99 protein-coding genes and 8 tRNA genes (1 of these 107 running past the window's edge) are annotated in these 115,343 nt (G+C 43.0%); 38 read left to right on the top strand and 69 right to left on the bottom strand.

Translation table 11 applies throughout. The features are described from left to right. The 8 genes from K1X66_03000 to K1X66_02965 form a co-directional block, all read right to left on the bottom strand. Positions 1 to 1,312: the 5' portion of a hypothetical protein gene (locus K1X66_03000; GenBank protein ID MBX7157338.1), read on the bottom strand. The gene continues 881 nt to the left of window position 1, outside the view; the window shows 1,312 of its 2,193 coding nt (coding positions 1-1,312); its start codon is at positions 1,310 to 1,312; the stop codon falls past the left edge of the window. 5 nt (positions 1,313 to 1,317) lie between these two features. Beyond that, positions 1,318 to 1,647: a hypothetical protein gene (locus K1X66_02995; GenBank protein ID MBX7157337.1), complete on the bottom strand. Its 330-nt coding sequence runs from the start codon at positions 1,645 to 1,647 to the stop codon at positions 1,318 to 1,320. Between the two features lie 4 nt (positions 1,648 to 1,651). Further along, positions 1,652 to 3,034, bottom strand: coding sequence for a dihydropyrimidinase (gene hydA / locus K1X66_02990; GenBank protein ID MBX7157336.1), 1,383 nt, complete (start codon positions 3,032 to 3,034; stop codon positions 1,652 to 1,654). A 69-nt stretch (positions 3,035 to 3,103) separates the two neighbouring features. Further along, the gene (locus K1X66_02985) at positions 3,104 to 3,382 is read right to left on the bottom strand and encodes a hypothetical protein (GenBank protein MBX7157335.1); all 279 of its coding nucleotides are present in this window, start codon (positions 3,380 to 3,382) and stop codon (positions 3,104 to 3,106) included. Positions 3,383 to 4,004: 622 nt separating this feature from the next. After that, complete coding sequence (locus K1X66_02980) at positions 4,005 to 4,364, bottom strand: hypothetical protein (protein ID MBX7157334.1); 360 nt, start codon at positions 4,362 to 4,364, stop codon at positions 4,005 to 4,007. Positions 4,365 to 4,373: 9 nt separating this feature from the next. Next, positions 4,374 to 5,897: a CoA-acylating methylmalonate-semialdehyde dehydrogenase gene (locus K1X66_02975; protein MBX7157333.1), complete on the bottom strand. Its 1,524-nt coding sequence runs from the start codon at positions 5,895 to 5,897 to the stop codon at positions 4,374 to 4,376. A 28-nt stretch (positions 5,898 to 5,925) separates the two neighbouring features. Further along, positions 5,926 to 7,242, bottom strand: a complete 1,317-nt coding sequence (gene preA / locus K1X66_02970; protein MBX7157332.1) for an NAD-dependent dihydropyrimidine dehydrogenase subunit PreA — start codon at positions 7,240 to 7,242, stop codon at positions 5,926 to 5,928. A gap of 35 nt (positions 7,243 to 7,277) precedes the next feature. Beyond that, positions 7,278 to 8,762, bottom strand: a complete 1,485-nt coding sequence (locus tag K1X66_02965; protein MBX7157331.1) for an NAD(P)-dependent oxidoreductase — start codon at positions 8,760 to 8,762, stop codon at positions 7,278 to 7,280. A gap of 213 nt (positions 8,763 to 8,975) precedes the next feature. Between K1X66_02965 and K1X66_02960 the strand changes: the two genes are divergently transcribed. Next, positions 8,976 to 9,845, top strand: a complete 870-nt coding sequence (locus tag K1X66_02960) for an acyltransferase (protein MBX7157330.1) — start codon at positions 8,976 to 8,978, stop codon at positions 9,843 to 9,845. A gap of 58 nt (positions 9,846 to 9,903) precedes the next feature. Here K1X66_02960 and K1X66_02955 read toward each other — a convergent pair whose 3' ends face one another. Next, positions 9,904 to 11,916: a hypothetical protein gene (locus K1X66_02955; protein MBX7157329.1), complete on the bottom strand. Its 2,013-nt coding sequence runs from the start codon at positions 11,914 to 11,916 to the stop codon at positions 9,904 to 9,906. 52 nt (positions 11,917 to 11,968) lie between these two features. Between K1X66_02955 and K1X66_02950 the strand changes: the two genes are divergently transcribed. After that, entirely contained in the window at positions 11,969 to 13,495 is a 1,527-nt protein-coding gene (locus K1X66_02950) for a hypothetical protein (protein MBX7157328.1), read from the top strand. On the opposite strand, the gene K1X66_02945 is transcribed toward K1X66_02950, so the two are convergent. The 21 genes from K1X66_02945 to K1X66_02845 all read right to left on the bottom strand — a co-directional run bounded on the left by K1X66_02945 (position 13,430) and on the right by K1X66_02845 (position 35,453). Beyond that, a complete protein-coding gene (locus tag K1X66_02945) occupies positions 13,430 to 13,912 on the bottom strand; it encodes a hypothetical protein (protein ID MBX7157327.1) in 483 nt (160 codons plus the stop codon). The genes K1X66_02950 and K1X66_02945 overlap by 66 nt on opposite strands. Further along, complete coding sequence (locus K1X66_02940; protein MBX7157326.1) at positions 13,909 to 15,438, bottom strand: hypothetical protein; 1,530 nt, start codon at positions 15,436 to 15,438, stop codon at positions 13,909 to 13,911. The genes K1X66_02945 and K1X66_02940 overlap by 4 nt, the downstream gene beginning before the upstream one ends. Beyond that, a complete protein-coding gene (locus tag K1X66_02935; protein ID MBX7157325.1) occupies positions 15,435 to 16,904 on the bottom strand; it encodes a hypothetical protein in 1,470 nt (489 codons plus the stop codon). Before K1X66_02935 ends, K1X66_02940 begins: the two co-directional genes overlap by 4 nt. After that, positions 16,901 to 17,818, bottom strand: coding sequence for a hypothetical protein (locus K1X66_02930; GenBank protein MBX7157324.1), 918 nt, complete (start codon positions 17,816 to 17,818; stop codon positions 16,901 to 16,903). The genes K1X66_02935 and K1X66_02930 overlap by 4 nt, the downstream gene beginning before the upstream one ends. A 42-nt stretch (positions 17,819 to 17,860) precedes the next feature. After that, a tRNA-Arg gene (locus K1X66_02925) sits at positions 17,861 to 17,934 on the bottom strand. A gap of 76 nt (positions 17,935 to 18,010) precedes the next feature. Beyond that, the gene (locus tag K1X66_02920) at positions 18,011 to 19,120 is read right to left on the bottom strand and encodes a hypothetical protein (protein MBX7157323.1); all 1,110 of its coding nucleotides are present in this window, start codon (positions 19,118 to 19,120) and stop codon (positions 18,011 to 18,013) included. A 98-nt stretch (positions 19,121 to 19,218) separates the two neighbouring features. Beyond that, positions 19,219 to 19,300: transfer RNA gene (locus K1X66_02915), tRNA-Leu, on the bottom strand. 127 nt (positions 19,301 to 19,427) lie between these two features. Further along, positions 19,428 to 20,747: an FG-GAP repeat protein gene (locus K1X66_02910; protein ID MBX7157322.1), complete on the bottom strand. Its 1,320-nt coding sequence runs from the start codon at positions 20,745 to 20,747 to the stop codon at positions 19,428 to 19,430. A 43-nt stretch (positions 20,748 to 20,790) separates the two neighbouring features. After that, positions 20,791 to 22,365 (bottom strand): hypothetical protein, encoded by a 1,575-nt coding sequence (locus K1X66_02905; protein ID MBX7157321.1) that lies wholly within the window; start codon positions 22,363 to 22,365, stop codon positions 20,791 to 20,793. A 161-nt stretch (positions 22,366 to 22,526) separates the two neighbouring features. Further along, positions 22,527 to 24,299 carry an aspartate--tRNA ligase gene (gene aspS, locus K1X66_02900; GenBank protein MBX7157320.1) on the bottom strand — a complete coding sequence of 591 codons (1,773 nt, stop codon included), beginning with the start codon at positions 24,297 to 24,299 and terminating at the stop codon, positions 22,527 to 22,529. Between the two features lie 4 nt (positions 24,300 to 24,303). Next, complete coding sequence (hisS, locus tag K1X66_02895) at positions 24,304 to 25,575, bottom strand: histidine--tRNA ligase (GenBank protein MBX7157319.1); 1,272 nt, start codon at positions 25,573 to 25,575, stop codon at positions 24,304 to 24,306. A gap of 12 nt (positions 25,576 to 25,587) precedes the next feature. Further along, a complete protein-coding gene (locus K1X66_02890) occupies positions 25,588 to 25,932 on the bottom strand; it encodes an integration host factor subunit beta (protein MBX7157318.1) in 345 nt (114 codons plus the stop codon). Between the two features lie 136 nt (positions 25,933 to 26,068). Next, positions 26,069 to 26,141, bottom strand: a tRNA-Ala gene (locus K1X66_02885). A gap of 6 nt (positions 26,142 to 26,147) precedes the next feature. Then, positions 26,148 to 26,513, bottom strand: coding sequence for an outer membrane protein assembly factor BamE (locus K1X66_02880; protein MBX7157317.1), 366 nt, complete (start codon positions 26,511 to 26,513; stop codon positions 26,148 to 26,150). Between the two features lie 27 nt (positions 26,514 to 26,540). After that, a complete protein-coding gene (locus K1X66_02875) occupies positions 26,541 to 28,004 on the bottom strand; it encodes a phytoene desaturase (GenBank protein ID MBX7157316.1) in 1,464 nt (487 codons plus the stop codon). Further along, entirely contained in the window at positions 28,001 to 29,305 is a 1,305-nt protein-coding gene (gabT, locus tag K1X66_02870; protein MBX7157315.1) for a 4-aminobutyrate--2-oxoglutarate transaminase, read from the bottom strand. Before gabT ends, K1X66_02875 begins: the two co-directional genes overlap by 4 nt. Before the next feature lie 44 nt (positions 29,306 to 29,349). Next, positions 29,350 to 30,432, bottom strand: a complete 1,083-nt coding sequence (locus K1X66_02865) for an ABC transporter ATP-binding protein (protein MBX7157314.1) — start codon at positions 30,430 to 30,432, stop codon at positions 29,350 to 29,352. Between the two features lie 78 nt (positions 30,433 to 30,510). Beyond that, entirely contained in the window at positions 30,511 to 31,989 is a 1,479-nt protein-coding gene (locus K1X66_02860) for an aldehyde dehydrogenase family protein (protein ID MBX7157313.1), read from the bottom strand. A gap of 20 nt (positions 31,990 to 32,009) precedes the next feature. After that, a complete protein-coding gene (locus tag K1X66_02855; GenBank protein ID MBX7157312.1) occupies positions 32,010 to 33,440 on the bottom strand; it encodes an aldehyde dehydrogenase family protein in 1,431 nt (476 codons plus the stop codon). A 19-nt stretch (positions 33,441 to 33,459) separates the two neighbouring features. Further along, entirely contained in the window at positions 33,460 to 34,686 is a 1,227-nt protein-coding gene (locus tag K1X66_02850) for a saccharopine dehydrogenase NADP-binding domain-containing protein (protein MBX7157311.1), read from the bottom strand. A 215-nt stretch (positions 34,687 to 34,901) separates the two neighbouring features. Continuing rightward, positions 34,902 to 35,453 carry a hypothetical protein gene (locus tag K1X66_02845; protein ID MBX7157310.1) on the bottom strand — a complete coding sequence of 184 codons (552 nt, stop codon included), beginning with the start codon at positions 35,451 to 35,453 and terminating at the stop codon, positions 34,902 to 34,904. A 127-nt stretch (positions 35,454 to 35,580) separates the two neighbouring features. On the opposite strand from K1X66_02845, the gene K1X66_02840 reads away from it, so the two are divergent. Both K1X66_02840 and K1X66_02835 read left to right on the top strand, forming a co-directional pair. After that, positions 35,581 to 37,416, top strand: coding sequence for a phosphoenolpyruvate carboxykinase (GTP) (locus K1X66_02840; GenBank protein MBX7157309.1), 1,836 nt, complete (start codon positions 35,581 to 35,583; stop codon positions 37,414 to 37,416). 141 nt (positions 37,417 to 37,557) lie between these two features. Next, positions 37,558 to 37,836, top strand: a complete 279-nt coding sequence (locus K1X66_02835; protein MBX7157308.1) for an SWIB/MDM2 domain-containing protein — start codon at positions 37,558 to 37,560, stop codon at positions 37,834 to 37,836. A 217-nt stretch (positions 37,837 to 38,053) separates the two neighbouring features. On the opposite strand, the gene rpsI is transcribed toward K1X66_02835, so the two are convergent. Together rpsI and rplM are read right to left on the bottom strand one after the other, a co-directional pair. Continuing rightward, positions 38,054 to 38,443 (bottom strand): 30S ribosomal protein S9, encoded by a 390-nt coding sequence (gene rpsI, locus K1X66_02830; GenBank protein ID MBX7157307.1) that lies wholly within the window; start codon positions 38,441 to 38,443, stop codon positions 38,054 to 38,056. A gap of 21 nt (positions 38,444 to 38,464) precedes the next feature. Beyond that, a complete protein-coding gene (gene rplM / locus K1X66_02825) occupies positions 38,465 to 38,896 on the bottom strand; it encodes a 50S ribosomal protein L13 (GenBank protein ID MBX7157306.1) in 432 nt (143 codons plus the stop codon). A gap of 100 nt (positions 38,897 to 38,996) precedes the next feature. On the opposite strand from rplM, the gene ilvB reads away from it, so the two are divergent. The 3 genes from ilvB to K1X66_02810 all read left to right on the top strand — a co-directional run bounded on the left by ilvB (position 38,997) and on the right by K1X66_02810 (position 41,483). Beyond that, complete coding sequence (gene ilvB, locus K1X66_02820; GenBank protein ID MBX7157305.1) at positions 38,997 to 40,805, top strand: biosynthetic-type acetolactate synthase large subunit; 1,809 nt, start codon at positions 38,997 to 38,999, stop codon at positions 40,803 to 40,805. A gap of 85 nt (positions 40,806 to 40,890) precedes the next feature. Then, positions 40,891 to 40,962 (top strand) — tRNA-Cys (locus K1X66_02815). Between the two features lie 290 nt (positions 40,963 to 41,252). Next, positions 41,253 to 41,483 carry a hypothetical protein gene (locus K1X66_02810; GenBank protein ID MBX7157304.1) on the top strand — a complete coding sequence of 77 codons (231 nt, stop codon included), beginning with the start codon at positions 41,253 to 41,255 and terminating at the stop codon, positions 41,481 to 41,483. Positions 41,484 to 41,513: 30 nt separating this feature from the next. Here K1X66_02810 and K1X66_02805 read toward each other — a convergent pair whose 3' ends face one another. The 9 genes from K1X66_02805 to K1X66_02765 all read right to left on the bottom strand — a co-directional run bounded on the left by K1X66_02805 (position 41,514) and on the right by K1X66_02765 (position 50,718). Next, positions 41,514 to 42,197 carry a septal ring lytic transglycosylase RlpA family protein gene (locus tag K1X66_02805; GenBank protein ID MBX7157303.1) on the bottom strand — a complete coding sequence of 228 codons (684 nt, stop codon included), beginning with the start codon at positions 42,195 to 42,197 and terminating at the stop codon, positions 41,514 to 41,516. Further along, on the bottom strand, positions 42,194 to 43,315 hold the full coding sequence (locus tag K1X66_02800; protein MBX7157302.1) for an AI-2E family transporter: 1,122 nt from the start codon (positions 43,313 to 43,315) through the stop codon (positions 42,194 to 42,196). The genes K1X66_02805 and K1X66_02800 overlap by 4 nt, the downstream gene beginning before the upstream one ends. A 79-nt stretch (positions 43,316 to 43,394) precedes the next feature. Further along, positions 43,395 to 43,468: transfer RNA gene (locus K1X66_02795), tRNA-Pro, on the bottom strand. Positions 43,469 to 43,542: 74 nt separating this feature from the next. Continuing rightward, positions 43,543 to 45,111 carry an Rne/Rng family ribonuclease gene (locus K1X66_02790; GenBank protein MBX7157301.1) on the bottom strand — a complete coding sequence of 523 codons (1,569 nt, stop codon included), beginning with the start codon at positions 45,109 to 45,111 and terminating at the stop codon, positions 43,543 to 43,545. Between the two features lie 12 nt (positions 45,112 to 45,123). Beyond that, positions 45,124 to 46,239: a rod shape-determining protein RodA gene (rodA, locus tag K1X66_02785; protein MBX7157300.1), complete on the bottom strand. Its 1,116-nt coding sequence runs from the start codon at positions 46,237 to 46,239 to the stop codon at positions 45,124 to 45,126. Positions 46,240 to 46,243: 4 nt separating this feature from the next. Continuing rightward, complete coding sequence (gene mrdA / locus K1X66_02780) at positions 46,244 to 48,235, bottom strand: penicillin-binding protein 2 (GenBank protein MBX7157299.1); 1,992 nt, start codon at positions 48,233 to 48,235, stop codon at positions 46,244 to 46,246. Beyond that, entirely contained in the window at positions 48,232 to 48,756 is a 525-nt protein-coding gene (locus K1X66_02775; GenBank protein ID MBX7157298.1) for a hypothetical protein, read from the bottom strand. Before K1X66_02775 ends, mrdA begins: the two co-directional genes overlap by 4 nt. Before the next feature lie 3 nt (positions 48,757 to 48,759). Continuing rightward, on the bottom strand, positions 48,760 to 49,626 hold the full coding sequence (gene mreC, locus K1X66_02770) for a rod shape-determining protein MreC (protein MBX7157297.1): 867 nt from the start codon (positions 49,624 to 49,626) through the stop codon (positions 48,760 to 48,762). Positions 49,627 to 49,680: 54 nt separating this feature from the next. Beyond that, positions 49,681 to 50,718, bottom strand: a complete 1,038-nt coding sequence (locus K1X66_02765) for a rod shape-determining protein (protein MBX7157296.1) — start codon at positions 50,716 to 50,718, stop codon at positions 49,681 to 49,683. A gap of 524 nt (positions 50,719 to 51,242) precedes the next feature. Between K1X66_02765 and K1X66_02760 the strand changes: the two genes are divergently transcribed. Continuing rightward, a complete protein-coding gene (locus tag K1X66_02760; GenBank protein ID MBX7157295.1) occupies positions 51,243 to 51,938 on the top strand; it encodes an Ig domain-containing protein in 696 nt (231 codons plus the stop codon). Between the two features lie 100 nt (positions 51,939 to 52,038). Here K1X66_02760 and K1X66_02755 read toward each other — a convergent pair whose 3' ends face one another. Together K1X66_02755 and K1X66_02750 are read right to left on the bottom strand one after the other, a co-directional pair. Then, complete coding sequence (locus K1X66_02755) at positions 52,039 to 52,539, bottom strand: EF-hand domain-containing protein (GenBank protein MBX7157294.1); 501 nt, start codon at positions 52,537 to 52,539, stop codon at positions 52,039 to 52,041. A 24-nt stretch (positions 52,540 to 52,563) separates the two neighbouring features. Continuing rightward, a complete protein-coding gene (locus tag K1X66_02750; protein MBX7157293.1) occupies positions 52,564 to 53,643 on the bottom strand; it encodes an agmatine deiminase family protein in 1,080 nt (359 codons plus the stop codon). A 76-nt stretch (positions 53,644 to 53,719) separates the two neighbouring features. Between K1X66_02750 and K1X66_02745 the strand changes: the two genes are divergently transcribed. From K1X66_02745 to hpnE, 3 genes are read left to right on the top strand one after another with little or no spacing between them, the layout of a single operon-like run. After that, a complete protein-coding gene (locus K1X66_02745; protein ID MBX7157292.1) occupies positions 53,720 to 54,073 on the top strand; it encodes a hypothetical protein in 354 nt (117 codons plus the stop codon). Between the two features lie 4 nt (positions 54,074 to 54,077). Further along, positions 54,078 to 54,929, top strand: a complete 852-nt coding sequence (gene hpnC, locus K1X66_02740) for a squalene synthase HpnC (GenBank protein ID MBX7157291.1) — start codon at positions 54,078 to 54,080, stop codon at positions 54,927 to 54,929. Positions 54,930 to 54,943: 14 nt separating this feature from the next. Beyond that, positions 54,944 to 57,142 carry a hydroxysqualene dehydroxylase HpnE gene (gene hpnE, locus K1X66_02735; GenBank protein MBX7157290.1) on the top strand — a complete coding sequence of 733 codons (2,199 nt, stop codon included), beginning with the start codon at positions 54,944 to 54,946 and terminating at the stop codon, positions 57,140 to 57,142. Here the strand turns inward: hpnE and K1X66_02730 are convergent. From K1X66_02730 to infA, 5 genes are all read right to left on the bottom strand, one after another. After that, positions 57,139 to 57,831 carry a hypothetical protein gene (locus K1X66_02730; GenBank protein ID MBX7157289.1) on the bottom strand — a complete coding sequence of 231 codons (693 nt, stop codon included), beginning with the start codon at positions 57,829 to 57,831 and terminating at the stop codon, positions 57,139 to 57,141. The genes hpnE and K1X66_02730 overlap by 4 nt on opposite strands. Then, a complete protein-coding gene (gene shc, locus K1X66_02725) occupies positions 57,832 to 59,805 on the bottom strand; it encodes a squalene--hopene cyclase (protein ID MBX7157288.1) in 1,974 nt (657 codons plus the stop codon). A 17-nt stretch (positions 59,806 to 59,822) separates the two neighbouring features. After that, complete coding sequence (acs, locus tag K1X66_02720; GenBank protein ID MBX7157287.1) at positions 59,823 to 61,775, bottom strand: acetate--CoA ligase; 1,953 nt, start codon at positions 61,773 to 61,775, stop codon at positions 59,823 to 59,825. Positions 61,776 to 61,848: 73 nt separating this feature from the next. Then, positions 61,849 to 62,865, bottom strand: coding sequence for a hypothetical protein (locus tag K1X66_02715; protein MBX7157286.1), 1,017 nt, complete (start codon positions 62,863 to 62,865; stop codon positions 61,849 to 61,851). Between the two features lie 7 nt (positions 62,866 to 62,872). Further along, positions 62,873 to 63,163 (bottom strand): translation initiation factor IF-1, encoded by a 291-nt coding sequence (infA, locus tag K1X66_02710; protein ID MBX7157285.1) that lies wholly within the window; start codon positions 63,161 to 63,163, stop codon positions 62,873 to 62,875. Positions 63,164 to 63,282: 119 nt separating this feature from the next. Here infA and K1X66_02705 point away from each other — a divergent pair. Then, positions 63,283 to 63,354, top strand: a tRNA-Thr gene (locus K1X66_02705). 84 nt (positions 63,355 to 63,438) lie between these two features. Here the strand turns inward: K1X66_02705 and K1X66_02700 are convergent. After that, the gene (locus tag K1X66_02700) at positions 63,439 to 64,857 is read right to left on the bottom strand and encodes a sigma-54 dependent transcriptional regulator (GenBank protein MBX7157284.1); all 1,419 of its coding nucleotides are present in this window, start codon (positions 64,855 to 64,857) and stop codon (positions 63,439 to 63,441) included. A 27-nt stretch (positions 64,858 to 64,884) separates the two neighbouring features. Then, positions 64,885 to 65,904, bottom strand: a complete 1,020-nt coding sequence (gene aroF / locus K1X66_02695) for a 3-deoxy-7-phosphoheptulonate synthase (GenBank protein MBX7157283.1) — start codon at positions 65,902 to 65,904, stop codon at positions 64,885 to 64,887. A gap of 138 nt (positions 65,905 to 66,042) precedes the next feature. Between aroF and K1X66_02690 the strand changes: the two genes are divergently transcribed. The 7 genes from K1X66_02690 to K1X66_02660 all read left to right on the top strand — a co-directional run bounded on the left by K1X66_02690 (position 66,043) and on the right by K1X66_02660 (position 72,086). Beyond that, positions 66,043 to 67,170 carry a hypothetical protein gene (locus K1X66_02690; GenBank protein MBX7157282.1) on the top strand — a complete coding sequence of 376 codons (1,128 nt, stop codon included), beginning with the start codon at positions 66,043 to 66,045 and terminating at the stop codon, positions 67,168 to 67,170. A gap of 92 nt (positions 67,171 to 67,262) precedes the next feature. Then, on the top strand, positions 67,263 to 68,105 hold the full coding sequence (ispE, locus tag K1X66_02685; GenBank protein MBX7157281.1) for a 4-(cytidine 5'-diphospho)-2-C-methyl-D-erythritol kinase: 843 nt from the start codon (positions 67,263 to 67,265) through the stop codon (positions 68,103 to 68,105). A 5-nt stretch (positions 68,106 to 68,110) separates the two neighbouring features. Continuing rightward, a tRNA-Gln gene (locus K1X66_02680) sits at positions 68,111 to 68,181 on the top strand. A gap of 78 nt (positions 68,182 to 68,259) precedes the next feature. Then, a complete protein-coding gene (gene ccsA / locus K1X66_02675; protein ID MBX7157280.1) occupies positions 68,260 to 69,042 on the top strand; it encodes a cytochrome c biogenesis protein CcsA in 783 nt (260 codons plus the stop codon). A 15-nt stretch (positions 69,043 to 69,057) separates the two neighbouring features. After that, a complete protein-coding gene (gene hemA / locus K1X66_02670; GenBank protein MBX7157279.1) occupies positions 69,058 to 70,122 on the top strand; it encodes a glutamyl-tRNA reductase in 1,065 nt (354 codons plus the stop codon). Positions 70,123 to 70,130: 8 nt separating this feature from the next. After that, positions 70,131 to 71,066 (top strand): hydroxymethylbilane synthase, encoded by a 936-nt coding sequence (gene hemC / locus K1X66_02665; protein ID MBX7157278.1) that lies wholly within the window; start codon positions 70,131 to 70,133, stop codon positions 71,064 to 71,066. Between the two features lie 75 nt (positions 71,067 to 71,141). Beyond that, positions 71,142 to 72,086, top strand: a complete 945-nt coding sequence (locus K1X66_02660) for a sigma-70 family RNA polymerase sigma factor (GenBank protein MBX7157277.1) — start codon at positions 71,142 to 71,144, stop codon at positions 72,084 to 72,086. Here the strand turns inward: K1X66_02660 and K1X66_02655 are convergent. Further along, positions 72,073 to 72,402, bottom strand: a complete 330-nt coding sequence (locus tag K1X66_02655; GenBank protein ID MBX7157276.1) for a divalent-cation tolerance protein CutA — start codon at positions 72,400 to 72,402, stop codon at positions 72,073 to 72,075. The genes K1X66_02660 and K1X66_02655 overlap by 14 nt on opposite strands. After that, positions 72,399 to 73,523 carry a tRNA 2-thiouridine(34) synthase MnmA gene (mnmA, locus tag K1X66_02650; GenBank protein ID MBX7157275.1) on the bottom strand — a complete coding sequence of 375 codons (1,125 nt, stop codon included), beginning with the start codon at positions 73,521 to 73,523 and terminating at the stop codon, positions 72,399 to 72,401. Before mnmA ends, K1X66_02655 begins: the two co-directional genes overlap by 4 nt. Before the next feature lie 119 nt (positions 73,524 to 73,642). Here mnmA and K1X66_02645 point away from each other — a divergent pair, with 119 nt between their 5' ends. Further along, entirely contained in the window at positions 73,643 to 77,245 is a 3,603-nt protein-coding gene (locus K1X66_02645) for a 2-oxoacid:acceptor oxidoreductase family protein (protein ID MBX7157274.1), read from the top strand. 17 nt (positions 77,246 to 77,262) lie between these two features. Then, entirely contained in the window at positions 77,263 to 77,796 is a 534-nt protein-coding gene (locus tag K1X66_02640; GenBank protein MBX7157273.1) for an adenine phosphoribosyltransferase, read from the top strand. 31 nt (positions 77,797 to 77,827) lie between these two features. Here K1X66_02640 and K1X66_02635 read toward each other — a convergent pair whose 3' ends face one another. Further along, positions 77,828 to 78,952, bottom strand: a complete 1,125-nt coding sequence (locus K1X66_02635; GenBank protein MBX7157272.1) for an NADH-quinone oxidoreductase subunit H — start codon at positions 78,950 to 78,952, stop codon at positions 77,828 to 77,830. A gap of 47 nt (positions 78,953 to 78,999) precedes the next feature. Further along, positions 79,000 to 79,866 (bottom strand): hypothetical protein, encoded by an 867-nt coding sequence (locus K1X66_02630; protein MBX7157271.1) that lies wholly within the window; start codon positions 79,864 to 79,866, stop codon positions 79,000 to 79,002. A 93-nt stretch (positions 79,867 to 79,959) separates the two neighbouring features. On the opposite strand from K1X66_02630, the gene K1X66_02625 reads away from it, so the two are divergent. The 8 genes from K1X66_02625 to K1X66_02590 are packed head-to-tail and all read left to right on the top strand — an operon-like array spanning position 79,960 to position 92,406. Beyond that, positions 79,960 to 82,758 (top strand): tetratricopeptide repeat protein, encoded by a 2,799-nt coding sequence (locus tag K1X66_02625; protein MBX7157270.1) that lies wholly within the window; start codon positions 79,960 to 79,962, stop codon positions 82,756 to 82,758. Further along, a complete protein-coding gene (locus K1X66_02620) occupies positions 82,755 to 83,639 on the top strand; it encodes a hypothetical protein (protein MBX7157269.1) in 885 nt (294 codons plus the stop codon). Before K1X66_02625 ends, K1X66_02620 begins: the two co-directional genes overlap by 4 nt. Before the next feature lie 47 nt (positions 83,640 to 83,686). After that, complete coding sequence (locus K1X66_02615) at positions 83,687 to 84,454, top strand: MotA/TolQ/ExbB proton channel family protein (GenBank protein ID MBX7157268.1); 768 nt, start codon at positions 83,687 to 83,689, stop codon at positions 84,452 to 84,454. 54 nt (positions 84,455 to 84,508) lie between these two features. Beyond that, the gene (locus K1X66_02610; GenBank protein ID MBX7157267.1) at positions 84,509 to 84,937 is read left to right on the top strand and encodes a biopolymer transporter ExbD; all 429 of its coding nucleotides are present in this window, start codon (positions 84,509 to 84,511) and stop codon (positions 84,935 to 84,937) included. Positions 84,938 to 84,943: 6 nt separating this feature from the next. Beyond that, a complete protein-coding gene (locus K1X66_02605) occupies positions 84,944 to 85,399 on the top strand; it encodes a biopolymer transporter ExbD (protein ID MBX7157266.1) in 456 nt (151 codons plus the stop codon). 13 nt (positions 85,400 to 85,412) lie between these two features. Beyond that, positions 85,413 to 86,510: a VWA domain-containing protein gene (locus tag K1X66_02600; GenBank protein MBX7157265.1), complete on the top strand. Its 1,098-nt coding sequence runs from the start codon at positions 85,413 to 85,415 to the stop codon at positions 86,508 to 86,510. Between the two features lie 56 nt (positions 86,511 to 86,566). Next, complete coding sequence (locus K1X66_02595) at positions 86,567 to 88,648, top strand: hypothetical protein (GenBank protein MBX7157264.1); 2,082 nt, start codon at positions 86,567 to 86,569, stop codon at positions 88,646 to 88,648. Continuing rightward, positions 88,645 to 92,406 (top strand): transglycosylase domain-containing protein, encoded by a 3,762-nt coding sequence (locus K1X66_02590; protein MBX7157263.1) that lies wholly within the window; start codon positions 88,645 to 88,647, stop codon positions 92,404 to 92,406. Before K1X66_02595 ends, K1X66_02590 begins: the two co-directional genes overlap by 4 nt. A gap of 92 nt (positions 92,407 to 92,498) precedes the next feature. On the opposite strand, the gene K1X66_02585 is transcribed toward K1X66_02590, so the two are convergent. Next, positions 92,499 to 93,194, bottom strand: a complete 696-nt coding sequence (locus K1X66_02585) for a YggS family pyridoxal phosphate-dependent enzyme (GenBank protein MBX7157262.1) — start codon at positions 93,192 to 93,194, stop codon at positions 92,499 to 92,501. Positions 93,195 to 93,250: 56 nt separating this feature from the next. Between K1X66_02585 and K1X66_02580 the strand changes: the two genes are divergently transcribed. Further along, on the top strand, positions 93,251 to 94,150 hold the full coding sequence (locus K1X66_02580; GenBank protein MBX7157261.1) for a LysR family transcriptional regulator: 900 nt from the start codon (positions 93,251 to 93,253) through the stop codon (positions 94,148 to 94,150). 38 nt (positions 94,151 to 94,188) lie between these two features. Here the strand turns inward: K1X66_02580 and K1X66_02575 are convergent, their stop codons facing one another. The 7 genes from K1X66_02575 to K1X66_02545 all read right to left on the bottom strand — a co-directional run bounded on the left by K1X66_02575 (position 94,189) and on the right by K1X66_02545 (position 102,317). Continuing rightward, complete coding sequence (locus K1X66_02575; protein ID MBX7157260.1) at positions 94,189 to 94,902, bottom strand: hypothetical protein; 714 nt, start codon at positions 94,900 to 94,902, stop codon at positions 94,189 to 94,191. 7 nt (positions 94,903 to 94,909) lie between these two features. After that, positions 94,910 to 95,542: an endonuclease III gene (nth, locus tag K1X66_02570; GenBank protein ID MBX7157259.1), complete on the bottom strand. Its 633-nt coding sequence runs from the start codon at positions 95,540 to 95,542 to the stop codon at positions 94,910 to 94,912. Further along, complete coding sequence (locus K1X66_02565; protein ID MBX7157258.1) at positions 95,539 to 96,837, bottom strand: tetratricopeptide repeat protein; 1,299 nt, start codon at positions 96,835 to 96,837, stop codon at positions 95,539 to 95,541. The genes nth and K1X66_02565 overlap by 4 nt, the downstream gene beginning before the upstream one ends. Before the next feature lie 5 nt (positions 96,838 to 96,842). Beyond that, positions 96,843 to 98,126 (bottom strand): phosphopyruvate hydratase, encoded by a 1,284-nt coding sequence (gene eno / locus K1X66_02560; GenBank protein ID MBX7157257.1) that lies wholly within the window; start codon positions 98,124 to 98,126, stop codon positions 96,843 to 96,845. Positions 98,127 to 98,130: 4 nt separating this feature from the next. Next, complete coding sequence (locus tag K1X66_02555) at positions 98,131 to 99,993, bottom strand: GreA/GreB family elongation factor (protein ID MBX7157256.1); 1,863 nt, start codon at positions 99,991 to 99,993, stop codon at positions 98,131 to 98,133. Between the two features lie 82 nt (positions 99,994 to 100,075). Then, positions 100,076 to 101,299 (bottom strand): aspartate kinase, encoded by a 1,224-nt coding sequence (locus K1X66_02550; GenBank protein ID MBX7157255.1) that lies wholly within the window; start codon positions 101,297 to 101,299, stop codon positions 100,076 to 100,078. 7 nt (positions 101,300 to 101,306) lie between these two features. After that, positions 101,307 to 102,317 carry an aspartate-semialdehyde dehydrogenase gene (locus tag K1X66_02545; protein ID MBX7157254.1) on the bottom strand — a complete coding sequence of 337 codons (1,011 nt, stop codon included), beginning with the start codon at positions 102,315 to 102,317 and terminating at the stop codon, positions 101,307 to 101,309. A gap of 173 nt (positions 102,318 to 102,490) precedes the next feature. Here K1X66_02545 and K1X66_02540 point away from each other — a divergent pair, with 173 nt between their 5' ends. After that, positions 102,491 to 103,225: a L,D-transpeptidase family protein gene (locus K1X66_02540; protein ID MBX7157253.1), complete on the top strand. Its 735-nt coding sequence runs from the start codon at positions 102,491 to 102,493 to the stop codon at positions 103,223 to 103,225. A 74-nt stretch (positions 103,226 to 103,299) separates the two neighbouring features. Here K1X66_02540 and K1X66_02535 read toward each other — a convergent pair. Beyond that, positions 103,300 to 103,372: transfer RNA gene (locus K1X66_02535), tRNA-Arg, on the bottom strand. Positions 103,373 to 103,555: 183 nt separating this feature from the next. Here K1X66_02535 and K1X66_02530 point away from each other — a divergent pair. Further along, positions 103,556 to 104,599, top strand: coding sequence for a hypothetical protein (locus K1X66_02530; GenBank protein ID MBX7157252.1), 1,044 nt, complete (start codon positions 103,556 to 103,558; stop codon positions 104,597 to 104,599). Positions 104,600 to 104,638: 39 nt separating this feature from the next. Here the strand turns inward: K1X66_02530 and K1X66_02525 are convergent, their stop codons facing one another. From K1X66_02525 to K1X66_02505, 5 genes are all read right to left on the bottom strand, one after another. Further along, a complete protein-coding gene (locus K1X66_02525) occupies positions 104,639 to 105,493 on the bottom strand; it encodes a hypothetical protein (protein ID MBX7157251.1) in 855 nt (284 codons plus the stop codon). Continuing rightward, positions 105,490 to 105,750 carry a glutaredoxin family protein gene (locus tag K1X66_02520; protein MBX7157250.1) on the bottom strand — a complete coding sequence of 87 codons (261 nt, stop codon included), beginning with the start codon at positions 105,748 to 105,750 and terminating at the stop codon, positions 105,490 to 105,492. The genes K1X66_02525 and K1X66_02520 overlap by 4 nt, the downstream gene beginning before the upstream one ends. A gap of 45 nt (positions 105,751 to 105,795) precedes the next feature. Next, positions 105,796 to 106,548 (bottom strand): ribonuclease PH, encoded by a 753-nt coding sequence (rph, locus tag K1X66_02515; protein ID MBX7157249.1) that lies wholly within the window; start codon positions 106,546 to 106,548, stop codon positions 105,796 to 105,798. An 81-nt stretch (positions 106,549 to 106,629) separates the two neighbouring features. Further along, the gene (locus K1X66_02510; protein MBX7157248.1) at positions 106,630 to 107,319 is read right to left on the bottom strand and encodes a PH domain-containing protein; all 690 of its coding nucleotides are present in this window, start codon (positions 107,317 to 107,319) and stop codon (positions 106,630 to 106,632) included. 16 nt (positions 107,320 to 107,335) lie between these two features. Further along, the gene (locus tag K1X66_02505) at positions 107,336 to 107,872 is read right to left on the bottom strand and encodes a PH domain-containing protein (protein ID MBX7157247.1); all 537 of its coding nucleotides are present in this window, start codon (positions 107,870 to 107,872) and stop codon (positions 107,336 to 107,338) included. Between the two features lie 141 nt (positions 107,873 to 108,013). Here K1X66_02505 and K1X66_02500 point away from each other — a divergent pair, with 141 nt between their 5' ends. The 4 genes from K1X66_02500 to K1X66_02485 all read left to right on the top strand — a co-directional run bounded on the left by K1X66_02500 (position 108,014) and on the right by K1X66_02485 (position 112,372). Next, entirely contained in the window at positions 108,014 to 109,225 is a 1,212-nt protein-coding gene (locus tag K1X66_02500) for a KamA family radical SAM protein (protein MBX7157246.1), read from the top strand. A gap of 54 nt (positions 109,226 to 109,279) precedes the next feature. Next, a complete protein-coding gene (locus tag K1X66_02495; GenBank protein ID MBX7157245.1) occupies positions 109,280 to 110,200 on the top strand; it encodes a serine O-acetyltransferase in 921 nt (306 codons plus the stop codon). A 31-nt stretch (positions 110,201 to 110,231) separates the two neighbouring features. Next, positions 110,232 to 111,386 carry a cysteine desulfurase gene (locus tag K1X66_02490; protein ID MBX7157244.1) on the top strand — a complete coding sequence of 385 codons (1,155 nt, stop codon included), beginning with the start codon at positions 110,232 to 110,234 and terminating at the stop codon, positions 111,384 to 111,386. A 404-nt stretch (positions 111,387 to 111,790) separates the two neighbouring features. Continuing rightward, positions 111,791 to 112,372 (top strand): RNA-binding protein, encoded by a 582-nt coding sequence (locus tag K1X66_02485; protein ID MBX7157243.1) that lies wholly within the window; start codon positions 111,791 to 111,793, stop codon positions 112,370 to 112,372. An 86-nt stretch (positions 112,373 to 112,458) separates the two neighbouring features. Here K1X66_02485 and K1X66_02480 read toward each other — a convergent pair whose 3' ends face one another. Beyond that, positions 112,459 to 113,058, bottom strand: coding sequence for a hypothetical protein (locus K1X66_02480; GenBank protein ID MBX7157242.1), 600 nt, complete (start codon positions 113,056 to 113,058; stop codon positions 112,459 to 112,461). A 94-nt stretch (positions 113,059 to 113,152) separates the two neighbouring features. On the opposite strand from K1X66_02480, the gene K1X66_02475 reads away from it, so the two are divergent. Further along, complete coding sequence (locus K1X66_02475) at positions 113,153 to 114,223, top strand: NTP transferase domain-containing protein (GenBank protein MBX7157241.1); 1,071 nt, start codon at positions 113,153 to 113,155, stop codon at positions 114,221 to 114,223. A 69-nt stretch (positions 114,224 to 114,292) separates the two neighbouring features. Further along, the coding region (locus K1X66_02470; GenBank protein MBX7157240.1) for a proprotein convertase P-domain-containing protein at positions 114,293 to 115,343 on the top strand (1,051 nt) is incomplete at its 3' end.

The following is a 115,343-nucleotide window of genomic DNA, read 5'->3' as shown; positions in this document are numbered from 1 at the left end:
CGACATCTCCCGCAGCAACCTGAGCGGCCATTACCGCGCCCTGTGAAAATTGGTTGGTTCGACTTACAACGGTATGAGTCTTATCAATAGTATGAGATGTTGGCTCTGTTGCATTTGACGAATGTTGTTGCTGCGGTTGAGTTTTATTGTTTGCTGCTTCTGCATCAACCGGACTACTAATGGACGAATCAGAAGAGTGTACGGGAGTTTGAGAAACATGATCAAAAGTGGTCTGATCCACAGAATTGGGCATACTATTACTGTGACCGGCCGAAGCTATAGCAGCTTCTACATCAACTGAGTTTTGAGATGGAGTCTTATCTACAGGTAATGTTCCTACTTTCGTCTTTCCCAATATTTCAGATGGTTGATTTGTTGTTTCTACCTCAATCGAATTATTGATAGACGAATCAGAAGAGTGTACGGGAGTTTGAGGAACATGATCAAAGGTGGCCTGATCCACAGAATTTGGCATGCTCCTACTGTGACTGGCCAAAGCAGCTTCTACATCAATTGATCTTTGAGATCGAATCTTATCTATAGGCAACGTTCCTAATTTTATCTTTTCCAATATTTCAGATGGTTGATTTGCTAAAATTTCAGGAAAATGTTTTATTGGACCATATTCTACAATGCCAGGGTCGCCAGGCTTTAAGTGAGTCCCCTCTTTTACATGAAGATGGTTAGGAGTTAATTTAATATCAGCTACTTCTTCTGCTGATAAAGTTGAATGTTCGTTAAGCAATAAACGACCTTCTGGAGGTTTTGGCTCAATTTTTTGCGCATTTTTATCAAATTTTTTAAGATTTGAAGTATTAAGAGCAACCACTTCATTAGGATTAGGAGTAATCACCCGTCCTGTTTTTTCAAAAGTCCCATACCCCTCTAATTTTCTCGCCTTATGAATAAAAAGCTGTTCTCCACCTCCAGATCCAAATTGTTTATTTTCAGTGCTTACTCCTTGAGAAGCGCGAAAAGGATATTTGACTTCGTATTCTATAAGATGCGGTTTATATTGATAAAGATTATTGTCGTAATCGAGTTTGGGACCAATTTGCAAACGCTCATTCAATCTTCGATAAGCATCTGGACGCCCCTCTTTTACATCCGCCAAATAAAGTTTAAATTCATCCTCCGTAAAAAAATAGTCCCCACCCACTAAGTGCCCATGATTATCAACATACTGCAGGGAATAAATTTTTGTCCCCTGCGGCACCACGGTATTCGCCATGAGATCTTGCTTGGGATAGCGAGGTTGATTAGGACCTTGCCATCCACGCGCAATTTCATCTGGAGTAGGTTCTGGTGGCATAATCTTTATCCTTTATCATTTTGTTCTCGATTGGGAATACCGCCAAAAATTTCAGTTCCTGAAGCCTTACAAAAAATTCTTCGCCCAGGATTAAAATATTTATCATCCAATACTATAGTATCAGGCAGCTCAAATTTTTCTCGTATTAAATCAAAATTAAGAGGTTTTTTGAAATAACCAATCCATCCATCTGGACCATTAAAAAAATAGCCCTCTTGAGAAAGGTAAGGCTCATTACCATCGGCTATTAAAGCTTCTACAACAGGCAATAAGTGACAATAAGCATCCTCTCCCACGGGTGGTGTGCTTGCAATTTTTTGTTTCACTTGCAGCATAAGATTAAAAATGATTCGGCTCGCGTTTCAAGAATTTTCCATGACCAATTTTGCCGACAAATTTACCATCGCGCACCGCGACTTGACCACGAACCGTCACGACAGATGGTTTTCCAGTCAATTCCCAACCTTCAAAGGCGCTGTAATCCACATTCATGAGTTGCGTTTTTGTTGAAATTTTTCCGCGATAATTGGGATCGTAAATGACCAAATCCGCGTCGCTTCCAATTTGAATCGTTCCTTTTCTCGGATAGAGTCCGAAAATTTTCGCTGCTTGCGTGCTCGCACAATCCACAAAACGATTCAAATCCAATTTACCCTGTTTAACACCGTAAGAATAAAGCAAATTCACGCGATCTTCCAACGCAGGAATGCCATTGGGAATTTTAGTGAAATCATTTTTACCCATCGGTTTTTGATCCTTAAAATCAAATGGCGCATGATCCGTCGCCACCGTATTCACAAAACCGCTTCGTAGCGCTTGCCACAAAATCGATTGATTCCGCTTATCGCGCAATGGCGGTGACATCACATATTTCGAGCCTTCAAAATTTGGTTTTTCTGCATCGGTTTTGTCCAACACCAAATATTGAATAAGCGTTTCAATCCAAACATTCACGCCACGATATCTTGCCCATAGCGCCTCGCGTAATGCCTCATCACAACTCAAATGAACAATATAAATATGCGCGTCATGCATTTCGGCAAAAGTCATGAGATGATGCACTCCTTCCGCTTCAACAAGCGGTGGACGACTCTCGTGATGATAACCCGACTCCGTTTTTCCTGCTGCAATGAGCTCTTTCTGACGTTCCGCCACTAACGTTTCATTTTCACAATGTGCCGTGGTAACAACACCCAATTTCTTGGCCAACTTCAAAGTTTGATAAAGTTCCGCATCATCAATTCCAAACGCGCCTTTGTAAGCGAGAAAAATTTTAAATGAACTTATCCCACGCGAAACAATTTCTTTCAACTGCGATTCCGTTTTATCATCGAACTTCGTCACCCCCATGTGATAGGTGTAATCGCAAGCCGATTTACCTTCACTTTTCGAATTCCACGTTTCAAACCCCTCAATCGCTTCCATCTGACGCGAAGGGCAACACATATCGAAAATGGTTGTGGTTCCACCAACGAGCGCTGCTTTACTTGCAGTTTCGTAAGTATCCTTGGCATAAGTGCCCATGAAAGGCAGATAAATATGCGTGTGCGGATCAATAAAACCCGGAAACACATATTTACCTTTAGCATCGATGACTTCTGCACCTGGTGACACTTCTAAATTTTTTTCTATTTTAGTAATCTGCTCATTCTCACAATAAATATCAGCGATGTAATTATCGGAAGCAGTAATAATTTGACCATTTTTAATAAGAAGCGACATAGAATATTTCCTTTGCATCAAACTCTATTTTGTTTGAGCAAAAGGAAAAGCGTAAAAATGATTAAATATTTATCGTTTTTGCCTTTGCCAGGGTGAATTTGAAGTTTTTCGCCAAGCCACCCATCCTAAAGGTAAGTCATGCAATTCTGCCAAAGTTTCGTCTCGCTTTAAAATTTCCTCTAATGAAATGACTCGAGCATCATCCGTTTCGTTGGAGGTTCCACACAGAAATTGCCATCCTCCATCATCACTATCATGTGTCACTCGCAAAATCGGATAACCAAGATCTATCACTTGTCGCGTAGTGATAATGGCTAAATCCGGAGAATCTTTAAAAAGCCATGTCATATTTTTATCAGATTTTATTCGATAATTATCTCTAATTTTTAAAGTTTCACGAGCAATTTTTTCATAAGACTGTTGATCAATTTCTTTAAAATTTAAAGTTTTCAACTCCGCTTGAACTTTCTGAACCGCCTCTTGAAATTTTTCTTTTTGACGTGACGTCGGAATCGTTTTGGATTGCATATGAATACAGCCACTTGGCGCTTGATTCATCCATTGCCATTGATCTGAAAAAACACCTAAACTCGTGTCCAACTCATAAATATCCTCTCCACCCACAGGATTTTCCAAGGGCAAATTTTTTACCCCATCCAATTTCGACAATAACTGCTCAAACTGAGATAAGGAATAATCCGAAACATAATAACTATATTGAAAAGGAGCCTCTTTTAATTTTCTCGTCCAAACTTCACACTTTCCCAAAGCATCTTGATAAAAAATCATTTCCTGTAGAACAATCGGTGAACTAATCCCGCCCACAATACCCTCAGTCAAAATAACTAACCTCGGCTCCTCTATTTTTTTCACTTTCTCGGCAACTCCAGAACATCCGGAAATAAAAATCGCCAAAATGAAACAAAAAAATCGCATAGTTTTACATTAGATGCCTAAACTACTTAACTATTCATTTTCCCAAGACCCCAAAATGACAAAGCGTAATAACTAAAAAAATAAGAAGTAATGCTAGGCTATGCACCATTCCAAATCGTTCCAAATTATGGCCAAGACCTCCGAAAATCTTGCGTGCAATGAATAGACAAATGATAGTAAACAACCAAACACATACAAGATAAAGCAGCGGAACTTGTCCTAGAAAACCGATGCCAAAAACAGTCATCGCCAAGCCAAAGCTTAGCAAAAGACTAAACCACGGCTCTTTTTCTTTAGTAAGATAAATTGCGGGCAAAGAATAAATACCACCAAACAACAGACCAATTATCGGAATACCGAAAAAGGCAAGCAGAAGCGTCTCGAGTATTTTCAAAAACTAAGCTTATTTCGCCCAAATATCGCCTTCGCCAAAGTTAAACCAGCGTGAAGTGATAACTTTTTGTTTCGTATAAAAAGCCACGCCTTCTTTGCCTTGGATATGCAAATCACCGAAGAACGAATCACCCCAACCGCTGAATGGGAAATAAGCTAACGTGGCGGGAACACCGACGTTGATGCCGACCATGCCGGCTTGCACACGATGACGAAATTCTCTTGCAGCCTTACCGGATGAAGTGAAGATCGCAGCTCCGTTTCCATAGGAAGAACGATTCGCAATTTGAATCGCACTTTCGAGATCGTTGCTATGGAGCACATTCAAAACCGGACCGAAAACTTCTTCTTTGGTTAAAATATTTCCATCTTGCAAGTTATCAACGATGGTGGGTCCAATATAAAATCCTTCGGGTGCATCATCAACTTTGACGTTGCGCCCATCCACCAGCAATTTCGCGCCTTGCTTCTCGCCTTGGGTCACCAAATCCACCACGCGCGCTTTGTGTTGACTGCTAATCACAGCACCCATATGTGGCTGCTGCTGTGGCGGGCGATCCGTGCGACCGACTTTCATGCTTTTCACTACATCCACTAATGCAGGCAATACCGTTTTACCAGCATTTCCAATCGCAATCGCTGTCGAACCGGCCATACAACGTTCACCCGCGCAACCAAATGCCGCATCTTTAATTCCTTGCGCAGAATGTTCTACTTCCGCATCGGGCATAATTAAAACGAAATTTTTCGCGCCGCCAGCCGACTGAACTCGCTTGCCATATTTGGCGCCGGTCTCATAAATATAACGCGCTACGGGTGTTGATCCCACAAAAGAGATCGCTTTAATTTTAGGATGTTTCAATAACGCATCCACACAATCGCGACCGCCATGCACAATATTCAAAACGCCCTTGGGCAATCCCGCTTTTTCTAATAATTTAATCAGGCGATTTGTCGTAAGCGGAACTTTTTCGCTCGGCTTCATAATGAACGTGTTGCCACACGCAATCGCCAAAGGCCACATCCACATCGGAACCATCGCTGGGAAATTAAATGGCGCAATCCCCGCGCAAACTCCGAGAGGCTGACGAATCGAATCGCAATCAATCCCGCGAGCCACATTTTCCAAACTGTCAGTCATCAATAAATTCGGAATGCCACACGCATATTCGGTTTGTTCAAGACCCCGTTGCAAATCGCCTTTCGCTTCCGCATAAGTTTTCCCATGCTCGCGACTGATGCCTAAACAAATGTCATCAAATTCCGCTTCTACCAAGTGACGAAAGCGAAACAAAACACGCGCACGTTCAGCGGGTGGAGTTTCCGACCAGGCAGGGAAAGCGGCTTCCGCGGCGGCCACAGCTTGATCTATCACATCATTACCGCATAAAGGCACTTGTGCAATCACTTCGCCAGTCGATGGGTTATGCACAGGCGTTGTTTGATCCGAAGCGATATGTTTCCACTCGCCATTAATATAAAGTGGGCAAGGTTCAGTTTTGGCAGTTTGTGTAGGAATAGTTGCAGTGCTCATTTATTTCTTTTCTAAGTTAATTTAAAAATTAAGGATGTGGCGGAATAGGCTGCATTTCGCCTTTAGCCAATTTAGTTTGATACTCTTTCCAACTAAAGAAAGGTCGTCCGGTTTCGATGGTGACCATTTCAATACAATCGTCCACAGGACAAACTAAGGAACACAAATTACAACCCACACAGTCTTCTTGACGAATTTGAGGAATGGGTTTACCGGGCAAGCGTCCCGGGCCTAAACCTTGACCATTTGGCGAAACTAGATCAATGCACTGATGCGCGCCATCTTCACAAGCAATAAAGCAAAGATTGCAACCGATACATTTATCATAATCAATTTGCGCAACGCGTTTGAAATTTAAGTTTAAATTCTCCCAACGATTGAGCGAGTGAATCGCTTTACCGCGCAACTCGTTCACAGATTTAAAACCTTTGCTATCGAGATAATTGCTCAACCCCTCAGCCATGTCTTCCACAATACGAAAACCGTAATGCATCACAGCCGTGCAGACTTGCACACTGGTCGAACCAAGCGCAATAAACTCCGCAGCATCGCGCCAATTCGAAATGCCACCAATACCGGAAATGGGCAACTGAACTTCAGGATCTTCCGCGCAACTTTGCACCATATTCAAAGCAATCGGTTTTACCGCAGGCCCACAATAACCACCATGCGAACTTTGACCATTCACATAAGGCTCTGGCACAAACGTGTCGAGATTCACCTGTGTGATACTGTTGATCGTGTTGATCAATGAAATCGCATTACCACCCGCACGTTTTGCCGCGCGCGCAGCTTGAGTCACATCGGTAATGTTAGGCGTCAACTTCACAATCACAGGAATTTTTCCTGAGGCGGCTTCCATCACCCAACCGACAATCGTTTCAGCCACTTTGGGTTGTTGACCAACCGCCGAGCCCATGCCACGTTCGCACATACCGTGCGGACAACCAAAATTAAGCTCAATCCCATCTGCGCCAGAATCAATAGAGCGTTGTACAAACTCATGCCAACGCTCACGCGTGTCAACCATGAGCGAAGCAATCACAGCATGATTCGGCCATTTCTTTTTAACATTATAGATCTCTTTAAAATTAGTTTCGGGCGAGCGATCGCTAATCAACTCAATGTTATTCAAACCAATCATGCGGGTTTGACCATAATTCAAAGCCGAATAGCGCGAACTCACGTTCACAATCGGTTCGCCAATCGTTTTCCAAACCACGCCGCCCCAACCGGAGTCGAACGCGCGTTCGCATTGATAACCCGTGTTGCCTGGAGGTCCCGAAGCAATCCAAAAAGGATTCGGCGATTTGATCCCAGCTAAATTAATACTTAAATCTGCCATAATTTTCTCCGTTTACTTTCGTTTCTCCATTTTTCTTAAGCTTTTTTGTGACCGTTACCATTGCCATTGGTTGAAAAATAAGCCTCTTCCAACTCTGGGGCGCGAACCGGATTACGAAGACCTGAACCTGTAGGACGCCCTTCCTTTAAGCCATGACGTGAAGGTTGCACTTCGCTATCGACTTTTTCGCCCATTAAAAAATTATGGATGCCTAACGCAGCTTTTTTACCCTCACCCACGGCATTCACCACTTCACGACCACCATTCGCGCAATCGCCACCACAGAAAATTTTCTTTTCCGAAGTTTGCTTGGTTTGCGGATCATTAATAATCACGCCTTTCTTATCAATTTCGAGCTTAGGAAAAACCTTTTGAATCCAACTCTTCTGCTTTTCTTGACCCACCGCAGGAATAATCATGTCGAATACTTCTTCATATTCACTGCCTGGAATCACTTCAACTTTACCCGCAGCCACACGAGTTTTTGCGAGTTTCATACCTCGCACATTACCCGCGTTATCTTTGAGAACTTCCAAAGGCAAAGTGTTAAAGAGAAACTCCACACCATCGCTCTTAGCCAACTCATATTCAAAATCGTAAGCCGGCATTTCCTTTTCACCACGACGATAAATCACATGCACATGCGATGCGCCCAATCGCTTGGATTGCGTGCTGGCATCAATCGCCGTGTTACCACAACCCACCACAGCCACACGATCGCCCACCGGCACTTTATGTAAGGGTTGAGTATGAATTTGCTCAATAAACTCCAACGCATCCACCACACCTTTGGCGTCTTCACCGGGAATACCTAGCTTTTGTGTGTCACCTAAACCTACGCCCAAGAAAATCGCATCAAATTTTTTATCCAATTCTTCAACAGAAATATCCTTACCAACTTCGACGCTATAGCGAATTTCCACGCCTAAACTTTCCACCAGCGCAACTTCTTCCAAGCTCACTTCGGGCTTCATCTTATAATAAGCAATCCCAAACGTGTTCAGCCCACCACCTTTTTCCCGTTTTTCAAAAATGGTCACATCATAACCCATCTGCGCTAACTCCGCCGCGCACCCCAAACCGGCAGGACCCGCACCAATCACAGCCACTTTTTTGCCAACCTTCTTTTTGGTCGGTTGAAACAATTTAATATTGTTATTAAAAACATGATCGGTGGCGTAACGTTGTAAGCGCCCAATTTTAATCGGCTCTTTTTCTTTATCTAACATTACACAAGCTCCTTCGCACAAAACCTCTGTCGGACATACCCGCGCACAACTGGCCCCCAAAATATTAGCACTTAAAATAACACGAGCCGAACCCACCACATTATCCGTAGCAATTTTCTTAATAAAAGAAGGAATATCAATCCCCGTCGGACATGCCATGATGCAAGGCGCATCAAAACAAAACAAACAACGATTCGCTTCTACTAACGCTTCTTGCGGTGCGTAAGGCGGTTTAACTTCATCTAGATTCTTCGCCGCAGACGCAGCATCAAGTTTGGGAGCAAGTGGCATAACAGTTAATTCTCCTAAATAATTTAATCCAATTTAATTTTCCAACAAGACGGCGATTATAGAATCGTAAACTTCATCATGGCAAGCGCTAATCTTTCATTTCAACAAAAATGACACCTCAAATTACTAAATCGAAGTTTTCATGATTTACCCATTGACCCCTCTTTCATTTTTTTGTAAGCAAACAGTAACAATTTTCAAAAGGAGTTAATAATGGCTAGAATGGTTAGAGGCGGTTTGATTCAAACAAAAACGACCCACGAAGGCACCGCGCCGGTGGAAACGATTAAACATGCAATGATCGAGAAACATATGGGATTTCTCGAAGAAGCAGCGAAAAAGGGTTGCAACGTCGTTTGTATGCAGGAACTTTTTTACGGTCCTTACTTTTGTGCTGAACAAAAAACGCATTGGTATGATCTAACCGAGCAAATTCCCGATGGCCCAACTACTCAACTTATGTGCGAAACCGCGAAACGTCTTAACATGGTCATAGTTGTTCCTATTTACGAAGTCGATATGACCGGCGTTTATTATAACACCGCTGCCGTGATCGATTCTGATGGTAAATATCTCGGCAAATATCGCAAAAATCATATCCCACATTGCTTACCGGGTTTTTGGGAAAAATTCTATTTCCGTCCTGGTAACATGGGTTATCCCGTTTTTGAAACCGCAGTAGGTAAAGTAGGTGTTTATATTTGTTACGATCGCCACTTCCCAGATGGCGCACGTTGCCTTGGATTAAACGGTGCAGAAATTGTTTTCAATCCCTCTGCCACAGTCGCTGGATTAAGCGAATATCTCTGGAGCATCGAACAACCCGCTCACGCCGTGGCCAATCAATACTTCTTGGGCGCTATCAATCGCGTCGGCGTCGAAAAGCCTTGGAATATTGGCGAGTTCTATGGTCAGTCCTACTTCGTCAATCCACGCGGTCAATATTTAGCCAAAGCAAGCCGCGATAAAGAAGAATTAGTTATTGCGGATATGGATCTCGATCAAATTCAAGAAGTGCGCAACACCTGGCAATTCTATCGCGATCGTCGCCCCGACAGCTACAAAGAAATCGTGGCACCCTAACTACCACCGATTAGTAATAGACTAAAATCACAAAATAATTCAGAGTAAAATAAATAGTTTACTCCGAAAGTAATTTTATTTCTTTCAAAACAAAACCCTGACACGAATTGGACACAGCAATTTTCCATTGCACAAATACCGCCTCAGAAGGAATTTTGACCGCACTAAAATCCCAAAAACCATCGGGCGCCGCAAAAAATTCGATTTCTTGTGTCTCAATTTCTTGACCCTTGGCATCCAAAAATCTCACATAATGAACTAAAGCCTCAACTTTTTGTGAAACAGTGTTAGCCCGCAAATCCAACATGCGTCCTTTCCACTCCTCAGGCAAACGAATCGCTCGGGTTAAAAGATAAATCACTTTACCTGGTGAACCCCTTTCAAAAACGAGTCCCTTGCCCTCTTCAAAAAAAAGTTTTCCTGAACCCTTTTTTTCAAAGAAATTTTTTTCGTATTCACTCTCAGGATTTTCTGTCCAATTCAACTCACTCGTATAAGCTGTCACATCCATCGAAAAATAAGAAGTCTGCGCAGGACGAAACCAAAAAAATTCCGGCCACCCGCCTAAAATCGTTTCCGAAGAACGAAACAACACATCTTGAAGTTGCCAGCGAGAATCGGCGCTTAACAAATCTCGCGCCAACTGCCCCTCAGAAAAAACTTTTCCTTTTTCCAGCGATTTTCGCACCGTCACCATCACACGCGGCCGATGCAACAAAAGATGATCCAAACCACCTTCCTGATTGGGATTCAATAAATCCGGCTCTTTTGCCAACTGCCCTCTATCAAAAATAAACCACGTGAGTTGCCTTGCTTTCTTTGCATCCGCGATAAATGCAACTTCATAAAAATTGCCATGAGTCTTGATTTTTTCTCCTGGTTGAATCTGTTTAAACCAAGCGCGCAGTTCGGGCAAATAATCGGGATTCCAACGATTGCGAGAGCTCGCTAAAAATAAAAGCAAAACCAAGCCAATCACTGCCCCATTTTTCATGCCGCGACGCAAAAATAAATTCCCTCGTTTAAGCGCAAAATTCCATATCCCTCGCAAACCAAAGGCCGCTAAAATGCCTGCGGGCAAAGCAACAGCGCCTAAAAATCGGGCTCCATCCCTCACCAGAGGGCGCAACGGAAAAATCGATTGCACCGCACACGAAACCCCTAAATAAATTAAAATAAACCAACCTACCACCCATTTCCCTTTCTTCCCCTGCAACCAAACCATCCAACATCCGAAAAGCGTAAGCAAAAAATAAGGCAACTTTAACGCGCCTCCGGCTGCAAACGTGTCAAAAAATCGAAAAGGCAATTTCCAAAAAGCTATTGCCTCCGTTCCTTTGCGACCTGTGGCTTTTAAATTCGCATGCCAACTATGCCAAAAATCGCCAAAAAGATTTTGATAAATCCAAGCCTCCACAAAAAAACAAAGTGTAAAAGTTGCTAAAGCAAAAAACCAAAACCAACCCACCTCACGCCAACGCAAAAGCGACAACAAACCCACTGCAATGACCCAAATCAATCCCGTGGGACGATTTGCCCAAGTCACAAAAATTAAAATGCCTAGCCCCATGCCATAACCCATACCCGCCAACCAGGAACGCTTTTCTGTATCAAACAAAAATCGCCATACCATTAAAAACCCTAGACCACCCAACGCGCATTCCATCACATCCGGCATCGGTCGAGTAATAAGTGGATCCATCAAAGGATGAAAAAAAACCAATAGCGCCGCCAACGCTCCTACCCCGGGTCCTTCTAATTCCTTTCCCACGAAAAATGCAATCGCACAAGCCACCGCCAAACAAAAAAAAGGCACAAACAAAAACGATGCCCATCCATAGCCACCAAAAAATTGGTAAAACCAGATCAAACCCCATACCGGCCATCGCAAAAAATGAAACCCATCATCCGGCGGAAACTCGGATCGAGGAAAATGACGATGCAACGCAAAGCCGTAATAATCAATATCATCTCCCATCGAAGGCGCTTGCGCATAAAAAAAAGAGGCAACAAAAGCGATCAAAAAAACGATGATAACCGAAACCCAGCCTCGTTTAAAAATTGAAGTCACCTCACACTATTAATATTGCATCTCGCAACAGTCAACGTTAGATCAATAATTCATGATGTTTAGTATAAAAAAAGAAGAAATTTGCCCCGATTGGAAACGTATTCTTTGGCTCTGTTTACCAGCCATTCTTGTAGGCCTACTACTGCGAGCATGGTTAATGGTTAAAATGCCCTATTGCTTTATCCAGCCTGATTCGATTGATCTCCTGGCCACACCCGATCACCTTCTAAGAAAAACCGTCTGGTATATTGCTCCCAAAAAAACTTTTTTAACACCGATTCTCTACACCCTGACTTTCTTTCTTCCTTTTCCTGCTTTGACTACCATTGCCATCGGTCAGCACACCTTGGGATTACTCCTAATTCTTATGATTGGACTTTTAAGTCGACTTTGGTTCAAACAATGGCCCTTTTTAATTCCTATCACTACTTTACTCACTGCATTAAATCCCACCTTACTTTGGTATGAACACACTCTCATGGCAGAAAGTCATTATGTTTTCTGCGTCGTTTTAACAGCTTTGGCCGGCACACTTTTCGCTCGATACAAAAACCCCCCTTATTTTATTTTTTTCATTCTCTCACTTTTCTTAACTGCGGGATCTCGTCCAGAAGGAAAACTTTTCTTCGCTTTCGGTCTATTGTTAACCCTTTGCATTTCCTACCGATCTTGGCGAAAATTAGCCTGGCAACTGGCTTTACTTCTGTTGATAGGATTCGGAACCTCGCGATTAACTCGCTCTTCGCAAGCAGGCCTTCTACTTTACACCTCCGTCGTTACGCTCACACCCGACTCGATTCATGCCGCGCCAGGTTTTGAGTCTTACATTTTGCCAACACGCAATCGCTTAAGAAACGAGTGGCAATACCGTTACTCTAATATGGCAGCTGCAAGAAAAGAAATCAGTCAAGCTGTGGAAAGCTATCTTCAATCTCAGCAAGTCAATTCCAGCTCTAAGGCAATCAACCGTTTTTGTCTAAAAATCGCAATCGAAACCTGCATGAAAAATGTTTGGCAATTACCCGAACTTGCATCAAAAAAATTCCGTCAAACACTACTAAAAATTTCATCGGGCAGCTTTGACGACAAATGGCTGGTCGAACGCCAAATCAAAACTCTCGAAGGCGATTTCAACATCTTATCTCGACACTCTAAAAAACTCACTGGAAAAACGTTAGTTGAACTCAATGAGTATAAAAATTTTATTCATCATCACTACCAACTTCCCGTCGACAATCCTTTCCTCAAACTTCAAAAAACTTGGCGTAATTTTACAAACTTTGGTGTCACATTTTCGGAAACTCCTTCCACCCTACCCCCGCTTACTCCTTTTTACTGGATCGCCATTGCTGGCTTTCTCCTACTACCTTTCATCAAAAAAGATCTTTTTCTATTTCACTTATCATGGGGCTTCATGATTCTAGGCCTTTGGTTTGTTATCTTTCTCACCGCAAATACCAAAGAACGTTTTCGCTTTGTTTTTGAACCTTTTTGGATCCTTTATTTAGCGGCTTTACTTGATGGATTGATTCAAATCATTCAAAGTCGTTTGCGGAAAAACCCAAAAGTGGTAACCTAAAAATTTTAATCCCGAAACAACCATTGTCATAAAAATAATAATCACTTTTTCCCTTCCCGGAAAATTTTCTACCAACATTTGCGTAAACCACCAATTCACTAAATAACTCACACCCAAGACACATAAATATCGCGGCGCACAATCATGCCATAGAGCAGAAGTGCGAAAATTAATGTGATAACTCCACAAAAAAGCCAAACCTGTCACCGCCGCCAAACTCACCGCATAAGCATAACTAAACGACCAATTTAAACCTGGAGTGATATATTTCGACCAACCGGTAAATTTAACAATAATATCGGGCCAATGAAGTCCTTCAGTGAAAATTGAAACAAGAGCAATATTAAAGGAAATAGTTAAAACACCACCAACTCCAAATAAAAAAATACGCTGAAAAAAATTTCGATTTAAATTCATGCCTCTTGAGAATTATGACGAATCCGCGCAATAACCCAATCCCAAAACGCAAAAAAACTAATAAAAATAAAAGGCTCTAAAACTAAACGAAAACGAGCGCGAATATTTCCCACCAAATAAATAGCAAAAGCCAAAAAAATTAACATCGCAAGCCAAACCACAACAAATCTTCTTCTTTGAAATCCCAACCCAATCAATCCCACCAAACCCACTAAATAAATGATGGGCAAACCCGGCAATTTAGTTCCTTGATAAAAAAATGAAGGCAAATGCCACCCTAAAACTAAGTTCGAAAAAATCTCTTGAAACCGGGTCAAAAAATCGGGCTGAAAAACTCGATAAATTTGCTTTAAATCTGCACGTAAATTTTCGGCGGAATGATAAGATTTACCCAATAGCCAAGGCAAATAATGCCAGGAATTGGAGGGCTCACCTGAAGCCTTGAACATAATGGCTGTTTGTCCTTCGTAAACCCAATCTTCTCCAAAAGAGCCAGCTACTAATGCGGTCGGTTTGCCGCGTATTTTGGCGTCACGATGGCTAGCCAAAAACTTATATAACGCAATCTTCGGCAACTCATACCCATATCTTAATCCCGTTTCCACGCCCAAACGTTTACAAACCTTATCCGTGTCGGGTCTTTTTTCTTTACGAAAATTTTGTTTCAAATATTCGTTCACCACCGTTTCAGTTTTTTTCCGAATCGGAGTAATGTCTTGAATAAACCAAGGCTTATTTGCTCTCACCTTCATCCTGACGTTTTGTAACTCAGCAGCAACTTCAGGATAAAATAGAGTTCGATCTGGTAACAATGGCATCAACGTAGCTAACAATAATTTTCCTCCTTGATTGGTCGGCGTTAATTTAAAGATAAAACCTGAGATCATGATTCCCACCCCCAAATGAATCGCCAAAGTTTTCCAATTCTTCCCCCAAACCGCTATCACCATGCCCAATCCTAAAAAACAAAATAAATTCCCTTCAGGCCGCGCTCCTGCAGTCAAAAAAATAGCGATAAATAAAGCACTAAAACTTTTCCAAGAAGGGAAACGATAAAACCAAGTGCTCATTAGCGCGACCGTCACCGCACCAAAAACATACAAAAATTCTTGCAACGCCAAATGCTCGTACCAAAGCAAAGAAGGATGAATCGCAAAAATAAGTGTTAAAGGCACAATCCAAAATCGCCAATAACGAAACCATAAGAAACAAATCAGTCCCACCTCCATCACCATCAACAATCCCAAAGCATGCTGACCTAGAGCAATCGAACGTAAAAGTTGCCATTTGGCAATCAAAGGAATCGCATAAATCAAAGGCACCAAAAAAGTGCGACGCTCACTAATATCCCACCTTCCCTGCTCCACCCATTTCACGCCTGTGCCAAGAAGATGACGCGTATCATCATGAAAAAAAGCGTATGGCATGTGAGAAAGCAATAAGACTCGAAGTGCAACTCCTAAAACAATAGCTGGCACACACAACCACAGTGCCTGGCACCATTCGCGATTTTTCAAAAAGTTCATGCCATTTTTTTGTGGCGTTGATAACTCTCTTGCAACTGAGCCACAAGCAATGCCCATCCCAACGCCATCAACGGTTCAAAAGGCAATAAATAACGTGGAATCCCTCGGGCAATAGTATAAGTTAGCAGCAAATAACCTATTAAAACCCCAAACCAAAATAACAATTTCACTCGCCAACGAAGTATCGCCACCCACCACCCGATCATCGAAATTAACCCTGCCCAACTCCACCATATCGGCGCTGTAATCGGTTCCAGTATCGACAACGCCCGATTCGCCGGCGTTACGCCACGTTGGGCAAAAAATCCGTTCATCCATTGCTCAAGAGTTTGATGAGATCCTAACAGCAAAGGAACATAATCCGGTTCCGCTTTCATTTCATCGATCCATTCATCGCCGATTTTTTCTGGCAAAAATTTTCTGGCATATTCGCGTGGTGTGTTCAGAACAAAATATAATTTGTAAACCAACAATTTCATAAACCCCATGGGATGGTGCAATACCGCTTCCACAGCCAACTGTCGACACACCTCATGCAATTTAGAATTTTGTCCCTTGCTTCGCAACTTATCCCACAAAGGCCCAATCGATTTACCTTTGGGATTAACCAGTTGCCACTGAATCACACCCTGATTTTCAGGATAATCTTTCAAATTTGCTCGCCAAAACTCAACTAAAGGTCTGAGCTCCTTTTTATAATCCTGTTGAAGTTTTGAATCCAAATCCGTTAACGGAAAAACCGATGAGTAAAACAACCAACCCTGCTGTGTCACATGTTTGCTCGTTCCAATCCACAGCCCTACACAAGCAATAGCTGGCAATAAGATGCGCAAAAAACTTTTACTACGACAAGAAACTGTTTTGAGCCAAGACCATCCAAATAAAAATAACGCACTCCCAGCAATGAGAACGGTGACTTTTCCATCTGGCCGTAGTGATAAACATAAAAATGCTACCCACAACAATCCTTCATAATGCTTGGTAGAAGGTTCAAAAATAAAACGCCAAAGTTTCCACAGAAAGAACCAAAACGCTGTAACGTAGAAAGCTTCGGCAATCATGTCATGGCCATAAAATAAAAGCGTAACATTAAGGCCTAAAAACAAAACTAAAGGCAAGGCCAGCCAACGCCAAAACGAAGTCCATTCCTTCAACAATCGAACCGCAATCAAAGGAATGAACAATGTTATCGCTTGCTGCAAACATATAATCGTTAAACTCAAACGCACTGGCAAAGACGCCAACAAAGTCAGCAAAACGGGATAAAGGAAAGAGCGTTTGGGATGAATGCTAATATGCCAATCTGCCCAAAACATTTTAGCTGTTCTTAAATAAGTATGCGAATCATTGTGAAACGTACAAATAGGCACTTGAATAATTAACCAAATCTTAAAAAGCGCGACCCAAAAAATACCTAACCATGCTGCTTTCCAACCCCAATCCAAATTTTGCCATCCTTGTCTCATTTTTCTTGAATCGACTCGCTTGCTTTAGAAAGGGAAGATGACCAATAGGCAGCCAAGAGAGCAATCAAAATAAAAACACCGCCACCCACTTTAAAAGTTTTTTCCAGCCACGCAGCCCAATGCATCATATCTAAAATCAGATAAGCCACAAAAAACAAAAAGGCGATCCCTAAACTTAATAACATCCAAGACAGTTGAAATAAGGGTCGCCGATACTTTAAAAACAAAATAATCGCGATCACACCATAACTCACCACTAACCAATCGTTCAAATGACTGAGCCAATGCTCCTTGGGTAAATGCAAAACCTGTTGCGTGATAAAACGGCCATTGCGTTCATGAAATTTAAAAAAATCGTCTGCAGCCGTATAATAAATCAAAATCCCAAACCCCAACCAAAACTTGGCAAAAGGCACCTCTCTCATCAGTCGCCATAATTTTATGACACAAAATGCAGCCAAAATAAAAACCACCCAACTTATCCACCAAGCCGCTCGATTGTGCCGAAAATAATAAAAATGCCTTTCATGACGCATGTCACCCAAAAACCAATAAAAAGTCATCGCTATCAAATAAAAAAGCAGCAGTGCCATTAACCCAATAAAAGCACCCTTCCAAAGTCGAGGATCCAATTTTAATTTTAACAACTTAGCGCTAATCGCAAAGCAAATCACACCACTTGCTAAAAGATAGGCTAACGAAATAAGCGTCCCAATGCGACCTTCGCCAAAATAATAATTGGGAATTCCCGCTTCTCTCCAGCCCGCTTGCACGATTAATTGAACTAGAACGCATGTGACAACAAAAAGCAGAAAAGAAACAATTACCCATTTGACCGGAGGTTTACCTGGTCGCGATAAAGATAAAAAACTCTCTTTCCAAAAATTAAATTCTGAAATCAAAAATGAAATCATAAATTGCGAAGAAATCCACGAGCTATCATCAATAAAATAAAGCGCACCCTGTAGGATTTGAACCTACGACCTTCTGATCCGTAGTCAGATGCTCTAATCCGCTGAGCTAAGGGTGCTTTTATTTTATATTAGGTCGTGTTAACTAAATAACCAAGAGAAATTAATAAGGTTTAAACTTTATTCAAAAAAATTTTATCCCATCTTCACAACTGGACCTGATGATGTTGTATTTTGAGAGATAGAAGCTATTTTGGGATCACTTAAAGAAGGATCAACCGATTCACACACCTCGCCGCCTTCTTGGAAAGGCTCAGAAACCATTGGAGTATAATCTCTCGGTAAAGAAGCGGAAGCGCCTTGTTCAAGCTTATCCCATGTATCTGCCAATAGCTTGGCTCTATTTCGCTCCTTACGAACTTCAGAAATTTCACGACTAATTTTCCCCTTCAAATCTTCCCTTGCCAACTCATCAGGCGACTTCTGATGAGGAATCGTCACACCAGGCGAACCGGGAACCTGCGGTCCATAAGCCTTAGTATTCCTTTCATCGGCTTTTTGCATATCATAATAAACGGCGTCGGAATCCAGCTCACCGCCATACTTGGCTCTTCTTATTTCTCCCGCAAGCGCTTCTTTATCATTTTCAACATACCAATTTAAAGCAGGCTCGACAATAAGTGAACCTATTCCTAAATTATCTAAGCTAACTGATCCCGCAGCGCCAGGACCATCACCACCGACAGAAAACATATCTTCACTTTCCCTGCCTTGAGAAGATAGAGGCGGTAAAGCGGAAGGCAATTGAACAGGTCCTTCCATTTGCCCCATTAATTGCCCGACGAATTGTTGAGCATAGGACAAGTTCTCTTCAGCTAAGACAAGCTCAGCCTCCACATCCCTAATTTGTTTTCTCAGTTGAGTAATGAATGCATCAGATTGACCACCCGTAATAGCTTCTTCCAATAGACCTTTCATTTTAGTTATATGTCCCTTAAGATTAGCCACCCCACTCTCCATAAAGCCTACTTCTTTAATGTAGTTGGCCACTAGAGGCGCAACTTCTTCTGGAATGGGTTTTATCACCAATTTTCCATCTTTTCTTATCATACGAAGCGACCCATGCGGAAAAACGGTTTCTCCAGTCGCTTCAAGAGACGCTATTCCCACAGAGCGAACTTTCGACATTTTTTCGCTAATACTTGCACCAAGCTGTGTAATTTCGCCGGATGATCGAGAAATAGCTGCTCCAATTGTTTTGACTGCTTGCGCAGCCCTCTGAAATCTAGTGATTAAAGGAAGCATGCCATACTATTTCTTAAAATAGTATTTTTTTCAAACAAAAATAAATCAGCCCTTCTGCCAATCAACAAATATTTTATTTTCTGAACTAATAAAAAATTTGCCCGAGGAGGGAGTCGAACCCACACGCCTTTAGGACACTCGATTTTGAGTCGAGCGCGTCTGCCATTCCGCCACTCGGGCTAACAATTTAATGGCTACATTAAAAATAAATAGACAACAAATGCAAATCTTAAGTTAACTAAACTTGCAAAAAAGAAAAAGCCAAAGAAAACTTCCTTGGCTTTTTATGAGGGGGATAAGGAAAAAATTATTGAGGAATTCGCGCTCCACAAAACTTGTGAAAAAGAAAAGCCGCTCCAGTATTATCTCCGCCCCAGAGAGGCGCACTCACTAAAATATTGTCACCATCCATCGATACATTTTCTCCAAATCGATAATTGGCGCTCCCCCATTGCTGGTCCATTCCTTTAATCTGAGCAACTGGACTCCAACTATATTCTTTCGTATAAGCAAAAGTGAAAACACTACCCGCATTCTCATAAACAAAAGGTTGAGGATAAATCGCATAACTATCCTCTCGACAACCCACTACTGCCCAATCTCCATTAATACTCACCGCATCACCAAATTCTGCTCCTTGATACGGTTTAAAAGCTAACAATTTATCTTCCTCCCACCAAATAATGCTATTAAACACTTTCCAGCGACGAAACACATAAGCGGCTCCTGCCCCAGAAGCAAACTTACCATTTTCCTGAAAGTTTTTATCCGGCGCTCCAACAATCACTCGATTATCTTTCAAAGCCACCGCCTTACCAAAATGGTCTACACCCTTTTTATCAGAAGCGATAAGCTGTTTTTCCAAATTCCATTCCGTGCCCGATCGCACATACATATAAACTGTTCCGGCTGCAGGTGCCACTCCCCCATCAACTTTAATATCTTGCCCATACGATCCTACAGCCAATAAATCACCGGAAAGAGCGACCGCGCCCCCAAAATAACCTTCAACTTGAGGTTCTGGAGAGGTTAATTTCTTACGAAAAACCCATGTGTCATTTTGCTTTTCATAAAGATAAGCTGCGCCTGCCCAAAAACCTTTTTCATCATCCGAAATAGCTCCTACTGCTAACCAATTACTGGAAATAGCAACCGCACTCCCATACCATTTTTGAAACTGTTTATTATTATCGGATGGTTCTAACTTCGCTTGCTGAACCCATTGATTATTAGCTTCCCGCTTAAAAACGTAAGCTACTCCCCTGCCACTCTTCATATATTGACAGCCCATCACAGCATAATTACCCTCCACCGCCACCGTCGTTCCAAACGCATCCCCAACTACTGCATCAGGAATCACCAACTCTTGATGTGTTTGCCAATCCCCATTGACCTTGCGATAAATATATACCGCTCCTTTTGTTGAATAAGCCGAAGGTGCACCCACAAAAATAAAATCTCCTGAAAGAGCACTCGAAAAACCAAATGCCTCGCCAGTTTCTTGCTTCCAATCAAATGTTAAAAACACTTTTTCTGCTTCACAGGCAGAAAAGGTTGAAATAACAGGGCTCAGGAAAAACAATAAAATAAATAATTGTTTTATAAATAAAGTTTTATTTTTTAACATAATTTTTATCTCCTATTTCGTTATTAATTTTCTTATTATAGTTTTAAGGCTGCTTTAGACGTCCTGTCCAAATACATGTCTGCTGAGAACTATCTTCTCCTGTTAATTTCAAAGACAGGTTATTAGGAAAAGTCACATCACCTCCTGAAAAGCTGCCCGTGGAATAAACATTAAAATTCTTATCCACACAAATATCTTCCGATTGTGTGCCTGTGAAAACTTCAAACTCATTACCTGTTCCATCGCCCGACAGGAGCTGCCATTGAAAAACTCCGTTCTTATCATATTTCACATGATAAATTTTCGCTAAAAATCCCGTCAATTCCAAGGATTTGGGAGCATCGTCAAATTGAAAATTATTTAACCCACCACCAATCATGGCTGCCCAACCGGTAAGATAAAAATTACCATTACTATCTACGGCCAAACCTTGTTGCCGAGCAACACGGTTCGACTTCACGGGAAAGGTTCCCCGCTTCACCCAATTTAAACTTCCATCCCCACTACTCAAAACAGCTAAAAATACATTTTGATTCCCAGGATTAGCCGCATCCGCATCCACAGAGGCATCATCAAACAACAAAGGCGTATCAGCAAAATATCCCCCCGCTACTGCTACATTTTTATTTCTATCATCAGAAACAATTCTTGTCTCAAAATCAAACGCTTCATATCGAGATCCTATCGTTGTGGCCCAAGCAAAAGTTGGCTTCCCGTTCCCACTAGAAGTTCCATTATATTTTACAACCACATAGCCTTGATCCTTATTGCCCTGAATAACTTTTTGCGCGTTTAAAATTTCAACCTCATTACCTTTATAAGCTGCCACCAAATAAAGCGCTCCCGATGAAAACGAAAAATTAAGATCCTTACTAACATTATCCAAATCCTCACCCACACCTCGAATCACATCAGCCCATTCCGCTTTACCCGTTCCAGAATTTAACTTAGCTACATAGACATCTGTTTGATTACCATCACTTACCAAAAAGAAATTCTGCGTAATATTTAAAATCCCTGTAAACTGACTGGTCAAATAACAGTTACCCATAAAATCTACCGCAATACTGGCCGAATCATGCAACTTCAACTCGCTCCCCACTGTTGTTGCCCAAACTCCTACTGCCTTACTTCCGGAAACATCCAACTTCGCAACAAAAGTTTGTTTTAAATTATTAAAAGTATTAATCGGCTTACCTACAAAGAAAGTGCTCTGGGAATAACTTCCCACCACATATAAAAACTTACCTGAAAAATCCAAAACTGCTTTATTAACCGTCCCTACAGTTCCCAGTTTTTGAACCAACAAGACACTTCCCTGAGGACTATATTTTAATAAAAAAGCGCCCGCTCCACCTTGAATATCGGGATCAAACAAGCTCTCTTCATCATTCGGATCATCATTAAAACCAAAATCCACCGTATCTCGCCACATTGCTACCACATAAACATTACCCGAAGAATCCACACAAACCGTCTTACCATCTGCCATCGACTTATAAGGATTATCAAACGCTGCTTTACTCGTCTTCGCCCACTGCCAAAATTGCGCATTTACAGGCAAACTCCCCACAAGAAATCCCACTGCTAACAAAAAACCAACCTTCAAAAAATTCATAATTTCCTCTTCTAGCTTTTAGTTTTTCTCAATGATTCAAACTCTCAGCGAAGTGACCGAATAATATTAGCTCATGTGATAAAAATTTGTTTTAAATATAAACTATGAAAAAAAATTTTCCACAAATTTTTTTAATAAAATAAATTTTAGCTTATTTAGAATTAAAATTTTTTACTTAAGTTCAACTCCCTCAACTGTTTAATATCAATTTCAGAAGGTGATTGAGTCAGCAAATCCTGACCACGATTATTTTTTGGAAAAGCCATAACATCTCTAATACTACTTTCACCACACAAAAGCATAACTAAACGATCCAACCCCAAAGCAATCCCCCCATGCGGTGGAGCTCCATACGAAAACGCCTTTAACAAATGACCAAACATCGTCTCCTGCCTCTGCGCGTCTACTCCCAAAATCTCAAACATCCGCGCTTGCAAATCCGGCTCATGAATACGAATACTTCCTCCACCAATTTCCACCCCATTCAACACTACATCATAAGCTTCCGCACGCACCTTGCCATATTCTCCGCCCTCCAATAAATCAACATCCTCTAACTTCGGACGCGTAAAAGGATGATGCACCGCATCCCATTTATTTTCTTCCGAATTAAAAGCCAACAAAGGAAAATCAATAACCCATAAAAAATTCAATGCCGAAACCACAGAATCCTCTTTCAACCAACCCAACAACTCCGCCGCCTGCAAACGAATACGTCCCAACACCTCACACACCACCTCCCAACGATCTGCACCAAACAAAATCAAATCTCCTTCCCCAATTCCCAAACGTTTCGTCAGCTCCGCCCTTTCTGCATCAGAAAAAAACTTCACAATCGGCGACTTCCACTCGCCATTTTCCACTTTAATAAACGCCAGCCCCTTCGCGCCATACTGCTTAGCCATCTCCGTCAACATCTCGATCTGACCCGTAGTAATTTTTGCCAATCCCTTCGCATTAATTGCCTTCACCACCCCGCCTGATTCCAAAGCCGATTTAAAAACTTTAAACTCACTCTTCGCAAACACCTCACCCAAATCTACCAACTCCATCCCAAAACGCGTGTCCGGTTTATCGCTACCAAACCGATTCATAGCCTCCGCATAAGTCAAACGGGGAAAAGGAACAGAAATTTCAATACCCTTAGCAATTTTAAAAATATTTTTTAACAAACCCTCCATCCATCCGATAATCTCTTCCCGCGTCACAAAAGAAGCCTCCACATCCACCTGCGTAAATTCCGGTTGACGATCCGCGCGCAAATCTTCATCCCGAAAACACTTCGCAATCTGAAAATAACGCTCCAACCCAGCCACCATCAAAAGCTGCTTATACTGCTGAGGCGCTTGCGGTAAGGCATAAAATTTTCCAGGCGACAACCGACTCGGCACCAAAAAATCGCGCGCCCCCTCCGGCGTGCTCTTCGACAAAATCGGCGTCTCCACCTCCAAAAACCCTTGCCCATCAAAATAATCCCGCACCACCTTCACCACACGATGACGCACTTGCAAATTCCTCACCATTTTACGACGCCGCAAATCCAAATAACGATACTGCAACCGCAAATCCTCATTCACCTCATCCTCATCCAAAGGAAAAGGCAAAACCTCAGCCCGATTCAAAATCGCCACCTTTTTCGCCATCACCTCAATCTCACCCGTGGCCAACTTCCCATTCGTCGTCCCCTCCAAACGTTTCACCACCTCACCCTCTACCTGAATTACAAATTCCGAACGCAATCCATGCGCAATTGTCGTCGTCTCCGCTGCCACCTCAGGATTAAACACCACCTGCGTCAAACCTTCACGATCGCGCAAATCCACAAAAATCACACCCCCGTGATCCCGTCGCGAATCCACCCAACCAACCAAAGTCACATGTCGCCCCACATGATCCACTCGCAATTCCTCACAATGATGCGTTCGAAAACTCATAACCTTATTTTAACTGATCTCTTAAATAATGAATAACCTTGTCTTCATCTACACTTTCTTGGTGGCGAGTCATCAAATTTTTTACCTCCACCTTTGCGCCAGCTTCATGCGTCACCATCACCACAAACTGCGCCCCCACCTCTGACGCTCTCTCAAATTGCTTCTTAACGTCCACGATATCCCCTAAAGAATAATCAGTTTTTATCCCGCTTCCTCTTAAATAAGCCACCATCTCATAAAACTGATTTTCAAAACGCGAATCCGAACACACCACAAAAACTTCCGGTTTTTCTACCGAAACATTTAAAAGATTTTTTTCTCGCAATAAATCACCCAACACCACATCACCCATTCCAAAACCAACTGCAGACAATTTTACTCCCGTTAAATTTTCAATCAAATGATCGTAACTCCCCCCACCCGCAACCGCACGTCCCGTATAATTTCCAACCTCATCCAAAGCAAAAATTTCAAAAACCGTGTCCGTATAATAAGCCAGCCCTCGCACAATTCCCAAGTCCAAATTCACACAACTACCCATCCCAAAGTCATGAAGCCCTTGAATAATCGTGCGTAACTCACCCGCTCCATCCACTTGGGGCAAATCATCAATCGCTCTTGCTTTCACTGCATTCTGAATTTGGGAAATAATATTCTGATCCAACTCCAACTCCAAAAAACTTTTTTCCGTTTTTTCCCATGGCACTCGCTCCATCTTATCAATCACCGCAAAAACCCTTTCCCATTTATCGCTCGTCACTCCTAGCTTAATCAAAAAATTTTGCCAAACTAAACGACTGCTCAATCGCACTCGAAAGTCTTTCTCAGTCAATCCCAGCTGCAGTAAAACCCCAATCGCCAACGCAATAATTTCCACATCCGCCTTTAACCCACCTCCCATAATGTCTGCATTCAACTGAAAATGCTCCCGCAATCGCCCTTTCTGCTGGCGTTCATAACGAAATAACTGCGGAATTGAAAACCATTTCATCGGTTTTTTATAATCCCGATGTCTTGCCCCCACCATCCGAGCTAAAGTCGGCGTCATCTCTGGTCGCAACGCAACTGCACGCTCGCCCTTATCCACGAAATGATAAAGTTGATTAACAATTTCCTCACCCGATTTTTTGGTATAAAGCTCAAGCGACTCCAAAGGAGGCCCGTCATACTCCAAAAAACCGTAACGTTGCGCCACCTCCCTCCATTTGGAAAAAATAAAATGCCGCTTGGCAAACTCTTCAGGATAAAAATCCCGAAACCCCGGAAGCGTCTGCATCATGAAAACAAACTATTTCCCAACAGATTGATTGAAGCCAGCGCTTTGAGAGGCAGACATTTGAGCAGAAAGCTTCAAGACTTTTGCCTTCATCTCCTTACCACCTTTAAATTTCACTACGGCTCGAGGAGGAATCATCACATCCGACTCAGGCTGTTTTGGATTTCTTCCTATACGCCCTTTTCTTAAAACCACTTCAAACACCCCAAAATTTCGCAATTCAACATTACGCCCTTCTGCTAAAGCTTCCACAATGTAATCTAATGATTTTTGAATCACATTGAGAACCTCTTTCTGAATAAGCCCCGTTTCGTTGCTAATTCGTATTACTAAATCGCGCTTTGTCAAACTTGCCATAACCCTCCTCTTTCATTATTTATTTTTCTCTACTCTACTGACACTTGCAAGCTTAAAAGTAACCAGTTTCAGCATTTAGCTAACACCTGCATCTCTCAATTCTTCCTTCTTAATTTCTAATTTTTAATTTTAAAAATGGAGGTTAGGGGATTCGAACCCCTGACCTTCTCATTGCGAACGAGACGCTCTACCAACTGAGCTAAACCCCCTATAACTTAGAACATCAGACGTTGTTCGTCATAAGAATAACTCTTTACACGCCCCTGGCTATTAAAACGCACTGTGACCCATTGGGGACGATGCGCCATATTAGCAAAAGGAACCCAACCTCCCGCCTCATTAGTATAATACTGCCAAACTTCCTCACCATCACTTGAGATATTTTTGTGCCTTGGACTATCACCCAAAATATCACGTACTTCTTGTTTCGTCATTCCCACTCTTACCTTTTTTTCTTCTTGAGAAGAACTGCGGGCTGAGCTTCTTTGCTCACCTGCTTCATTTTTATTGTTTGCGCAGCCTGTTAAAAAGCTCGTGGCTGTGATTAACGACAAACCGATAATAAGATAATGTTTTTTCATAGAGCTTAAATAGAGAGCCTACCTTTATTATGTCAAGTCCACGACTTTTTCCAAAATCTTGGCACTGGACAAAACCCCAGGCAAACCTGCCCCAGGATGCGTTCCCGCCCCAACAAAATATAAATTTTTAATATCCTCAGACACATTATGCGGTCGAAACCACGCGCTCTGCGTTAAAATCGGTTCAAACTGAAAAGCCGAACCCAAATAAGCATCCAATTCACCTTCAAAATCTTGAGGAGTAAACACGCGCTTCGTAACAATATGTTCTCGCAAACTCGGGCATAACGTTTCCAATGACGCTAAAATCGCATCCGCATAACAATCCTTTTCTTTTTGCCAATCTACTTTCGCTTCCAAATGAGGCACAGGTGACAACACATAAAAACATTCACACCCTGGAGGAGCTAAAGAAGGATCCGTGCGCGTTGGCGCATGAAGATAAAGCGAAAAATCTTTAGCCAAAACTTTTCGTTGAAAAATATCTTCCAGCAAGTCTTGATAACGCGGTGATAAAACAATCGTATGATGCGCCAGATCGGGATAAGTTCGATTCGTCCCAAAATAAATCAAAAACAAACTCATCGAATAACGCATTTTTCCCAATCGCTTATCTGTCCATTTTTTTCGCCATTTTTTAGAAATTAATTTTCGATAAGTATTCGCCACATCGCCATTACTTACTACTACATCAGCCGTCATCGTTTCACCATTCGATAATCTCACCCCTCTTACTTTTTTTTGTTCGACCAAAATTTCATCAACCCGCGCCTGGCAACGAACTTCACCCCCCATTTCCTCAAATAATTTCACTAAAGCTTTCACCAAAGCGCCGGTGCCTCCCATCGCAAAATGCACTCCCCACTGGCGCTCCAGAAAATGAATCATCGAATAAATCGAAGACGCTTGAAAAGGATTCCCGCCTACTAACAACGGATGAAAACTAAACACGACTCTTAAAAAAGGATGACGAATATAACGTGAAACCAAACGATAAACCGACTCATGCGCGCGCAAGCGAACCAAATCCGGAACAATACGAACCATATCGCTCAAATGAGAAAAGGGCTCATCAGCCAAGTCCAAAAAAGCGCGTTTAAAAATAGCCTGACTTTTTTGAGCAAATAGTTGGTAACCCGCAACGTCTGCTGGCGAAATTTTTTCAATTTCTCGAATAATTTCTAACTCGTCACCCGTGTAATTAAATATCAACCCATCATGAGAAACGATCCGATAAAATGGCGCACAAGACACTAAGCGAATGTAATCCTCAATTTTTTTCCCAGCTAAAACAAAAAGTTCTTCGATTAAAAAAGGCGCGGTAATAATTGTTGGACCCGCATCGAACGTAAAACCATCTTGTTCATATACATAAGCCCGACCTCCTGGCTTATCGCGCATCTCCAAAATCGTGGTGTCGTAACCCTTCGCGCGCAACCGAATCGCAGCCGCCAAACCTCCAAAACCGCTGCCAATGACAATCGCTATCACTGATTCGCTTCCAAAGCTTTTTCCAAAATATCTAAACCTTCATTCAACACCAAATCAGAAATCACAAGCGGCATTAAAGTGCGAATAATATTTCCCGATGTGCCCGCTCCCACTAAAATAAGGCCGCGTTGATAACTCCATTGAATAATTTTTTTTACCAAATCTCCGTTGGGTTCTTTGCTTTTTTGATCCTTGACCAATTCAATCGCGCACATGGCACCTAACCCGCGCGCGTCACCCACACAACTCCATTTCTTTTGCCAAGCTTGAAAACGGTTCAACACAATTTTACCAATCGCTTCCGCACGCGCATTTAATTTTTCCGATTCAATAATTTCAATCACTTTCAAGGCTGCGGTACAAGCTAAAGGATTACCACAATAAGTCCCGCCCAATCCCCCGACCATAGGATCATCCATAATCTCTGCTTTGCCAGTTACCGCAGAAAGTGGCAAACCCGCCGCTAAAGATTTAGCCATCACCGTTAAATCCGCAACCACACCAAAATGTTCCATCGCAAAAAATTTTCCGGTCCGACCAAACCCAGTTTGCACCTCGTCTGCAATCAATAAAATGCCATACTTATCACAAGCTGTCCGCAAAGCCTTAAAAAAATTGACGGGCGGAATAATAAATCCTCCTTCACCTAAAACCGGCTCTAAAATAATCGCGGCAACTTCTTCCGCCGAAATATAACTTGCAAAGAATGATTCTAATTCAGCCAAAAAATCTTTTTCCGAATAATTTTCAATCTCGGGTCGACGATAAGAATAAGGATAAGGCGCGCGATAAACTTCAGGCACAAACGGGCCAAACCCTTTTTTATAGGGTTTCATTTTACTAGTCAACGTCATGGCTAAATACGTACGACCATGAAACGCATGCTCAAAACCAATCACCGCTTGTCGCTTGGTGTAATGACGCGCAATTTTAATGGCATTCTCTACCGCTTCAGCTCCAGAATTTGCTAAAAAAGTTTTTTTTGCAAAATTTCCCGGCACAAGTTGATTTAATTTCTGTGCTAATGCCACATAACTTTCATACATCACAATATTAAAACAAGTGTGGGTAAAAGCTTCAGCCTGTTTTTGAACCACTTCGCAAATTGCGGAATGGCTATGACCCACATTCATCACGCCAATTCCTCCAGCAAAATCGATGAGCCTATTCCCATCAACATCCCATATTTCTGCGCCTTTTGCTCTGGCAGCAAAATAAGGCGCTACATTAAAAGGGCCACGCGCTACCTGTTCAGCTCGAAGCTTGAGAAGTGCTTGAGTGCGAGCGCTGCTTTCAATCATTTTCACAAAGTGAGCTTAATGCGAAATTAAGAATAAACAAACGTTTAATCGTCTTGCACCACAACAATATCATTGGGATGAAATTGACAAAAAAGCTTTTCGCCTTTGTGAAACGATTCATCCAACATGCTTTCATTGGCAACCACTGCAGTTAGTTCTAAACCAGAATTAGTCACCAACTGCATTTGATCAATGGCTCCTTTGAAAATTTCTTCCTGAATTTGAACCTCCATGATATTTTCACCCTGGGGCTTATTTTTTTGAAGATGAATTTTTTCAGGACGAATGGAAACTAGCGCTTCTTCCACATTCGAAGCGAGATTTGCCATATTTACCGTGAGCACCGTTCCTTCGTCCAATTTAACGCGACCTTGAGCGCCCTCACGATCTAAAACTCGCGCTTTCAAAATGTTGGCTTGCCCAATGAAATTCGCCACAAAATTAGTTTTGGGATAATGATAAATTTCTGTCGCATCGCCTAACTGCTCAATTTTGCCTTTATGAATAATCGCAATGCGATCCGACATCGTAAGCGCTTCTTCTTGATCGTGTGTTACAAAAACAAAAGTAATGCCCAATTTTTTTTGCAAACGTTTTAATTCAATTTGCATGGAATGACGCAATTTCGCATCCAAAGCTGACAAAGGTTCATCCAACAACAAAACCTTAGGTCGACAGACAATCGCTCGCGCTAAAGCTACACGTTGACGTTGACCACCGGAAAGTTGACTCGGTTTTCTCTCTTCAAAACCCGTCAAAGCCACAATCTCAACCGCAGAGTTTACCCGCTCAGTTATTTCCGATTTAGGCACTTTTTGCATCTTCAAACCAAACTCAATGTTCTCACGAACGGTTAAATGCGGAAAAAGCGCATAACTTTGAAAAACTTGATTCACATTACGTTTATGCGGGGGCACAAACGTTACATCTTCACCAGCCAAAAGCACGCGACCTTCAGTAGGCGTGTCAAAACCCGAAATCATTCGCAACAATGTCGTTTTACCGCAGCCCGAAGGGCCTAAAAACGTCATGAATTCACCCGGTTTAATTTGAAGCGTAACATCGCTAATCGCGGTGAAAGAACCAAATCGCTTCACGATTCCTAAAAGTTCTACCATGTATTCCATAGGGGAGCAGAGGCTTTATCGCGCTTTCAAAGAAAGACTGCAAGAGTTTTTTAATATTATTAACATTAAGAATATTTTTTAAAGTTGACTAAACCAATTTACCCGTTGCGGTGCGAGATTAATATTAATCTGCTTCGTCTCCAAATAAGCGTCTAATCCATAAGTTCCCAACTCGCGCCCCATGCCTGACTGTTTATAACCGCCCCAAGGTGCTTCATTAAAAGTAGGATGATAAGTGTTGAGCCAAGTAATGCCCGCTCGCAATTTTCTTAAAATGCGCAGACCTTTCGCTTCATCTTTAGTAAAGACGCCTCCCGCCAATCCATAAATCGTGTCATTCGCCATACGCACCGCTTCTGCTTCACCCGAAAAAAGCTGCACCACCAAAACAGGACCAAAAATTTCTTCTTTAACAACTCGCATGTTAGGATCGGTTTTAACAAATAAAGTAGGCGCTACGAAATTACCTTTAGCCAAGTTGCCTTGGGTCAAACGATTTCCGCCACAAAGCAATTCTGCGCCCTCTTTCTTTCCAACCTCGATATAATTCAAAACTTTTTCCATATGCGGTTGGGTAATCAATGGCCCCATTTCTGTTTCCGGCTCCATGCCATCGCCCACTTTTACTTTTTGAAAAGCAGAAGCTAACCGTGGCAAAAATTTGTCCGCCATCGATTTTTCCAAAAGCAATCGTGAACCTGCGCTGCAAACTTCACCCTGGTTCGCCAAAATCCCAAACATCGCAAATTCCAAAGCTACCTCGGGATCCGTGTCAGCAAAAATAATATTGGGACTTTTTCCGCCCAATTCGAGCGTCACTTTTTTCAAATTACCCACAGCAGCCTGCATGATTTTACGTCCGGTTACGGTTCCGCCGGTAAAGGCTACTTTATCAACCTGATGACTCTCCGCTAAAGGCATTCCCACAGCGGGTCCCGCCCCCAACACCAATTGCGCACTACCAGGTGGAAATCCTAATTCATCTATCAATTCAAATAATCGAATAGCAGAAAGAGGTGTCGTTTCTGCCGGTTTTAAAATGCAACAATTGCCCGCAGCCAAACCCGGGGCCAATTTCCAAGCCGCCATTAAAAGTGGATAATTCCAAGGAATAATTTGCGCACACACCCCGATCGGTTCGCGAACTACCATCGAGGTAATATTGGGATCCGGCACTTCATAGGTTTGTCCCAATGATTTGGTAATGAGCCCAGCATAATAGCGAAAACAGTTTACCGTGTCTGCCACATCAAATTTGGCTTCGCGCAACGGCTTACCCATATTGCGCGTGTCCAGTTCTGCAAACTCATCGGCATGCGCCTCAATTTTATCTGCTAACTTAAATAAAAGCGCCGCTCGTTCTATTGCTAATTTTTGTGGCCAGGGTCCTTCATCAAAAGCTTTCCGCGCTGCCAAAACTGCGCGCTCCGCATCTTTCGCTGAGCCTTCTGCCACTGTCGCAACAACCTCATTAGTCGCAGGATTCAAAATATCACGCGTGCCCCCTTCAGCAGCCACCACCCATTTCCCATCAATATACATTTTTCCTAAGCTCATGACTGTTCCTTTCCGCTTTCTTATTTCAAATTAAAAATCAAAGCTTTCATTTCTGTCATTTCTTCCATCGCATAACGCAATCCTTCGCGACCAAATCCACTGTCTTTAACTCCGCCGTAAGGCATATTTTCCACGCGAAACGTAGGCACTTGATTAATCAAAACGCCGCCCACTTCCAGTTCGGCAAAAGCTTGCATTGCACGCTTGATATCATTGGTGAAAACACCTGCTTGCAAACCGTAACGAGAATCATTCACGATCTGCAACGCCTCATCATACGTTCCATACGATTGCAAAGTCACCACTGGCGCAAAAACTTCCTGCGCACAAACCTTCATACTCGCTTTGACCCCATCCAAAACGGTCGCTTCAAAACAGTTGCCATTCACTTTTCCGCCCACGAGCACCTTAGCGCCTTCTTTCACCGCTTCTTGCACCCAATTATCAATGCGTTTTAAAGAGCCTTCATCAATCATCGGCCCAACCGTCACATCGCGTTGTCTCGGATCACCGGTTTTGATTTTGTTTTTCACCTGATTGACAAATTTTTCTTTAAAACTTTCGAAAATCGATTCCTGCACCAAAATGCGTTGCACACTAATGCAAGATTGCCCCGCATAAGAAAATCCGCCCGTGGCAATTAAGGGAATCGCCGACTCCCAATTCGCATCGTCATGAACAATCACTCCCGCATTACCGCCTAGTTCCAAAGTAATTTTTTTTCGACCGCAACCCGCTTTCAACCGCCACCCCACTTCAGGACTGCCCGTGAAAGAAATTTTTTTAATTCGCTCGTCTGAAATTAATTTACCAGCTAATTCATTGGAACAAGGCATAATATTGACCTGCCCAGGCGTCATACCCGCTTTTAATAACACTTCACCCAACAATAAAGAACACAAAGGCGTTTTGGCTGCCGGCTTAAGCAGCATCGTATTACCCGTAGCCAAACAGGGCGCCACTTTATGAGCGACTAAATTCAAAGGAAAGTTAAACGGAGTAATGCCCGCAATCACGCCAATGGGAAAACGTTTGATTAACCCAAAATGGTCTTTCCCAGGAGGCAAAGCATCGATATCCAAAAGATGCCCCTCTTGATGACGCGCCTCTTCCGCTGCAATAGTAAACGTCATCACCGCACGCGATGCTTCCACTTCGGCAAAGGTAACCGGTTTGCCAGCTTCCACAATCAACGCTTCGATGAAATCATTACGTCGTTTTTCCAACTCCGCTGCAATCGAACGTAACAAATCGGAACGTTCCGCTGCAGATTGTTTGCGAACTATGTCAAACGTCTCATGCGCTTTTTGAATGCCGTGCTCCAATAACTCCTCTGTTGCGGTAGGAATTTTTGTAATTTCTTCACCAGAATACGGATTTCGAAGAGAATAAGAATTGGGAGAAGAAACCCACTCCTTCCCTATTAACAAACCTTTTACTGCGATAGCCATAAATTTTTAAAAAATAAAATTAAAGCCTTTCCACTTCACGTTTTTCAATAAAAATAGGTAACCCTTCTTTGGAAAAATCTTCCATGAACACATCCGGTTTCAAAGCTTCCGGCATCAAAACCCCTTTTTCTTTAATTTGGCCCGTCACCAAATATTTCGCTGTCATCGCTGGCGGAATGCCTGTCTGCACCACGGTCAAAGAATACCCATATTTTTCGTAAGTTTTTCGATGATCGTCCATCGTATAAATAAAATATTCCACATTTTTTTTATCTTTCATTCCCCGAACTTCCGTGCCCACACATGAGTAACCTTCCACCGTCGGTCCTAATTGGGCAGGTTTGGGCAGATTCGCCGTCGCCACCCGAATGGGCGCCACTTCTACGCCATCCACTTTTACCTTTTTCCAAGTATCCACATCTAAAAGAGATAAAGCTTTCGATAAATTCACCACCTTATCCGATAAGGTATATTTAAAAACCGAATACTTCACACCCTTAGCAACAAAAGGAGGATAAATTCCTAAACTCACACCTTCTTCGTGCGCCACTGCATAGGTTTTCATCATCCCAATCGGTTCCGGAAACCGAATCCATTCCACTTCAGTCTCCAAAGGCTTGCCGGATGTTACGCGTCCTTCTTTTACATAATAAGGAATCGCTGCCAACTCCTCAAATAACGTCTCCGGCGAAAACAACACAGCAAAACGATAACCTTTCACTTCCGCATTATCCGCGTCCAACACACGAATACTGCTCGCCGTGTCCAGGCGATCGACCGCCCAACGCGCAAACACATTCACCGCACCCGGATCCATTCCCATACACAACACACCTGTAATGCCCTTTTCCACAAAACGATCATTAAACTTTTCAATTTCCGCTTCGTAAGAATTTTTACCAGGCCGCTTTACCCCGGGCGGAGAATAAATATCCGCTGCCATATCCGTATAATGCGAGCCCGCTTGAGCACAGGCTTCCAACACCGAATGATTCGTCGTGCAAAGAGAGGCATTACATGTCACATCAATCTTATTGTCCTTCATGAACTGCGCCAACTTCGCTGTGTCCATGGCATTGAGTTGTGTCACATGAAAACGACTTTTTTTAGTTTTCTCATGCAAAGCCAATGCAAAAATCGTATCGACATCTGCTAAATAAATTCGCTCAAAACAATCATAACTGTGCAACTTTTTACTAATTACTGAACCAACTCCGCCCATCCCAATCACTAACGCATTCGCCATAAAACACTCCTGTAACTCTTGAAATTTATTTTTGAAAAAGGGAGCGACTTGACCAGCTTGACTGCCAAGAGAAATCACCGTCCCTCGCTTTAGATATACCCAAAATGAAAGACAGCGACAAGTTTAAAGCAGCCTGAAAAGATATAAACTATTTGAAATCAAAGCATTATTTTTAATTACTAATTCTGAATACTGAAAAAACTGAATACTAATTACTAGTAAGCAAAAACGCCCAACCCCACCAAAATCAGACCCAAAATAAGCCGAATCCAAGCTCCAACACGAAAACGGATTGAAGACTCACAAACCCAAAACAATAAATCGCGTAAACGATAAGGCAAAGCGACAAAAATCATACCTGCTATCACCCACACATAAGCCAAAATCGTAATCACGTAACGACTCGACTTTTCCAACGGGAAAGCTGCACTTAACAAAACCTCAGCGCCTAACAATAATAATACCCCTAATGCTCGTGCTGTTAAAAAATCGGGCAAAAAAATAATCGTAGCAAAACCCAACAACATCACCGCTAAAATCATCCAATGCCGAATACCACTGTATTCCCCCAAATCCACAAATGAAATCAACCAAGCTGTCCAAGCCATAGCAATCACCATTAGCACTACACCCCAAAAATAATTTCTCGGAAAATGCTTAGCGCCCAATCGTATTTTTTCTGAAAATAGAAGGCCCAAGAGCCCGCCACCACCGATTAAAATTCCTAAAACAATCGCTACGACTTTTAATGAAATATGATAAGTCATCGCCTCTTTCTTTAAGGGACAGATTTCAACAGCGCAAGCCCTGAAAATTTGTCGATAGTTAGTCCCCAAACATTAAATGGCGTGAGCTTGCACTCTCATCAAAAGCTGTTAAGAAAAACCTAACAATATGAAATTTTCTCCTCCTACAAAAAATCAAAAACTAATTGCCTGGGTCAAAGAAATGGCAGAACTTTACCAACCCGATGACATCCATTGGTGCGACGGTTCTCAAGCAGAATACGATGCACTCTGCGAAAAAATGCTCCAGACCGGCACCTTCCAACGACTTAATCCAGAAAAGCGTCCCAATAGTTTTTTGGCTTTATCCGACCCTTCCGATGTCGCTCGAGTCGAAGATCGCACCTTTATCTGCAGTTTACGTCGCGAAGATGCTGGCCCCACTAATAATTGGATGCCACCTCGCGAAATGAAAGCGATTCTTAACAACTTGTTTCGAGGTTGCATGAAAGGACGCATCCTTTACGTCGTTCCCTTTAGCATGGGCCCACTAGGATCACACATTTCTCACATCGGCGTTGAAATCACCGACTCGCCCTACGTCGTCTGCCACATGCGCATCATGACGCGAATGGGTAAAAAAGTGCTCGATTTGCTAGGAGAAGAAGGCGACTTCGTGCCCTGCCTCCATTCCGTCGGCATGCCTTTAAAACCCGGCCAAAAAGATATCCCTTGGCCTTGTAACAAAGAACATAAATATATTGTCCATTTTCCCGAAGAACGATCCATTTGGTCTTACGGAAGCGGCTATGGTGGCAACGCACTTCTTGGCAAAAAATGCTTTGCTTTAAGAATCGCCTCTTGCATGGCCCAAGAAGAAGGTTGGATGGCCGAACATATGCTCATCCTGGGTGTCGAATCGCCCAATGGCGAAAAAACTTATGTGGCAGCAGCCTTCCCTAGCGCTTGCGGCAAAACCAATTTTGCCATGCTCATCCCACCACAAACAGCCTTTCATGGTTGGAAAATTTGGACCGCAGGTGATGATATCGCCTGGATCAAGCCTGGACCAGACGGCCGTCTCTATGCGATCAATCCGGAAGCCGGCTACTTCGGAGTAGCCCCTGGCACCTCCCAAAAATCCAATCCCAACGCCATCAAAACCATCGAAAAAAACACGATCTTTACCAATGTCGCCTTAACTCCCGATAAAGATGTCTGGTGGGAAGGTTTAACCGATGTCCCCCCACCTCAACTCACTGACTGGCAAGGTCAACCCTGGACACCCGACTGTGGCCGCAAAGCAGCTCATCCTAATGCGCGCTTCACCGCCCCCGCCCAACAATGCCCTTCTATCGATCCGGACTGGGAAAATCCGATGGGCCTACCCATTAGCGCTTTCATTTTTGGTGGACGCCGATCCTCGCAGGTGCCGCTCGTTTTTCAAGCCTTTCAATGGCAACACGGCGTCTACCTCGCAGCCACCATGGGCTCCGAAACCACTGCTGCTGCTGCCGGTAAAATCGGCGAAATTCGGCGCGACCCCATGGCCATGCTCCCATTTTGCGGTTATCACATGGCCGACTATTTTCGTCATTGGCTCAATATCGGCGCACACTTACATAACCCGCCAAGAATTTTTCACGTCAACTGGTTTCGAAAAGATGAAAACGGCAACTTCCTATGGCCGGGCTTTGGCGACAACATGCGCGTCCTAAAATGGATCATCGACCGCGTTCACGGTCGCGTTCGCTCCATCGAAAGTCCGCTCGGTTGGGTGCCACGTTATCAAGACATCGAATGGAAAGGACTAGAAATGCCACCAGAAAAATTTTCCCAACTCATGTCCATCGACACCGAAATTTGGAAAAAAGAAACACTGCTTCACGAAGAATTTTTCTTCAAACTTTACGACCGTTTACCTCAAGAACTGCTCGCTGAAAGAGAAGCTTTGATTGGAAGACTCATGCGTGCGCCTCAACAATGGCAACCGCCACTTCCTTAAACACTCCATAAATTTTGGGAAACACATCAAAGAAAAAAACAAATATTTCTATTGCAAACTCGCCTTCTACCCTCTAATTCCTAGAGGCAGAAAAAGGAGATGACTCCCAAATTTTAAACCTTAAACAAAAAATAAAAAACTATGGCAACAACTAAAAAGAAATCTACTCGTAAACCTAATGCAGCTTTTATGAAACCAGTGCAACCCGACGCTGCTTTATCAGCTGTAGTAGGTGAAAAACCTCTTCCCCGAACTGAGCTTACCAAAAAACTGTGGGCTTATATTCGTAAACATGACCTGCAAGATAAAAAAGTGCGCACCCAAATCAATGCAGATGCCGCTTTAAAAACAGTTTTTGGCGGAAAAAATTCTGTTAGCATGTTTGAAATGACCAAACTCGTTAACAAACATTTAAAATAAGTTTAATCTGTTAAAAAATTTCAAGCCGTCCAGCACCTGCTGAGCGGCTTTTTTATTGCCTTAAATTCTTTAGAGCAGCTGCTCTGGTAGCAAAATATAGCAAACTCAAAAAAATTTTCGTAAAAAAAGAAAGAAAACCCTTATAAAACTTTAGGAAAAAGTTTTAGAGAATCTACAGGATGCCAACATGCAACCTATGCTATCGAGAATATCAAAATTATCGCTTAGAAAATTGAAAGCGCTTGCGAGCCCCAGGTTGACCCGGCTTTTTGCGTTCGCGCATGCGGGGATCCCGTTTTAAGTAACCCAGATCTTTTAACTTGGCACGATAATCGGGATTAACCTTGATTAAAGCGCGCGCTAGAGCGTGTCGAGCGGCAACGGCTTGGCCTGAAAGCCCTCCACCTGTTGCTTTAATCGCCACATCAAACGCTTTATGCGCTTCGACTGCTGTTAACGAAGCTAAAACCTGCTCTCGCATTGAGGAGGTGCAAAAATAATCTTCAAAATCTCGGCCGTTTACTTGGATTTCTCCTTTACCTTCACTTAAAGTCACGCTGGCTACAGCAGTTTTGCGTCGACCTGTTGCTTGAATTTTTTCACTCATAATTTTACTTCAATTAAATCACTAGCGAAGCGCCATTTTTACCGGTGACTGCGCTTCATGCGGATGTTCCGCACCGCGATAAACTTTTAATTTTTTAATAATTTGCCTACCCAAACGATTATGCGGAATCATGCCACTAACTGCTTTTTCAATCAATAGCTCAGGACGACGCTGACGTCGCGCGGCAAAAGTTTCTGATTTATGGCCTCCCACATAACCGGAAAAACTCATATATTCTTTTTGCGTTTCCTTTTTGCCTGTTACCCGCACTTTTTCGGCATTAATCACAATCACATAATCCCCTGTATCAATGTGAGAAGTAAAAGTCGCCTTATGTTTACCTCGCAGCACCACTGCTGCACGCTCTGCCACCTTGCCCAAAACCTGGTCAGTCGCATCAATAATATACCACTTAGGCGTTATTTCCGAAACTTTTGCACTATACGTTTTCATGTCAATAAGCTTGGCAACCTAGCATCCTTCTCAAAATCGTCAATGGGTTTTTAATGATGGCTTGTAACCTCCCTTCATTATCGCTAGGGTTCGTTTCGTTATGAAAAGTCGTTCAGCTAAAATTACGTCCAAAACCCGCATCGGCGAACCGACTAAAGGCGCAGACCTTTTAGTGCAATGCTTGGAACGCGAAGGTGTTGAGGCTCTCTTTGCTTATCCAGGGGGCGCCAGTATGGAAATGCACCAGTCATTAACGCGTTCGCGCAAAATTCGCACAGTGCTCCCACGCCATGAACAAGGCGGTGTTTTTGGCGCGGAAGGTTACGCACGCGCTACGGGTAAGGCAGGTGTTTGCTTGGCTACTTCGGGTCCGGGTGCAACGAATCTAGTCACAGGCATTGCCGATGCTTATCTTGATAGCATTCCCTTAGTCGCTATCACGGGACAAGTGCCCACTTTTATGATTGGCAAAGGCGCTTTTCAGGAAACTGACGTGTTTGGCGTAACAGTGCCTATCGTGAAACACAGTTATCTAGTAACGGATGTTAACGATATCCCGCGCACTGTGAAAGAAGCTTTTTATATTGCTCAATCCGGTCGTCCGGGCCCTGTGCTGATTGATATTCCTAAAAATATTCAACAAAGTAAAACGCAACCCGTTTTCCCTGATAAAATTAATCTGCGTGGCTATCAAACTCCTCAAGAACCTGACTTAACAGCTCTGAATGAGGTGATCGGTTTAATTAGCAAATCAGAACGCCCCACACTTTACGTTGGTGGTGGCATTATTTCTTCCAACGCTCACAAGGAACTCAAAGAGTTCGCTGAAAAAACGGGTATTCCCGTTGCTACCACGATTATGGGCATTAGCGCTTTCCCGGAAAAACATCCGCTTTCCATGAAATGGCTTGGTATGCATGGCACGGTGTATGCCAATAACGCTGTGAACGAAGCCGATCTTTTGTTGGCATTTGGCGTGCGATTTGATGATCGCGTGACGGGCAAAGTCGAAAAATTTGCCGAACATGGCACCATTGTCCATATCGACATCGACAATTCTGAAATCAACAAAAATAAAATCGTGCAACTACCCATCCAATGCGATATTCGCGATGCATTGCGATTATTAAATCGTTTATTGGATAAAAATCCTATCGATAAAAACCAATTTAAAAAATGGCGCGAAAAAATTGCGGAATGGCGACGCAATTATCCTTTCCATTTCAATGACACGCCTGACACGGTTCAACCGCAATATGCGATTCGTCGACTTTATGAAATGGCTAAAGGCGACGCTATCATTACCACAGGTGTAGGCCAGCACCAGATGTGGGCAGCCCAATATTACGATTACAACGAACCTCGCAGTTTTATCACCTCAGCCGGCTTGGGCGCTATGGGCTTTGGTTATCCTGCGGCTATCGGTGCTAAACTTGCACGACCTGACAAAGAAGTCGTCGACATCGATGGCGACGGCAGTTTTGTCATGAACATTCAAGAATTGGCCACCGCCCATATCGAACGCATCGCAGCGAAAGCTTTGATTTTAAACAATCAACATCTCGGCATGGTGGTGCAATGGGAAGATCGTTTTTATCAAAGCAATCGGGGCCACACTTTCTTGGGTGATCCACGCGATCCGAAACGAATCTACCCGGATTACGTGAAAATGTGCGAAAGTTTCGGTGTTCCTTGTGAACGAGTCACGCATAAAAAAGACCTGGATGGTGCATTGAAACGCATGCTCGAAAGTCGGGAACCTTACGTTCTTGATGTCATCGTACCTTACACCGAACATGTGTTGCCCATGATTCCATCGGGACACACTTATCGCGACATCATCACAGAAAAAGATGGTAGCGGCCCATTTCGCAAAGCGGAAAAATTAAAAGCGGGCAGTGGCTTGTAAAAATTTGAGATTTGAAATTTCAAATTTGAGATCTACAGTTTGAAATCTAATCCCGCCAAGGCGGGACAAATTTGAAATATTAAGCGGCGGGGTAGCCAAGTGGTAAGGCAGGGCTCTGCAAAAGCCTTATGCGTCGGTTCGATTCCGACCCTCGCCTTTTTCATTTTTTAAAGATAACGTTAGGTTTTTTTAAAAATTTATTTTATAGTAAAGAAATGATGGTAATAGCCAAATTATTGATTGCGATTGCTACTGCAATGTCGGTGTATGCGCTTTGTTAAAAATAACAAAGCATCTCGCTTCCACTATTATCGGGACCCACTTTGTCTATACAGCAGCTCCTTGTATGGAATTAATCGATTTTTAATTAAGCCCAGTCATTGGGTTGCTCCCTTTTTTAAAAACTATTTTAATGATCTCTTATTCATCCCCTGCGTTTTACCACTTGTGTTATGGATTCATGCGCGCTTTCATTTGCGACCGGAAAAGGCTTTTCCTACGTGGCAAGAAATTTTCTATCACACGCTGCTCTGGTCATTTTTGATGGAATGGCTTTTTCCCCTATTCTGGAAAAAAGGAACTGCCGACACTAAAGATATCTTCGCTTATTTAATCGGAGCTATGGGAAGTGGCCTTTACTGGACGTATCGTTCCCAATTTCGAAACCAAGAAAAATAAATAAAAATTTATTCTTTAAAACGCATTTGCTTAATCCGCAACGATCCAAGCCGAATAACCCTCTTGAGCCAATTGTTGCGCCGTAGGATCCGCCTCTTCACGACTCGCAAAATGTCCCACTCGGACCCGATAGACCCCTTGATCCTTTGCCTCTTCGATAAAAACAGACGAATAATTCAAAGCCAACCCTTCTCTGACATGTTCCGCATTTTCCTTTTCTCGAAAAGAACCCACCTGAATCGTAACAGGCAACGCCTGCCCCACCGGCTCCGCTCGCGGAATCGATTCGGCTTGCGCCACGGGCGCTGCCACCTGCACCGTTTTTTGATAACCTCCTGCACGACCTAAATTTTCAACATAAACCTCCGCTACCCCTTGCGATATCATATCCAAATCCTTGGCCGCCGCATAAGAAAGATCCAAATCTCGCCCTCGAACAAAAGGACCGCGATCATTCACCTTTACCGTTGTCACCCTTTGATTAGCCAAATTTCTTACCCGTAGCAAAGTTCCAAACGGTAAAGAACGATGCGCAGCCGTTTTATCATACATATTATAAACCTCGCCCGATGCCGTTTGTCGCCCATGAAATTGTTCGCCATACCAAGATGCATTCAAACGTCCTTCCGTCTTACCCCCTCCCATATGAGTATTCACACAAGCGGCAAGCGCTAAAAGACAAAAACTCATGATAAAACCGTTAAACCATTTCATGCTTTTACCTCCACTCGATCAGGATTTAAAATATAACGAACAAACAAAACACGCACCGTTGCCGTCAACGGAATCGCTAGTAAAGCGCCCAAAATACCTCCTAAAACCTGGCTCCAAAACAAAATCGCAATAATAACTGTCAACGGATGCAACCCCACACGATCTCCCATAATCTTGGGAGTAATAAAAAATCCTTCGATCATTTGCGTCACCACAAACACCACCACGACCAACCCTGGCAACAAAAACCCCTGCGACTGCAAATAAGCAATCGTCAAAGCCGGCGTAATGCTTAAAATAATTCCCAAATAAGGAATAATGCTCAACACACCACTGACAATTCCAATAAGCAAACCAAAATCTAACCCAATCAAAACAAGACCCACACTATTCAACAACCCAATACAAGCTGCCACCACAACCTGGCCTCGAAAAAAAACAATGAGATATTCATTAATTTTTTCCAAAACATGCGTGACCTCTTCCTTAAACCAAGTTCGGCGCAATGGCACATAACGCTTCCAATTCGCTTCAATTTTTGGCCTTTCCTGTAAAAAATAAAAAACAAAAAGCGGCACCATCGTCAAACCAATCGACATCGCAACCACTGTAGAAATTTGCTGCGCTCCTTTTAACAACCATTTCCCCATCGTAGAAACACTCTGCACACCATAAGTCGATCCCCATTTTTTAATTTGATCTGCCCACTGAGGATGCATTTGAAACTGTGCACCTATCTGCTGTCCCCAACCTGTTACCGTCTCCACCAACTTATCCCAATAAGTATCAAAATTTTCGATCAAACTATTAATCTCATTAATGATTAACGGCACCACCCATAATCCCAACCCAACCAGCACTAAAATAACTACCCCAAACAAAATCAAAACTGCCCACGGTCGTTTAATTTTCCATTTTCCCATCTGACAAACCACTGGCTCCATTAAATAAGCCACCACAGCCGCAATCGCTAGCGGGAGTAAAATCGATTTTAAAAAAAGCGCTGTCTTAACAAAAAGATAACCCAACCCATAAATCAACAAACCCAAAACCGCAATGCTGAGCCCACTCAGAGCGTAATACCACAATTTTTGTTGTTGGGGATTTGGCGAATTCAAAACAATACACTAAAGCTAAAACTATTTTCTTCGATTTCCAAGTCTTAAAAACAGCCCTATCAACCCCTAATAATTTAAATCGGGCCGCCGGGATTTGAACCCGGGACCTCTTCCACCCCAAGGAAGCGCGCTACCAAGCTACGCCACGGCCCGAAAATCCAAGAAAGATTTGGTAGATTGACCGAAAACCCTTTGCTTGTGAATCCAAAATATCAACCCAACACAATTTACTTCAACTCCTCTTCAGTCAAAGCATTAACAACAACAAACTCTTCCGCATGCAACTTAGGATCCGCACGAAATGCCAATCTTCCCCCATACCGTCGCTCCAACTCCACTAATGCTTCTTCGTCCTCTTTGCGCAAGCGATCTAATAAAACCGGATTCACAAAAACACGTAACTCATGAACATCAGGATGCTGCCGCATAATACGCGAAATACCACGTTGCACCTCTACACTCATCGTTTCTGCCGTTTTAATCACGCCACGTCCCCCACACTGTGGACAATCCTGATAATGCGACTGCGCCACACTCTCTTCCGTGCGTTGTCGCGTCATCTCAATTAAACCCAAAGGCGAAATCGGCAACACATGCGTCTTAGCCTTATCACGCGATAAAGCTTGTCGCAAACGCTGATAAACCGCCTGCTGATCGCGACGCGATTTCATATCAATAAAATCCAAAATCAATAACCCACCCATATTGCGCAACCGAATTTGGCGAGCAATTTCATCTGCTGCCTCTAAATTCGTTGCTAAAATAGTATTTTCTTTAGCGCCGTCTACCTTGGTTCGACCCGTATTCACATCAATCGCCACTAAAGCTTCCGTTTCATCAACCACAATCGAAGCGCCACTCTTCAACATCACTTTTCTTTGAAAAGAATTTTCCAATTGCCGCTCAATGCCAAACTTTTCAAAAAGAGGAACCATTTCTTGATACAACTTCACCTTCTTAAGTGAACGACGCGAAATCTGTTCCACTGTCTTACGCACCCTTTCGTAAGCCTCCTCCTGATCCACAATAATTCTATCCACATCATCCGTTAAAAAATCGCGCACCGCTCGCTCTACCACATCCGACTCCTGCAATAAAACTACCGGAGCCGATTTTTTCTCTAACCCGATTTCAATTTCGCGCCATTTTTCCAACAAAATCGCCAAATCGCGCACAAAAAATCGAGCTTTCTGACCCTCACCCACTGTGCGAATAATTACGCCAATACCATCCGGCACTTCCAGTTGAGACAAAATTTTTCTTAAGCGCGCACGTTCTTGCGGCGCTTCAATCTTTCGAGAGATTCCAAACTGATCGGAAAAAGGCGTTAACACCAAAAACCTTCCAGGAATACTAATATTCGTAGTCAGCCGAGCTCCCTTCGTTCCTATTGGCCCCTTCGTCACCTGAACAATGACGTCAGAACCCTCAGGATAAAGTTTGGGAATATCAGAAACTTGAATTCGTTTACGCGCACTTTTTTTTCGCCCGCGATCCACCGTTTCCACTTCGTCCAAAGCTGCAGGCATCGCATCCCAATAATGCAAAAAAGCATTTTTTTCAGCGCCAATATCAACAAACATCGCCTTCAAACCTGGTTCAATATTTTTCACGCGCCCTTTAAAAATGCTACCGGGCAAAGTCATATCGCGCCTTCGCTCAATATGAAACTCTTCCAAACGCCCATTTTCCAAAAGCGCCACGCGTTTTTCAATTTTTTCCACGCTAATCAGCATTTCCACAATAGGTTTTTTGGGTGCTAATCCCAAAACTCCCTTAATCTTTTCCAAAATCATAATTCTTATCCTTTAATAAACTCTTCGATGAATATGCACACTTTGCAATAAACCAATCGCAATAAAACAACTCAACACAAAAGAACCGCCATAACTAATAAATGGCAGCGGAATTCCCGTAATCGGTGTTACGCCAATGGTCATACCAATATTCTCAAAAATATGTGCAAAAAATAACATAACCACCCCCGTCGCGACAAGCGATCCTTCCAAATCCCGAGATCGCATAGAAATGCGTAACGCACTGAACAAAATAAAAGTAAACGCTAAAATCAAAGCCACCCCGCCAATAAATCCAAACTCCTCTCCAATCACAGAAAAAATAAAATCGCTAAACGACACATCGCGAGGTAAAAATCCTAACATATTCTGTGTCCCTTCCATAAATCCTTTTCCGCTCAATCCACCTGAACCAATCGCAATCTTACTTTGATTCAAATGATAACCCGCTCCACTCACATCCAAACTTGGATTTAAAAAAGTGGCAAGACGCGCTTTTTGATAAGGCTTCAATTTAAAGAAAAAAGCTAAAACTGCACCGACTACTCCCAGCACTCCTCCCAATGCCAGCCATCGCTTTGCCACCCCTCCTACAAACATCATGGCAAAAGCGATCGGAATAAAAACTGCAGCAGAACCCAAATCGGGCTGTTTGAGAATGAGAATCATAAACACACCCATCACCGCACAACTAATTAAAAAAGTACTTAAAGATCGCACATTCTTACCTTGCTTAGTTAAAAACCATGCTAAAAAAATAATAAAACAAACCTTGGTAAACTCAGCCGGTTGCACGCTCAAGGAACCAATTGCCAACCAACTTTTCGCACCATGAACTTCGCGACCCACTAACAAAACCAAAAGCAACACAGCAATGGCGCCACCAAAAAATATCCATACCCACTTTAAAAATAATTGGTAATCGATTAACGAAACAATGAAACACGCCACCAACCCGATCGCAGCCCAAAACGCTTGACGCTGATAGGCAACGCGCAATTCCGGTCTCTCGCTAATCCACGTCGCGCTATAAATACACGCAATCCCAGCCACCGCGCATAACACAACAACAAAAAGCAATACCCAATCTAAATTTTCCAATTTTTGGCGTAAAGTTAATCGCTTCATAACATTACTCCGGAGGTGGTGCAGGATTTTGATCTTGTTCCGGTGTCACTTCTTGTACACCTTCAAAATGACCACGATACGGTTTTAAATAAGTCAATTGATAACCTTGGGTGGAACTTTCCAAAGCAAAAATTTCTTTATAAATCTCTCCCACAATCGGCGCGCACGTTGCCCCCCCCGAAGCGCCTCCCTCTACCATCAAACAAATTGCATAACGCGGCTCGTCATAGGGTCCAAAAGCCATAAACCATGTGCGCTGATCCTTGACCTGACGACCATGAATGCGAGTGGGAAATTGCGCCGTGCCAGTTTTTCCAGCAATCACATAATTTTCTACCGCCGCTCGCGAACCCGTTCCACCTCCCTCATTCACAACAGCTCGCATACCTTGCCGAACAATTTCTATTTTTTCCGCAGGCATATCCAACTGCCCCTTCACTCGAATAGGATCTTCTCGCACTACCTCACCCGCAGCATTCATTACTTTAGCAATCAAGCGAGGATAATAAGCCGTCCCTCCATTCGCAATGGCCGATACCACACCCGCCATCTGCAAAGGAGACACACGCACAAAACCTTGCCCAATTGCCATATTCGCCATGTGCCCATTACTCCATCGATCTTTCGGGTAAGTTCGCTTCATCCAATCCAATGAGGGGATCGTTCCCGGATCCTCACCCCGCAATGGTAAGCCTGATTTTTTCCCTAAACCCAATCGATCCGCAATATCATATACTTTTTCAATTCCAGTTCGAATCCCCACCGTATAAAAGTAAACATTACACGAACGCCGAATCGCCCCTAACATAGATAAAGTTCCACAGCCTCCCTTATCAAAACTCCAACATTTTCGATAACGATCCCCCACTTGCATCCCGCCATAACACGTCGTAGTAAAAGAAGGCGTTACCGTGTCATATTTCAGCGCAGCCAAAGCCACAATCGGTTTAAAAATGGACCCTGGCGCATAAGCTGACAACGCCCGATTCATCAAAGGCTTCGCTTCATTTAACGCCGCATCCTGCCACCCCGTCTTTGTCACAATCGTATTGGGATCATAATTGGGCACCGACACCATCGCTAAAATATCACCATTATGCACATCCATCACCACACACGCGCCACGCCCCACACCTGCCATCGCCTTCTCCACAATTTGTTGCACACGCAAATCAATCGTCAAATACACTGTACTTCCCAAAGTCGGCTGCTGCTGATCCAAAATGCGTTGCACACTTCCCAAGCTATCCACCTCAATATTTCGATAACCCGGATCGCCTTGCAAATAATCATCCAAAGCAAATTCCACACCTGCTTTCCCAATCGTTTCCACCTCCATTTTTCTACCTTCACGAACCAAAAGCTTAGCCTCTTGAGGTTTCCCCACATAACCCAACAAATGGCATCCCGTTGCTCCATACGCGTAACGGCGCACCGGACGCGGCGCAATATTAACCCCAGGTACAACCGGATTGCGTTCCACAATTTTTGATAACTCTCCAAATGACAAATCGCTCTTCAACTGAAAAGGCACATTCTCCCGAATACGTTGATGCAAACGCAGCGCCTCAGGATCATAATTCAACTTGTCCCCCAAAATCGCTCGCAATGGAGCAATACTATCTTCAACCACCTTGACAATATCCACTTCATCCTCTGCCTTAGTGACTCCTCCGCGACGCACTTGCACTTTGATATAAGGCAAATGACGATATTTTTTTCGATAATAACTTTTAATCTCAAGCAAGTACAAATCAATATCCACGCTGGGACGCAACTCCGCTAAAGGAACCCCCCATCGATCTGCCACAAGCCCACGCGCCGGAGAAAGCAAAATCGTGCGCACACTTTGCTGCCGCGCTCGCTCTACAGAAGCTTGCCCTTCTCCCACTTGCAACTGATAAAGCTTCAGTACCAAAATCCCCAAACCAAGCAAAATCATCAATCCCAAAACCTTCACTCGTGCCGAATGACGCCCTACTGCATCTAAAATCATACCCCTTCCTCCTCATAGATAGAATCAGAAGGCAGTTGCGCGCCCAACCTTTTCAAGCCCCAATTTAACCCACTAAAAACAAACGGCGCCATAAAAGCATTCAACAAAGAAGCCACCGTCATCTTAAATAAAATACCGTCACTATAAAAAAAATGGCCGCGCTGCAATGAAAACGAAAGATAATCCACAATTAAAAAAAACATCGTCCCCACTAAAGCCAAAAAAATTTGCGCATAAATTTTTTTACGCCAACGCTCCAAATATTGAGTCTGCAGCAACCCCGATAAAATCAATAAACACACCGCATTGCTGCCCAATCGCGCTTCGGATAGAAAATCTGTTAACACTCCCAACACCAACGCCAAAATCCAAGCTTGGTAAGGCAATAAAAATAATGTCCCATAGATCACTAACAAGGGAACAAAAACCCAATTAGCGCCTTGCATCCAAGCTGGCGCCTGAAAACATTTCTGGATCGCCAAAACAATCACACCTACCAAACTTAAAAGCGTCAGTGCCATAATCTATTTTTTTCGAATGACCACAAAAACATCGCCTAAATTTGATAATTCAGCCGAAGGCATAATTAACACTTCACGGTACAATCCAAAACCACCGCTCTCATTGGCCGAAACCAATTCCGCGACCTCACCCACTAACAATCCCTGCGGAAAAACTCCACCCAACCCCGAAGTATAAACTTTCTGACCAATATCAATCGCAGCAGTTCGAGAAATAAATGTCATCCGACATTGCACACCTCCTACCTCCGTTAACTGACCCACTACAATCCCTTGCTCATTACTGCCTTCCAACGTCGCTGAAACACGACAATTTTCATCACCCAATAAAACCACCTTAGCCGTTCCCGGCGTCACCGCCGACACTTTTCCAATTAATCCTTGTGGAGAAACCACTGCTTGATCCACCTCCAAACCATCTTCCTCCCCACGATCAATAGTAATATATTGCCACCACGTCGAAGGTTCTCGCGCAATCACTCGGGCAATTAACAATTGAAAAGAACTGGTTTGCTGAAATCGCAATGCCTTTTTTAATTCCTGATTTTCTTTTTCCAAATTGCGAAACGTCTCGTTCTCCGCACGCAACTGCGCATTAATCGCTAACAACTCTAAATTTTCTTTTTTTATTTGATTAATCGACTTCAAATCATTGCCTAATACCGTCACCTGCCACTTCACTCTCGCAATACCCTTAAAAAAAGGAGATGTTATCTCCAAAACTTTCAACTTCCAATCCTGTGCCACATCTTTAGGAATCAAAAAAAGAGCACTAATAAGGGAAAGGATAATGATCAAAATTAACCAATAAACTTTTTTCATGATCGCACAACGCCTTCCTATTAAAAACGCGCTGTCTTCCGCAGCCATTCAGCCAATTTTAGAGTAAAAATATATTTTTTATTCTTTCGCCTCACCGCTTTATTAACTGGCTTTCCCTTCGTAAGAAGCCACTTTCTTTAAAAATTTAAATTCTTGCAACACTTTACCTGTGCCTTCCACCACCGCACTCAAGGGATCCTCCGCTACATACACAGGCAATGCTGTCTCTTCAGAAATCAAACGATCCATACCTCGCAACAGCGCACCGCCACCCGCCAAAACAATACCACGATCAATCAAATCTGCCGATAACTCTGGAGGACAACGTTCCAACGTAATACGAATCGCTTCTAAAATCGTTTGCACCGGCCCCAACAATGCCTCCCGCACTTCTTGAGAAGTGATCGTCAACGTCTTCGGCAAACCCGCCACCAAATCGCGTCCCTTCACTTCCATCGTCATCTCTTTATCCATCACATGCACCGAACCGATTTTTATTTTAATATCTTCCGCAGTTCTTTCACCAATCATTAAATTATACGCACGCTTTAAATAAATGCTAATACTCTCATCCAACTCATCGCCTGCCACTCGTACACTGCGACAATAAACAATGCCACCTAAAGAAATAATCGCAATTTCCGTCGTCCCACCACCAATATCCACAATCATATTTCCCGCCGCTTCTTGCACCGGCAATCCCACACCCAACGCCGCCGCCATCGGCTCCTCAATCAAATAAACCTCCCGCGCACCCGCATGCAAAGCCGACTCGCGAACCGCACGCTTTTCAACTTCCGTAATGCCTGAAGGAATTGCAATCACAACCATCGGACTCACCAACTTACTACCATGATGCACCTTCTTAATAAAATGACGCAACATCGCTTCCGTAATATCAAAATCCGCAATCACCCCATCTTTCAAAGGCCGCACCGCAGTAATATTTCCAGGCGTTCTGCCCAACATGCGCTTCGCTTCATCGCCCACTGCTACTACCTTGCGCGTGCCAGATTGCACGGCCACAACCGAAGGTTCTCGCAACACAACACCGCGATCCTTAACAAAAACCAGCGTATTGGCTGTTCCTAAATCAATACCAATATCGCTGGAAAAAAATCCAAGCAACTTTCTTAACATAATATCTTCTCATCCTTACCTCGAAGCACAAAATGGTCAAGGCATTTCACTATATAATAAATTAAGAATTATAAATTAGAAATTATGAAAGCAATCAGCTTTTCATCACCCATAAAAACAGAAAAGCCGGGATTTTAATCCCGGCTTTGCGTTTCATTCTTCGCCTTGAAAGCGAATTCCTTACCCAAAGTGGGGGGAGATGCTTGGCCATCCCCCCCACCAAATACCGCAGGCTCTCCCGTACCTGCAGCCTAAGTTGGTCATTCTGAGAAACAGACGATTCCAATCTCCCGTAGTCCTCGTCTGAACCTTTAATTGAATTGAACCTAACTTTTTCATTGCTAGGACAGTATTCCACGATTTTCCCACTCCCTCAATACGCCAAATGGCGTATGCCACCCCGCTCACCTAAAAAACCTATTTTAAGGCTCAATTTTAATACCAGCTCATAAAAACCACCTATCCCGCATCTCAGAAAGAGCCTTCCATTTTTAAAAATCTTGTTTAACTTAACTATTAAGATCATGAAACAATTAATCTGGGGCAATTTAGCAAGTACGATATTCCTAATCGCCCTGCATAGCCATGCTTTAACCTTAGACCCTCCCTACGAAATTCGGGGGCGCGTGAAACAATCTCTATCCTTTCAAATCCAATATTCTCCCACCAACGTTCCCACCCAATTCAGCGCAACCGACTTACCCACCAACTTAAACCTTAATACAACTGAAGGCATTATCTCAGGCACTCCCCTTCATAAAACCACCAACCTCTCCATTACCATCACTGCCATACAAATCAATCCCACCAATGCCCAACTCAATGCCACCAATTCACAAATTTACACCCTCACCATAAAACGTCGCTACCCTAAACCCAGAATCACCAGTCGCCTCTTTAAATCCATCGAAATCAAATGGGATCCTTACCATGCCATCCACAAAATTGATGGACGCTATCGCATCACCGCCGTGCCCGCTCCTACCAATTTTAGCGTCGTTTTCCCAGTAGGAAAATCTGGCAACGCTACCAATAGTGATATCGCTTGGCCTGAGGATTGGCCCGAATTCAACAAAAACCGCGGTGAAATCGATTTTTACTATCGCGAAACCAAACGTCGCATCCCTGTTGGCACTTTTCCTATCAAACTCATCGTAGAAAATCGTGCCGGTATCGCCACCAATACCCTTCGTCTAGAAATTACTAAAAAAGATGAATAAGGAATTGGCAAAATAGCTATCTATTCATAAATTTTACCAATTCACATGGATCATTTATTAATAAGACTTCACACAAAGCCGTGCTAATCTGTAGGTCAATTTATTCTTTCTGCGGCTTCCGAGCTTCCCACTCTTTTTTATCTATTTTCCCATCTTTGTTCGTGTCTAAAGACATTGCTTTATCCAATCGTTTTTCCTGAGCCTTTTTCAATTCGGTTTCGTCCAACTTTCCATCTTTATTTAAATCTAATTTTTCAAAAACTTTTTCTCTATTTTCCGCGCGCTGCTCCTGCCAGGCTTGCCTAGCTTTTTGCATCTCAGCTCTTTCTTGGTCATCCAACTGTCCATCTTTATTTTTATCAAATTTTTCCAGCATTCTTTCTTGATGCTCTTTTCGCATCTCAGCCATCTTAGCCTTCATCACTTCCAGCTCTTTGGAATCCAATTTTCCGTCATGATTGGTGTCAAAACGCTTAATCATTTTTTGGCTTCCTTGTTCAGGTGAAAGCTCTTCCGCTTGAACAGAATGATTACAAACAACTACTAAACCGGCAACCATCGCCGTGACCATACTCCATTGGGAAACTAGGGATTTTTTCATATTATCATTAGACGCGGGCTTTTTCTATTGCTTCACTTTTTTAATGGCAGGCTGTTGTTGCGTAACACAATGAAACGCGCCCAATCCCCAAATCAAATCCCGACAATCAATCCCATGCACTTTTCGTTTGGGAAATAATTCCCGCAAAGTTACCAAAACCTCTCCATCATTATCACAATCATAAATGGGCACCAACACCACTTTATTTCCAATATAAAAATTGGCATAGCTCGCTGGTAAGGGCTGCCCCTCATAACTCTGCGGAGTCGGCATAGGCAGCGAACAAACATGGAAAGGCTTTCCTTCCTCATTTTTCATCTCCAATAAACGACGATAATTTTCCATGAGCGGCTCAAAATTAGGATCCTGCGGATCGTCAGTAATGCCAGTAACTATAGTGGTGGGCGAAACAAAACGCGTGATATCATCCACATGACCATCGGTGTCATCCCCAATAATCCCCTCTCCAAGCCATAAAATGTTCGTTACCCCTAAATAATCTTTCAAATAATTCTCAATAGTTTCCTGACTCAAATCCGGATTGCGATTCGGGTTTAACAAACAAGAGGTTGTCGTTAAAAGTGAGCCGCAACCATTCACATCAATCGAGCCTCCTTCCAAAATCATTTTGGGTTGGAAACAAGGAACTTTTAAAAAATTAGCGATGTGCGTCGGCACCACATCATCCCAATCATAAGGGGGATATTTACCTCCCCACGCATTATAACCCCAATCCACAATCGCCAATTCAGGAGCTTCTTCTTTCACAACAAAAATCGGACCATGATCTCGACACCACGGTTCATACGCCGGAAAACGATGTAAAAAAATCCGTTGATTTAATTTTTTTTCTAATCCCCCTTTCACCAAATGTTCTTTAACCTCCGCTTCATGCGCCTCGTCAAACACGTTAATCCTGACCAACTCCCCCTCAGACAAAAGTTCCGCCATTCGCACCCAATAGGAAGGAATGGAATCAAATCGTCCTGGGAACGAAATCCCATCACGACGCGGCCAACTCAACCACGTAGCCTCATGCGGTTCCCATTCCGCAGGCATTCGGTAACCTAACCTTGTAGGCGTCTCATTTTCCGACTGGTTCATTTCGCCACAATAAAAAAAGATGAAAAAGAAGAAATAAAATTATTTTCACTTTTCTAAGTTCAGTTAAAAAGCCTTTATGAAACATTTTAGCATCTTTTTCTTGGCCGTCTGTCTTTTATCCGCCTGTCAAACCACCACCCAACTTAATACCAGTGGGAAAAGACAATTTCTTTATCAAAAAGACAATGACTATTCCCGAATTGATTTGGAAATCGACACAAACAACGATGTCACCGCCGAAATTTATTCTCACCCTGACCAAACCGATTACGACATCTATTTTATAGGAATTAAAAAAGGAAATGAAATCGAAGGCCTGGAACATCAAAGCGCGGGAGATCGAGTTTACAAACAACAAAATGTTTGGCTTTTGCAACCTCACGCTTTAGTTAGAAATGGCTTAACTCACCAGGAAATTTCAACTCACTAAATCCATGACTCTCGAAGAAGCCTACCTCCAATGCTCTCGCCAGGCGCAAGACCATTACGAAAATTTTCCTGTAGGCTCGCGGCTTTTGCCTCAACCTCAACGTAAATATATTCACGCGGTCTACGCTTTTGCTCGCACCGCGGATGACTTTGCCGATGAAACCGTTCAAACCCTTACTGTTCCCGAAAGAATTGAACTTCTAGAACGTTGGGAAAATCATTTAGATCTAGCTCTAGAAGGCAAAAATCAAGAATCGATTTTTATCGCATTGCGCGAAGCCATTGAAAAATGTCAGCTTCCCATTCAACTATTTCGCGATCTTATTTCTGCTTTCAAACAAGACATAGTCAAAACTCGTTATACTAACTTTGATGAGGTTTTAGACTACTGTCGTCGTAGCGCCAATCCAGTCGGACGTTTGGTTCTTCATGTTTTTAATTATCGCGACGAAACACTTCATCAACTGAGCGATAAAATTTGCACTGGCTTGCAACTTGCCAATTTCTGGCAAGACGTGAGCGTTGATCTTTTGAAAGATCGCATTTACCTTCCGAAAAATGATATGGACACTTTTCAAATCGATGAAACGCAGTTAAAAAATAATGCCGACACTCCTCAATTTCGGAACTTGTTGAAATTCCAAGTCGATCGCACCTGGCAAATTTTTAACGAAGGCAAACGTTTACCGGAATATCTCACTCGCGGGCTAAGATTCGAAATTCGACTCACCTGGCTAGGCGGAACCGAGATTTTACGAAAAATAGAAAAAATTAATTATTACACACTCCATCAACGTCCCACACTTTCAAAATGGGACATTCTGCGACTCTTACCCAAAGCCTGCTTTAAACTTTAAATTTTTAAATCTCCGTGAGCACTTCCAGCGCAACTAGCATAACAAAAAAAAGCGGTTCCAATCTGGCGCTTTCTTTTTCTTTTCTTAGCGCTGAAAAAAGAAATGCCATGTCGATCTTTTACGCTTTTTGCCGCGTAGTAGACGATATCGCGGATTCCACCACTCTATCTCTTACCGAAAAACAAAAACAATTGGATCAATGGCGAAAAGAAATTGAGCTCTGTTATCAAAATCAAAACAGTTTAACTTTACCTCTAGCGCGCGAACTCGCCCAAGTCATTCAACACTATTCTATTCCCGAAATTTATCTGCAAGAAATTATAAACGGCGTCGCAATGGATCTCGAACCAGTAGTTTATGAAAGCTGGGAACAACTTCGCCAATACTGTTATCGCGTCGCTTCCTGCGTGGGATTGGTTAGCATCGAAATTTTCGGCTACACCAATCCTCAAACAAAACATTACGCAGAACTTTTAGGTCTCGCATTTCAAACCACAAACATTCTTCGCGATGTAAAAACCGATCTGACCAATCAGCGCATTTATCTACCAGAAGAAGATTTTCAACGCGCAAACTATTCTCGCGAAGAATTAAAAAAAACTCACATTAATGAGCGCGCTCTAAATCTTTTCCGTTTGATGGGCGAACGCGCCTACCATCTCTACGCTGCCGCCGAACGAGCCCTTCCACCTGAAGACAAACCCAAAATGCTGGCCGCCCAAATCATGTGCAGCATTTATTTTGAAATGCTTCAAAAAGCGCGCAATCAAGATTACGATATTTGGCACAAACCTATTGCTTTTTCAAAAATGAAAAAAGCCTGGCTCATGCAACGCGCCATTCGTCAGGAAAGAAAAAAGGTAAAAAATAAAAAATATACCCTCGTTCCAACAAAAAAAATCTTAATTCTTGGCGGTGGTGTCGCAGGTTTAAGTACGGCCGTGCATCTTACCCGTAGCGGCCACGAAATCACCCTTGTCGAAGCTCGTCAAACATTAGGAGGACGCTCCCATTCTTTTCGCGATCCCAAAACGGGTGACAACATTGATAACGGACAACACATATTAATGGGTTGCTATCACGCGACTTTAGAACTTCTTAATCGTATCGGCTCGCAACATCTTCTACGACCTGAAACCAAACTCAATGTGCCTTATGTCAGCGAAGCCAAACATATCACTCGATTACAAGCTGCTGCTTTGCCCGCCCCTTTTCATCTCGCAAGCGCTATTTTCGGTTTTCAGGAACTTTCTCTTTCTGAAAAATTTCGCGCTATGGAAGTTGGCATTTCTGCCAAACTCGATTCGAAAGGAGAAAAATGGCGCTCCTCCACCGCTGAAGAATGGTTGCAAGCGTGTGGACAGACACCCAATACCATTCGCAGTCTTTGGGAACCCTTTTGTATTGCTGCGCTCAACGAAACCATCTCTACCGCATCAGCCTCTCTGTTTGGCGAAGTTATCCGTCGTGCCTTTCTTGGTTCCAGAGAAGATTCCACTATTCTTTTTAGTCGAGTAGGGCTTAGCCAATTACTCGTTCAGCCTGCTGCTAATATCATTCAAGCAGCAGGCGGTAAAATTCTTTGCGGTCAAGCCATTCAAAAAATTCATTTTGAAAATGCTTTAGCAGCAAAAGTAGAACTCCAAAATGGCACTATTTTAGAAGCTGATACCATTATTTCTGCCATGCCTTGGCACGCAATCCGAAAACTACTACCCGAAAACAGTTCGCTTGCACAACAAATTTCCCACTTGCACGGCTCCCCTATTATCGGAATCCATCTCTGGTTCGATCAAGAAATTTGCGAAGAGCCTTTTCTCGGATTTCTCGATTCACCCATCCACTGGCTCTTTAACAAAACCAAAATTTCTGACCTGGAAAAAACAGCTTATCCCAGTGTTGCCTTAGTGATTAGCGCCGCTTACGAGTTTGAAAAAACCTCTCAAGAAGAATTATTACAACTAGCACTACAAGAATGTTATCGCTTTTTGCCAAAAAGTAAGACAGCTAAACTCTTACACCATTTTATCTATCGCGCTCGCGATGCCACGTTTCAAACGCGACCTGAAACATTACCCTATCGCCCTGATTGCCAAACACAGTGGAAAAATTTTTACTTAGCAGGTGATTGGACTAACACGGGTTTGCCAGCAACTATTGAGGGCGCCATTTGGAGCGGAAAAAGAGTGGCTTCAATGATTATCCAAAACTAAGATTGATTTTTTAATATTTGAATCAAGATTTGTGTTAAAGCTCTTTGAGATTTTGCCAGTCCATGAACAAATTTAAAAAAAGAAATCATATTCCGAGGATGTCTTATCCCATAGCAAAAAATCTTTAAAGGAGTTGATCGTTGCCTTTTTAAATCAAAAGCGCTTGCTAGCGCGCCTGAAGGTAAATTCTCGTGAGCCGTGTCGCTCACAGCTCGAATCGAATACAAAGTAAGGTTGTGTTTCTGACAAATCACCAAAGCTGCTTCATACTCCATATCGCAAACAGAAGCGCCAGTTTTTTGAAATAGCGCATATTTTTCTTCGGCAGTAGCTGCTACTGTATCAACAGAAATAATTTTTCCTAATTTTAAATCAGGCAATAAATCCAAGTATCGCTTATCAGAAATGACAATATCTCCTTTTTCGAGTTTGGGATCGAGCGCTCCAGCGTAACCCGCTAAAATCGCTTGAGAAAAAGTAAAATAATCTAAAAGAAATGTTAAATTTTTCTTCACTGCTTCTTTGCCCATTCCTAAACAAGCGAAAAGAATGGTTTTATCCCTCACCCGAGTTTCAGCAAAAAACAAGCCAACGCCTTTTTTTTGCCATCGAAATTTCAGTTTTTTTTTCAATAACGCAGCTTCATGAGGCACAGCAAAAAAAACAGCTAAAGAGACAGGTGTCGCCATTTATGCAGGAAATTGGGCACGCAACTTCTTATACTCCGCTAAAGCAAGTAAAGGCCAGTTATTGCGATACATATCATAACGCAAATAAAACACCTTAGGAAAACCCGTTCCCGTGGTCTCTTCTTCTGTCCAGCTCCCATTGGAATTTTGTGTGCGCAATAAATAATCCACCCCTTTTTGAATGCTAATTCGATGAGGATCGCCGCAAGCAATGATACCCATTAGCGCCCAAGCTGTTTGAGAAGCTGTGCTGGGACCTTTTCCTTTTAAAGCGGAATCATCATAAGACGCGCACGTTTCGCCCCAACCTCCATCGTAATTTTGACACGATTCTAACCAGTCGCGGCCACGCACAATCCAATCTTCATTCATATTTTCGTTTAAAGCACTTACCCCTCGCAACACTTGCCACGTTCCATAAATATAATTCACGCCCCAGCGACCAAACCAGGAACCGTCCGATTCCTGAGTCTTTTGAAGCATGGCAAGAGCGCGTTTAATAAAACGCGTGTTATTGCGATAACCCAACTTGCCGAGCAACTCCAAACAGCGCGCTGTGATATCGCTACAAGTAGGATCCAAAATAGCATTATGATCCGCAAAAGGCACATCTTCCAGCCAATGTTTCGTCACATCCTTGTCAAAAGCTGCCCAACCCCCATCTTTACATTGAAAACTTAATACCCAACCTAAAGCCCGCTCTATGACTTCTTGTTTACTAGATTCGTTCGAAGTTTGTACTAAGCGAAGCGCCAAAAGCACTTTCAAAGTATCATCCACATCGGGATAATATTCATTATTAAACTCAAATGCCCATCCCGAAGCAACAGGGTAAGGATTTTTGTATTGCCAATCACCTCGAAAATGCACTTCTTTGCTCAACAACCAATCGGCCGCTTTTTGCAGTGCAGGATGATCAGCGGGCACTTCCGATTCAGCCAATGCCACTGAAGTAATAGCGGTGTCCCATACAGGAGATAAGCAGGGCTGCACACGAAAATCGTTATTTACAATATCGTCAACTTCCAATTCTTCAAAATGTTTTAACTGCTTTTGCATGATGGGGTGTTCATCGGAGTAACCGAGACATTCCAAAGCAACAATGGCATTAAAAATACCAGGATAAATCGCCCCCAACCCATCGCTGCCTTCACTAATTCGCGCCAACAACCATTGTTCAGCTTTCTTCAATGCTACAGAACGAAAAGGTTTATAAGGCAAACCATCCACAAAATTTAAAAAATCGTTCCAACGCAGGAAAAAATTGCGCCAAGTAAAAAACTTTGAATCATACTTTAACGAAAAATCGTTATGCTCCGTTCCGTAAGGAAAGAGTTCATGCAACTGTTTTTCCGGCGGAAGTGGACGTGTGGGTCGAAAATGGTTAATAATAGCGAGCGGACAAAGCATAGCCCGACTCCAAGAAGACATTTCGTAAATATTAAAATATAACCATTTGGGAAGCAAAATAATCTCAACAGGAATAATCGGAAGATATTTCCAAGAAAATTGTCCCACCAACGCTAAATTTAATTTCGCGTAAGTGTTCATTTTAGGAATTCCTCCCAAACGCAAAATATTGGCATGCGCTTTTTTCATCGCAGGCTCTTGAGGCGATAAACCGGCTAATTTTAAAGCAAAGTAAGCTTTAACACTGGCATTAACCTCACTGGGGCCATTCACATAAATATTCCAACCACCATCTGGCAACTGACGATCTAACAAATGCTTCACGCATTTCGCTTGCTTCGCAAAATCCACCTTACCCCGCCAATGCATAAAAAGCACCAGATCCGAAATCAAAGTGGTGTCGACGGTTAACTCTCCCACCCAATAACCATCAGGATGTTGTAAAGAAAGCAGATGATTTTGAGACGCATGAATCGCCGCATTGACTCGCGATTCCAAATCAAAATTCACCGTCTCAATTCTACTAGAACTTTTCCCTGAAACCGATGTGAGTGATGCTGGCATAAACTAGCCCAATTTTATTAATCTTCAATCGCACGCAATTTGGAAATCACGCCAAAATCTTCCAACGTCGTCGTGTCACCCTTAATTTCATTGCCCGCTGCCACTTCCTTGAGCAATCGTCGCATAATTTTACCACTTCGCGTCTTAGGAAGTGCTTCCGTAAAATGCAAATCGTCCGGTTTTGCAATCGGTCCAATCTCCTTAGCAACATGGGCACGCAATTCTTCCTTCAACCCATTACCCGTCGACACGCCACTTTTCACTGTAACAAAAACTACAACCGCCTGGCCCTTCAACGCGTCATTGCGTCCAACAACCGCCGCTTCCGCAATCTTCGGATGACTTACCAAAGCGCTTTCAATTTCTGCCGTCCCTAAACGATGGCCAGAAACATTGAGCACGTCATCAATACGACCCACGATCCAGAAATAACCATCCTTATCGCGACGCGCACCATCTCCCGTGAAATAACACCCTTTCACCTCGCTCCAATACGTCTGACGATAACGCGCTTCATCGCCATAAATCGTGCGCAACATCCAAGGCCACGGTTTGCGAATCACCAATTTACCACCCGAATTAAAAGGAACCTCCTTACCCCGATCATCCACCACTGCAGCATCAATCCCAAAAAATGGTAAAGTCGCTGTGCCCGGTTTCAAAGGCGTAGCTCCTGGCAACGGCGTAATCATATGCGCTCCCGTCTCCGTCTGCCACCACGTGTCCACAATCGGACAACGTTTATATCCAATTTTATTATAATACCACATCCAAGCTTCAGGATTAATCGGCTCACCTACTGAACCCAACAACCTCAAACTCGATAAATCATGTTTCTTTGGCCATTCATCACCTGCTTTGATAAAGGAACGAATCGCTGTAGGCGCGGTATAAAAAATATTCACCTTATACTTATTAATAATCGACCAAAACCGATCTGGTTGCGGATAATTCGGCACACCTTCATACATCAAAGTCGTCGCACCATTCGATAACGCTCCATACACCGTATAAGTGTGGCCCGTAATCCAGCCCACATCCGCTGTGCACCAAAAAATATCATCCTCTCGAATATCAAAAACATACTTCGTTGTTAAATGAGCGCCCAACAAATACCCACCTGTCGTATGCAAAATGCCCTTGGGCTTACCCGTACTGCCACTGGTATAAAGAATAAAAAGCGGATGCTCACTGTCCAATTTTACCGGCTCACAAACATCCGAAACCTTTTCCACTTCTTCATGCCACCAATGGTCGCGTCCCACCGCCATGTGCGCTTCCATCTTGGTGCGACGCAAAACAATCACACTTTTCACCGACTGCGTCTGCTTTAATGCCTCATCCACCGCCGGCTTTAAAGCATGTGCCGACCCCCGACGAAATCCTCCATCCGAAGTAATAACCAGTTTTGCCTTACTATCATTAATACGATCGCGCAAAGCCGTAGCACTAAATCCACCAAACACCACGCTGTGGACCGCGCCAATTCGCGTGCAAGCCAACATCGCAATCGCCGCCTCAGGTACTTGCGGTAAATAAATAACTACTCGATCGCCCGTTTTAATACCATGTTTCTTCAATACATTCGCAAAACGACACACCTCGCGATGCAATTGTTGATAAGTCAAAGTCTGAGAATCGCCCGGTTCCCCCTCAAAAATAATCGCCGCTTTATTACGACGTCCACCTTCCAAATGTCGATCCAAACAGTTATAACTTACATTCAACTTGCCACCCACAAACCATTTCGCAAAAGGCTCTTTCCATTGGCAAACTTTATTCCACTTTTTAAACCAAGTTAAATTTTCCGTAGCAGCTTTTGCCCAAAATTTGTCAGGCGCTTGAATCGACTGACGATAAATCTTTTGATACTCCTTAAAACTACGAACCCGCGCCTGTTCCGCAAACGCCTTTGAGGGTTTAAATACACGCTTTTCCACCAGCTTTGATTCAATATTACCCGCTGCCATAGTTTTTTTCCCTTTTTCGAATTAGTGGCCCTTACTAATTCTCATCTCTTATTCCCGGCGAAGGACCCGCCGTTTAAGACTCCTTATTTCGTGGCACCAACTGTCGATAGCCATGAACCACTGACAAGATAAGCCAAGGTAAAATGATTAAAACACCAACGATAGTAAAACAAGCTACAATGAAAAAAAGTGTAACTAACGTAAAAAGCAAAGCCAAGCCAGGAATATTTCTCAAAGCCAACTGCGCGCTCAACTTAAAACATCGAAACACTTTTAAACTAATACGATCCGCCAATAAAAACTCAACAAACCAAAATAACGTCATCACCACCACAATGACAAACGCCAAAACAAATAAACCTACTAACACCCATCCCCACTCCTCAATGGGAGGAATTTTGCCTGACATCCAATCCTGAAATTTGAAAAAAAATGAAGAGACAAAAAAAGGAACCGAAAGCGCAATAATCCCCATAAAAATCAATCCCTTGAGCCATTGCGTTAACATCGCTGGCAACCAAATCTCAAACCCATTCAAAAAATCCTGCAAGTGCGGATCCCGCCTATCTACCATATTAAGCCAAAATTTATAAAAACCTACCAAAAGCGGCCCAGCTAAAATTAACTGCAACAAATAACTAATCCCCTGCATTCCCACTAACAAAACGGGAGAATCGCCCACAACAGGTCGCAACACAAAATGAGCTAAAGCTGGCAAAAAACCAATTGTTAAATTAATGACTATCCAAAAAATGAGCCCGCCATAACTCAACAAAATATTTTCACGAAAAAGCTGCCATCCCTCACGAAAGGCTAGGCCCACTTGAAGATGCGCCCCTTCTGCCACTTGAGGAGAGCCCTCCTTTAAGATAGGCGGTGAAATTTCTGTAACAACTTCGGAAGAACTAGATGTTGGAAAATAAGAAGCAAACTCCGAATGCAACTTCGCCGCTCGGAACTCATTCTCCCCTTCTTTTTTGATTTGAGTAAAGGCTGCAATACGATTCTCCTGAATCCATTCGATGACAATTCTCTCATCTTCCGCCCGATATTCTTTGCCATCGTTGCCTTTAATCCAGTAACTTCCCATGGCTGTCCTATCGTTTGCCTTGTCTTCTCTGAATCTTGCCCTGCTTCATGACTGTGGAAACAGCGCCACTCGCCGCGCTGCTTACCGTGGGATGACGATAAGTAATGCGCGCTTTGGTCAAATCGTAAGGACTGATTTCAACTGTCACTTTATCTCCTGACATAATCTTAATAAAATTTTTTCGCATGCGACCGGAAAGATGCGCCAACAACACGTTCCCATTTTCGAGTTGAACTCGAAACATCGTCGCAGGCAACACCTCCTTCACAATCGCGGTAACTTCTACTGCATCAGCCATCGCGCAAAGAATGCAGAAGTCCCGGCTTTTGACAATCCTGTTTTATGAAACCACTTAAAAAACTATCTGGCAAAAAACTTGAAACTCATCCCGCCCCGTTCCATATTCTTCCTTTCCCTGCCGGAGTAGCTCAGTGGTAGAGCAACGGTTTCGTAAACCGTGGGTCGGGAGTTCAATCCTCCTCTCCGGCTTTTCCTGATTATCATTTCTGTAATCGTCTTAAAAAATAGAATCCGCCTTTTAGCACATTTCATTAATAAGCCGCGCTAATCAGACTAAGCCCCTTGAATCAATCCTAAATCCACCAAACGTTTTCGCAAAGTAATGCGCGAAATACCTAATTGCTTGGCCGTTTGCAACTGGTTTTCACCGGTTTTTTGAAAAATGCGGCGAATCATCTCTCGCTCAATCCAACCCAAAATATCGGAGGGCGCTTGCTGCTGAGCTTCCGCAATCAATTCTTGAAAAAGTTGATCTTTCTCAGAATCTTGAGCTTTTCTCATAGTCGTTCGTTCGGATTTCAAAAACAATTCCGCTCCCAAAATTGTCTTGGGCAAATGATGCGGAAAGATGGTTTCCCCTGAAGATAACACCGCCGCCCGATGCAAACTATTTTCCAACTCCCGAATATTGCCCGGCCACGAATAATTTTCCAATAACTGCATCGCCTCTTCAGAAATCGAAGGCGGCATCATATTTTCGCGCGCGGCAATTTTCTTGAGAATCGCCAAACTGATTGCAGCAATATCTTTTTTCCTTTCCCGCAAAGGCGGCACCTCCAAACGCACCACATTCAACCGATAAAAAAGATCTTCGCGAAACCGTTTTTCTGCTACTTCCTTCTCCAAATTACGATTAGTCGCAGCGATCATGCGAACATTCACATGAATCGGCACATTGCTGCCAATGCGAGTAATTTCCCCATTCTGCAGCACCCGCAAAAGTTTAGCTTGGGTATTAGCAGAAAGATCACCTACTTCGTCCAAAAACAAAGTGCCTTCATCACAATATTCAAACTTACCCTGCCGCGTTTGTGTAGCTCCCGTAAAAGCCCCTTTTTCATGCCCAAACAACTCGCTCTCCAACAAAGTATCAGGAATCGCCGCACAATTCACAGCCATATAAGGCTGCCCTTTTCTCAAACTGTGACGATAGATTGCACGCGCAATTAACTCTTTGCCTACACCACTTTCACCCGTAATCAGCACCGTGGCATGGCTCGGAGCAATTTGTCCGATCAATTTAAAAATCGCCTGCATTTCCGGCGTCGCTCCAACCATATCCTCAGAAAAAAAAGACGTGCCAGTTTCTGCACCTGTTTTTAATGATTTAATATTGCGCACCGTATTGAGCGCGTCACGGATTAAAAAATTAGCCTGATCCCGATCCAATGGCGTATGCAAAATATCATAAGCGCCATACTTCATCACCTCCATGGTTAACTCAGGGCTGCGATCGGATGAAATAATAATGACAGGCAATTGAATACGAGCTTTACGCAACAACTGAAGTTGTTTCAATCCAGATAAAGAATCAGAGCCCAACTCTAATAAAACTAAATCTGGCCGCTGTCTTTCCAGCGTCGCTAAATTGGCCTGTGCCTGAATAATCCATTGCACCGCATCTTTTTGAAATAAAGAATCAAGCAACTGCTGAGTGTCTTCTGAGGCTTGTAACAATAACACGCGTTCCATGAAAGTGCGCGCAAAGGATGCAAAATTTTATTGTGGCCGTCCCACTGCCTGAATAAAAGGCTCCAACTCTTTTACTAATCGTTTGAAAGTATTAATATCAAGCTGTTGCTGACCGTCACTCCAAGCTTCCGCAGGATTAGGGTGAACCTCAATCAAAAGTCCATCAGTCCCAATGGCGATAGCTGCTTTACACATTTCAATCACTAAATCAGCACGACCACAGCCTTGACTCGGATCAACAATTACAGGTAAATGTGTTTCCTTTTTAGCAATAGCCACAGCGCTTAGGTCTAGAGTGTTTCGTGTAAAAGTTTCAAAAGTGCGAATCCCACGTTCACAAAGAAAAACATTGGGATTACCATTGGCCAAAATATATTCCGCTGCCAACATCCATTCTTCAATCCGCTCACTCAAACCGCGTTTCAACAAAATGGGTCGACCTGTTTTCGCTGCACGAATCAAAAGTTGAAAATTCTGAGCATTTCGCGCGCCGATCTGTAAAATATCGGCATACTCCGCCACTAATTCCGCATCACTTTCGGAAAGTAGTTCTGTAATAATAGCCAAACCTGTTTCTTTTTTTGCTTTGGCCAAAATTTTCAAACCTTCTTTACCCAATCCCTGGAATTCATAAGGCGACGTGCGTGGCTTAAAAGCCCCACCACGCAAAATCGTAGCGCCTGCTTCCTTCACCGCAATAGCCGTTTCAATTGTCTGCTTTTCACTTTCTACTGAACAGGGACCCGCCATGAGCGATAACTTTTTGCCAGCGCCAATCCACTGATCTTGAATTTTAATATGCGTGTCCTTGCGATCTCCCTCACGTGTCACTAACTTATAACGTTTTTGCACTCGCAATACGGATTCCACTTCGGGCCACGCCGTTAAAGTTTCCAAAGTGTGATGCGCCGTCTCATCGCCAATCGCAGCGATAATGGTTTGCAGCTCACCGATCACAGGATGCGCTTTATACCCCAGTTTTTCCACTTCAGCGATCACACGTCGCACAGCGTCTTTAGAAACATTTGGTTTTAATACAACAATCATAGCTACCTTTCTCTTAGCGAAAACATTGGGTCAAGCGCAAGCAATTCTCGACTTTTTCAATACTTTCCAATGTTGCTTGACAAAAATAAATATTTCCTTAAATGGATATAACTTAATTTTTAACCTAGGAGATAAATTATGAAAACATTTCGTTTTACTAAAGCTTTTGCTTTAACCCTTGCCATAGCGGCTGCTCACTTTAACAAAAGTTCGGCTGCTCTAAATGTCGTTACCAGTGCCGGCGCGGATGCTGCAGCTATCCAAGCCAGTTTTGATCAATTTACCAATACCGTTGCATTGGGAGGAACCAATAATGGCGCCGCTACTGGCACCTTCACTAACGGATTTCGTCGCATTAACTGGGATGGAGTCAATTTTACAGATCCTATTTCCGCCCCACTACCCCCTGATTTTTTTAATACCACAAGCGCTCGTGGTGCGGTACTCGGAAGCGCCAGCGCTCCTTTTATTGTAAGTATCTTAGGCAATGATCCAGGAGAAAAATTCTCCGTTATCAACAGTAATTATCTTAGCATTTTCCAAACCTTTTCACCCACACGATTATTCGCCCCTATAGGCAGCAATGCGTTTGATGTTACCTTCTTTTTACCGGGGACAACAACTCCTGCAGCGGTTAATGGTTTTGGAATCGTCTTCACAGATGTTGATCAAGCACAAAGTGCACACATTGAATGTTTTGATGCTTCGGGAGGTTCTTTAGGCATCTTCAATGCCACACCCGCTAACAACGGTCTTTCATTTCTCGGTGTTAGCACAACTGCTAACAAGGAAAAAATTGCCCGAGTTCGTGTAACTAGTGGCACTCGACCAATCGGCACGGGTATCGAAGATGACGCACAAAACGACTTAGTGGTCATGGACGACTTTGTTTATGGCGAACCACAAGCTATTGATTTATTACAAGGTTACACTTTTGAAAAAATCAAACCCAAGGCTAGCAAAACATTAAAGAGAAAGACAGGAAAGCCTTTCACTGTTAAGGGAAAAATCACTAGTACCTCTAGCAACGTATTAACCTCCGTTAAAATTGCATTAATCTCTAGCGGTTCTTCCAACAACACCCCTGCAGCTTTCACAGAGGTGACTAAATTCAAGCTTAACAAAAAGAACACTCGCGGCTTTTTCAAAGCGAAAAAAGTCGGTTCTGATTTGCCTGCTGGCCAAATCACTGTTTTAGTTCGAGGCGAAAGTGCAGATCAATTAACTGCAGTGACTTCTAACGTTTTTACTTTAGAACGTAAATAATACTTTCTCGAATCATTCACGAGATCAAGCGTCCCGCTTAGGCGGGACGCTTTTTTATTGCTCTGAACCCATTTTTCTAGAACAGTCTTCTCATGTCTAAGCTCGAGCTTTTTCCCCCTGCAAAAATCAATTTATTTTTATATTTACTGGGCAAACGTTCCGACGGCTTTCATGAAATTGACACGCTCATGATTTGCACCACCCTAAAAGATCGCCTTCTTATTGAAACAACTTCCACCAGTCACGACTTGGAATTTCTTTGTTCTGACCCGAATCTGCCTATCAATGCTGATAATTTGGTCGTAAAAGCTGCAAATTTATTTCGTGAACATACTGGTATTGCGGATAGCATAAAAATTGTTTTAGAAAAAAAAATCCCTAGTGGCGGTGGACTGGGTGGTGGTAGTAGCGATGCTGCTTATACCTTGAAAGGGCTTAATGAACTATTTCAAAGCCCACTTTCTCTAGAAAAACTCCTCGCTTTAGCCACCCAATTAGGAAGCGATGTTTCTTTCTTCCTAGGCGAACCGGTTGCGCGTTGCCAAGGACGCGGTGAGAAGCTTTCGCCTCTTTCTCATTTGGAAGACTTACCAAGACGCGCAGTTTTAATTAATCCCGGTTTTGGTGTCCCCACTGCATGGGCTTATCAAACTTATCACACCCACTCTGCAAAAAAAGGAGATGCGGAAGGAAAGTTTCCATGGGGCGAAATGCGCAACGATCTGGAACCCGCCGTTTTCTCCAAATATTTTCTTTTGCCAGAAATTAAAATCTGGCTCAAATCTCAACCTGGCATTTTTGCTGCCATGATGAGCGGCAGCGGCGCCACGATGTTTGGGTTACTAGAAAAAAATTGCGATTTTTTAAAACTCAAACTTGAATTTCAAAAGAAATTCGGCAATGCTGCTTTCATTACCGAAGTCAATCTCGGTTAAAACAGTGCCCGATGGTGTAATGGTAACACAGCGCCCTTTGGAGGCGTTATTCATGGTTCGAGTCCATGTCGGGCAACTCCTTGCGGAGGGTAACTTTTTTCAACCATTAGCTTTCAGCTTTTAGTTATTAGTTTTTTTCGCTAGATTAAATCCTATGTCAGATCGGTTTTGGCTTGCTTTAGCAACGTTAGGGTATGGGTTAGCTTTTATCGGAAGTTTTTACCGAGTGCCAAGTCGTCTTTTTAAGCCTACGCCTCTTTTATTCAGTTGTTTCGTAATGGCCATGGGGTTTCATACCACTTTTTTGATTCAACGGGGTCATGTCATTCAGCATTGCCCTGTTTCAACTTTATTTGAAATCCTGGTCTTTGTGGCTTGGTCTTTAGGTTTAGCTTATCTGATCGTTGGCCCTCTCTATCGAATGACCTTGCTAGGAGCTTTGACAGCACCTGCTATTTGCTTAATTTTACTATCAACTCAACTATTCATTCCTGATAAAGTGGCTCTCAGCTTTCCTAAAAATCCTGCCCTGGAACTGCACGCAGCCCTAAATATCTTAGCCTATGGCGCTTTAGGCTTAGCAGGATTAACAGGCGCCGTTTTCTTACTTCAAGAAAACTGGCTGAAACGCAAACAATTTACTGGCTGGCTTGCTCGTTGGCCTTCGCTTCATGAATTGGCACGCGTGCAACGCCATTTACTTGCCTACGGGTTAACATTATTAACTTTGGGAATCACGGCAGGATTATTTATTTGGGGAACACGCAACTGGCTCATCTTAATTTGGGCGGCCAGCGTTTGGGTTTTGTATCTGGGCTTGCTCGTCTTAAGTTCGCTACAACGCTTGAGCAACAAGAAAACGGCTCTGTTTTCCTTGCTGATTTATGTTATACTATTGTCAACATTTTGGAATACGAAACACATTCCCTATTCATAAAGTTTTTAAATAGCTATGGAAGAAATTATTTGTCTAGGTTTGAGTCATCGCGAAGCGCCCGTAGAAGTGCGTGAACGATTGGCTTTAAACGCTTCGCAACAGATTGAAATCAGCACCTGGCTAAAAAAACAAGAAGGCATTCAGGGTTGGGTGACTCTTTCTACTTGTAACCGCATCGAATTTTACAGTGTGATGACGACTCATTCCAATCCCTTTACTTATTTGCACGGTTTATTTGCTTTGCTTAACGAAAATTGCGAAAATGGATTAGATCAATTTTGGACTCGCAAAGGCGTTCGTGCTGTTCAACATCTATTCCGCGTCGCTTCGGGTTTGGAATCCATGGTCTTGGGCGAAACCGAAATCTTGGGTCAACTCAAACAAGCCTACGCCCAAGCGCATGATTTAAAGTTAGTCAACAAAACGTTGCACCGATTATTTCAAACTGCTTTTCAAACGGGAAAAAAAGTCCGCAATCAAACCGACATCACTCGCGGTAGCATTTCGGTGGGATCAACAGCCGTGGAACTTGCTGCACAGATTTTTGGCGATTTATCGCATCGCAAAGTCGTATTACTTGGCGCTGGAGAAACCAGCGAAAAAACTGCACGAGCCCTAGTTGCACGTGGGATTCAGGCTGTAATTGTAGCCAATCGCACTTTCGACCACGCCCAAGAACTTGCTACGGAACTAGGCGGTAAAGCGGTTCCTTTTGAAAATTGGGATCAAGAATTATTAGAAGCTGATATTGTGATCAGTTCCACATCCGCCCCTCATTACGTGATGACTGCTGAAAAATGTTTGCCTATTTTAGAAAAACGAAAAGCGCGCTCGCTATTTTTAATCGATCTCGCTGTCCCTCGCGACATCGACCCTATTCTCGCACAAAAAGATGACGTTTATCTTTATAATATTGATGATCTCCGTTCCATTGCCGATAAAAATCTCGCCGAACGTCAAGCTGCGATTCAACAAGGGGAAAAAATTATTCAAGAACAAGTAGAACATTTTATGAACTGGTGTCAACTGGCCTTTCCTTCTGATAGCCCTTCCTTACCTCAATTCTCTAAGGTTCCTTAAACTGCTTGATGAAACCTTTTATTATTGGGACACGAGGCAGCGCCTTGGCATTGGCTCAAACCACTTGGGTAAAAGATCAACTACAGAAAAACTTTCCCAGTCAAACTTTTGAACTTCGACTTATCAAAACTCAAGGTGATCAACTACAAAAACAAAATGAATCTGCAATCACTTCTTCGACTACGCCCTTAAGCAAAGGTTTATTCACGAAAGAATTGGAGAACGCACTACTCACAAAAGAAATTGATTTTGCTGTGCACAGTTTAAAAGATTTACCCACGGAGCTAACACCTGAACTTACCATTGCTGCCATTCCACAACGAGCGAGTGCTCACGATGTGCTAATCACCCGATATGAAACCCGATTTGAAGATTTGCCAAAGAATGCGCACTTAGCAACAGGTAGTCCTCGACGACAACAAGAATTGCTGCGATTGCGACCTGATTTACAATTTAGTGCAATTCGCGGCAACATCGACACGCGCCTTAAAAAATTGGAACAAAATTCCGATTGGCATGGCCTAGTTTTAGCCGCAGCAGGATTAGAAAGATTATCGCCGGAAACTTCGAACCTCAAAATCATTCCGCTCAGTTACGACATTTTACTACCCTCTCCAGGACAAGGAGCACTCGCTATACAAACTCGCACTCATGACTCCCAAAGCCAAGCCTTGGCACAATCCTTAGATGATCCCATCACACGCTGTTGCGTAGAAACTGAACGTCAATTTTTAGCAGGTTTTGGAGGAGGATGCCAGTTCCCATTAGGGGCTTATGGGTATTTAAAAGAAAATTTCGAAGAAAAAACTAAATTCATTCACTTAATAGTTAGGCTCTATTTAAACCGACCAACCGGTTTAAAATTTGAATACTATTTCCCCTTCGAAAATGCCTCTATTTTAAGTTATAAGTCAGCCTGTAAAGAAAAAGCATCGATATATTAGAAAAACTTACAAAAAATACCGGTTGGTCGGTTTTTTCTAGACAACTTCAGATTTCGTGTTATGATGCTAGATGAAATGAGCTTAATAACTACATCAAGCAGTGAACTTAGCACTCCACTCCAACAATATTTACGGGAGATCGGAGAAGTCGAGCTTTTAACCGCTGAAGAAGAAATCGAATTAGCGAAATTAATTCATAAAGGGTTAAAAGCTGAAAAACAGTTAAAACAAGCCGTAAAAATTAAAAGAGATAAGACGTTCATCATTCGGCTAAAAAAACAAATACGTTCGGGAGATGAAGCGCGCAAAAAAATGATTAGCGCCAACCTTCGCCTGGTCGTCAAAATCGCTCAGGAATATGCCCATTACGGAGTTCCGCTTTTGGACCTTATTTCTGAGGGCAACTTAGGCCTCATTAAAGCCATTGAACGGTTTGATCCCAAAAAAGGCGCTAAACTCAGCACTTATGGCGCATGGTGGATTAAACAAGCTGTGAGACGCGCCTTATCAGATCAAGGTAAAACCATCCGTTTGCCAGTTCATTTGTCTGATAAAATTGCTAAAATGCGTCGTATCACCGCTCAATTAAATGAAGAATTTGGACGCGAGCCTACCGACGAAGAGTTAGCCGAAGAAATGCACACCACAACAACAAAGGTTGCCAGGCTTCGAACCGCCGGCATGCAAACTGCTTCTCTCAACACAAAAATTGGCGAAGAAGGCATCTCGGAGCTAGGCGAAATCATCGGTGACGAAAATACGCGTAGGCCTGATGACTTAATTTCCAATCAAGAACTAACTAAGCAAATGCTGAAACTTATTCAAATGCTAGATCCTCGCGAACAAATCATCCTTCGCATGCGTTATGGACTCGATGGTAAAAAAGCCATGACCCTGGAAGAGGTGGGAGAAAAATTTAAAGTCACTCGCGAGCGCATTCGCCAACTCCAAAACATGAGCCTAAAGAAACTGGAGCTTGCCATGACAGAAAAAGTTTCCTTAACCGCTATGACCGCTTAGAAACTGTTTCTCTAATCCAGGAAACATAATCTTGATACCCTGCCAATATGGGCAGGGTAACGATAGCAGGACAATCATAAGGATGATTGGCAGCAATCCATTCTTCAACGGCTTTTACGTGCTCAACCGTTGTCTTAATCATCAACAAACCTTCCTGAGCATGTTCTATTTTTCCTTCCCACCAATAAGCACTTTCTAAAGCGGGCAAAAAACTAACACAGGCAGCTAATTTTTTTTCCAAAACTCCTTGCATCAGTCGATGCCCCACCTCCGCATTCGGCACCGTTGTCCAAACTTCGCAAATGGACTCGCTCATTTTCCTATCGTGGCAACAGCAGTTTCTTTTGCTAAAAGAGCAACTTCTCTTTCAATCCATCCTCCCCCCATGACTCGATCACCGAGATAACACACCGCCGCTTGCCCTGGAGTTATCGCTCGTTGCGGTTCCTTTAATTTTACCAAAGCCGCTTGATTGGCTTGAGGAAAAACTGTTGCAGAACAACTCGCATGCTGATGACGAACTTTTACTTCCACGTCAAAAGCATCTGGCACCGATCCTTTAAAATGCCACAGACAACGCCCAATCGTAAAAGAATCTCGTAATAAATCATTCGCACCACCCACAATCACACGATGCTGCTTGGCATCAATATCCACCACATAACGCGGACCTTGACTGCCCCCACCTAATCCTTTGCGCTGACCGATCGTATAAAACTCAATCCCCTCATGCTCCCCAAGATAGTTGCCCTGCAAGTCGTAAATTCCTCCCTTACGAAAATTTTCGGCCCCTACATGGCTCCGCAAAAAATCGGTATAATCATTCCCTGGAACAAAACAAATTTCCTGACTCTCTTCTTTGTCATACACCTTCAAACCCAATTTTTCAGCAATAGCACGAATTTCCGTTTTCGTTTTATCGCCAATCGGCATCAGCGATCGCGCTAACTGTTCCTGACGCAAACTAAAAAGAAAATAAGATTGATCCTTTCTTGCATCCACGCCCCGCTTCAAAATAAATTGCCCACTTTCCTCAACAATCTGCGCGTAATGACCCGTAGCAATATACTTCGCTCCCAAACGCGTTGCCTTTTCCATCAAATTGCCAAACTTCAACTTTTCATTGCACATCACACACGGATTGGGTGTTCGCCCCTGTTGATATTCGCTAGCAAAATAATCAATCACCGTCTTCTCAAATGCCTCCGCTTCATCTACCACATAATGCGGAATACCCAAAGCATGCGCCACTCCACGCGCATCGGCCACAGCTTGAGGCCCACAACATTTATCTTCAGCGCGCGACATACAATCCTGCGGCCAAACTTTCATCGTAACCCCAATGACGTCGTAACCCTGCGCCTTCAACAAATAAGCCGCAACACTGGAGTCTACACCTCCACTCATACCGACCACGACACGACGTTCTGAAATCATTTCATCAATTTTACACAAGAAAGCGCGTAGGGCAACCTCGAAGCCTTCAACCCATCAAATTACAAACTAAAAAGGCAAAAATCAGTTGCCACTCCTCTAAATTGCCATAAAGTCTGCTTATGGCCAAAAGCAGCTCTCTCGCTAAGGTCGACTCCCGCTTCCTTAAGGAAGAAGGTCTCGAAATTTTTTTGGGTAACGAACTCCTGGTAAAAGGTCTTCTGGAAACAGAAGGCGGCACGCATTTATGGACGGGTTACCCCGGATCACCCGTTGCCGGATTCTTTGACACGATTGAAGCGATTCAAGAAATTCCCAAACATTATGGGATTAAAGCCATTATGGCTCATAACGAAGCGCTTTCTGCAGCGATGGTTAACGGCTCCCAAATGTTAGGGTTGCGCGCAATTACCGTCATGAAAAGTGTAGGCGTACATGTTGCGTCGGATGCTTTAGCCTTAGGGAATCTTGGCGGTGCTCATCCCGAAGGAGGCGTAGTGGTTGTCATGGGCGATGATCCCTGGAGCGATTCTACCCAAGTTCCTGCCGATTCCCGTTTTCTTAGCAAACATCTTTTCATGCCCGTGCTAGAACCCAGCACACCCCAAGAAATGAAAGATTGGATTGATCTTGGATTCAAACTTTCGCGCGAGTCAGAACTTTACATTAGCTACCTTGTCACCACCAATTTAGCCGATGGAGGTGGAACAGTTCGAGTGAAAAAAAATCATTTCCCGCGAATCAATACAGACAATCAAGTTCATCTCGAAACCGCTCAAGTCGATTTTGAAAATAAAGTGCTTCTTCCACCACGCACCTGGCGCAAGGAGCAGGATCTGCCTTCGCGCTATGAACGTTTGTGGCAAAGCGCGGAAAAATATGGTGTAGATCAATGGTTCGTCCCTAACCCTCCATCCCCCACTACAAAGTTTCCTTTGGTTTTGGTTTCATCCGCGATGGCTTATACTTACTTGCAACATGCTTTAGCGGAATTGGGACTAGAAGATGAGTTGCCCATTCTCAAATTGGGAATTACTTATCCTATCAATCCCGAACATTTAGATAAATTGGCCACTCTAAGTGATCAAGTTGTCGTAGTTGAAGAACGTCGTGGTTTTATTGAAGAACAGCTAGCAAATCTTGCTAATCAGAAAGGGTTACCATTAAAAATTCATGGCAAAAAATTTCCTTTTCAACTGCCAGGCATGCCCGAGCATCGCGGTTTAAATCCCTCCCTGGTTTTGGAACAGTTAGCGCCTTTATTTCAAAAAATTAATCATCCTATCTTCGAGAAAAAACAACAGCAAATTGAAGTCGAATTAGCTTTGCTCGCCGAAAATGCCGCTTACGATGTCGATCTCACGCCACGCACACCGACTTTTTGTCCAGGCTGTCCTCATCGCGATTCAGCTTCGGTGCTGGTAGAAGTAAAACGTGATTTTTTAAACGCTGATTACATGCGTCAAAAACATCGCAAAAATCCGATCGACCTTGTTTTTCATGGTGACACCGGTTGTTACACCATGTTGATGTTCGAACCCACTAAGGATTTAATGCACAACTACAGTGGCATGGGGCTAGGAGGCGGTACAGGTTTGGGCATTGATCCTTTTATCAGCAATAAACAAGTTGTTTTCATGGGCGATTCCACTTTTTTCCATAGTGGCCAACTTGCCATCTCCAACTCTGTAAAAAATGGTCAAGATATCACCTACATTATTCTCGATAACAAAACCACGGCTATGACCGGACACCAAACCACGCCCGGTTTAGAAAAAGATATTTTGGGCAATGACACTTTTACACAAAGCATCGACAAAATCATTCAAGCCATCGCAGAACAAACTCACATCGAAATCATTCGTGTTAATCCTGAAGCACGAGACCAATACCGCACTCTCTTGGAAGAAACGATCCTGAAAGATGGAGTTAAAATTATCATTGCCGATAAAGAGTGTGGTATCACTTACCATCGTCGCAACAATCAAATGGAACGACGCGAAATTCGGCAAAAAGGTTATTTACGAACGAAACGATTTATTAATGTAACTGCCGACGTTTGTGAAAACTGTCTGGAATGTACAATGGCTACCGGCTGTCCGGGCTTAACCTTTACCGAAACTAATCTCGGTCGAAAAATTCAAACTGATCTCTCCTGGTGCGTAGCTGATACCGCTTGCACGAAAATTTATGCCTGCCCTTCTTTCGAGGAAATCACAATCATTCGTCACGAAAAACCTAGCCCTAAACTTGAAGCATTACATTTGGAAGATTTGCCTCTTCCCAAAATCCCTTCTTTCTCTCATTCCTGGCGTGCTTACCTTGCCGGAGTCGGAGGCATGGGCATTGCCACCAGCACGGCAACTTTGGTGCGGGCAGGTCATCGCGAAGGTTATCGCGTTATTTTTTGCGATAAAAACGGGTTAGCCATTCGAAACGGCGGTGTTTACGCCTACATCACTTATCTCAAAGAAGGAGAAAATCACACTTCTGCGCTAATTCCTTATGGCAAAGCCGATCTCATTTTAGGCATTGATCCCTTGGAGGCCGCACGTGGACTTGATCCTAAAATCAATCAACGCGTAGGATCCCCTCATCGCACTGGAGCTATTCTTAACACGCACAAAACTCCCACTATTTACACCCTGCTCGGCAAAGCCGATTTTTGTATTTCGACTATAGAACAAACCGTTCGACAATACACACATCCGGATCGCTATTTTTCTTTCAATATTTCTGAAATTTCAGAGAAATATTTTGGCACAAAACTTTACGCAAATATCATCATGATTGGCGCGGCCTTTCAACGCGGTGAACTTCCGCTCTCTTTGCCTAGTTTGGAATGGGCCATCAAAGAAACCATGGGCGCTGCGGGCACGGATAATTGGAAGGCATTTAATCTCGGGCGTTACGTTGTTTGTCATCAAGCCGAATTACAAGCGAAACCTGTCAAAACCTATCATGATGTCATTGCTGAAAAATCGGCTTTACTCCAAAAACAAGGTAAAAAAGGACAGCAACTCGCACGCACGCTATGGCGTTTAACGACTCAAGCTATCACGCCCTTACATCTGGATGAAGAAATATTGCGTCAATTTGCTTTGCGTATTTATGAGCTGCTTCTTTATGAAAATGCTGCTTATGCGGAACGTTATATCCAAACGGTGCATGCCGCCTATCAACAAGATACTGCCAAACACGATTACGCTGCCACGAAAGCCATAATTTGGAACGCATTTAAAGTCATGGCCATTAAAGATGAAATTTACGTCGCTTACTTACTCACTCGCGAAGAAAAATATCAACTCGATTACGAGCGTTATCATGTCGATCCTTCTCGCGGTGATCGCATTGTTTATAGCCATCTTAACCGACCTGAATTCGTCATCGCTGGTCAAAAAATAAAATTTAAACTGCGCAGCCGCGATTGGATGTTGCATTTGATGAAGCAAGCTAAATTTCTTCGCAAGCTATTGCCCGAATGGCATAAACAAGAAAAACAATTTCGCGATTGGTATTTACAGTTAGTAGAACGTTTCACTCAAGAGTCGGATGATAATTTCTACTCAACTTGGGTAGAAATACTGCGTCAACCCGAACAAGTTTCGGGTTATCGCGACGTACGCTACCCCAAAATGCAAGCCGCTCAAAAACGTGTCGAAACATTAATGAATCAAATTTCATCTCATCAAACCGTTTTGTCTCGCTCTATCAATCAAAGTTAGTTTAAAGTTCTCGCGTTATGGAAATGAATAGCGCTATTAACCGACTCGCTCGCTCACTTCGCACGGTGGATGATTTTCCTCAGCCCGGAGTGAAATTTGTCGATATCACACCCATTCTTCAATCGGGCCAACTCTTTCGATTAACCATTAATTTAATTGTTGAGCGCTACGCAAAAAAAAGAATCGACACTATCGTCGGTGTTGATGCGCGAGGTTTTATCTTTGGCGCAGCAGTGGCATGTCAACTAGGGGTTGGCTTTGTGCCAATTCGAAAAAAAGGAAAACTGCCTTACAAAACAATCGAACAAGAATATCAACTTGAATACGGTACCAGTACAGTAGCAGTGCATGAAGATGCTATCGCGCCAGGTCAAAAAGTGGCTCTTGTCGACGATGTTCTCGCCACGGGCGGTACGGCAGCTGCAGCAGCTAATCTCATCAAAAGTTTAGGAGCTGACTTGCAAGAAATCACTTTTGTAATCGAGCTTAGCTTTTTAAAAGGTCGAGAGAAATTGATGGATTACAATGTTCATTCCATGATTGTTCTTTAAATTACGCTTGCTGTAGCAAATTGCAAAACGCTTACTTAATGAAAGCCACCAAAAATGCCGTAACCACAACGTTAGCCAAAGCCAAAGGCAGAAACACTTTCCAGCCCAATTTCATTAATTGATCGTAACGAAACCGAGGTAAAGTCCATCGAATAAAAATAAAAAATGCGAGAAATAGAATCATCTTTACCAGAAAAGTCCCAATATTAAGTAAGCCATAGAGAATTCCCTTTTCTCCTGTGGGAATAAAAGAAAATCCGAATCCTGGCAAACTCCAACCTCCCAAAAATAAAGTGACCACTAACGAAGCGGCAACAATCATCGCCATATATTCACCAAGAAAAAATAAAGAAAATTTCATGGCCGCATACTCGGTGTGATAGCCTCCAACCAACTCTGTTTCCGCTTCCGGCATATCAAAAGGCAAACGATTCGTTTCTGCAAAAGCAGCTACTACAAATAAAATAAACGAAAGACTCAAAGGAATAAAATAAACAAAATTTTTCCAATTCAAATGCTCTGCAAAAAAAGGTAGCACAAGCCAGCCATTTTTCATTTGATATTCAACAATGGCGCCCAGATTTAATTCTCCCACTATTAAAAAAATAGGCACTACAGATAAACCCATCGTTAACTCGTAAGAAATTAACTGCGCACTAGAACGAATGCCTCCTAAAAAAGGATATTTAGAATTCGAAGCCCAACCCGCCAAAGTAATTCCATAAACGCTAAGTGATGTAATCGCAAAAATAAGTAACAAAGCAATGTTAATATCCGCTATCACCCCTTTTGTGCGAATCGCAATATCAGCAATCGGCAAAGTAAAATCAAGCACGCTACCAAATGGAATCATCGCCATAGTGATAAGCGCCGGCATCATGGCCAGCGCAGGTGCAAGCCAATAATAAAATTTGTTCACGCCAGCAGGCACAAATTGTTCCTTCAACATCAATTTAAGCGTGTCAGCTATAGGTTGTCCCAAACCCAAAGATTTTCCCAAACCAATGAAGGGCAGCCCAACCCGATTGGGCCCCACCCGCTCCTGAATCATCGCGCTAATTTTGCGTTCTGCCAAAACCGTATAAGACACAATGCCTAACACCCCACCAATCAGCAGAACAATTTTTGCCAGGGTAATGGAAAGTTCTAATATCATATAAAGGCAAGAACCTTTCCAAAAATTTTAATATCTGAAAAGAAAAATTAAATACTTAACCCTGGAGATTGAGGTAGAGATTGATTGACCTCTTCAGGCGGCATTAGGCTTTGGTTGGGCTCTTCAGAATAGTTGGATTGATTAGGTCCTTGTTCTAAATCCCTCCACATCTGCTCATTTCTTTCTGATCGTGAAGCAGGTTCTTTAGGCACTTTATCAGCAATAGCTTCTTTCAAAGTAGATAAAATAGGTTTAGCTGTTCGATCCTTAAAATTTTCGGCTGGCAACGGCTTATCCCATCCCGGATGCGTTTCTCTATTAATAATCGGCTTAGGCAATCCAGTAGCATCAATTAAACCAGAAACATAAGAATTGGAATTAAAACTATCATCCGCCCAATACCAAGCTTGGTCTGCCTTGGTACTCGCAGGAAATAAATCATAATCTAAGTCATCTTGATAATTTCCATCCTTAGCTAAAACGGTATCAATTACTTCTGCCTCTTTTTTACAATCCTTAGGTCCCATAGGAATTCGCCCAGGATGAGGACCCACATCTTTAGGACGGTTCAATTCACTAACTAAAGTATTATATACAGGCCCAGCTCCTATCGTAGCATAACGCTTGCCATCTTCATCAAGCTGGCTAAAGCGAGGATCGTCTTTATATTTTTCATCCTTTGGTGTAACGCGCACAGAAGTATGCTCATAGCCCAAAGCCACTTGATGACTTTGAAGCTCAACCGAAGTTCGACAACCTTCAGTAGAAGCAGGAGAGGTTAAACCTTTAACCAAGGGATGATCCATCACCTTTTTAACTCCATTATCAATCTCTTTGATAATTTCCAAAAAAGCTTCACGCGTTTTTTGTTGTTCTGGGGTTAATTCTGGATTAGAAACAGTTGGCTCGCCCATACTCACCTATTATTGCCATCAAAAAGAAATTAACAATAATTTTTTTCATAGAATTTCCCTTGTCTTTTTTCTTATCAAAATTACACTTAAAGAGTGAAGTGCATTCGGCGTTTCGTAATGATGGTAGCGTTAGGGATAATTTCCTCTCTGGCGAACGCACAAGACCAAGCTGGCACTGGCACAGCGGATGATCTCTTACAGCGTGGCTCAAGCGCTTTTAATGCTGGAAATTTTCCAGAAGCGGCTAAAATTTACGAAAATTTTTTAACCTCCTATGGCTCCAGTCCTGAAGCGCAAAAAGTAAAACCCGAAGTTTACCCTCTCCTCGCAGCGTCTTATTTGCAAATACAAAAACCCGAAGCGGCCGAGCCCATCATTGAAACCTATATTAAAGAATATCCACAAGGCAAGGCCGTGCCGGATATGTCTTTCTGGCTAGGATTATCCCGCTATCAACAAGGAAAATTCAGCGAAGCCATCAGCGCCTTTGAAACTTTTTTAAAAAACTATCCTAACACGCCGCAAACTTCCGAAGCGCAAATGTTAATGGCTAACTCGCAATTCCAAGAAAAAAAATATAAAGAAGCTGCTGCACTTTTTGAAATTGCCAGTAAAACGCGCGACCCTTTAACCGCTGAACGCGCCATGCTCATGCGCTTGCAAAGCTTGCTCGAAAGCCGTGATCTTGATGGCGCACTGGCTGTGCTAGAAATTTTGCGCGCCAAACCCGAACCCATTCGTCAGCAAGCTCTTCTTGCTCTGCAGGCCATGCAATTAGGCGACGATTTTTATGAAGATGGAGAATACAACAAAGCCTATCGCTGCTACCTTTTCATCCCGCTCAAAGCTCAAATTTTGGACAGACAAGAAAAACTACTGACTGACGTAGAAAAACAACTTACCCGTTACGCTCAAGGGCTCAGCATTAAAGCGCTCCAACTCCAACAAATGAAAGACGGCCTGATTCGTGAGAAAGAAAATCTTACCAAAATGGAAACTTTCGATCTCAACCGTCACTTACGTGTCGCACAATGCGCCCTGCAATGCGAACGCCCTGGAGAAGGCTATCTCGCTGCTATAGCCGTAGCCGAAACCCAGCCCCGAACCGAACCGGTCATAGTCGGTCATTACCTCGCCATCCTAGCTGCTGTGGAATTACAACGTTGGGACAAAGTTCAAGAACTCGTCGCCTCTTTCATCAAACGCTATCCCAACGACTCACGCGCACCTCAAGCCGCCTATCTCGAGGGCGAAGCTTATCTTAATAATAACCGCTTTGAAGATGCCTATAACGTTTTTACTAAACACACCAAACTTTATCCTCAATTTCCTCAAGCCGATCGCGTTTTATTTTTGGCCGGTTACAGCGCGCTTTTTCTGGAAAAATATCAAGAAGCCACCGATTCCTTTGCTCGTTTCCGACAACAATTTCCTAAAAGTCCCTTGGCAGAAAATAATCTCTATTGGAATGCCATGACTGCCGTTTTTGCAAAAAACTACCCTGAAATTCGCACGCGATTCAACCTTTATCTCAAAGAATATCCCCAAGGCACCTTCAAAGAAGAAGCCATCTATCGCATGGCAGCCGCTGATTATGGCGAAAAAAAATATGAAGAAGCACGCAAAAAACTTGTGGACTGGGTAAAAACCTATCCTCAAAACCCGCTCACCGATGAAGTGCGCGCCCTAGCTGGTGACGCTTGGTTCGCTGAAGGCGATCCCGATGAAGGCATCAAAATGTTTAGCGAAGTCGGCCCAGCCAACGAACGACTCTATGAATATGCACAATTCCAAATTGGCAAAGCGCTTCGACTTACTGAACAATACGAAAAAATGGTCGATCATTTCAAAAAATTTATCGACAAAAACCCGAATAGTGGTCGCGTTGTCGAAGCCTATCACTGGACCGGTTGGGGTTTGCGCCAACTCGATCAAATTGAAGATGCGCGCCGTTTTTACCGACTTGCCCTGGAAAAATACGGCTCTGATCTGAAGAGCAATTTTGTTGAAGACCTTTTCATCGGCTACGCCAAACTTTTCCCCACTGTCGACGATAAAGCAGCTCTGATCAGCGAGCTAGAAAAGGGTAAGGACAACTTACTTGCTGCTGGCAAACCCATACAAGCTGCGCGTTATCTCTGGCTTCTTGCTCAACTCCAACGTCGCTCCAACCCGGATCAAGCCCGTCTTGCGCTTTTAGAATTAGCCCGTCCTGATCGCTTCAAACCGGAACAACTTTCCCAACGGCTCTGCATTGACTTGGGAGAACTGTTAGTCACTGAAAAGCGCTATGCCGAAGCTGAAACTTATTTGAATATCTTGGCCAACACTCCTAAAAAAACTCGTTTCACCGATCGTGCTCTAGCGGGCTTAGGCCTCATTGCCTTAGCAAAAGGAGATGAAACTAAAGCGCTTGCTATGTTTGATCGCTTTGAAGCTGAATCCGGCTCCTCCATCCTTCTACCAAAAATCTTAGAATCCAAAGTAGAAATTTACAAAAACCAAAAACGCATTCCAGAAGCTATTGCAACCTTGGAAAAAATATTGGAAACTCCTGCTGCCAAGGGCAAGCCCTGGGTGCAAGCGCTTTATCAACTGGGCCAACTCAACGAGCAAATGGGTAAAACGAAAGAAGCCTGCGCTTATTACGAACGCATTTACATTCTCTATGCTCGCTACCGCGACTGGGTATCAAAAGCTTATTTAGCCCGCGGCAAAGCGCTCGAAACCTTACAATTAAAACCTCAAGCGATTGAAACTTACGAAGCTTTCTTAAAAGAAGCAGATCTGGCAAGTTTTGAAGAATATAAAGCTGCTCAACAAAGACTCGCCGAATTAAAACCAGGCGCCAATGTCAACCCGGCTTCGGAACCCAAGCCAACCTCCTCATGAAAACACAGAATTTTTTTCAGCTCAGTTTTGTGTTAGGCCTCATGGCTATTGCGGGTTTAACCTCTATTCATGCACAAGATCTCGTAGTTTTAAAAACTTTAGATGAAATTGAAGGCAAAGTTTTACGCTCCGAAAAAAATAAAGTTTATATTCAAGTTGAATTTCGAGGCGGCAAAGCCGAAAGCGCTTACAATTTAGATCAAATCGAAAAAATCGTTTTTGAAGCCACTTTCGATCGATCCAAACTGCCTACTGATCCAGCCGCGCGCTTAACAACTCTCGACCCGCTTTGGAAATTTTGGCAATCGTTTCTTTCCATTCCAGAATCTCCTGCTGGTGAGGTGTTATTTGCCCGCGCTGAAACACTGATCGACCTAAAACAATTCGACGAAGCGCTCAAAGCTGTGGAACAAATCGAAGCTCAAGACTGGAATCAAAAAAGAAAGTTTCTTGTCGCTCCATTAAAGGTGAAATGTTTGGCCGGCCTGAATCGTTTCGAAGAAGCCATGGTCATGGCCAAACAAATGGAAGAGCAATCCAAAGACTCTTCCATCGTCGCCTTCGTGCAATTAGTACTGGGCGAAGTTGAGCTTGGACGCACAAATTATCCCGCTGCTTTGGATCATTTTCTCTATAACCGCGTATTCAACCCAACTCTCAAGGAAGAAGTGGGTCGCGGCTTATGGGGCGCATCGCGCGTTTATCTGGCAGAAACCAATCTTTCAGCAGCCGTTAGAGTGTTGCAAGATATCATTGCCGATTACCCGCAAAGTTCCATCTTTGCACGTGCTCAAACCAAGCTAAAAGAATTAAAACCTTTAGTAAAAACTGAAGAGAAAGAAGAAGAACAAAACGAAGAAAAAGAAACCACAACCCAATAACCTCTATGAAAACATTAAAACCTCTTTACTACATCGGTCTTATCCTTGTGACATGGCTCACATTCGGTTTGCAATCGACCTGGGCCGCGCCTAAGGTTGAATCCAGCAAAAGCTTGCTCGACCTCTACCATGAAGGAGGTCCCATCATGCACATCATCGCTCTTTGCTCAGTCGGTTGCGTAGCTTTAGGCGGATTTTTAGGATTACAATTACGCAGAAAAAAAATCCTGCCAGACAGCGTTATCCACCAACTAAACTTAACCATGAGCCAACGCAACATCCCCAACGCCTTTCAAATTTGCAAAGAAAATCCCGGGCCATTAGCCCACACGCTGACCTCTGCTTTAACCAAGGCAAACTTTGAAAGAGATATGTTTAACAAAGCTGCCATGGAAAACGCTGTGGCTGATGCCGTCTACCATGAAGAAACCAAAGTGCAAGTGCTCATCACTTACCTCAACACCCTCGCCGTCATGGCGCCCATGATCGGGTTGTTAGGAACGGTAAGCGGTATGATTAACTCCTTTAGCGCGTTGACTGCCGGTAAAGCCGAAGCCACCGATCTGGCGGGCGGTATTGGTGAAGCGCTCGTAGCAACCGCCGGCGGTTTGATGCTCGCGATTCCCTCCATGTTCCTTTACTTCTTCTTCCGCGGCAAAGCTCAAGCCTTAATGGTCGACGTGCATAAAGCCGTTTCCACCATGCTTGATCTATTCACAGGTGAAGTCACCATGGAAGGGTTAGCCGCTGCGGCCGTTGCAGCAGGAGAAAATGATGGCAGCACCTTACCCGTAGGGCCTGATTTCCAATCTTAAATGAAATACAACCTGATGACGTCTAAATAGAGTAGTAGTTAATAAAATTAAATTATGGCAGAGCAAATCCAGCGCAAACGTCCGCGAAAAGTGACTCACGAAGAAGTGGGGCTTCAAATTGCGCCCATGATCGACGTCACCATGCTCTTGCTCTTTTTCTTCATGCTCTCTGGCAAACTAACTAAAAGCCAGAAACTCATGAATATTAACTTGCCTCGCGCCCAGTCCTCAGTCGTGCCGGAAGATTTAAGTGGACGAGATGTAGTCAATATCGATGAAAAAGGCCAATACTTCGCTAGCGAACGCCAAATGGATATGCGCGAATTAAAAGCCTATCTGAAACAACGCCTTACCGATGTTCCACCTCTTATCATTTACGTGCGAGCCGACGCAAAAACCCCTGCGAAACAAATCAAAGATGTCATGAAAGCCGCTGCAGAAGCCGGAGCCATTCAAGTCATCTTTGGAACTACTCAACATTAAAAGATTATGGCAACCCCTAAAAAAACTGAACATCCTCAAGTCGAACTTCAAATCGCACCCATGATCGACGTATGTTTCTTGCTACTCTTCTTCTACATTCTGACTTCCAAACCCGTAAAACCCGAAGCCGATGTCAGCACCAAACTTCCCGGCTCCGTGTCACAAGAAGAATCAGTCGATCTGCCCGATGAACAACGCATCGAAATTCGCGCCAATGGCCAAGTCGTACTCAACGAACAAACTTTAGATAGTCCCACCGACTCACAATTGCCTCAATTGCTTGAAACCTTAAAACGCTATAAAGAAGCTAGCGATGCTAACCAAGCCGAAGCTTTAGTTACTCTTTTTCCCGAAGATGGCGTGGTGCATCAACGCATCATCGATGTTATGAACACTTGTGCCCTGGCAGGTATCAAAGGCGTCACATTTGCTTCCGATCCCGAAGACGATTTTGACCTATAACCTTTACGAAATTATGGATATCAGCATAGATCAGCTTAAAGAAGGCGTAGGCGAAAAAAATAAACGCCGAAAAATGCTTATCACTATCCTTTTGATTAGCCTGGGCGCTCATATTTTAGCAGGTATCATCGCCGGTGCCGTCATTGTGGCCAAATATCTCATCGCTCCGCCTGCTACTTTTGTTGCTGAACCAAAAAAATTTAAAATTACCTCCCCCGAACGTGAACAAAAAATGGCTCTAGCTGCCTTTGAAGAAGCTGCTTCTACTCCAGCCTTTAGCAGTCCTCTTACGAGTACACGCATGATGGATAAAGGATTACCTCCATTGCCTAAACTTCCTCTCGACCAATCCTTACCGCTCAATGCATCCGCCGTTATCTCCGATGGCGTTTTATCCTTATCCGGTTCCAGTTCCTTTGGCGGAAAAGCCGGCTTAACAGGCGTAGGGAATGGTTCTTCGGTCGGCTTTTTCGGCATCAAAGACACCGGCGCTAAAATTGTTATCGCTGTTGACGCTTCCAACACCATGTTCGAACGAAGTCTTAACGGAAACATGATCAAAATGCCTTACTACATGATTAAACAAGAAGCCATGAAACTCATAGATGGCCTAAGTATTAACACACAATTTGGCCTTATTATTTGGGAAGGAGGCTCCCTCGCCTTTAAATCGCAACTGGTTCCCTCTACCGATCAAAATAAAGCGGAAGCCAAAAAATGGATTCAAGGCATCTCTGAAGATCCGCAAACCAGCGTCCGCAAACAACAGCGCGTCATAGGTGGGGATCTTTTAGAAGATGGCATGGGCGGCACACGCACCGATCTGGCTATTGAACAAGCTTTCGCCATGCAACCCGACATTATTTATCTGATTTCCGACGGAGACGCTAATAAAACTCAAGGCGGAAAAATTCCTGCTGAAGAAATTTGGAAACAAACAGCAGATTTACAAAAAACTTTGACCGAACCTGTGCGACTACATGCCATCTATTTCCTCACAGCGGCAGAAAAACCCAATGAAAAAGAATTTTTAGAAGGATTAGCGAGAAAAAATCGTGGCCGTTTTCTAGTCGTTGACGCCAAAAAACTCACGACAAGAACTGAGAATTAACTCATTAATTCTCTCCCCATTAGGGTTGTTCATTGATTTTGTCGCCAGATCGCTTAATGAATGATCATTCCATGTGTAATTATTTTTCTTATCAACGAACCTGCCAATGGTTAGGACTATTTCTTGTTTTTATTTTCCCTGCCCACGGGGCATCGCTCCCTTTATTTAAAAAAACAGAAGAATTATTTGAACAAAAAATTCCTCTTTTCGTTTTGGATAAAAACTCAAACATCACACTCTCCCAACTTAATATTCAATGGAATCCCCAAATCGAAACCACTTCAGAAACCATTAACTTTCGGTTTGACGGTGCTATGTCACCTGAAACCACACAATCGTTATCCCAACAACTTTGGCCCGCCACCCTGGCCAGTGCAATATTGTGGCAACAACCCTGGCAAAATGCTGATTGGGTTTTGAGCGAACTTAGCGGTGCCATCGATTCAGAAAGCTGCGCTTCGCTATCGCTCGGTTTACTCGCTACCGCTTGCGGCATCGACTATCCTCAAGACACATTACTTCTCGCTACTCTACTACCCGATCAATCGCTCGGTCCTGTTCAAAATGTTGAATCACGCATGGAACTGGCTGTCAACACCGGTATAAAAAAAATAATTTTATCTGACAATCAACACTTGGATCGCACTCATCCCAATAAACTTTTAGATACCGCCGCGAAAGCCAAGACATTAAAATTAAAAGTTTTTTATGCCCAAAACTTAGCTGAAGCTGCCGAAATAGCATTGGATCACAGCCTGCCTTCAGCAACTTGGAATACCACACCCTGTCGTTATTCCAACAGCACATTCAGTTTTTTAGCGCAACGTTGCCAAAATCAAATTAACGAACTGTTGCGCACGAAAAATCTCTGGCCTTCTACACAAGCCCTACAGCAACTTTCTCCTTGGGAACAAGCCATCTGGCAACGCGCTTTGTCGCTCTTTGAACAAGGCTCGCAAGCTTACCAAGCTGGCCAAGTTTACGCGGCTTATCGTCTCCTTATTGACGCCTCAAGCGAAATCGCCGCCACTCAAGCTTTCAAAACTAACTTAAACTCAGCTCAATTAAAATCTTTTGTCACTCAAACCTCAAGCCTACTCGATGACGTCATTCAAAAAACTCAAGATAAAGAATGGGATAAAAACGACTTGAGCCTCAGTCTATTTTTGTCAGAACGCAATGACTGGTTGCTCACTCTTCAAACCAAACTGGAGGGTCCTCTTGCCATTGCCCGACAAGCGTGGCATTCGCAATCAGATGCAACCGAAGATGAAAAAAAACGAGCAGCTATTTTGCTCATGAGCGGTTTTTATTATGTGACCTATCAGACCCAACTCCGAGATATTTTTCCCGTTTTCCAGCGTAACTTTAAAAAATCGGACTCCTCCGCTTTTTCTCATCGCGCCACCGATTGGCTCAATCAATTGACACCTGCGCTCCTAGCTAAAGGTGAATCTTTTACTGGCCAAATCAAACAGCGCGCTAGCCAATGGCAATCTTCACTAATTTGGGACACTCGTTTGGCAAGCCAAACTACCTTACTACAACGCATCAAGCGTAGTTGGGAAAAAAAATGGGAAACGCATCAAATTCCACGTGCACTTCTGGCGAACGCCGGTTTTACTCCCGGCCCTGCCTATCGCCCACCCCAACCTCAGCCCACTTCTGCCGCCTCATTTGCTTTCAATGATGTCGCCCAATGTTTTCTTGATATTAATTATTTTTTAGAAACCGATCTTTTAAAGGAAAAATATTTTTATTGGAACGCTTCACTCAAATTAGATTCTTTAAAATGGTCTTTAAGCAACCGCCTCGCTCTAGAAAAAATGTTACAAAACGCTGAAATCACAGCACGTCAAGGAATGGCTGCAGCACAAAATGTCGATATCGACACCTCCCCTTTAGCCATGATCTACGAATATGCCACTGTGCTAAAAATGAGTCCTGACGACCAAGACCGCATGGAAGCTTTGCGCCAATTTTGGCGATGCTACTGGTTGGGTTCATTAAGCCAACAACTGGGTTATATTCCTCAAGCCACCATTTATTCTCAAGAATCTTCTTCACCTCCACAGGAACAACCTTTGCCGGCTACAGAAGAAATTTCCGAGGGAACATTGGAAGAAGCTACGCAATGAAACGATTTCTTACGTTAAGCTTAGTTTTTTTTCTGCTCTTGATCACATTAGCGACTTGGCTGCTTTATCCCAAAGTTAAAACGCACTATCAACTTGCACAACAATACGATCTGAACGATCTCGCAAAATACAATGAAACGAGCATTTTTTATGATGATAATGATAAGGAAATCGGACGACTTGCATTAGAAAATCGCATCGTATTAAAACATAATGAAATTCCAGACCTCATGCGCCAAGCTATTATTGCCGCAGAAGATCGTCGTTTTTATTGGCATTACGGCATTGATATCATCGGAATTGTTCGGGCTCTCGTAGTTAACTTAAAATCAGGCCAATTTACTCAAGGTGGAAGCACCATTACCCAGCAGCTCGCCAAAAATGCTATCGGCATGTTTGAACGCTCTTGGGATCGTAAATTAATAGAAACTTTTTTAGCGCTTCGTATTGAAAATCATTTTACCAAACAGGAGATCTTAGATTATTACATCAACCGAATCTATTTCGGCAAAGGCTATTTTGGTTTAGAAGCCGCAGCGCGCGGCTATTTCGGTAAATCAGCTAAACAACTCACCCTCGGGGAATGCGCCATGCTCGCCGGGTTAATTCGTTCTCCTAATAGCGCCTCACCGAGACGCGACTATCAAAAAGCGCTTCAGGGAAGAGATCGTGTTTTACAAACCATGGTGGAAGAAAAATTCATCACATCACAACAAGCCTGGCAAGCGCGACAAAAACGAATTCGTCTCGTTCCAGAAACTTCAGTAGGATTAAACAAATATTTCACCCCTCTCATCATGCAAGAGTTGCAGGAAGTTTTACAACTCGAAGAAAATGAATTTCCTCAAGGCCTCCGGGTGTATACTACGCTCAACACAACTTTACAACAAGCAGCAGAGCGGGCAGTTTCAGAAACTCTGACCCAGGTTGAATGGGAATTAACCCAGGAAAAAAACCTACGCAAAACTATTGAAAATCCAGGCCCTTTACAAGCGGCCGTTTTAATTTTGGACGCTGTTGAAGGCGCCGTTCAAGCATACGTGGGAGGAAGAGATTTTACCCAAAGCCAATTTGATCGCATCACCATGGCGCAACGAGACAATGGCGCTTCACTCTACCCTTTTTTATATGCTTTAGCCATGCAAAATCTAGGTTGGCACCCAGCTTCTCTCATTGACAGCTCCTTTATCGACAAACCCGAAATCAAAACATCCCAAGCCATAACTTTTGGCAATCCAGAACAAAATCTCAACAGACGCTTTTTTCTTTTGCAAGATGCTTTGGCTGGAAATTATAAAACCGCGGCCATTCGAACCGCTCACCAAATCGGACTAGCTAATCTAGCGCAGTGGCTAAAAAATACTGGTATTAGGTTTGACGAAAATTTTCTTCCAAAAACCTTTCACGATTTTAGACCTTTAACTCTTTGGGAGATCACCTCGCTCTACCAGATTCTGGCTAACCAAGGCACCCAGAAAAAAGCTTTCTTTATTCGATCCATTCGCGACGGAAAAAATAAATTGCTTTATCGCCGACCTCATGTCGCTGGTTTGCCACAACTAGAAGCTCTCACTGCTCAACAAATGACCTTAACTTTAGAGCAAACTCTCCGAGACAAAGCATGGCGACAAGACTTAACCCAACCCGCTACGGGTGTTAGCAGTTTTTCTGAAAATCAGCGAGACGCTTGGTTCCTAGGCTACACTCCGCGCTGGGTCACCGGAGTGTGGGTGGGTTATGATCCATCCATTTCCATTGGCAATAAAACGTTGGCCTCGAAAACAGCCATTCCATTATGGGAAAAAATAGTCAACCGACTCCCCTCTTCTCCCACCAATTTTGCGATTCCATCTAGTCTCATCAAAGTCGAAGTGGAAAAAAATACTGGAACCGTTCAAGGTCTCGCTGGTTTTGCTCCCAGCCCAGGTGATACCTTTGTTTATCTTAAACAATCCCAGCTCAACTCTATGAATACACTGCCTGTCTCACGCATCAATCGCGTTGCAGAAAATGAGGATTGGTCTCGTTGGTTACAAACACTTTTTTCTAATCCTTCCGAACTCATTTCTCAAGCGCCTTCCGAGGAAAACGATCATGCTTCTATTCCTCCCGTAGCAGAATATATCATGCCACCTCTGCGGGGAGATATCGTCGCGGCAAACGGTTCACCCTTAGCCACAACTCTCTCGGGCCAAAGCCTCGTTCTGCCCTGGCCAAGCTTAGAAACAGCAAACTCAGCAGAAGAAGCCTTAACTTGGATTAAACCCAAATTAGAGCTTGCCTCAAATTGGCTAGAAAAATCCATCACCTTTTCCAATGAAACATTGACTAACCATTATAACTTTCAACGATTTCAACCTGTTGTCATTAGCGATTTAACACCCGAAAAAGTTTCTCAATTCAACAACAGTAAATTGAGAGATGAAGGTTTCGTCCTCCAAACTTATCCCAAACGAGTTTATCCCGAAAACCAACTGCTTGCCCACACTCTTGGCTATCTTCAACGCGCTCAAACACCACGCATTGGCCCTTATCAAGCTAACTTAGTCATTTACGATCAATATCAAGGCGCGGAAGGGTTAGAAAAAATTTTTGATAGGGAACTTAATGGACAAGCAGGAAAATTTGTCATCGCCACCACACCCGAAGGCTTTACGCAGCGCACCGCTATCGAAAAACAAGCCACTTCAGGTTTAAATATTCGAACTACATTCGATCTCGAACTACAAAAAGCCGTGGAAAAAAGTTTAACAAATATTGCCGCCGGTGCTGTTGTTATTATGAACGTAACCAATGGCGATATCGTAGCTATGGCAAGCCAACCCACTTTTGATCCTAACGACTTTTTACCCGCTCTATCTTCAGAAAAATGGCAAAGCTTTTTGCAGGCAGAAGATAACCCACTACAAAATCGAGCCATCAGACAATTTCATCCGCCTGGTTCGGTCTTTAAAATCATCACTACGTTAGCTTCTTTACAAGCAGGCACTTTTGATCCTGAACGCATCGTTTATTGCAAAGGTTACTACCAAATTGGCAATGTGCGATTCAATCTACCACGAGAAACTTATCCCGTCTCATTTCGCAACGCTTTTGCTCAATCCATTAATACTTACTTTATCGACTTAGGTTTACGAACCGGACGAACCGCTTTGATCAACGTCGCTACTAATCTTGGCATAGGCCAAATCACGGGCGTTCCCCTACCCGGCGAATTGGCGGGTCTCATGCCAACACCTGACTACATTCGAAAAAAATATGGTCGCATTATGGGCGCTGGTGATGTCGCCAACGTTTCGATTGGTCAGGGCGATCTCCTGACAACCCCTTTGCAAATAGCCAATGCCGTTGCAGCCATTGCCAACCATGGCACTTTGTATCGTCCCAGAATCGTTAGCGAATTTTTTGATCAAAACGGCCAAACCGTAAAAACGTTTCCTCCTGAAATTCTTAACACCTTATCTTTTACTCCTGAACAATTCGATCTTGTCAAAGAAGCCATGGTGTCAGTAACAGAAGAAGGAACAGGCCGAAGAGCACAAGTTTCTGGCATACAAGTGGCAGGAAAAACAGGCACTGCCCAAGTGGGCAGCAAAGCCAAACCGCGCCAAATCGCTTGGTTTGCTGGCTTTTTGCCTGCTGACAACCCACGCTATGCCTTTGCCGTAATGGTCGAGGGAAGTTTTGAAGAATCCCTTTCTGGTGGAGTCGATGCCGCAACCTTAATTGGCGAAATTTTTAAAAAAGATAAAGGATAAGAAAAGTAAGAAACGCCCAACCCCATCCTCGTCCGTCAACTGACGGATTGCCCAGAGGATCCAGTTTTTAGACTTACTGTGAAAAGTTTTTTCTACGGTTTACTTTTTTTCCTTTGACCAAAAATTGACGTGCCAACGCGCACCAGTGTGCTGCCTTCCTGAATAGCTTCCAAAAAATCATGACTCATACCCATCGACAATTCGGGAAGTTTAATACCAAGCTCCTTCTCCGCACGATCCCGCCATTCACGCAACCTCGCAAAATAAGGCTTCGCCTCTTGAGGTTTCTCTTCCCACGGTGCCAACGTCATCAAACCACAAATTCGCAAACGCGGTAAGACATTTACCTTTTCCAAAGCAAATAATAATTCTTCAGGTTTCATGCCAAACTTGCTTTTCTCCCCAGACACGTTGACTTCCACCAAAATATCCATTGTCCGCCCTTGTTTTTCTGCCTCTTGGGAAACCGTTTCTGCTAAAGAAACCGAATCGATCGACTGAATACAGGAAAAAAGCGCCACAGCATCACGCACTTTATTTGATTGCAAATGTCCAATAAAATGCCATTCCGCACGAGATGAACACAACGGAATTTTCTGTTTAGCTTCTTGCACCCGATTCTCGCCAAATAATAAGAGCCCGGCTTCCACCGCCTCATAAATTTCTTCTGGCGTCCTGGTTTTTGAAGCGCCCAATAAATGAACCTCTTCTGCACCCCGACCCGCACGCGCGCTTGCCTCTTTAATCTGTCCCTGAACTCGCGTAATATTATCAGCAATACTTCCCATCGATTACCTTGATTACCTTAGTTTGACGAATTTATTAGCCTGGCTTATATTTATATATGCAGCTCGGATGTTTCAAGGTCTTTAGAGATCTTGTTGATGTTCAAAGCTTTAGTAAGGCAGGCGATCTCAACAAGGTTTCTCAATCTGCTGTCTCACAACAGGTAAAAACTTTGGAAACACAATTCGGCATGCCCCTTCTTGAAAGGCATGGTAAAAAATTTTCCCTCACTAGTGAAGGAGAAATCATATATGAAGCTAGTCGCGAATTAACCCAAATTTACGAAAAATTACAACATCGCTTTCAAGAACTTAACAATATTATGACTGGCACCATTCGAGTTGTCACGGTCTACAGTATCGGTCTTCACGAACTTCCTGTTTACCTCAAAACTTTTTTAAAGAATTACCCGTCCGTTAATATTCATCTCGAATACCGACGCAGTAATCAAGTTTACGAAGATATTTTACACGGCATCGCAGATATCGGACTCGTCGCCTTTCCTGTAACAAGAAAAAATATCAAAATAGAACCTTTTCGCAAAGACAACCTGGTCGCCATTTGCAAACCCACCCATCCTTTAGCGTCACAAACCCACGCTACCCTACCCGATCTCGCTCCTCACAAATTCATCGCCTTCGAGCCAGACATTCCTACGCGTCAAGCCATTGATAAAATGTTTCATGACATAGGCTTTGAAATAAAACCCATTATGGAATTTGACAACATAGAAACCGTGAAACGCGCTGTTGAAATCGATGCCGGCATTGCTATCGTGCCCCGAGCCACCGTTATTCAAGAGGCTAATAATGGATTTCTAAAAATACTCGAACTTACCGGAGGCGATTACAGTCGCCCTTTAGGCATTCTCTACCAACAAAATCGCATTTTCTCTCCCGCTCAAAAAAAATTTTTGGAAATCCTTAAAACCGATCCAAAAAAATTCTTCTTTCATTAAAAAGTTTTTATTTAACTTTATCGCTTGGAAATAAAATTTTAATTATTTTCTTTATCCACCGTTCGTTCGCCAGTGAAAAACTCTTCCAAATCCCCACCAATTCCAAGAAAAGTTCTTTCAACAGACTTACCAAATCCTTGTTTTTTCTTGGGCGCTTGTTTTTTCGGTGTTTCATTTTTTGCAGTGGAAGTTTTTGCTACTTTTTTCGGTTTAGTTGCTGTGGACTGATCTTCATTCCAGGAAGTTGCTACTGTTTTGCGAGAGTTCGCATCTAAAACGAGCTGCGCCAAAATTTTAGATTGAGAGTCTAAAAGAGAAATATACCAAGCCGCCGCTTTTTTTCCCGGAGGATGTTTCAACACATAACGAAATTGGTTGGGAGACGCACCGGCGACTTTCGCCATTTCACGCGCTTTCGCTTTCAGATCTTTAAAATCCACGGTTAAATCTTGCTCCAACAATTTTGCCAATCCCGCCTCCTCAAAAGCAGGCAGTGCCCCAGATCGATCGGAAACCAATTCTCCGATATGCGCTTTCACCCAATGTTGATCTTCCTTATAGCTAGGATCGTAAAATTGAAAAAACCACGCCTCCTCGTCTACCGATTCGGTAATTTGCACCCCATACAAATACTTTTCCGAATGATTATTGGTAACTGACATGGAAATACTTTCCAAAACCGATTGTGGTGATACCGCGTGAAGCGAAACAACGCTCAAAATTAATCCCACAATCGCAAAATAATTTTTCATAGCAAATCTAGCATCGTAAAAAACTGGGACAAAGGGAAGCTAATTCGCAATGCAAACAGTCCGGTTTGCGAGCGTAACAGCGACGGCGCCCATGCCAAATCAGCCAGTGTGAGAACTGTGTCCATGACGAGCGAGGAATTTTTTTTATTAAATCCAATTCAATTTTTTCCGGCGTTTTTTGTCTTGTTAACCCCAAACGCTGAGACAAACGACTGACATGCGTGTCAACGACAATCCCTTCTTCAATCCCAAACGCATTACCCAAAACAACATTCGCTGTCTTGCGCCCCACACCTGGCAAAGCTCTCAGATCCTCCATAGTCTTAGGAACTTTGCCACCATATTTTTCCACTAAAATACGACAACAGGCTTGGATATTTTTTGCTTTTGCGCGATAAAAACCGGTTGAGCGAATGGCTTCTTCAATTTTTTCCAAGGGCGCTTGCGAAAAACTTTTAGGATTCGGAAATTGTCGAAATAAGCCTGGCGTGACAAGGTTAACACGCACATCGGTGCATTGCGCAGAAAGAATGGTGGCTATTAACAATTGAAACGCATTACGATGTTTGAGTTCGCAATGAGCGTTGGGATAAGTTTTTTCCAACTGCTTTAACACATCCGAGACACACACCGCTTTCATGACAACTCTTTTAGCGAAAGTTCGATTTGTTTACGAAAAGGATTTTCTGGATAACGCTCAAGCAAATTTTCGTAAACCCGCTTTTTTTCCTGTTTCATACCTGCCTTTTCATAACATTTTCCTGCTTCCCACAATCCTAACATCGACTTTTCTTTAGCAGACTCCCCGAAAAAAACATCAATCATTTCAAAATAACCCGCTGCTTTATCATACTCTCTTTGATCTCGTAAAATTTCACCTGCCAACCACATCGCCTCTACTTTTAAAGCAACTTCTTGCAAAGGCGCTGCAATAATGCGATCACACTCCTTTCGCGCTCGCTCCGCGTCTTTGTCACGAAGCGATTTCGCTAAGGCCAATATCTCACTCCAAGAAAGCTCAGAAGAATTTGCATGAGTTGCTTTTTCTTTATTTAGCTTGTCTAACAAAGCTTGCCCTTCTTTAGCAAAACGTCCTTGGGGAGATTGATCCATTAATCTTTTTAAATAAAAAATAGCTTTTTCTTGATCTTTTTTTGCTAGTAATTTTTGAATCCAAATCCAATAGCCTTCCTCAGTCGATGCATTAAAACCATAATGTGCTTCAAATGATTTTAAACCCTCTTCAGCTTCCGATTTTCCCTCTAATAATTCAGATAAAACTTTTTGATAAATTAAATTTTCTTTTTGTTTTTCGTTAGCCAATGGCAAGCATTCCTCAACCAATTGCCTCGCCTTGCCATAGCTCTTTAAGTTATTCAGACATGCTACTGTTCGAATTTGTGATTCTATTTTTAAATCAGTTCCAGATTGAGTTTGTTGCAACAAATTTTTTAAAATTTCTTTTTCTTGCGCACGACTCTTATTTTCTTCTAATGACGCGATCTCTTTTTTTAAAGCAGTAACCACTTCAAAACGAGGCCGCACAGCATGATAATGTTCCATAGCCAAAGAAAAATTAGTCTGAAAAAAATAAGATTCTGCCAGCGCAAAATGCGCGCGATTTTTCCATTCTAAATTCGCTTCTTTTATTTCCAATAGCGCTTGCCATTTTTTTTGTGCCTCTTGCATTAGCATAACATCATTTCTTAACTTGAGCGCATGCTTCCAATACACTCCGCCCAATTCATAAAGCGATTGAAAATATTGCGGCGCGCCTTTTAGTGTCAAATTAGTCTTGAGCAAACTCACTCTTTCTTGACTCAGTTGTCGCACCTCAGTTTGAGTAGAATCTTCCGCATGAAGACACGTCGATTCACCTAATGAAATCAAAATGGAAAATAAAATAAAAAAAGCAGATTGCAGGAAGCGATCCATGCCCTTTATTTCATGCCACATCCATAAATAGCATGATCGCCCAACGCTTCTTCAATGCGCAAAAGTTGATTATATTTCGCCAGACGATCCGACCGAGAAAAAGATCCCGTTTTAATTTGACCCGCATTCGTCGCCACAGCGATATCAGCAATCGTAGTGTCTTCTGTTTCTCCGGAACGATGACTAATCACCGCAGTATAACCACTGCGTTTCGCTAATTCAATCGCATCCAAAGTTTCCGTCAACGTGCCGATTTGATTAACTTTAATTAAAATGGAATTACCCACACCCTGCTCAATACCTCGTCTCAAAAAATCCACATTCGTCACAAACAAATCATCACCCACCAATTGAGTCGTTTTTCCCATCGCTTCAGTCAATTTTTTCCAGTTGGTCCAATCATTTTCAGCACAACCGTCTTCAATGCTAATAATAGGATATTTTCTCTGCAATTTTTGATAAAACGCAATCAATTCCGGGCCTGATAATTTTCGACCATCCGATTTTTTAAAAATATAATTTTTACTTTTGGCATCGTAAAATTCACTTGAAGCAACGTCCAAGGCCAAAAAGATTTCTTTTCCAGCTTGATAACCCGCTTTTTTAATCGCCAGAACGATCACTTCTAAAGCGTCTTCCGTAGATTTTAGGGTAGGCGCAAAACCGCCTTCATCTCCCACAGCCGTGCTTAATCCGCGATCGTGCAAAACCGTTTTTAAAGCATGGAACACTTGAACACCCATGCGCAATCCTTCTCGGAAAGTATTCGCGCCACTCGGCACAATCATGAATTCTTGAAAATCAATAGGCGCATCAGAATGCGCGCCACCATTCATAATATTAGCTAAGGGCACGGGTAAAACTTTGGCATTCGTTCCACCCAAATAACGAAATAAAGGAAGTCCTAGCGATTTCGCTGCAGCTTTCGCATTGGCTAAAGAAACTCCTAACAACGCGTTCGCTCCCAAACGACTTTTATTCTTTGTTCCATCCAAAGCAATCAAGGCTTGATCCAAACCTACTTGCTCCAACGCATCGAAACCAAGCAAACGTTTTGCAATAATCGCGCGAATATTTTTTACCGCATTTAAAACACCTTTACCTTGATAACGATTTTTATCCTTATCGCGCAATTCCCAAGCCTCGTGTTCACCTGTGCTCGCCCCCGAAGGCACTGCCGCTCGCCCAACCGTCCCCTCAGCCAATTCCACTTCCACTTCTACGGTGGGATTTCCCCGTGAATCAATAATTTCTCGCGCTCGAATTTCTGTTATCTCACTTAACTTCATATTTTTAATCTTTTACAAAAGGTTCAATGCGACGAATGGTAACAGTTCGGCTTTTACCCTCCACATCGGGCAACGCAACTTGCTCACCCACAGATTTTCCCTGCAATGCTTTGGCGAAAGGAGTCAGGTAAGAAACTATTTTTCTCTCAGGATCACCATCCCAAGCACCTAAAATTTTATAAATCTCTTCGCCATTTTCGCCGCTAACTGCCACCACCGTTCCAATCCCAACTTTCTTAGCATCCACACCCCGAAAATCGGTGCCTTTGGCTCGTAAAATATCGTGCTCCAACTCCGCGCGACGATGGCTTAACACGCGCTGCTGTTCTTTGGCAAATTTAAACTCACTATTTTCTCGCAAATCGCCATAAGAACGCGCAACGGCAATTTCTTGGGTGTTGGCAGGAATTTTTTTGTTAATCAACTCATCTAATTCTTGTTTTCTTTTTTCTAAACTTTCCCAGGAAACGATCAAAGCTTCACTTTCTGAAGAAGTTTTTTGCATTTCTTTCTTAGTTTGGCTGGAACGACCCTTGCTAGAAGACGCGTTCACCAACTCCTGCATTTCCGGATAAAGCTTAATCAAACGCGCAAGCAATGACCGCTTATCCATCTCATCAAACACTGCAGTCAACAATAAACCCCGTGTGATATCACGCACCGCATCCAAATCAGCCTCCTTCACCAAATCAGTTAAAAGCAATTTATCCGACAAAATAAGATCGCGAAGTTTGATGGATTTTTTTTCACCGATCTGATCTCGTTCCACTGCGGCAATCAGCGTGTTAAATAAACGCGGTTCAATTAACACACCCAATTCACCTTTACGATTTTTCAGCACCCAAACTAAAACTTCCGAGGCAATCGACTGCTCGCGAGCGGCCCGTTTGAGTCCCTCCAAAAAAACCTCTGCCTGATTTTCTTCTCGAAAAAAGTCTCTTATCACACCCACCAAGCGCGCTGAAGCCACACTCAACAACTTCAAAATAGCCGCTGGCCAAGTGTAAGGTTCCGCCTCTTTAATCGTGCACAAAACGGCCTTTTGACGATCAGGCGGAAAACTCACTAAGATCGTTCCCAAATCCCGCTCCAACTCATGAATTAAGCCAATTGTAGCAACGTCAGAGTCTGACTTCACATTCACTAATTTAGCCAACTCATCGCGCACCAAAGCTAATTTTAATGCCTGAGTTTTTTGCGAAGCAGGCGCTCGTTTTAAAGAAGCTTCGATTTGGCGAATGAACGCTTCCAGTTGAGTGCCATTTTCCTTTGCTGCCTCCTTCCCTCGTTTCAACCAAGCTTCTGCTGCTTCCAATTGTGGCAAAATGCCTTTTAATTCTAATGTTTCATCCAATGTTAAAGTCTTCGATTTCGGCACTTCAGTCACTTTTAATGGCGAAGTTTTGGATAAAGGCACCACAAATTGACCATCTTTCTTCATTGCACGACGCGCACCCTCCCACCATTTTTTCCATTTATCCTTCGAAATCACATCAGGAACCAACATCTTTTCAATTTCGCTAGAGGTTGCGCTAGACCCCAAACTTTCAATGATCATCGCCATCAATTCCAAAGGTTTTTCCTTGGCCAAAGTTTGCACACGTTCCAATTCTTTTTTCTTCAAGACATAAATATGATCAGAAGCCAGCGAGGAAAGCGATTGAGCCGCAAACTCAAATTTCATGAAATGGCCCGATTTGGTTTCAAAATCCACCACAAGTTGTTCACTTACGAGGTCCCAGTTTTTAACCTGACCATAACCCCAACTCCGATGAAAACAAAAAGCATCCGGTGACAAAAAAACTAGTTTTTCCGCATCTTGCGTTGAAAGTTTTTCCGCTTCAATTAAAGGAATAAGACGTTCCATATCATCAGTTATAATGATCTGAGACCGAAATAGCAAGCAACTGCGGTATTTAAGTTAAAATCGCTTAATTAAACAGTGATAACTAGGCCAAATCAGCCGAAAGATTAAATTTCTCGTGCACAGCTTGAACCCCTTTGGCTGCTGTGGCTTCATCGACTGTCACAGAAATTTTAATTTCGGAAGTGGAAATCATCTGAATATTAACACCCGCTTGAGATAACGCTTCAAACATCGCTGCAGCCACACCGCCGTGAGAACGCATGCCAATGCCTACAACCGAAATTTTTGCGATGCCTTCTTGTGCTTTAAATCCAGAAGCTCCAATCTCTTTCACAATCGGTTCCACAGCACGACGCGCTTGAGAAAGTTCATCCTTACTGAGAGTAAACGAAATATCGGTTACTCCCGCATCACTCACATTTTGCACAATCATATCCACATTGATATGTGTGGTCGCTAATGCATTAAAAATTTTCATAGCAATGCCTGGCTTATCCGGCACGCCGCTGATGGTGACTTTCGCCTGATTTTTTTCCAAGCTCACACCTCGCACCACCACTTGTTCCATACTTTGGGTTTCTTCTTTCACAATAGTTCCTGGGTTATCATTTAAACTCGAACGCACTTCAAAAACGACTCCAAATTTTTTAGCAAATTCTACAGATCGCGCTTGCATCACTTTTGATCCCAAACTGGCCATTTCCAACATCTCGTCATAGCTAAGTTCAGAAATTTTTTTGGCGCTGGGAACGATGCGAGGGTCAGTCGTATAAACACCATCCACATCCGTATAAATTTGGCATAAATCCGCTTTCACCGCCGCTGCCATAGCAATCGCGCTTAAATCAGAGCCTCCACGCCCCAACGTCGTCACACTGCCTTCGGGATTTTGCCCTTGAAACCCTGCCACAATCACGACTTTGCCCGCATCCAGCGCTTCATGAACTTTTTGCGGCGTAATTTTGCTAATGCGCGCTTTGGTATGCACTCCATCAGTTTGAATGCCTGCTTGCGCACCGGTAAAAGAAATCGCTGGCACATTAGCATGGTGCAACGCCATCGCTAAAAGCGCAATCGTCACTTGTTCACCGGTTGCTAGCAAAACGTCCATTTCACGATCGCTTGGATCTGGCGCAACTTCTTTAGCTAATTTAATTAAATTATCCGTCACACCTGACATCGCGGAGACCACAGCGACAATTTGATGACCTTCCGCACGCCAACGCGCAATGCGATTGGCCACATTATTAATGCGCTCTGGAGTGCCTACTGAAGTGCCACCATATTTTTGAACCATTAAGCTCATGAAAAAATTATTTCTTAGCGATCAAACATTCCGCAATCTGCACCGCATTCCAAGCGGCGCCTTTTAAAAGCTGATCACCACTCACAAACAAAGCTAAACTGTTCGTAGAAAAAAGATCTTCACGAATTCGGCCCACATGCACCTCCAAATCGCCACTCGCTTCAATGGGCATGGGAAAATGATTACCTTGACGATCGTCCACTACCTTAACGCCAGGCGCTTGAGATAATAATTTTCGAGCTTCGTCTACTGTGAGTTTTTTTTCTGTTTCAATTAAAATAGATTCGGAATGGGCTCGCAACACCGGCACGCGAACACAAGTTGGCACAATAGGAAGTTGAGGCGCATGAAGCATTTTTTGTGTCTCCTCAACTATTTTATTTTCTTCCTCGTTATAACCATTGCCGGCAACTGCTGTATTGTGATTAAAAACATTAAACGCAATTTGGTGCGGAAAAGCTTCTTTTTTAGCAGGTTTTCCTTCCAAAACATCGCGTGTTTGCGTTTGTAATTCCGCCATCGCCTTCGCACCCGCACCACTGGCTGATTGATAAGTCGAAACAATGATTCTTTTCAATTTTGCTGCTCGATGCAAAGGAGCAAGCGCCACAACTAAAATCGCCGCGGAACAGTTTGGATTAGCAATCAATCCTCGATGCTTTTTCAAATCCTCTGGATTCACCTCTGGCACCACCAACGGAACATCGGACTGCATGCGAAATGCGGAAGAATTATCAATCACAATCGCTCCAGCTTGGATAGCCACCGAAGCAAATTGACGCGAACGAGTCGCGCCTGCACTAAAAAAAGCAAAGTCTACCCCTGTAAAAGCATCGTCTTTCAACTCTTTCACTTCGATTTCTTGACCTTGAAAAGATAGTTTTTTGCCAACCGATTTAGCGGAAGCCAGCAAAGTCACCTGTTTCACGGGAAACTGGCGTCGCTCTAACACGCGTAATAACTCTACCCCGACCGCTCCTGTCGCTCCTACAATGGCAATGTGATAACCTTGTTTCATAAAACGCGATTACCATACAACCTTTTAAAATTCTCGCAATGGGATTTAAAAAACAATTACATGGATAAGATAACCTGTGCCTCAATTGTCGTGGCAAGCAAAGCGCTTACCCTAAAAAATTTTGAATCAATTTAAAATTTTAAATTCAAAATATTAAGTTATCATCAATCATCATGCGTTATTTTATTATTTTTTTCATCAGTTTCTTATCGATCAATTCCTGGGCGGATAATTTTGTGATTCCTTTGGCTTCGCAACAAATTATTTTAGGGTTAGCGGATGATTGGAACAGCTCTTATGTAAAATTATATCGCTTTGAAAAAAACGATTCTTCGTGGCAAATGGTTGGCACACCCTGGCAAGGACGTTTAGGAAAATCCGGTTTGGCGTGGGGACGTGGCTTACATCCTGAAAATTTGCCTGGTCTTATAAAAAGAGAGATGGATAATCGCGCTCCTTGCGGCGTATTCGAACTCGGCGATGCTTATGGCTATGCAAGAACCGTTCCGCACAACCCTAATCTGCGCTACATTCCTATCGATGAACGCGATTTATGGATCGATGATCCTACCTCACCCTACTATAATAAGCATGTTCGATTGAAGGAAAAACGACCTTTAACTGCTTGGGAAAATAAACAACAAATGCGTATGAATGACGACGCTCATAGTTTAAAACTTTTCATCGCACACAACGCCAATCTCAACATCAAACCGGGTTTTGGCAGCGCCATCTTTTTTCATATCTGGCGAGAAAACGGCAATAAACCCACCTCCGGTTGCACAACTATGTCGCGAGAAAAATTATCAGAACTCATCCAATGGGTAAATCCTGGTTTAAAACCTCTTTTTGTGCTTTTACCGCGTCCGGTTTATGAAAACGTAAAAACAAATTGGGCATTACCTTAAATCTATCAAAAAAAATTTGTCCTATTTTTCTAAATCTTAACAGTTAAGCGCAAACAATCATTACCCAAAATAGCCGCGCCCGGAGGGACTCGAACCCCCAACCCTCTGATCCGAAGTCAGATGCTCTATCCATTGAGCCACGAGCGCTTATCCTTAAGTCTATAAATTAAAAAAAAATTTTACAACTTCGAATTCTTAAAGTGAATGAACAAATTAGGTAGTTTAGTTAAAATTTCTTTTCTTTTTTTAATTTGATTTTTTTTTACTAACTTAGTTTACTATCAGTAAATGGAAAATTCGTCCACTCCCGATCAAATTCGAGGAAGTCGATTGAGCGAATTACTAGCTCCTTACCAAACCCCTCCAAAACTGGAAATCTTAGACCATACCCAACAACCTGTTTCAGATCTTCGAGTGGGCAAAATGGAAGGTGCCATAAAAAATACTTTTTTAGGTAAAAAATTAAATCCTGATCTCGATCAAGATCGATTTTATGTTCGTTTACAGGATGAAGCCCTAACAGGAAAAGGGCAAGTTTCAGTTAAACTTTCTACGGTCAATGCCAGTGGACAAAACAAAGAGTCAAACGTTGAAGTTAAATTAAAAGAATCACCGCCGGGCTCAGGCACTTTTATTTCTGATTCCTTACTTCTTGTTTCCGACCGATGGGATGACAAGAAAAGGGTTGATAAAGTAAAGGATAATCATCTGGGAGACCGAACCTTTCAAGTGGGACTAGGTGATCGAGTAGAAGTAGAATATCCTTCTTCAAACTTATGTGCTATAGCGCAAGTGCCAGTTCAACAACAGCTACCGATTGATATTGTGGTCTTAAGAGACAAACCAGGAGGTAATCCAGTTATTAGTAACAATAAGCTTCAAGAGGAAATTAAAAGAACGCAGGAAAGATTTGCTCAACTTGGCATTGAAATCATTCCTAATATTCAAGTTGTCGATCCCCCTCCAAAAACAAAGCTATCTTCCGGCCAAGAAATTAACTTAGGTAACGGCGTTCAAAGTCCCACCGAAATTCAGTGGCTTGACAACCAGTTAGGCACTCCTTTCGATTCTCAAAGATTACAAGTTTTCTATGTTTCTGACTTTAATTTACCAACAACAATGGCTGGAGAAAAAGCCGACGGTATCGGATTGAAAGAGCAAGGTATCATTGTAATAGATGCAAAAAGCGATCTACCTTACGCCCTAGCCCATGAAATCGGTCATACTTTGGACCTAGGTCATGCCACTAATAAAAATGTTATGGTTGATAAACCTTCAACAAGCCAAGGCTTTGGTGGCGATAAACGCTTCACACAAACTCAAGAGCAACAAATGTACAATTACGGCACTCAGCACGGAAGATTTTCTCCTTAAATGCATTTAAATTATTAAGTTCTTATAACAAAATTTGACTCAACTCAACAAAACTCGAAAAATTTGGCCCAACGCACCTAAAGTGCCTCGCCAGGAATAACGCACGAGACCTTTTTCTTTAGTGAGACGCAACCACCCATGGCGAAGATTGTAATCCATTTGGCGTTCAAACCAACTGGACCAAACGCGTCGCGCTTCTTCCGCGTTTTCCAATTCAGGCCGAACACGCGCTTCAACTTGGTTTAATCGTAAAAACTCCAAATGTTGTTCTAAAAGTAATTCTGGAGTGCGTGCTGTCGTGCATCGCCACAAACGAAGCTCGGGTGATAATTGTAAGCCATAAGGCAAAGGATAGTTCCAAGTCATCCAATGCATTTCATTGTCTTTCGACCAACATGAAATCGCCGAGTAAATAAAAGACCATTGCTCTTGTCCGATCAATCCTACTACGACAAAAAATCGTCGATCTTTGGAAACAAGGAAACGAAAAACTTGTCGAGGATCGCTTGGTTTTAACTCACAATCTTCGATATTTTCAAAACCCAGTTGCTCCCAAGCATAAGCCGTTTCGCGAAAGGCTTCAAATTCGCTTCGCACAGTCATCAAACTCTCCAAAGTGCGATGACGTTTCACGCGATGGCGTCGTGTCAAAATGAGCATCTGCACAAAAGGAAAAATCATCCAAGTTAAAGCAAAAATTAAGCCTGCTACCCAGATTTTTGCCCACCAGGCCAAACCAACGCCTAAAGCGATTGGGAAAAGAAAAAAGGAGACACGCCGCCCACCGCGCCAAGTCAATTGACTAAAACCAGCGCTTACCAAAAGCAAAGCCAAGGCCAGTAAATAACCCCATTTTGGCCACATCTCATTAAAATTTTCAGCTATCAGACTCATGATCCTTTCCATAATTTCAATTGTTTCAAAAACGTTTCCAACTGTTTTATATCAAAATCCGCTAAAACCTTCTCCTCGACCACCAAAGTGGGCACGCGCGGTTGATGTGAAATTTGTATCATCTCATCTCGAGCGTTGGGATGCAAGCCAATATCCACCTTTTCATACCTAAATCCATGAGAATCCAGCCATTGCATAGCTTCTTGACACCACCCGCACCAAGAACGGATGAAAAGTTTCATGGGAAATTGCGACATATTAGAATTTATCCCGAAGTCGACTTCGATGCAAACTTCTAATATTTATTTCAATATTTTTTTTTGATTTTTAATGAGCTGTTGAATGCCTTTTTTGGCCAATTTCAAAAGTTCTTGAAGATGTTTTTCTGAAAAAGTCGATTCCTCTCCATTGCCTTGAATTTCAATAAATCGACCTCTACCCGTCATGACCACATTCATATCGACAGCTGCATCTTTATCTTCCTCGTAACATAAATCCAAAAGAGGTTGATCTCCCGCTAGCCCCACACTGATTGCCGCTACAGAATCTTTCAAAGGCCAAGAGGTTAAAAGCTTTTGTTTTTGCAATTTTTGACAAGCCAGCGCCAAAGCCACATAAGCGCCCGTGATGCTCGCTGTGCGCGTGCCCCCATCAGCTCGCAACACATCGCAATCGACCCAAAGTGAGCGCTGCCCCAATTTTTCCAAATCCAAAATGGCGCGCAAAGAACGACCAATCAAACGTTGAATTTCTTGACTACGACCATCAATCTTGCCACGACTCGAATCACGTTGTTTGCGCTCCAACGTGGAATACGGCAGCATAGAATATTCCGCTGTCAGCCATCCCCCGGTAACTCCCTGTTCTTTCATCCAACGCGGCACTGATTCCTCTACCGTGACTGCACAAATCACTTCAGTTTTTCCGAAAGAACAAAGCACGGATCCCAAAGCATGCGGCGCCACATCGAGTTGAAAACGAACCGGACGCAATTGGTCAAAACGACGATGATTCAAACGTTGAAAAGCACGCTTTTTAGAAGATCGCTGAGGCATGGTCGATCATACCCTTTTTGTTATTTTGGCAAGTTAAATTTAGCCTTTTCGCTAAAATACCATCATTACTGAATAAAAAAATTATAACCCCAAATCTTCAATCGGATTTTCTTTTATTTTATGAATAAGAATAAGTTTTAGGGCGTCGGCATCTTTTTTTCTTAATCCTGGAATGTTGACTTTGTTACTCAAAGATCTCAACGCACCATTTTTTCGACGATTTTTTCTTTTAGCTCCTCCTTGTGAGGCATTTTCAATACAAAGCGTGGCTAGACCAAAAATTCTATCAAACCAATCTTGTTTAATTAAAATATTTTGAATCATTCCGTAAGCTAAACTGCGCTGTTTTTTGGTAATAATGCCTTCTTTAACGACAAAAAATTTAGCTTCAATTGAATAAGAGAAGTTTTCTTTGGCTAACATTTTAATAATAAAATAAAAAGGCACTACAATCAAATAGTGGGGACCATAGTAAAAACTATAATTAAAAACCAATCCTCCAATAAGCAACATCAGTGGCTCTTTGATAAGCCACAACATTGTTATGGGATAATCCTTCTCAGTAACCAGTCTTCCTACAGGCAATGGCTCCTCTGTTGAATAATATAACTTTTCTTTTTGGGACTCATCACGCTCGGTCAGGGAATCAAAAGCCTCCTCTACATCACTCCTCTGCCAACCTGCCCTTAAAAAAGAAGCTACGATTTCTTGTCGGCTTTTACCCTGAGCAAGCTCAAACCTAATAAAATCTAAAATTCCGTTATTGGTCATGGTTACAACTCAGGAATTAAAGCGAAGTCGACACTCTCTTTCGGCTAATGCGTTCATTGATTATTTTCAGCAACGCATGTTTTAATCCATCAGCCTCCGATTTTTCTAATCCATCAATATGCGCTGCTATTCCGGAAGAAACTGTTGCGCTGGATAAATGAACATCATATAAACCAAAAATTCTATCTAAAATGTCTTGATCCACATACACATCTTGGATCCGTTCATAAGGGATAGTAATTTCTTGAGGAGTAATGGCCCCTTTTCTTATCACGATATAGTCTGCCGCTAAATCGTAAAAGTAAACGGCGTAATACCAACGTTGATAAAAATAAACGATACCTATAAAGAAAAAGATAAAACCGAAAACAAATAGGGAAGATGAAACTAACCATTCACTAATTTTATAACGTGAAACCAGACCAATTACCATAACACAATAGACTGTTAGAAACAGAAGTGTAACCAACAGCGTGTTAGCTAAAGTTTTTTTCAAAACTTTTTTGGTGCTTAAAGGAAACTGCTGTCTTGTTTTACTTACTTCGAGTTGCATGAGTTTATATTTTTCTTAAATTTACTAACAGTTTATTTCAATAGCAATTGTTTATTAAGCCTATAAGCCCCATATTGACATCAAAACCCGCGAAAAGTTTGACAAGAAGTTAGATCATTTTAATCTACAGATAACTTATCAATGAACACTTCATTTCGCTGGACAGCAAAACACTTTAATAAAGTGAGTCACGAAACATGGTCACAAGCTTCTGATGTCGATTGGAACGATTGGCGATGGCAACTTAAACATCGCATTGCTTCTATGGAAGAATTAGAAAAACGTTTGACTCTTACTCAAGAAGAGCGCGCAGGCGTGCTGTTTTCCAATACCAAACTAGCTCTGGGCATCACCCCTTATTTTTTTAATCTCATCGACGTAAATGATCCTAGTTGTCCGATTCGTCGACAGGTTGTGCCACGCATCGAAGAAATGGATTACCAAGCCAGCGATTTAACAGATCCTTGTGGTGAAGATCATGACATGGTCGCGCCCGGTTTAGTGCATCGTTACCCGGATCGTGTTCTTTTTTTAGTAACCGATCGTTGCGCTTCATACTGCCGTTATTGCACACGAAGCCGCGTCGTAAGTGGCGCGGGCGAACAACATCTGGACACCAACCATCAAGCTGCCATCACTTATATCGCTCAACATCCTGAGATTCGCGATGTGCTTCTTTCTGGAGGTGATCCTTTATTATTATCGGACTCCAAATTAGATGCATTGCTAGGCCAACTTCGAGCTATTCCTCACGTGGAATTTATTCGTATCGGCACACGCATTCCGATTTTTTTACCGCAACGCATCACCCCCGAATTAGTAGCGATTTTTAAAAAATATCATCCACTTTGGATCAGCATTCACACTAACCATCCCAAAGAATTGACGCATGAAAGTCGCGCTGCTTTAGAACTTTTAGCCGATGCGGGAATTCCTTTAGGAAATCAGGCTGTGCTTTTGAAAGGAGTGAATGATTCCGCGCCCGTTTTGAAGGAATTATTTCAAAAACTATTAATCTGTCGCGTGCGACCTTACTACCTTTACCAATGCGACCTCATTCGCGGCTCAGCCCATCTGCGCACCACCATTCGGCGCGGATTGGAAATCATGCAAGAACTCCGTGGCCATACTACGGGCTATGCTATTCCTCAATATGTCGTGGATGGTCCCGGTGGCGGTGGAAAAATTCCGCTCAATCCAGATTATATTTTAGGTCACGACGGAAAAAATTTGCTCTTAAAAAATTATAAGGGCGAAATCTATGAATACCCTGAGCCTGCTACTGATTTAGTTAAACCTCTTCGCTGCGATTCAACTCCTTCCGATGAGATTGTAGCTTTAGGATTGGATTAAGCAATGCTCACCTAAAAACTTCCCATTTGGATATTTTATTTTAAGCTTCAATGCATGTTAAAAGTACCACCCCAATCTTTGATTGACGAGTTACTCGATTCTTACCGCCACCATGGCGGCATTAATCATATTGATGGGGTCAATTTGCCTTCTAAATTAAGTATTGCACAAATCACTCACGATCTATTGCGACTTCTCTTTCCTGGTTTCTTTGACAGCAAAGCTTTACATTCACAAGAATTGGAAACTTTTTCTCAAAAATCATTGGAAACCCTAAAATCACTACTCGAACAAGAAATCCTAAAAAGTTTAAAATATCAACCTCGTACCAGTGAGGAAGTCGATCGACTCGATTCCTTAGCCTCAGAATTAACTCATGAATTTTTAACCCATATTCCTCAAATTCGTGCCTGTTTGGAAAAAGATGTCGAAGCCGCTTATGATGGTGACCCCGCTGCGCAAAGTTATGAAGAAGTCATCGTCGCTTACCCCTTTATAGAAGCCATTGCCGTACAACGCATGGCGCATGTGCTTTATAATTTAAAAATTGCTCTCATCCCGCGCATCATGACCGAATGGGCACATTCCCGCACGGGAATCGATATCCATCCTGGGGCAAAAATCGGCACACATTTCTTTATCGATCATGGCACAGGCGTCGTCATCGGAGAAACCTGCGTCATTGGAAATCATGTTAAAATTTATCACGGCGTCACGTTGGGTGCTATGTCTACTTCCGGCGGTCAAAAACTTCATGGACAAAAACGACATCCCAGCATCGAAGATCATGTCACGATTTATCCCAATGCCACCATCTTAGGCGGCAACACGGTTATCGGCGCACGCAGCACCATAGCAGGAAACGTGTGGCTAACTCATTCTGTGCCGCCCGATTCACTAGTCGAATTCGAACGGCAACGCCTCCATATTCGATCCAAACGCGATCGTCATAATTCCAACGATTTTCAAATTTAAACATCTCTTAAGCATCATTAGTTTGAATCAATTGAAACGCATCTACCTTGATTATAACGCCACAACTCCGCTCGATCCCAAAGTGCTCGAGGCTATGTTGCCTTATCTCAAAGAAAAATTCGGCAACCCTTCCAGTATTCATGCTGAAGGTCGTCTCGCACGGGCTGTCGTGGATGAATCGCGCGATCAATTAGCCGCTATTTTAGGCGCAAAATCGCATGAAATTATTTTTACCGGAAGTGGTACAGAATCCAATAATCTTGCCATCCTGGGCCTCGCCCTTGCCAATGCCGAACGCGGCAAACACATCATCACCTCTCAAATCGAGCATCACGCCGTGTTACATGCCTGCCAATTACTAGAAAAAAGGCATGGATTCACAGTTACTTATCTGCCTGTCGACGCCTCGGGATTGGTCGACGAAGAAAAACTGCGCCAAGCCATTCGACCTGAAACGACTTTAATCTCGCTCATGTCAGCCAATAATGAAACGGGCACACGTCAATCAGTTGAAAAAATCGGACACTGGTGTCGGGAGCAAAAAATTTTATTTCATGTAGACGCTATCCAATCGTTTGGAAAAGAACCCGTAAATGTGAAAACATGGTCAGTTGATGCCTTATCCTTGGCGGCCCATAAATTTTATGGCCCTAAAGGCGTAGGTGCACTTTTTTTAAGAAGCGGTCTCTCTCTCGCACCCACACTGGTTGGCGGCGCTCAAGAAAATCAGCGTCGCCCCGGAACCGAAAATGTGGCCGCAATCGTAGGATTAACAGTTGCTGCACAACAAGCCGTTCAACAAATCTCTTCTGAAATGCCCCGGCAACAACAATGGATCGAAAATTTTTGGGGGCAACTTTCTCAAGCTGTAACCGGCCTTCATCGCAATGGAGATTCCATCGCCCGCATTGCCAACACGCTCAATGTCAGTGTGGAAGAAGTAAAAGGCGAAGAGCTTTTAATCGCTTGCGATCTGGAAGGCTTGGCCTTATCGAGCGGCTCGGCCTGCATGGTCGGCAGCATGCAACCTTCCTACGTCCTTTTAGCGATGGGTGTGCCACCCCAACTCGCCCAAGCGGCACTTCGATTTTCCATTGGCAAATTGACTGAGGAAAGCCAAATTTCCGAAATTATCCCTCGTTTCAAAAAAGTCATTGCCCAACTTCGCTCCCAGTCGTCCAAATAAAAAAGTTGCCTTCACCGCTTTTTTCTTATACATTATTCTTTGAAACAAAAATAAATCTGGAAAGCTCTTTTGAAGGATTTGTTTATAATTTAGGAAGTTACTTTCTTGATATGGTTAGGAAATGAAACCCCAATAACAAGACTTCCTAGTAGTTTTTATGGAAATAAAAAAGGTTAATCACTTCTATGCCAACAGAATATTCTGCTGGCTATATGATCTTATCCTTTTGGCGAGAAAGATGTTGTCTCAAAATCTCTCGCACCCTGCATTGACAGGAAATCGATCGTTTGAGGACAAAAATTTGTCCCTGACAAAACTCTACTCGATTATAGGCAAACTTCAGCCACGAACCCGTTGTTCCCTGGTTGACCCCAAAAATGACTTTCCCAAGAACAAAAAAAATTATGTCTACCGACTATCGTCCTGGAGCACGACGCCGCTCGCGTTCGCGTCGCCCACAACATTCTCAAACTTCTTCTCCAAAAAAGAAAAATCCTATCGCGAAATTTTTCAGCAAACTTTTTGGAGGGCAGGAATCGGGTAATGGTCACACCCATCCTTCTCAACCTCGACGTAGTGAACATCGCAGCAACCGATATGGCAGTGAAAGACGAAAACCGTCTTACCGAGATCGCGCACCACGTTCCTCCGAAGCCGGCGCTTCTCCGAAACCTTCCTCAGCAGCTAATCTGCTCGAAGTCACATCCAACCGCTTATATTTGGGCAACTTAAGTTACGATGTTGCAGAAAGCGATTTATTCGATCTGCTTTCGCAAGTCGCGCCCATCCGCAATGTGGAAGTTGCTCGTGAACGACGCAGCAATCGATCTAAAGGTTTTGGCTTCGTTGAAATGGAAACCGTCGAAGGTGCTAAGGCTGTTCAAACCAAGTTTCATGGCTACGAATTAATGGGCCGAAGTCTGGTTATCAGCGGCGCCAAAAATCGTTCCGAAAGCGTTTCAGCTGAATCTTCATCAGAAGTTTAGTTTTCTTTTTGATATCAGTTCAGTGTTCAAACGGCCAAGTGAAAATGACTTGGCCGTTTTTTTTCGCCTTTTGTAAAACTTAGAATTTAAAACTTAGACTTAGGAAAAGCTGCCCTCACCCAAAGCAATAAAGCAACTCCTAAAATAGAATAGCTAATCAGCCAAAACCCCGCTCCCACTTGCATTCCCACAGCAAATCGCGCCCCTTCAGTTACCGCCACTTTCCAACGAACCAATAAATAAAAACAAAACATTCCCACACCCGCATACACAAAAGTGCGAGGACGACGCCAAAAGACAATCATCAATAAAACAATTAAAGCCGGCAACATCGCAAAAAGCGCAACAAAATAAGCTCTCTCAGGAAAATTGCCTTTTCCTATCATCTGATCCACAAAATAACGACTCGGCGGCGCAGTTGACGAACTTTGTCGCAAATCATGAAAAATTTGTCCACCCGAAATACTTTGCCAACCATTTTGAAAAAGTGCCTCCCTTTGAAATTCATCCAACCCCACAAAATCCTGCCATTCCACCTTGGCCTCCGTTTCTTCTTGCAAAGAGTCCGCCAATCGACCTAAAGCAGGATCCCAAGACTGTTTCAGCTTCACCCACGGCAGAAAAAAAGCGGCTAAACTCAACACACTCAGCCCTATCAAAATCCAATTTGAAGCACGATGACTCATAAGAAAAACAAGGAAAATAGAAAAAATAGAAAAATTAGCGAGCAAGAATTATTTAACCGCTCGATTTTTCTACGTAATTTTGAGACAATCTTTCATGGCCTATAAACATTCGAATCTCTTCCTCTTCATTCTTGCCGGAGGCAGTGGGGAACGCTTTTGGCCATTAAGTCGCTCAAAAAAACCGAAACATTTACTCACCCTTTTCTCAAAAAAAACTTTACTCGAAGAAACTCTTCAACGCGTAAAAAACTTAGTCCCCCCTCGCCAGCTTTTTATTTTGACCAACGCACAACAAAAAAAATTAATCCGCCAAAAACTTCCCCATTTCCCCATCCAACAAATCATTATAGAACCTAAAAAACGCGATACCGCTCCTGCCGCGGCGCTCGCTACGGCAATCGCACGCAAAAAAAATCCGAACGCTATCGTTGGACTTCTCCCCGCAGATCATCTCATTAAAAAAATCGCTCTCTTCCAAAAAAACCTCCAACGCGCCATCACGACAGCAGCCCAAAATGAAACCCTAGTCACAATTGGCATTTCACCTACTTTTCCTGCAACGGGATTCGGTTATCTAAAAATTCATGCCCAACCCAAATCAGTTCAAAAAGGATTACCTTATAACGTGAATCAATTCTTAGAAAAACCTGATCTCGCAACAGCTAAAAAATTTTTAAAACAAAAAAATTACTTTTGGAATGCTGGCATTTTCTTTTGGAACGCTAACTATTTTTTTCATGAAACTCAAAAATACGCTCCTGACCTCGCACATTTTTTAAAAAATTTTCCAACCACTCATTACCAATCCTATCTCAGAACCCAATTCCCCAAACTCAAAAAAATTTCATTGGATTACGCCCTAGCTGAAAAAGTCAAAACGGTCAAAGTTATCATCGCTGAATTTGACTGGAACGATGTCGGATCGTGGGAAGCTTTGGTTCATTATTTTCAGCCCGATGAAAATAATAATATCCTAATCGGTAAAGCCGCCCTTATCGATTGTCATAATAATATTATTGTTAATAAATCCTCTCAATTTATCGCATTAATCGGAGTGAAGGACACCATTTTTGTAGTAACCAAGGATGCCACTCTAACAGCGCATCGTTCCCAAAACCAAGCCATTAAAAAATTATTTGCTAGACTTCCGATTCATTTTCGCTAATTTTCTACTTTCAAGAACTAATAATACAAAATTGTATTAAAACTTCTTTATCCAAAATAAGGAAAACCTATGAAAAAAAATAATAGAAAATTATGGCTGATTTTTTGTTTTAGTATCAGCTTATTAACTCTAAACTCTTTTACTCAAGCTCAAATTGTGCCAACGGAACCAGCCAATGTGATTTCCAATCACTATATGGCAACCTATCCGGCGCCTATCGCCATTCTATTTCAAACCACTAACGTAAACGTGCAAATCTCCAATGCAGTAGGCAAAGTATGGGATGTCAATTTGAGAACGGAAATTACCCATCAATTTCCTGTCGATATCGACATGTATCTTACCTCACCTCAAGGCACTCATGTTCATTTCACTTCCAGTACGGCTGGCAATGGTTATGGGGGTGGTAATGCAGGCGTTTTTAACGGCACATGGTGGGACGACCAAGCAGCTACCAATGTCGAGGATGCAGTTTACATGCCCATGGTTCTTCAACCCTCTTTACAACCAGTTGATGCTTTATCGGCTTTTGATGGCGAAAATCCTAATGGTACTTGGACACTAACCATCACCGACACCTTTTTTCTTGATGATGGTTCTTTAAACGCCGCTCAGCTTGATATTGCAACTTATATAGGAACACCTACCTGTGTAACTCACAGCTATACCAACACTGTTTCCACCCCTATCCCCGATAACGCTTCCATTAGTCCCACGATTAATGTCAGCGATCAACCCTATCGCATTAGCCAAGTCAAAGTCTTTACCAAAATTCCTCACACTGCCTCTGCCGATCTCGATATCTTTCTCACCTCACCAGTAGGAACTAAAACAACATTAGTCACCGATCAAGGTGGAGTGAATGACAATATCTTTAATGGCACCCTGTGGTACGATGAAGCCTCAAAATCAGCTGGCAGCGTGTCTAATGTCTATACCGATAACGTCGTAGAAACCCAACTCATACCTGAAGGTGCATTAGGCATCTTCAAAGGCGAAAATCCTAATGGCACCTGGACCTTAAATGTTACCGATGACAACCTCAATGGCAATGTTGGCAACCTTGACAACTGGTGGATCGAAATTACCACTTGCGCAGCTGGTGTGAATGATGTTAACG

It is taken from the genome of Verrucomicrobiia bacterium (assembly GCA_019694135.1).
In the GTDB taxonomy this organism is placed as follows: domain Bacteria; phylum Verrucomicrobiota; class Verrucomicrobiia; order JADLBR01; family JAIBCM01; genus JAIBCM01.
The sequence above is the reverse complement of the archived record's forward strand: the minus strand, read 5'-3'. Positions and strand labels throughout refer to the sequence as shown.

Bases quoted from the DNA above. Each gene is read 5' to 3' on its own strand.
- K1X66_02660 (MBX7157277.1), top strand. From the start codon at position 71,142: ATGAGCTTAATAACTACATCAAGCAGTGAACTTAGCACTCCACTCCAA.
- rplM (MBX7157306.1), bottom strand. From the start codon at position 38,896: ATGAAAACGTATAGTGCAAAAGTTTCGGAAATAACGCCTAAGTGGTAT.
- K1X66_02845 (MBX7157310.1), bottom strand. From the start codon at position 35,453: ATGACTTATCATATTTCATTAAAAGTCGTAGCGATTGTTTTAGGAATT.
- K1X66_02750 (MBX7157293.1), bottom strand. From the start codon at position 53,643: ATGAACCAGTCGGAAAATGAGACGCCTACAAGGTTAGGTTACCGAATG.
- K1X66_02525 (MBX7157251.1), bottom strand. From the start codon at position 105,493: ATGAGTCTGATAGCTGAAAATTTTAATGAGATGTGGCCAAAATGGGGT.
- K1X66_02510 (MBX7157248.1), bottom strand. From the start codon at position 107,319: ATGACCAATAACGGAATTTTAGATTTTATTAGGTTTGAGCTTGCTCAG.
- aroF (MBX7157283.1), bottom strand. From the start codon at position 65,904: ATGATTGTTGTATTAAAACCAAATGTTTCTAAAGACGCTGTGCGACGT.
- K1X66_02960 (MBX7157330.1), top strand. From the start codon at position 8,976: ATGGCTAGAATGGTTAGAGGCGGTTTGATTCAAACAAAAACGACCCAC.
- aspS (MBX7157320.1), bottom strand. From the start codon at position 24,299: ATGAGTTTTCGAACGCATCATTGTGAGGAATTGCGAGTGGATCATGTG.
- K1X66_02860 (MBX7157313.1), bottom strand. From the start codon at position 31,989: ATGAGCTTAGGAAAAATGTATATTGATGGGAAATGGGTGGTGGCTGCT.
- K1X66_02755 (MBX7157294.1), bottom strand. From the start codon at position 52,539: ATGAAAAAATCCCTAGTTTCCCAATGGAGTATGGTCACGGCGATGGTT.
- K1X66_02775 (MBX7157298.1), bottom strand. From the start codon at position 48,756: ATGGCACTGACGCTTTTAAGTTTGGTAGGTGTGATTGTTTTGGCGATC.
- K1X66_02920 (MBX7157323.1), bottom strand. From the start codon at position 19,120: ATGCTTCCTTTAATCACTAGATTTCAGAGGGCTGCGCAAGCAGTCAAA.
- K1X66_02655 (MBX7157276.1), bottom strand. From the start codon at position 72,402: ATGAGCGAGTCCATTTGCGAAGTTTGGACAACGGTGCCGAATGCGGAG.
- rpsI (MBX7157307.1), bottom strand. From the start codon at position 38,443: ATGAGTGAAAAAATTCAAGCAACAGGTCGACGCAAAACTGCTGTAGCC.
- rodA (MBX7157300.1), bottom strand. From the start codon at position 46,239: ATGAAGCGATTAACTTTACGCCAAAAATTGGAAAATTTAGATTGGGTA.
- preA (MBX7157332.1), bottom strand. From the start codon at position 7,242: ATGGCAGATTTAAGTATTAATTTAGCTGGGATCAAATCGCCGAATCCT.
- acs (MBX7157287.1), bottom strand. From the start codon at position 61,775: ATGGCAGCGGGTAATATTGAATCAAAGCTGGTGGAAAAGCGTGTATTT.
- K1X66_02595 (MBX7157264.1), top strand. From the start codon at position 86,567: ATGAATGATCATTCCATGTGTAATTATTTTTCTTATCAACGAACCTGC.
- mreC (MBX7157297.1), bottom strand. From the start codon at position 49,626: ATGGCTGCGGAAGACAGCGCGTTTTTAATAGGAAGGCGTTGTGCGATC.
- mnmA (MBX7157275.1), bottom strand. From the start codon at position 73,523: ATGATTTCAGAACGTCGTGTCGTGGTCGGTATGAGTGGAGGTGTAGAC.
- K1X66_02975 (MBX7157333.1), bottom strand. From the start codon at position 5,897: ATGAGCACTGCAACTATTCCTACACAAACTGCCAAAACTGAACCTTGC.
- K1X66_02605 (MBX7157266.1), top strand. From the start codon at position 84,944: ATGGCAACCCCTAAAAAAACTGAACATCCTCAAGTCGAACTTCAAATC.
- K1X66_02940 (MBX7157326.1), bottom strand. From the start codon at position 15,438: ATGAACTTTTTGAAAAATCGCGAATGGTGCCAGGCACTGTGGTTGTGT.
- hpnC (MBX7157291.1), top strand. From the start codon at position 54,078: ATGACTCTCGAAGAAGCCTACCTCCAATGCTCTCGCCAGGCGCAAGAC.
- K1X66_02630 (MBX7157271.1), bottom strand. From the start codon at position 79,866: ATGGGCGAGCCAACTGTTTCTAATCCAGAATTAACCCCAGAACAACAA.
- K1X66_02600 (MBX7157265.1), top strand. From the start codon at position 85,413: ATGGATATCAGCATAGATCAGCTTAAAGAAGGCGTAGGCGAAAAAAAT.
- K1X66_02610 (MBX7157267.1), top strand. From the start codon at position 84,509: ATGGCAGAGCAAATCCAGCGCAAACGTCCGCGAAAAGTGACTCACGAA.
- K1X66_02890 (MBX7157318.1), bottom strand. From the start codon at position 25,932: ATGGCAAGTTTGACAAAGCGCGATTTAGTAATACGAATTAGCAACGAA.
- K1X66_02635 (MBX7157272.1), bottom strand. From the start codon at position 78,952: ATGATATTAGAACTTTCCATTACCCTGGCAAAAATTGTTCTGCTGATT.
- K1X66_02985 (MBX7157335.1), bottom strand. From the start codon at position 3,382: ATGACATGGCTTTTTAAAGATTCTCCGGATTTAGCCATTATCACTACG.
- ilvB (MBX7157305.1), top strand. From the start codon at position 38,997: ATGAAAAGTCGTTCAGCTAAAATTACGTCCAAAACCCGCATCGGCGAA.
- K1X66_02520 (MBX7157250.1), bottom strand. From the start codon at position 105,750: ATGTCGCAATTTCCCATGAAACTTTTCATCCGTTCTTGGTGCGGGTGG.
- eno (MBX7157257.1), bottom strand. From the start codon at position 98,126: ATGAAGTTAAGTGAGATAACAGAAATTCGAGCGCGAGAAATTATTGAT.
- K1X66_02945 (MBX7157327.1), bottom strand. From the start codon at position 13,912: ATGAATTTAAATCGAAATTTTTTTCAGCGTATTTTTTTATTTGGAGTT.
- K1X66_02580 (MBX7157261.1), top strand. From the start codon at position 93,251: ATGCAGCTCGGATGTTTCAAGGTCTTTAGAGATCTTGTTGATGTTCAA.
- nth (MBX7157259.1), bottom strand. From the start codon at position 95,542: ATGAAAGCGGTGTGTGTCTCGGATGTGTTAAAGCAGTTGGAAAAAACT.
- K1X66_02555 (MBX7157256.1), bottom strand. From the start codon at position 99,993: ATGGAACGTCTTATTCCTTTAATTGAAGCGGAAAAACTTTCAACGCAA.
- shc (MBX7157288.1), bottom strand. From the start codon at position 59,805: ATGCCAGCATCACTCACATCGGTTTCAGGGAAAAGTTCTAGTAGAATT.
- K1X66_02545 (MBX7157254.1), bottom strand. From the start codon at position 102,317: ATGAAACAAGGTTATCACATTGCCATTGTAGGAGCGACAGGAGCGGTC.
- K1X66_02550 (MBX7157255.1), bottom strand. From the start codon at position 101,299: ATGAGCTTAATGGTTCAAAAATATGGTGGCACTTCAGTAGGCACTCCA.
- K1X66_02745 (MBX7157292.1), top strand. From the start codon at position 53,720: ATGAAACATTTTAGCATCTTTTTCTTGGCCGTCTGTCTTTTATCCGCC.
- K1X66_02880 (MBX7157317.1), bottom strand. From the start codon at position 26,513: ATGAAAAAACATTATCTTATTATCGGTTTGTCGTTAATCACAGCCACG.
- K1X66_02700 (MBX7157284.1), bottom strand. From the start codon at position 64,857: ATGGAACGCGTGTTATTGTTACAAGCCTCAGAAGACACTCAGCAGTTG.
- K1X66_02715 (MBX7157286.1), bottom strand. From the start codon at position 62,865: ATGGGAAGTTACTGGATTAAAGGCAACGATGGCAAAGAATATCGGGCG.
- K1X66_02965 (MBX7157331.1), bottom strand. From the start codon at position 8,762: ATGCCACTTGCTCCCAAACTTGATGCTGCGTCTGCGGCGAAGAATCTA.
- K1X66_02935 (MBX7157325.1), bottom strand. From the start codon at position 16,904: ATGAGACAAGGATGGCAAAATTTGGATTGGGGTTGGAAAGCAGCATGG.
- K1X66_02865 (MBX7157314.1), bottom strand. From the start codon at position 30,432: ATGGAATACATGGTAGAACTTTTAGGAATCGTGAAGCGATTTGGTTCT.
- hemA (MBX7157279.1), top strand. From the start codon at position 69,058: ATGGAAGAAATTATTTGTCTAGGTTTGAGTCATCGCGAAGCGCCCGTA.
- K1X66_02640 (MBX7157273.1), top strand. From the start codon at position 77,263: ATGGAAATGAATAGCGCTATTAACCGACTCGCTCGCTCACTTCGCACG.
- infA (MBX7157285.1), bottom strand. From the start codon at position 63,163: ATGGCTGATGCAGTAGAAGTTACCGCGATTGTGAAGGAGGTGTTGCCT.
- K1X66_02950 (MBX7157328.1), top strand. From the start codon at position 11,969: ATGATGTTTAGTATAAAAAAAGAAGAAATTTGCCCCGATTGGAAACGT.
- mrdA (MBX7157299.1), bottom strand. From the start codon at position 48,235: ATGATTTTAGATGCAGTAGGGCGTCATTCGGCACGAGTGAAGGTTTTG.
- hisS (MBX7157319.1), bottom strand. From the start codon at position 25,575: ATGCAGACGCTTCCGGGGTTTCGGGATTTTTATCCTGAAGAGTTTGCC.
- K1X66_02540 (MBX7157253.1), top strand. From the start codon at position 102,491: ATGCGTTATTTTATTATTTTTTTCATCAGTTTCTTATCGATCAATTCC.
- rph (MBX7157249.1), bottom strand. From the start codon at position 106,548: ATGCCTCAGCGATCTTCTAAAAAGCGTGCTTTTCAACGTTTGAATCAT.
- K1X66_02855 (MBX7157312.1), bottom strand. From the start codon at position 33,440: ATGGCTATCGCAGTAAAAGGTTTGTTAATAGGGAAGGAGTGGGTTTCT.
- K1X66_02905 (MBX7157321.1), bottom strand. From the start codon at position 22,365: ATGAATTTTTTGAAGGTTGGTTTTTTGTTAGCAGTGGGATTTCTTGTG.
- K1X66_02495 (MBX7157245.1), top strand. From the start codon at position 109,280: ATGTTAAAAGTACCACCCCAATCTTTGATTGACGAGTTACTCGATTCT.
- gabT (MBX7157315.1), bottom strand. From the start codon at position 29,305: ATGATTGAAAGCAGCGCTCGCACTCAAGCACTTCTCAAGCTTCGAGCT.
- K1X66_02590 (MBX7157263.1), top strand. From the start codon at position 88,645: ATGAAACGATTTCTTACGTTAAGCTTAGTTTTTTTTCTGCTCTTGATC.
- K1X66_02910 (MBX7157322.1), bottom strand. From the start codon at position 20,747: ATGTTAAAAAATAAAACTTTATTTATAAAACAATTATTTATTTTATTG.
- K1X66_02480 (MBX7157242.1), bottom strand. From the start codon at position 113,058: ATGAGTCATCGTGCTTCAAATTGGATTTTGATAGGGCTGAGTGTGTTG.
- K1X66_02790 (MBX7157301.1), bottom strand. From the start codon at position 45,111: ATGATTTTGGAAAAGATTAAGGGAGTTTTGGGATTAGCACCCAAAAAA.
- K1X66_02690 (MBX7157282.1), top strand. From the start codon at position 66,043: ATGAAAACATTTCGTTTTACTAAAGCTTTTGCTTTAACCCTTGCCATA.
- K1X66_02585 (MBX7157262.1), bottom strand. From the start codon at position 93,194: ATGGGAAGTATTGCTGATAATATTACGCGAGTTCAGGGACAGATTAAA.
- K1X66_02760 (MBX7157295.1), top strand. From the start codon at position 51,243: ATGAAACAATTAATCTGGGGCAATTTAGCAAGTACGATATTCCTAATC.
- K1X66_02475 (MBX7157241.1), top strand. From the start codon at position 113,153: ATGGCCTATAAACATTCGAATCTCTTCCTCTTCATTCTTGCCGGAGGC.
- K1X66_02805 (MBX7157303.1), bottom strand. From the start codon at position 42,197: ATGAAATGGTTTAACGGTTTTATCATGAGTTTTTGTCTTTTAGCGCTT.
- K1X66_02730 (MBX7157289.1), bottom strand. From the start codon at position 57,831: ATGGCGACACCTGTCTCTTTAGCTGTTTTTTTTGCTGTGCCTCATGAA.
- K1X66_02485 (MBX7157243.1), top strand. From the start codon at position 111,791: ATGTCTACCGACTATCGTCCTGGAGCACGACGCCGCTCGCGTTCGCGT.
- hydA (MBX7157336.1), bottom strand. From the start codon at position 3,034: ATGTCGCTTCTTATTAAAAATGGTCAAATTATTACTGCTTCCGATAAT.
- K1X66_02930 (MBX7157324.1), bottom strand. From the start codon at position 17,818: ATGATTTCATTTTTGATTTCAGAATTTAATTTTTGGAAAGAGAGTTTT.
- K1X66_02835 (MBX7157308.1), top strand. From the start codon at position 37,558: ATGGCAACAACTAAAAAGAAATCTACTCGTAAACCTAATGCAGCTTTT.
- K1X66_02645 (MBX7157274.1), top strand. From the start codon at position 73,643: ATGGCCAAAAGCAGCTCTCTCGCTAAGGTCGACTCCCGCTTCCTTAAG.
- K1X66_02505 (MBX7157247.1), bottom strand. From the start codon at position 107,872: ATGCAACTCGAAGTAAGTAAAACAAGACAGCAGTTTCCTTTAAGCACC.
- K1X66_02840 (MBX7157309.1), top strand. From the start codon at position 35,581: ATGAAATTTTCTCCTCCTACAAAAAATCAAAAACTAATTGCCTGGGTC.
- K1X66_02995 (MBX7157337.1), bottom strand. From the start codon at position 1,647: ATGCTGCAAGTGAAACAAAAAATTGCAAGCACACCACCCGTGGGAGAG.
- K1X66_02620 (MBX7157269.1), top strand. From the start codon at position 82,755: ATGAAAACACAGAATTTTTTTCAGCTCAGTTTTGTGTTAGGCCTCATG.
- ccsA (MBX7157280.1), top strand. From the start codon at position 68,260: ATGTCAGATCGGTTTTGGCTTGCTTTAGCAACGTTAGGGTATGGGTTA.
- ispE (MBX7157281.1), top strand. From the start codon at position 67,263: ATGTCTAAGCTCGAGCTTTTTCCCCCTGCAAAAATCAATTTATTTTTA.
- K1X66_02565 (MBX7157258.1), bottom strand. From the start codon at position 96,837: ATGGATCGCTTCCTGCAATCTGCTTTTTTTATTTTATTTTCCATTTTG.
- K1X66_02850 (MBX7157311.1), bottom strand. From the start codon at position 34,686: ATGGCGAATGCGTTAGTGATTGGGATGGGCGGAGTTGGTTCAGTAATT.
- K1X66_02575 (MBX7157260.1), bottom strand. From the start codon at position 94,902: ATGAAAAATTATTTTGCGATTGTGGGATTAATTTTGAGCGTTGTTTCG.
- K1X66_02500 (MBX7157246.1), top strand. From the start codon at position 108,014: ATGAACACTTCATTTCGCTGGACAGCAAAACACTTTAATAAAGTGAGT.
- K1X66_02765 (MBX7157296.1), bottom strand. From the start codon at position 50,718: ATGTTAAGAAAGTTGCTTGGATTTTTTTCCAGCGATATTGGTATTGAT.
- hemC (MBX7157278.1), top strand. From the start codon at position 70,131: ATGAAACCTTTTATTATTGGGACACGAGGCAGCGCCTTGGCATTGGCT.